The sequence below is a fragment of the Streptomyces sp. NPDC093221 genome, assembly GCF_044753885.1.
GTDB lineage: Bacteria > Actinomycetota > Actinomycetes > Streptomycetales > Streptomycetaceae > Actinacidiphila.
In genome coordinates, this window is the sequence record NZ_JBIVOA010000001.1 from 512,536 (window position 1) to 626,200 (window position 113,665).

97 protein-coding genes, 2 tRNA genes, 1 other RNA gene and 5 pseudogenes (2 of these 105 running past the window's edge) are annotated in these 113,665 nt (G+C 69.7%); 56 read left to right on the plus strand and 49 right to left on the minus strand.

Translation table 11 applies throughout. From position 1 onward, the window contains the following. From ACIQCJ_RS02255 to ACIQCJ_RS02290, 8 genes are all read right to left on the minus strand, one after another. Positions 1-1,335 carry the 5' portion of a lantibiotic dehydratase gene (locus ACIQCJ_RS02255; protein ID WP_402710441.1) on the minus strand. 1,704 nt of this gene lie to the left of the window's left edge, so 1,335 of the gene's 3,039 nt are visible here — the first part of the coding sequence; its start codon is at positions 1,333-1,335; its stop codon lies beyond the left edge, outside the window. Between the two features lie 92 nt (positions 1,336-1,427). Then, entirely contained in the window at positions 1,428-1,619 is a 192-nt protein-coding gene (locus tag ACIQCJ_RS02260) for an FxLD family lanthipeptide (RefSeq protein WP_402710442.1), read from the minus strand. A gap of 54 nt (positions 1,620-1,673) precedes the next feature. Further along, positions 1,674-2,906 (minus strand): methyltransferase, FxLD system, encoded by a 1,233-nt coding sequence (gene fxlM, locus ACIQCJ_RS02265; protein ID WP_402710443.1) that lies wholly within the window; start codon positions 2,904-2,906, stop codon positions 1,674-1,676. Between the two features lie 40 nt (positions 2,907-2,946). Further along, entirely contained in the window at positions 2,947-3,525 is a 579-nt protein-coding gene (locus ACIQCJ_RS02270; RefSeq protein WP_402710444.1) for a DUF6907 domain-containing protein, read from the minus strand. Continuing rightward, positions 3,522-3,917 (minus strand): hypothetical protein, encoded by a 396-nt coding sequence (locus tag ACIQCJ_RS02275; RefSeq protein WP_402710445.1) that lies wholly within the window; start codon positions 3,915-3,917, stop codon positions 3,522-3,524. Before ACIQCJ_RS02275 ends, ACIQCJ_RS02270 begins: the two co-directional genes overlap by 4 nt. A 52-nt stretch (positions 3,918-3,969) precedes the next feature. Further along, positions 3,970-4,458, minus strand: a complete 489-nt coding sequence (locus ACIQCJ_RS02280; protein ID WP_402710446.1) for an ATP-binding protein — start codon at positions 4,456-4,458, stop codon at positions 3,970-3,972. Between the two features lie 161 nt (positions 4,459-4,619). Further along, complete coding sequence (locus tag ACIQCJ_RS02285; protein WP_391159228.1) at positions 4,620-4,859, minus strand: hypothetical protein; 240 nt, start codon at positions 4,857-4,859, stop codon at positions 4,620-4,622. 92 nt (positions 4,860-4,951) lie between these two features. Then, positions 4,952-6,178, minus strand: coding sequence for a helix-turn-helix domain-containing protein (locus ACIQCJ_RS02290; RefSeq protein WP_402710447.1), 1,227 nt, complete (start codon positions 6,176-6,178; stop codon positions 4,952-4,954). Between the two features lie 164 nt (positions 6,179-6,342). On the opposite strand from ACIQCJ_RS02290, the gene ACIQCJ_RS02295 reads away from it, so the two are divergent. Beyond that, entirely contained in the window at positions 6,343-6,969 is a 627-nt protein-coding gene (locus tag ACIQCJ_RS02295; RefSeq protein WP_402710448.1) for an HAD-IA family hydrolase, read from the plus strand. Positions 6,970-7,108: 139 nt separating this feature from the next. On the opposite strand, the gene ACIQCJ_RS02300 is transcribed toward ACIQCJ_RS02295, so the two are convergent. Continuing rightward, the gene (locus ACIQCJ_RS02300) at positions 7,109-7,555 is read right to left on the minus strand and encodes a hypothetical protein (RefSeq protein ID WP_402710449.1); all 447 of its coding nucleotides are present in this window, start codon (positions 7,553-7,555) and stop codon (positions 7,109-7,111) included. Between the two features lie 872 nt (positions 7,556-8,427). Between ACIQCJ_RS02300 and ACIQCJ_RS02305 the strand changes: the two genes are divergently transcribed. Beyond that, a complete protein-coding gene (locus ACIQCJ_RS02305; RefSeq protein WP_402710450.1) occupies positions 8,428-9,210 on the plus strand; it encodes a hypothetical protein in 783 nt (260 codons plus the stop codon). Next, complete coding sequence (locus tag ACIQCJ_RS02310; RefSeq protein ID WP_402710451.1) at positions 9,185-9,844, plus strand: hypothetical protein; 660 nt, start codon at positions 9,185-9,187, stop codon at positions 9,842-9,844. The genes ACIQCJ_RS02305 and ACIQCJ_RS02310 overlap by 26 nt, the downstream gene beginning before the upstream one ends. A gap of 405 nt (positions 9,845-10,249) precedes the next feature. Here ACIQCJ_RS02310 and ACIQCJ_RS02315 read toward each other — a convergent pair whose 3' ends face one another. The 4 genes from ACIQCJ_RS02315 to ACIQCJ_RS02330 all read right to left on the minus strand — a co-directional run bounded on the left by ACIQCJ_RS02315 (position 10,250) and on the right by ACIQCJ_RS02330 (position 15,602). Further along, on the minus strand, positions 10,250-12,004 hold the full coding sequence (locus ACIQCJ_RS02315; RefSeq protein WP_402710452.1) for a relaxase/mobilization nuclease domain-containing protein: 1,755 nt from the start codon (positions 12,002-12,004) through the stop codon (positions 10,250-10,252). Further along, positions 11,994-12,833: a MobC family plasmid mobilization relaxosome protein gene (locus tag ACIQCJ_RS02320; RefSeq protein WP_402710453.1), complete on the minus strand. Its 840-nt coding sequence runs from the start codon at positions 12,831-12,833 to the stop codon at positions 11,994-11,996. Before ACIQCJ_RS02320 ends, ACIQCJ_RS02315 begins: the two co-directional genes overlap by 11 nt. Before the next feature lie 127 nt (positions 12,834-12,960). Continuing rightward, complete coding sequence (locus ACIQCJ_RS02325) at positions 12,961-13,947, minus strand: DUF2637 domain-containing protein (RefSeq protein ID WP_402710454.1); 987 nt, start codon at positions 13,945-13,947, stop codon at positions 12,961-12,963. Positions 13,948-14,291: 344 nt separating this feature from the next. Continuing rightward, positions 14,292-15,602 (minus strand): DUF3631 domain-containing protein, encoded by a 1,311-nt coding sequence (locus ACIQCJ_RS02330; protein WP_402710455.1) that lies wholly within the window; start codon positions 15,600-15,602, stop codon positions 14,292-14,294. A gap of 384 nt (positions 15,603-15,986) precedes the next feature. Here ACIQCJ_RS02330 and ACIQCJ_RS02335 point away from each other — a divergent pair, with 384 nt between their 5' ends. From ACIQCJ_RS02335 to ACIQCJ_RS02345, 3 genes are all read left to right on the plus strand, one after another. After that, positions 15,987-16,505, plus strand: a complete 519-nt coding sequence (locus ACIQCJ_RS02335; RefSeq protein ID WP_402710456.1) for a helix-turn-helix domain-containing protein — start codon at positions 15,987-15,989, stop codon at positions 16,503-16,505. 208 nt (positions 16,506-16,713) lie between these two features. Further along, complete coding sequence (locus tag ACIQCJ_RS02340; RefSeq protein ID WP_402710457.1) at positions 16,714-17,019, plus strand: helix-turn-helix domain-containing protein; 306 nt, start codon at positions 16,714-16,716, stop codon at positions 17,017-17,019. An 11-nt stretch (positions 17,020-17,030) separates the two neighbouring features. Then, positions 17,031-18,266 (plus strand): tyrosine-type recombinase/integrase, encoded by a 1,236-nt coding sequence (locus tag ACIQCJ_RS02345; protein ID WP_402710458.1) that lies wholly within the window; start codon positions 17,031-17,033, stop codon positions 18,264-18,266. Between the two features lie 158 nt (positions 18,267-18,424). On the opposite strand, the gene ACIQCJ_RS02350 is transcribed toward ACIQCJ_RS02345, so the two are convergent. From ACIQCJ_RS02350 to ACIQCJ_RS02365, 4 genes are all read right to left on the minus strand, one after another. Further along, entirely contained in the window at positions 18,425-20,440 is a 2,016-nt protein-coding gene (locus ACIQCJ_RS02350; protein WP_402710459.1) for a DNA recombination protein RecN, read from the minus strand. Beyond that, on the minus strand, positions 20,437-21,015 hold the full coding sequence (locus ACIQCJ_RS02355; RefSeq protein WP_402710460.1) for an ABC-three component system middle component 2: 579 nt from the start codon (positions 21,013-21,015) through the stop codon (positions 20,437-20,439). Before ACIQCJ_RS02355 ends, ACIQCJ_RS02350 begins: the two co-directional genes overlap by 4 nt. A 40-nt stretch (positions 21,016-21,055) precedes the next feature. Beyond that, positions 21,056-22,027, minus strand: a complete 972-nt coding sequence (locus ACIQCJ_RS02360) for a serine/threonine protein kinase (protein ID WP_402710461.1) — start codon at positions 22,025-22,027, stop codon at positions 21,056-21,058. Between the two features lie 335 nt (positions 22,028-22,362). Further along, a tRNA-Ser gene (locus ACIQCJ_RS02365) sits at positions 22,363-22,447 on the minus strand. 76 nt (positions 22,448-22,523) lie between these two features. Between ACIQCJ_RS02365 and ffs the strand changes: the two genes are divergently transcribed. The 10 genes from ffs to ACIQCJ_RS02415 all read left to right on the plus strand — a co-directional run bounded on the left by ffs (position 22,524) and on the right by ACIQCJ_RS02415 (position 33,095). Further along, positions 22,524-22,614: signal recognition particle sRNA small type (gene ffs / locus ACIQCJ_RS02370), an RNA gene on the plus strand. 29 nt (positions 22,615-22,643) lie between these two features. After that, entirely contained in the window at positions 22,644-24,992 is a 2,349-nt protein-coding gene (locus ACIQCJ_RS02375) for a DNA polymerase III subunit gamma and tau (RefSeq protein WP_402710462.1), read from the plus strand. A gap of 288 nt (positions 24,993-25,280) precedes the next feature. Then, positions 25,281-25,613 (plus strand): YbaB/EbfC family nucleoid-associated protein, encoded by a 333-nt coding sequence (locus ACIQCJ_RS02380; protein WP_391042507.1) that lies wholly within the window; start codon positions 25,281-25,283, stop codon positions 25,611-25,613. Between the two features lie 55 nt (positions 25,614-25,668). Beyond that, positions 25,669-26,268, plus strand: coding sequence for a recombination mediator RecR (gene recR, locus ACIQCJ_RS02385; protein WP_355335946.1), 600 nt, complete (start codon positions 25,669-25,671; stop codon positions 26,266-26,268). Positions 26,269-26,359: 91 nt separating this feature from the next. Beyond that, the gene (locus ACIQCJ_RS02390) at positions 26,360-27,025 is read left to right on the plus strand and encodes a DUF5063 domain-containing protein (RefSeq protein WP_391043543.1); all 666 of its coding nucleotides are present in this window, start codon (positions 26,360-26,362) and stop codon (positions 27,023-27,025) included. Between the two features lie 172 nt (positions 27,026-27,197). After that, positions 27,198-28,520 (plus strand): aspartate kinase, encoded by a 1,323-nt coding sequence (locus ACIQCJ_RS02395; protein ID WP_355335948.1) that lies wholly within the window; start codon positions 27,198-27,200, stop codon positions 28,518-28,520. Then, positions 28,517-29,578, plus strand: a complete 1,062-nt coding sequence (locus ACIQCJ_RS02400; RefSeq protein ID WP_402710463.1) for an aspartate-semialdehyde dehydrogenase — start codon at positions 28,517-28,519, stop codon at positions 29,576-29,578. Before ACIQCJ_RS02395 ends, ACIQCJ_RS02400 begins: the two co-directional genes overlap by 4 nt. Positions 29,579-29,942: 364 nt before the next feature. After that, positions 29,943-30,572 carry a SigE family RNA polymerase sigma factor gene (locus ACIQCJ_RS02405; protein ID WP_355336423.1) on the plus strand — a complete coding sequence of 210 codons (630 nt, stop codon included), beginning with the start codon at positions 29,943-29,945 and terminating at the stop codon, positions 30,570-30,572. Beyond that, positions 30,569-31,972, plus strand: a complete 1,404-nt coding sequence (locus ACIQCJ_RS02410; RefSeq protein WP_391042512.1) for a hypothetical protein — start codon at positions 30,569-30,571, stop codon at positions 31,970-31,972. The genes ACIQCJ_RS02405 and ACIQCJ_RS02410 overlap by 4 nt, the downstream gene beginning before the upstream one ends. Positions 31,973-32,189: 217 nt before the next feature. After that, positions 32,190-33,095 carry an SURF1 family protein gene (locus ACIQCJ_RS02415; RefSeq protein ID WP_402710464.1) on the plus strand — a complete coding sequence of 302 codons (906 nt, stop codon included), beginning with the start codon at positions 32,190-32,192 and terminating at the stop codon, positions 33,093-33,095. 349 nt (positions 33,096-33,444) lie between these two features. On the opposite strand, the gene ACIQCJ_RS02420 is transcribed toward ACIQCJ_RS02415, so the two are convergent. From ACIQCJ_RS02420 to ACIQCJ_RS02435, 4 genes are all read right to left on the minus strand, one after another. Further along, positions 33,445-35,247: a prolyl oligopeptidase family serine peptidase gene (locus ACIQCJ_RS02420; RefSeq protein WP_402710465.1), complete on the minus strand. Its 1,803-nt coding sequence runs from the start codon at positions 35,245-35,247 to the stop codon at positions 33,445-33,447. 98 nt (positions 35,248-35,345) lie between these two features. Next, positions 35,346-35,792 (minus strand): universal stress protein, encoded by a 447-nt coding sequence (locus ACIQCJ_RS02425; protein ID WP_401718563.1) that lies wholly within the window; start codon positions 35,790-35,792, stop codon positions 35,346-35,348. Positions 35,793-36,244: 452 nt separating this feature from the next. Continuing rightward, positions 36,245-37,702 (minus strand): serine/threonine protein kinase, encoded by a 1,458-nt coding sequence (locus ACIQCJ_RS02430; RefSeq protein ID WP_402710466.1) that lies wholly within the window; start codon positions 37,700-37,702, stop codon positions 36,245-36,247. A gap of 100 nt (positions 37,703-37,802) precedes the next feature. Continuing rightward, positions 37,803-38,699, minus strand: a complete 897-nt coding sequence (locus tag ACIQCJ_RS02435; RefSeq protein ID WP_402710467.1) for a sensor domain-containing protein — start codon at positions 38,697-38,699, stop codon at positions 37,803-37,805. A gap of 236 nt (positions 38,700-38,935) precedes the next feature. Between ACIQCJ_RS02435 and ACIQCJ_RS02440 the strand changes: the two genes are divergently transcribed. The 3 genes from ACIQCJ_RS02440 (at position 38,936) to ACIQCJ_RS02450 (ending at position 41,821) form a co-directional block, all read left to right on the plus strand. Continuing rightward, on the plus strand, positions 38,936-40,285 hold the full coding sequence (locus tag ACIQCJ_RS02440) for a damage-control phosphatase ARMT1 family protein (protein WP_402710847.1): 1,350 nt from the start codon (positions 38,936-38,938) through the stop codon (positions 40,283-40,285). A gap of 184 nt (positions 40,286-40,469) precedes the next feature. Then, on the plus strand, positions 40,470-41,093 hold the full coding sequence (locus ACIQCJ_RS02445; protein ID WP_355335962.1) for a GNAT family N-acetyltransferase: 624 nt from the start codon (positions 40,470-40,472) through the stop codon (positions 41,091-41,093). Positions 41,094-41,221: 128 nt separating this feature from the next. Then, on the plus strand, positions 41,222-41,821 hold the full coding sequence (locus ACIQCJ_RS02450) for a hypothetical protein (protein ID WP_402710468.1): 600 nt from the start codon (positions 41,222-41,224) through the stop codon (positions 41,819-41,821). 95 nt (positions 41,822-41,916) lie between these two features. Here the strand turns inward: ACIQCJ_RS02450 and ACIQCJ_RS02455 are convergent, their stop codons facing one another. After that, entirely contained in the window at positions 41,917-42,186 is a 270-nt protein-coding gene (locus ACIQCJ_RS02455) for a DUF1905 domain-containing protein (RefSeq protein ID WP_402710469.1), read from the minus strand. A 196-nt stretch (positions 42,187-42,382) separates the two neighbouring features. On the opposite strand from ACIQCJ_RS02455, the gene htpG reads away from it, so the two are divergent. After that, positions 42,383-44,368 (plus strand): molecular chaperone HtpG, encoded by a 1,986-nt coding sequence (gene htpG, locus ACIQCJ_RS02460; protein WP_402710470.1) that lies wholly within the window; start codon positions 42,383-42,385, stop codon positions 44,366-44,368. Between the two features lie 179 nt (positions 44,369-44,547). Here htpG and ACIQCJ_RS02465 read toward each other — a convergent pair whose 3' ends face one another. Both ACIQCJ_RS02465 and ACIQCJ_RS02470 read right to left on the minus strand, forming a co-directional pair. Then, positions 44,548-45,738: a hypothetical protein gene (locus tag ACIQCJ_RS02465; protein WP_402710471.1), complete on the minus strand. Its 1,191-nt coding sequence runs from the start codon at positions 45,736-45,738 to the stop codon at positions 44,548-44,550. After that, a complete protein-coding gene (locus ACIQCJ_RS02470; RefSeq protein ID WP_402710472.1) occupies positions 45,735-46,661 on the minus strand; it encodes a patatin-like phospholipase family protein in 927 nt (308 codons plus the stop codon). Before ACIQCJ_RS02470 ends, ACIQCJ_RS02465 begins: the two co-directional genes overlap by 4 nt. Before the next feature lie 318 nt (positions 46,662-46,979). On the opposite strand from ACIQCJ_RS02470, the gene ACIQCJ_RS02475 reads away from it, so the two are divergent. Next, on the plus strand, positions 46,980-48,989 hold the full coding sequence (locus tag ACIQCJ_RS02475) for an ATP-binding cassette domain-containing protein (RefSeq protein ID WP_402710473.1): 2,010 nt from the start codon (positions 46,980-46,982) through the stop codon (positions 48,987-48,989). Positions 48,990-49,183: 194 nt separating this feature from the next. Next, positions 49,184-51,340, plus strand: a complete 2,157-nt coding sequence (locus ACIQCJ_RS02480; RefSeq protein ID WP_402710474.1) for a UvrD-helicase domain-containing protein — start codon at positions 49,184-49,186, stop codon at positions 51,338-51,340. Between the two features lie 5 nt (positions 51,341-51,345). Here ACIQCJ_RS02480 and ACIQCJ_RS02485 read toward each other — a convergent pair whose 3' ends face one another. Next, a complete protein-coding gene (locus ACIQCJ_RS02485) occupies positions 51,346-51,645 on the minus strand; it encodes a tetratricopeptide repeat protein (protein WP_402710475.1) in 300 nt (99 codons plus the stop codon). A 537-nt stretch (positions 51,646-52,182) separates the two neighbouring features. Between ACIQCJ_RS02485 and ACIQCJ_RS02490 the strand changes: the two genes are divergently transcribed. From ACIQCJ_RS02490 to ACIQCJ_RS02560, 15 genes and pseudogenes are all read left to right on the plus strand, one after another. Next, on the plus strand, positions 52,183-52,452 hold the full coding sequence (locus tag ACIQCJ_RS02490) for a hypothetical protein (protein ID WP_355335978.1): 270 nt from the start codon (positions 52,183-52,185) through the stop codon (positions 52,450-52,452). After that, a complete protein-coding gene (locus ACIQCJ_RS02495) occupies positions 52,445-52,669 on the plus strand; it encodes a hypothetical protein (protein ID WP_402710476.1) in 225 nt (74 codons plus the stop codon). Before ACIQCJ_RS02490 ends, ACIQCJ_RS02495 begins: the two co-directional genes overlap by 8 nt. A 71-nt stretch (positions 52,670-52,740) precedes the next feature. After that, on the plus strand, positions 52,741-52,926 hold the full coding sequence (locus ACIQCJ_RS02500) for a DUF6879 family protein (protein WP_401305972.1): 186 nt from the start codon (positions 52,741-52,743) through the stop codon (positions 52,924-52,926). Between the two features lie 302 nt (positions 52,927-53,228). Continuing rightward, entirely contained in the window at positions 53,229-53,777 is a 549-nt protein-coding gene (locus ACIQCJ_RS02505) for an EF-hand domain-containing protein (RefSeq protein ID WP_355335982.1), read from the plus strand. Between the two features lie 22 nt (positions 53,778-53,799). Continuing rightward, positions 53,800-54,087 carry an RICIN domain-containing protein gene (locus ACIQCJ_RS02510; RefSeq protein ID WP_402710477.1) on the plus strand — a complete coding sequence of 96 codons (288 nt, stop codon included), beginning with the start codon at positions 53,800-53,802 and terminating at the stop codon, positions 54,085-54,087. 486 nt (positions 54,088-54,573) lie between these two features. Then, complete coding sequence (locus tag ACIQCJ_RS02515; protein WP_391042544.1) at positions 54,574-55,899, plus strand: SpoIIE family protein phosphatase; 1,326 nt, start codon at positions 54,574-54,576, stop codon at positions 55,897-55,899. 168 nt (positions 55,900-56,067) lie between these two features. Continuing rightward, positions 56,068-57,891 (plus strand): alkyl/aryl-sulfatase, encoded by a 1,824-nt coding sequence (locus ACIQCJ_RS02520; RefSeq protein WP_401850909.1) that lies wholly within the window; start codon positions 56,068-56,070, stop codon positions 57,889-57,891. A gap of 286 nt (positions 57,892-58,177) precedes the next feature. After that, positions 58,178-59,107: an ABC transporter ATP-binding protein gene (locus ACIQCJ_RS02525; RefSeq protein ID WP_355335988.1), complete on the plus strand. Its 930-nt coding sequence runs from the start codon at positions 58,178-58,180 to the stop codon at positions 59,105-59,107. Next, positions 59,107-59,925 (plus strand): ABC transporter permease, encoded by an 819-nt coding sequence (locus ACIQCJ_RS02530; protein WP_402710478.1) that lies wholly within the window; start codon positions 59,107-59,109, stop codon positions 59,923-59,925. Before ACIQCJ_RS02525 ends, ACIQCJ_RS02530 begins: the two co-directional genes overlap by 1 nt. A 389-nt stretch (positions 59,926-60,314) precedes the next feature. Beyond that, entirely contained in the window at positions 60,315-61,577 is a 1,263-nt protein-coding gene (locus ACIQCJ_RS02535) for a histidine kinase (RefSeq protein WP_391042552.1), read from the plus strand. Continuing rightward, positions 61,574-62,245, plus strand: a complete 672-nt coding sequence (locus tag ACIQCJ_RS02540; RefSeq protein WP_355335994.1) for a response regulator transcription factor — start codon at positions 61,574-61,576, stop codon at positions 62,243-62,245. Before ACIQCJ_RS02535 ends, ACIQCJ_RS02540 begins: the two co-directional genes overlap by 4 nt. 287 nt (positions 62,246-62,532) lie before the next feature. Beyond that, positions 62,533-62,994: pseudogene (locus ACIQCJ_RS02545) on the plus strand (DUF2199 domain-containing protein). Between the two features lie 408 nt (positions 62,995-63,402). Next, complete coding sequence (locus ACIQCJ_RS02550; RefSeq protein WP_402710479.1) at positions 63,403-64,500, plus strand: hypothetical protein; 1,098 nt, start codon at positions 63,403-63,405, stop codon at positions 64,498-64,500. A gap of 242 nt (positions 64,501-64,742) precedes the next feature. Beyond that, a complete protein-coding gene (locus ACIQCJ_RS02555) occupies positions 64,743-64,871 on the plus strand; it encodes a DUF6408 family protein (protein WP_402710480.1) in 129 nt (42 codons plus the stop codon). Positions 64,872-65,036: 165 nt separating this feature from the next. Further along, complete coding sequence (locus ACIQCJ_RS02560) at positions 65,037-67,091, plus strand: DUF2075 domain-containing protein (RefSeq protein WP_402710481.1); 2,055 nt, start codon at positions 65,037-65,039, stop codon at positions 67,089-67,091. A 12-nt stretch (positions 67,092-67,103) separates the two neighbouring features. Here the strand turns inward: ACIQCJ_RS02560 and ACIQCJ_RS02565 are convergent, their stop codons facing one another. From ACIQCJ_RS02565 to ACIQCJ_RS02580, 4 genes are all read right to left on the minus strand, one after another. Beyond that, positions 67,104-68,984: a DNA/RNA helicase domain-containing protein gene (locus ACIQCJ_RS02565; protein WP_402710482.1), complete on the minus strand. Its 1,881-nt coding sequence runs from the start codon at positions 68,982-68,984 to the stop codon at positions 67,104-67,106. A gap of 158 nt (positions 68,985-69,142) precedes the next feature. Further along, positions 69,143-70,411: an McrC family protein gene (locus ACIQCJ_RS02570; RefSeq protein WP_402710483.1), complete on the minus strand. Its 1,269-nt coding sequence runs from the start codon at positions 70,409-70,411 to the stop codon at positions 69,143-69,145. Continuing rightward, complete coding sequence (locus tag ACIQCJ_RS02575) at positions 70,404-72,524, minus strand: McrB family protein (protein WP_402710484.1); 2,121 nt, start codon at positions 72,522-72,524, stop codon at positions 70,404-70,406. Before ACIQCJ_RS02575 ends, ACIQCJ_RS02570 begins: the two co-directional genes overlap by 8 nt. Before the next feature lie 112 nt (positions 72,525-72,636). After that, positions 72,637-74,343 carry a DUF6119 family protein gene (locus ACIQCJ_RS02580; protein ID WP_402710485.1) on the minus strand — a complete coding sequence of 569 codons (1,707 nt, stop codon included), beginning with the start codon at positions 74,341-74,343 and terminating at the stop codon, positions 72,637-72,639. 250 nt (positions 74,344-74,593) lie between these two features. Between ACIQCJ_RS02580 and ACIQCJ_RS02585 the strand changes: the two genes are divergently transcribed. The 4 genes from ACIQCJ_RS02585 (at position 74,594) to ACIQCJ_RS02600 (ending at position 79,584) form a co-directional block, all read left to right on the plus strand. Next, the gene (locus ACIQCJ_RS02585; protein WP_402710486.1) at positions 74,594-75,451 is read left to right on the plus strand and encodes a hypothetical protein; all 858 of its coding nucleotides are present in this window, start codon (positions 74,594-74,596) and stop codon (positions 75,449-75,451) included. A gap of 253 nt (positions 75,452-75,704) precedes the next feature. Beyond that, entirely contained in the window at positions 75,705-76,721 is a 1,017-nt protein-coding gene (locus tag ACIQCJ_RS02590) for a hypothetical protein (protein ID WP_401314236.1), read from the plus strand. Beyond that, positions 76,718-78,226, plus strand: coding sequence for a hypothetical protein (locus ACIQCJ_RS02595; protein WP_402710487.1), 1,509 nt, complete (start codon positions 76,718-76,720; stop codon positions 78,224-78,226). Before ACIQCJ_RS02590 ends, ACIQCJ_RS02595 begins: the two co-directional genes overlap by 4 nt. Beyond that, complete coding sequence (locus ACIQCJ_RS02600; protein WP_402710488.1) at positions 78,223-79,584, plus strand: AAA family ATPase; 1,362 nt, start codon at positions 78,223-78,225, stop codon at positions 79,582-79,584. Before ACIQCJ_RS02595 ends, ACIQCJ_RS02600 begins: the two co-directional genes overlap by 4 nt. A 434-nt stretch (positions 79,585-80,018) precedes the next feature. Here the strand turns inward: ACIQCJ_RS02600 and ACIQCJ_RS02605 are convergent. From ACIQCJ_RS02605 to ACIQCJ_RS02630, 6 genes and pseudogenes are all read right to left on the minus strand, one after another. Further along, positions 80,019-80,183, minus strand: a pseudogene (locus tag ACIQCJ_RS02605) (nucleotidyltransferase domain-containing protein); the annotation flags it as partial. A 104-nt stretch (positions 80,184-80,287) separates the two neighbouring features. Further along, positions 80,288-80,815, minus strand: a complete 528-nt coding sequence (locus ACIQCJ_RS02610) for a hypothetical protein (RefSeq protein ID WP_402710489.1) — start codon at positions 80,813-80,815, stop codon at positions 80,288-80,290. A gap of 490 nt (positions 80,816-81,305) precedes the next feature. Further along, entirely contained in the window at positions 81,306-82,223 is a 918-nt protein-coding gene (locus ACIQCJ_RS02615) for a hypothetical protein (protein ID WP_402710490.1), read from the minus strand. Between the two features lie 321 nt (positions 82,224-82,544). Then, on the minus strand, positions 82,545-83,018 hold the full coding sequence (locus ACIQCJ_RS02620; protein ID WP_402710491.1) for a hypothetical protein: 474 nt from the start codon (positions 83,016-83,018) through the stop codon (positions 82,545-82,547). Between the two features lie 22 nt (positions 83,019-83,040). Next, entirely contained in the window at positions 83,041-83,613 is a 573-nt protein-coding gene (locus tag ACIQCJ_RS02625; RefSeq protein ID WP_402710492.1) for a S1 RNA-binding domain-containing protein, read from the minus strand. A gap of 438 nt (positions 83,614-84,051) precedes the next feature. Beyond that, a pseudogene (locus ACIQCJ_RS02630) lies at positions 84,052-84,427 on the minus strand (hypothetical protein). A gap of 365 nt (positions 84,428-84,792) precedes the next feature. On the opposite strand from ACIQCJ_RS02630, the pseudogene ACIQCJ_RS02635 reads away from it, so the two are divergent. After that, a pseudogene (locus ACIQCJ_RS02635) lies at positions 84,793-85,146 on the plus strand (LacI family transcriptional regulator); the annotation flags it as partial. Between the two features lie 546 nt (positions 85,147-85,692). After that, the gene (locus ACIQCJ_RS02640; protein WP_402710848.1) at positions 85,693-86,310 is read left to right on the plus strand and encodes a DUF6000 family protein; all 618 of its coding nucleotides are present in this window, start codon (positions 85,693-85,695) and stop codon (positions 86,308-86,310) included. Between the two features lie 219 nt (positions 86,311-86,529). Here ACIQCJ_RS02640 and ACIQCJ_RS02645 read toward each other — a convergent pair whose 3' ends face one another. Together ACIQCJ_RS02645 and ACIQCJ_RS02650 are read right to left on the minus strand one after the other, a co-directional pair. Then, positions 86,530-86,772 (minus strand): hypothetical protein, encoded by a 243-nt coding sequence (locus ACIQCJ_RS02645; protein WP_402710493.1) that lies wholly within the window; start codon positions 86,770-86,772, stop codon positions 86,530-86,532. 631 nt (positions 86,773-87,403) lie between these two features. Beyond that, complete coding sequence (locus ACIQCJ_RS02650) at positions 87,404-88,738, minus strand: restriction endonuclease (RefSeq protein WP_402710494.1); 1,335 nt, start codon at positions 88,736-88,738, stop codon at positions 87,404-87,406. A 287-nt stretch (positions 88,739-89,025) separates the two neighbouring features. On the opposite strand from ACIQCJ_RS02650, the gene ACIQCJ_RS02655 reads away from it, so the two are divergent. Further along, a complete protein-coding gene (locus tag ACIQCJ_RS02655; protein ID WP_402710495.1) occupies positions 89,026-90,525 on the plus strand; it encodes a hypothetical protein in 1,500 nt (499 codons plus the stop codon). 461 nt (positions 90,526-90,986) lie between these two features. Here ACIQCJ_RS02655 and ACIQCJ_RS02660 read toward each other — a convergent pair whose 3' ends face one another. Beyond that, positions 90,987-91,598: a YdcF family protein gene (locus tag ACIQCJ_RS02660; protein ID WP_402710849.1), complete on the minus strand. Its 612-nt coding sequence runs from the start codon at positions 91,596-91,598 to the stop codon at positions 90,987-90,989. Between the two features lie 53 nt (positions 91,599-91,651). Continuing rightward, positions 91,652-92,442 (minus strand): annotated as a pseudogene (locus ACIQCJ_RS02665) (GntR family transcriptional regulator). 32 nt (positions 92,443-92,474) lie between these two features. On the opposite strand from ACIQCJ_RS02665, the gene ACIQCJ_RS02670 reads away from it, so the two are divergent. The 3 genes from ACIQCJ_RS02670 to ACIQCJ_RS02680 are packed head-to-tail and all read left to right on the plus strand — an operon-like array spanning position 92,475 to position 94,101. Further along, positions 92,475-92,720 carry a hypothetical protein gene (locus tag ACIQCJ_RS02670; protein ID WP_402710496.1) on the plus strand — a complete coding sequence of 82 codons (246 nt, stop codon included), beginning with the start codon at positions 92,475-92,477 and terminating at the stop codon, positions 92,718-92,720. Then, entirely contained in the window at positions 92,717-92,938 is a 222-nt protein-coding gene (locus tag ACIQCJ_RS02675; protein ID WP_402710497.1) for a helix-turn-helix domain-containing protein, read from the plus strand. The genes ACIQCJ_RS02670 and ACIQCJ_RS02675 overlap by 4 nt, the downstream gene beginning before the upstream one ends. Further along, positions 92,935-94,101, plus strand: a complete 1,167-nt coding sequence (locus ACIQCJ_RS02680; protein ID WP_402710498.1) for a tyrosine-type recombinase/integrase — start codon at positions 92,935-92,937, stop codon at positions 94,099-94,101. The genes ACIQCJ_RS02675 and ACIQCJ_RS02680 overlap by 4 nt, the downstream gene beginning before the upstream one ends. A 76-nt stretch (positions 94,102-94,177) precedes the next feature. Here ACIQCJ_RS02680 and ACIQCJ_RS02685 read toward each other — a convergent pair. From ACIQCJ_RS02685 to ACIQCJ_RS02695, 3 genes are all read right to left on the minus strand, one after another. Beyond that, positions 94,178-94,251, minus strand: a tRNA-Pro gene (locus tag ACIQCJ_RS02685). Positions 94,252-94,263: 12 nt separating this feature from the next. After that, positions 94,264-94,932, minus strand: coding sequence for a Pr6Pr family membrane protein (locus ACIQCJ_RS02690; protein WP_402710499.1), 669 nt, complete (start codon positions 94,930-94,932; stop codon positions 94,264-94,266). Positions 94,933-94,967: 35 nt separating this feature from the next. Beyond that, positions 94,968-95,897, minus strand: a complete 930-nt coding sequence (locus ACIQCJ_RS02695) for a metallophosphoesterase (protein ID WP_355336098.1) — start codon at positions 95,895-95,897, stop codon at positions 94,968-94,970. A gap of 263 nt (positions 95,898-96,160) precedes the next feature. On the opposite strand from ACIQCJ_RS02695, the gene ACIQCJ_RS02700 reads away from it, so the two are divergent. Beyond that, a complete protein-coding gene (locus ACIQCJ_RS02700; protein ID WP_391042635.1) occupies positions 96,161-96,619 on the plus strand; it encodes a GatB/YqeY domain-containing protein in 459 nt (152 codons plus the stop codon). A gap of 147 nt (positions 96,620-96,766) precedes the next feature. On the opposite strand, the gene ACIQCJ_RS02705 is transcribed toward ACIQCJ_RS02700, so the two are convergent. Next, entirely contained in the window at positions 96,767-99,124 is a 2,358-nt protein-coding gene (locus ACIQCJ_RS02705; protein WP_402710500.1) for a transglycosylase domain-containing protein, read from the minus strand. A 397-nt stretch (positions 99,125-99,521) separates the two neighbouring features. On the opposite strand from ACIQCJ_RS02705, the gene ACIQCJ_RS02710 reads away from it, so the two are divergent. Then, positions 99,522-99,854, plus strand: a complete 333-nt coding sequence (locus ACIQCJ_RS02710) for a WhiB family transcriptional regulator (RefSeq protein WP_093716024.1) — start codon at positions 99,522-99,524, stop codon at positions 99,852-99,854. A 71-nt stretch (positions 99,855-99,925) separates the two neighbouring features. On the opposite strand, the gene ACIQCJ_RS02715 is transcribed toward ACIQCJ_RS02710, so the two are convergent. Continuing rightward, a complete protein-coding gene (locus tag ACIQCJ_RS02715; protein ID WP_402710501.1) occupies positions 99,926-101,278 on the minus strand; it encodes an ArsA family ATPase in 1,353 nt (450 codons plus the stop codon). Positions 101,279-101,281: 3 nt separating this feature from the next. After that, a complete protein-coding gene (locus ACIQCJ_RS02720; protein ID WP_391159350.1) occupies positions 101,282-102,400 on the minus strand; it encodes an ArsA-related P-loop ATPase in 1,119 nt (372 codons plus the stop codon). 208 nt (positions 102,401-102,608) lie between these two features. Between ACIQCJ_RS02720 and ACIQCJ_RS02725 the strand changes: the two genes are divergently transcribed. From ACIQCJ_RS02725 to ACIQCJ_RS02745, 5 genes are all read left to right on the plus strand, one after another. Beyond that, positions 102,609-102,770 (plus strand): DUF4177 domain-containing protein, encoded by a 162-nt coding sequence (locus ACIQCJ_RS02725; RefSeq protein ID WP_188284144.1) that lies wholly within the window; start codon positions 102,609-102,611, stop codon positions 102,768-102,770. Next, the gene (locus tag ACIQCJ_RS02730; RefSeq protein ID WP_355336109.1) at positions 102,767-103,234 is read left to right on the plus strand and encodes a RidA family protein; all 468 of its coding nucleotides are present in this window, start codon (positions 102,767-102,769) and stop codon (positions 103,232-103,234) included. Before ACIQCJ_RS02725 ends, ACIQCJ_RS02730 begins: the two co-directional genes overlap by 4 nt. Positions 103,235-103,355: 121 nt before the next feature. Next, on the plus strand, positions 103,356-104,321 hold the full coding sequence (locus ACIQCJ_RS02735) for an NUDIX hydrolase (RefSeq protein WP_402710503.1): 966 nt from the start codon (positions 103,356-103,358) through the stop codon (positions 104,319-104,321). Beyond that, positions 104,318-105,151 carry an MBL fold metallo-hydrolase gene (locus tag ACIQCJ_RS02740; RefSeq protein WP_391042643.1) on the plus strand — a complete coding sequence of 278 codons (834 nt, stop codon included), beginning with the start codon at positions 104,318-104,320 and terminating at the stop codon, positions 105,149-105,151. The genes ACIQCJ_RS02735 and ACIQCJ_RS02740 overlap by 4 nt, the downstream gene beginning before the upstream one ends. Then, positions 105,148-106,398, plus strand: coding sequence for a cytochrome P450 (locus ACIQCJ_RS02745; RefSeq protein WP_402710504.1), 1,251 nt, complete (start codon positions 105,148-105,150; stop codon positions 106,396-106,398). Before ACIQCJ_RS02740 ends, ACIQCJ_RS02745 begins: the two co-directional genes overlap by 4 nt. 117 nt (positions 106,399-106,515) lie before the next feature. On the opposite strand, the gene ACIQCJ_RS02750 is transcribed toward ACIQCJ_RS02745, so the two are convergent. Together ACIQCJ_RS02750 and ACIQCJ_RS02755 are read right to left on the minus strand one after the other, a co-directional pair. Continuing rightward, the gene (locus tag ACIQCJ_RS02750) at positions 106,516-108,123 is read right to left on the minus strand and encodes an ABC transporter permease (protein WP_402710505.1); all 1,608 of its coding nucleotides are present in this window, start codon (positions 108,121-108,123) and stop codon (positions 106,516-106,518) included. Continuing rightward, on the minus strand, positions 108,120-109,262 hold the full coding sequence (locus tag ACIQCJ_RS02755) for an ATP-binding cassette domain-containing protein (RefSeq protein WP_402710506.1): 1,143 nt from the start codon (positions 109,260-109,262) through the stop codon (positions 108,120-108,122). The genes ACIQCJ_RS02750 and ACIQCJ_RS02755 overlap by 4 nt, the downstream gene beginning before the upstream one ends. A gap of 101 nt (positions 109,263-109,363) precedes the next feature. Between ACIQCJ_RS02755 and ACIQCJ_RS02760 the strand changes: the two genes are divergently transcribed. Further along, a complete protein-coding gene (locus tag ACIQCJ_RS02760; RefSeq protein ID WP_402710507.1) occupies positions 109,364-109,846 on the plus strand; it encodes a GbsR/MarR family transcriptional regulator in 483 nt (160 codons plus the stop codon). A gap of 31 nt (positions 109,847-109,877) precedes the next feature. Here ACIQCJ_RS02760 and ACIQCJ_RS02765 read toward each other — a convergent pair whose 3' ends face one another. Continuing rightward, positions 109,878-110,723: a diacylglycerol kinase family protein gene (locus ACIQCJ_RS02765; protein ID WP_355336121.1), complete on the minus strand. Its 846-nt coding sequence runs from the start codon at positions 110,721-110,723 to the stop codon at positions 109,878-109,880. 134 nt (positions 110,724-110,857) lie between these two features. Here ACIQCJ_RS02765 and ACIQCJ_RS02770 point away from each other — a divergent pair, with 134 nt between their 5' ends. Continuing rightward, positions 110,858-112,141, plus strand: coding sequence for an adenylosuccinate synthase (locus ACIQCJ_RS02770; RefSeq protein ID WP_355336123.1), 1,284 nt, complete (start codon positions 110,858-110,860; stop codon positions 112,139-112,141). 101 nt (positions 112,142-112,242) lie between these two features. On the opposite strand, the gene ACIQCJ_RS02775 is transcribed toward ACIQCJ_RS02770, so the two are convergent. Further along, positions 112,243-113,665, minus strand: partial view of a protein kinase gene (locus ACIQCJ_RS02775; protein WP_402710508.1) — the 3' portion only. Its footprint extends 320 nt past the window's final position; the window shows 1,423 of its 1,743 coding nt (coding positions 321-1,743); its start codon lies off the right edge, out of view — the gene reads right to left on this strand; it ends in the stop codon at positions 112,243-112,245.

The following is a 113,665-nucleotide window of genomic DNA, read 5'->3' on the forward strand; positions in this document are numbered from 1 at the left end:
GGCGGTCTCGACGCGGGGGACGAAGTGGGGCTCGGTGCCAGCGGCGTCCGCAAGGGCGTCAATTGCCCTGTCGGTGAGGACAAGTTCGCTGCGGCCCTCCATCAACACGGGTTGCAGGAGCGCGAGAAGCACGTCGTCCCGGTCGGTGAGGAGCTTGGGCGGTCGGCCGCGTTCCGAGCCGAGGTATCCGGCCGGAAGCCCGAGCCCGCTGTCGGACACTAGGTCCGTGACGGGCACCAGGGCGCCGACGCCGTAGCGGGCGCGGAAACGGCGGTGGTAGTCGCGCCAGTGCTGGTAGCCGTACGGCTGGGAGGTCGTGCGGTAGAGCGCGGTGACGGCGGCCTGCACCTCTTCCAAGACCCCGGCGGGTATCTGCACGTCGCAGTCGAGGGCGGTGTCGATGACCAGCGGTGTCGGGGTCGCCTGGGACAGCGCGCGCATTCTCGGGGTGAAGCGGACCGGCGCCGAAGCGGCGACCTCGTCGCGTATCTCGTACAACGCCGTCACCAGGTCGTGGAGTTCGGGGATGGTGTCCGCGGACACCCGCTCCAACTCGGTGCACAGGTGGCCGAAGGCGTCCGTGGTGGTCATCGGCGCCCACAGGTTGGTGAGGAGGAGCTGCTGCTCGATCAGGTCGCGTAGGAGCCGGTCGATCTGGTCGGTGTCGGCCTGGGGGAAGAGTGTGCGCAGGTGTCCGCGCAGGTCTTCGTAGGCGATCGGGTGCCGCGCGGCCTCGACCGTGGCGGCTACCGGGCGGGTGCGGCGTACGGATATCTCGATCGGGGCCATGAGGTGGGCGTGTGCGTCGGCTGGCGGCCCTACGGCGACGAGACGGTCGCCGCGCTGGCGGGCGGTGTTGTTGGCGACGAGCGTGAGCCTCTTCAACAGGTCCGGGTTGGCCTGGAGGCGCAGGATGACGTCAGTGACCCATTCGGCGTCCGCGCGCAACAGCACCCTGTGCTTCTCTCCCCACAGGGCGTGGGCCGATTCGCCGACGGACACGGTGGCGGTGCCGGCGAACAGGCCGTGAGGGGTGGGGCGGTTCTGCCATCGCAGCAGGTAGCCGATCGTGGACAGTGCCGTACGACGGACCTGCCGGGACCCGGTCTCCCGCCCGCCGACGACGGCCTCAACCGCTTCCGACAGCACGGGCGTTGCCGCGTTGAGGGCGTCCCGGAACGCCTGCTGCTGCCAGACCCGGCGCAGCCAGTCGCGGGTGGCCGCCACGTCGTCCAGGCCGAGCGTCAAGGGCAAGTCTGCGGGGCCGGGGCTGGTGGTGGCCCGGAGCATCGCGGGGCCCTGCCAGCGGTAACTGACGCCCGGTTGACGGGCCATGGCGTTTCCCTTCCGGTACGGGCGCGGGCGGCCGGTGAGCCGGGCTGACACGTACACGGTCCGGCCCACCGGTTGAGGAATGTGCCTGGGGATCAGGCCGGGTCCTCCACGAAGGAACTGCACGCGGAGGCACCGCCCGAGCAGGTGCTGCCGCAGCCGTCACCGGTGGAGCACTGGAGCTTGCCGAACGGGTGCGCGGCGACGACAACCCTTACGTCGAGCGGTGCGAAGTCCTCGTCCAGGACTGTCGAGGTGGGGGCCGGGGCCAGAGTGGCGCTGGTCATGGTGATGCCCTTCCTTGCGTTGGTTGGGGATGGTGCGCGAACCCTGGCTCGCGACTAGCGCTGCGCGGGCCAGGAGAGTGAGATCCGGCTGTGGACCTTGTCGATGACGCGGTCGCCGGAGATCTGGTCGCCGGGCGTGCCAGCCGGGTAGACCCGGATGACCGGGCCGGGGCCGCCACGGTGCTCGTCGGCCCAGCCGTGCAGGTGACCGGCTACGGCCTCGGCGAACGCGGCGGCGTCGGGGCCGAGGGCGTGCACACCGAACTCGACGTGCTTGTTGTCCTCGGTGCGGCGGGTAGTGAGGTAAGCGAAGGTACGGCCCCGGTCGTCGATGGCGGCGAGGGAGAAGCCCTTGTTGGCCGGGGCGACGATGCCGGAGTCGAGATCCGGGTCAACGGCCATGACGCAGAAGCCGGGAAGGGCGATCGCCAGGTGCATCTGGAGGGTGTCCAGGAGTTCGCTCACACCGATGGTCACCCCGGTCCACATCTCGAACCGCGGGAACGTCACGGCGTTGTCGAGCAGGCTCGGGTCGGACGGCAGACCGTCGTCGAACCGCAGTCCGATCTCGGGGGTGCCGTTGACCAGCAGTAGCTCCTCGTTGTGCGCGGTGGAGCCCTGCATCGGCACGAAGCCGCAGATCTTCGCGGACTCGCTCTCCAGGTGGTCGCCGACGCGGGTGAAGGCAATGGAACGGGTCAGGCCGCGCATCCGCAGCGGCACCACCAGGCGGCCGTCGGGCTTGAGTTGGTCGATCCACGTCGGCGGGACGTCCCAGGCGCCGACGGTCACCATCACGACGTCGACCGTCCCCAGGTTGGGGATGGGCTGGGCGGCGTCGGCCGTGACGACGGTGACCCGGCTGTAGCCGTGCTCGTCCAGCAGCCGACTGGCCCGGTCGGTGACGACGGCGTCGATGTCCACCGTGGTGACCTCACCGTCCCTGCCGACGAGTTCAGCGAGATAGGCCGCGTTCAGCCCGCCCGACCCGATCTCCAACACCCGCATCCCTGAACGGACTTGAGCCTGCTCCAGCATCAGCGCCTGGATCTGCGGCGCCGACACGGAGCTGAGCTGCACCCCGTGCTCGTCGGTCTTGGTGATCACCGCCGCGTACGGCTCGTATGCCTTCTCCAGGTTCGCCTCGGGGGCAAATGCGTGCCGGGGGACGGCGCGCATCACGGCCTCGACTTCGGGAGAAGTGATCCACCCCTCCGCGCAGAGGGTGTCCACGGTGCTGTTCCGTAGGCGGACGGCCTCGTCAGGTTCGACGGTCGTACCGGTCATGAAAGGAAGCTCCTTCGATGGAAATACGGTGAGTTGCCAGCTAGCGACGGAACGTGCCGATCGGTCGGGACGGTATCGCCGTGCCGGCGGGCTCCTCGTGTGCGGTGAACCAGTCGTTGCGGGCTTCTTCGAGAACCGGAACGAGCTCTGTCTCAAGGCGGTCCGCTTGTGCGCGGAGTCGGGCGGCGAGGTCGGTGAGGTCTTCGGGGGTGAGGTTGTTCAACCAGAAGTCCTCCACCACCCGGACGTTGGCGTGCGGGGCTCGCTCCCGGGGCTCCTCGCTGTACGGGTAGCAGGTGATGTGGCCGTCGAAGAGACTCTCTTCGCTCTCGTCGGCCTGTCCGTCGTCACCGGCGCGTGCGGGGTGGTGGACGCGCATCCTCTGCCCGGCGAAGGGCCGGCGGTGTGCGAGGTCGATCAGTGTGACGGACAGTCGTTCCAGCGGGACATCCGTGTCGCTGGGGTCCTCGTCGGCCCACGGCGGCAGATATCCGGTGAGCGTGAAGCCGCCGGTGGTGCTGATGGACCAGGTACGGCCGGGCGGGGTGAGCGCTGCGGGGGGTTGCTGGATGAGCGGTGCGACGATGGCCGGGCTCTGGGCCACAGAGGTTGCCGTCACGACACGCTCTCCTTCGCCGGCGTCGAGGAATCCACGGGCGTATCGGTGAGCTGATGGGTGTGGGCGCCTGTGTGGAACGCGAACTCGCAGCAGGCTTCGTGTGATTCGGGGTCGACGAACGAGCAGTCCGGTCGGACGTCCAGCGCCGCGACCGGCTTGCCGTCCGCCCAACGCGCCCAGACGGCTCCGGTGTCCACGCCCCTCAGATCGAAGACGAGGGCGAAGTGGTCCCCGTCGTCGTGGATTTGGAGGTGGCACCATAAGTTCCGCTCGACGTCCGCCTCCTCGGCTGCCCCGTACGGCCTCGCCGCGCGCAGCGTCTCCTGGACGAGATGTTCCGGGAGCCGGGCGGTCCGGCCGCAGACCGGGAACAGGATCTTCGCGTTCTTCATTGCGCGTTGCTTTCTGCGTGGATGCGGAAGAAGGGTGGACGTACCCGCGCCGTCACCGGCGGGCCGACGTGGCGCGCAATGTGCACCACGTGGTCGTGCCGTCGGGGCTCACTCCCCAGTCGTCGGCTATCGCGGCGACGAGGAAAAGGCCGCGGCCGGTCTCGCTCTCCTCGTCAACGACACTCAGCCGCGGGCGGCGGCCGGACCCGTCGTTCACCGCGATCAGCACCCCCTGGAGGGTGATCACGAGGCGGAACCCGATCTCGCCGTCCTCGCCGTACCGCAGCGCATTGGTCACCAGCTCGCTCACCAGCAACTGAACGTCGTCCATGAGCGAGTTCAGGCCCCAGGGGCGCACCTTGGCCGCGCTGATATGGCGAAGCCGCCCCACCCACCGGCCGTCCACGTCCCGCTCAAGGGTGCCGTCCATGGCGGCGGCACCGGAGACACGTACCGCGAACTCGTCGCAGACGGGCTCGGCGAGGGTCGGAACGGGCGCTGTAGGCGTGGCATCCGTCGCTGCGTGCGGTGTGCGGGTCATGAGGTTGTCTCCTCTCTCCGGGCGCGGAGGAGACGCGACATCTTCACAGCCGGGATCCGGGTACGCATCGGCGACGGTTGTGCCCGCCGGGTGCAGGCCAGCGGCGGCCGAGTGGAGGGTTCGGCGGCGTTCGCGGTCGGCGGCGGTCCGCCGTGGCCGGGTCATGACGCAGCCTCCTGGCCGCCGGAGTGCAGCAGCGCCACCAGTTCACCGCAGAGCGCTTCGGCTTCTTCGGCGGTGAGTACCAGCACCGTCGCGGTGGCGGAGACACGCTTGCCGATCCGGCGGAGCAGGACCGGGATGGCGACGCGTCCGGCCTGAGTCAGCTCGGCTGCGCCGGGAGCGCGTTCGACGCGCCAGGCTCGTAACTTCCCACTCAGCGGCAGGTGACGTTCTGTCATGTCACTTACCGTAAAAGCGTCGTCGCTGACTGACCCTGAGGAAAAATCAGGGCTGACACAGGGTCAGAGCGTGCCGATCTCCAGGCGACTCTCTACGCGGTCATGCCGATGTGCTGCGCCACGGACCTCAAATCCTGCCGCCACATGGGCTTTTCCCGCTTGAGCAGGTCCGCGACCGCCTCCCGGACCAGCGGCGAGAAACCCACCTCTTCGGGGGACTGGCTGGTGATTCGCTTGAGCATGTAGACGGTGGCGAAGTCGTCACGCTGGATGCGGTTGCAGTTCATGACCTCGATCAAGTACCTGGTGCGCCGCTCAAGCGGCAGCTCGGGGTTGTCCTCCACGCTGTCGGCCACACGCAGCGCCTCCACCGTGTCGCCTTCCTCAGCCCGCAGGTGCACGGCGTGCATGGCCACGTTCGTCGGCCCGAAGCTGGTGTGCCAGTCGTTGCGGTCCTGACCGAGACGCGCCGCCGCCCGCTCGGCGCCGTGGTACAGGTCCCACGCCACGGGTCCTTGATGGTCGCGCACCGCGGCTACGGCCGCCGACAGGTGAAGCGCCCCGTACGCGGACAGGTGCTCCGCCGAGGCGTCCTCGCCCGGCCGGCAGCTCGCAATGGTCTCGCGCGCCAGGGCGACGCTGTCGGCCACATCGCCGGTGGAGGTGAGCACGCACGCCAGGTTCCACGTGGCCGCCGCGAGCAGTGCCGGATCCCCGACCTGGTCGGCGAGGGCAACGCCCCGGTCGGCGGCGATACGGGCCTGCACCGGCTCTCCGACGCGCCGCAGCCAGACCTGGGCCATGCCGTACACCGAGATCAGCAGCGCCACCGCCTGCCGCACCTGCTCCTCGCCTTCGGCGTCGCGCACGGCCGCGTAGCCCTGCCGCAGGAGATTCGGCAGCCGACCGCCGATGTCGGCGTAGCGGTCCTTGGTCTGCGTCTCGTATACCCGCCACGCGTCATCCACGGCCGCCCGGTACTCGTCCACAGGCACCTCGCCGATCCCGGATGGCAGCAGCGAGGAAGGCAATGCCAGCACACGGCGGATCGCGGGCACACCCTCGTGCTCGGTCTGCGACCCCGATACGGCGCCCGTCAGGACACCCCCGGTCAGGTCGGTCAGATCACGGATGTACAGCACTCGCGCGAGGTCGATCAGTACCGAGAGGCGGTCGATGGGCAGCACGCCCTTCTCGACCTTGTAGGCCCAGTTCTCCGTCTTGCCCACGAGCTCGGCCATGGCCTTCTGCGACAGGCCCCGACGTTCGCGGTAGTAGCGGATACGAGCACCGATACCGAAGTCCTGCTCGACAGTCATGAGCTGACGTCCCCTCGCCTGTACGGCAGTTGCTACGGCCCTCCATCGCCAGGGTACGACTCCGGCCCGGAAGGGCGAGGGCAATCGACCGACGGCTACGATCCGTGCAACAGCGTGCCCCAGCCCTGTGCCCCCTGGGCGAGTCACCTCCGATGGAGCCAGCAATGACCTACCGCGGCCTGATTCTCGATTTCGGCGGCGTCCTCACCATCCGGATGCGGCTCAACGGCGAAGCCTTCGAGCGCAGCGAGGGCCTGGCCCCCGGCGCCTACACCCGCGCGCTCAACGAGCATCCCGACGGCGTAGCGGTCTATGCGGCGTTGGAGGTCGGCGAGGCCACGCAAGAACAGTGGAACCAGGTCATCGGCGGCATCCTCGGCATCGACCCCACCGACCTCATGCGCCGTGCCCTGGCCAACCTCCACCTCGAACCCCGCATGGTCGACGCCGCCCGCCGCGCCCGCGCCGCCGGCATCAAAGTCGCCATGCTCTCCAACAGTTTCGGCCTGACCCCCTTCAATCCCTACGAAGCACTGGGCATGTGGGACGGGCAGTGGGACGCCATCGTCCTGTCCGAACAACTCGGCGTACGCAAGCCCGATCCCGGCATCTACCTCCACACCCTGGGACAGCTCCAACTAACGGGTGAGGAATGCGTCTTCGTGGACGACCATGCGGTCAACCTGCCGCCGGCCGAGGCGTTGGGCATCCGCACCATCCACCACACCGACGCGGCCGAAACTGTGGCGCAGCTCGATGCGTTGCTCGGCTGCGTCACGCCAGCGACGTAATTGCTTGAGTTGCCCATACTCCGAGGGGCTTCGCAACTGGCAGTTGGACACTGGCCTGGTGCTTCGGAGCAGAATCCGGAACGGACAGAACCAGAGCGGGACCAAGGAGGCGGCCCAGACCGCGAGCTGGGTGTCTCAGCTACTCGGTCCGCCACCAGCCTTGTCCGACGTGCCAGTCCTTCACCCAGGTCAGGAAGTCGCCCGCCCGCTGTTGGGGCGGGGGGTCGGCGTAGGGCGCGGCGCATCCGTCCCTGAGCCACCAGACCTGGCCGCGTTGCGGCCCGGCCACCACCAGGGTCCAGAACGCGCCTGGTCTGCCTTTGCCCAGCAGCGCCGAGCCGTGCAGGTAGGTCTCGTGGAGCAGTGACGAGTGGAGGGGGTCGTCGGAGTAGTCGTATTCCCATTGCCACTCCTTGGTGAGGGGGAAGGCGATGCCGGGCACCCGTGCGGCGGTGCCGTCGAACGGCTCGGGGCTCATCCAGCAGTCCGCCTCCCACACGGACCAGATGTCCGGTTTCCCGCCGACGGGCAGCAGGCCACCCTCATCGGGCGGACCGTCGTCGGTGCCGTTTGCGACCTCGGCCACAAAGGTCCGATACGGCTCGGGCAACACGACGCCGTTCGTACGCTCCCATGCCTGGAGAGTCCCCCAGCCCATGGGGGAGTGCCGGACCTCTACCGGAAAGGCTTCGCGCAGGAGGGCTATCGCGCCCGACAACGTATCTTCCACGCGCTACAGGTATCACCGGGCACTGACACTCTGGGTTGAGCTCACGAGGCACAGTCGGTTGGTAGAAAAGCTGAACGGCGTTGCGGGGGCGTGGAGCAGGCGCTCCGTCAGCATCGCTTTGCCGTGAATTTGCGGGCTGCCCGCTCGATGCGAGGAGGCGTGATGCCCTTCGATCCGCAGGCGTTGTGCCTGCGGACGTGTTGTGACTGGGGTGGGCGCTGGCGGCTCGCAGGCATAGTCGCAACTTCGCACGTCGGCGACCCTGAACATCGTGCCCGGTGAGGCACTGGCGGGGGCTTGGATGTCGAGATTGTGCAGTGCCCTGGCGAGATCGGGCCGGTCCCGGTCCGAGTCCAGCCATCCCACCAGCCCCAGCCCCCACCAAAAGGCGGCTTGGCGAGGACCGGTGACGAACCGTGAGACAGCCTTGAGCGAGGACAGGTCCTCGCCGGCGTTCCCACAAGTCGGTTCGTGATTCGTGTTGCTCAAGATCCAAATAGCACGGGCTTGGGCTTGGCACTACAGGCAGATCTTCCATCTCCGACCTGCCGTCGAGGTCGCGAGGTGCTGCGGTTCACCCATTGGGGTTGCCTAGAAGCTACGACGAATGTTGGTAAGTAGGGCTCGCACCTGGAAGTCAACAGATACAGTCACGCGCACGATGTCGACGGGAGCTCCTGAGTGTCAGTGGTAGGGGCTAACGTCAGAGGCGATGGGAGGACAGCCGCATGAGCACAGCCAACCCCTACCAGCGGGTCACGAGTCTCAAGTACTTGCTGATCTCGGCTGTTGCGTTGATCTTTGGGCTCTTCTTGCTCTATCTGTCCGGCACTAGCTGGTTCGAGAAGCACCACACTATGGGGAACCTCTCCAATCAGCTCGGGGGACTAGTAATCGCGTCCGTCGCCCTGACAACGTTGTGGGAGCTGGCTGGGCGGCGCTCCTTCTTTCAAGAAATGCTTGAGGTGGTGCATCTAAAAAGCGACGTCGATTCGACTGGACTAGAAGCCATCGGTGTGGACTATAGAAAAGCGGTTGACTGGGATGGCTTGCTTGGGTCTGCAAGAAATCTGGACGTATTTGCCGCCTGGGCGACGACTTGGCGTAACACTCATCAAGTGAGGCTCACCAACCTCGCTGCGCGCAGTGATGCTAAAATTAGGATTTGCCTTCCTGACGTCGCCGACTTGGCGTGTGTTCAACTGTTAGCCAAGCGTTTCAATCTAAGTGACCTGGAAGTTCAGCGTAAGATTGATGAGGCCGTAAGTGGGTACAAGGCATTAGACGGAAACGCCGGTACTGGACGAGTTGAGATCTATACGTCGTCCGCGTTCCACGTGTTCACCGCATATCGGATTGATGATCACTTTGTGGTTACCTTTTACCACCACAAGGATAGTCGGAGCGGGACTGTGCCGACCCTTCAATGCCGAAGCGGCGGAACCTTATATGCGTTCTTTAAGGATGACCTGGAAGGAGTCCTAAGTGCAGGCGCAAAAATCTATCCGTGACGTGGGGGAATTCGGTCGAGTGCGGGTATTTGAAGGAGACATAGATACGAACACCTACATGGATTTTGCTACTGCTGAGAGGATTGCGTGGGATATTGAGACGAACGGCCTTGAGCCAAAAGTTGCACAGATTGGTACGTGTCAACTGTATTCGCCGTCCGTTGGCGCCGTGATTGTCACTAATGTTGCAGGAAAAACTCCGCCTCTACTGGCTCATCTACTGGCAGACGCCTGGCCATTAAAGGTCTTTCACCACGCGCCGTTTGATCTCTCATTCATGGCCCACAGGTGGGGTGTTGCGCCGAATAACATCGCATGTACAAAAATTGCGGCCAAGATTCTCCATCCGTTTGCCCCGGCTGATGAATTTTCGCTCGCTTATCTGATGCGAAGGCACTTCGGTCTCGAATTAGACAAGCGTACGCGTTTCACGGACTGGATTGCGGCTAATTTGACGGAAAGTCAGATGCATTACGCGGTAGGTGACGTTATCAAGTTGCTCGATCTCTACGATCTGCTGGTTGAGCAACTTGAGATCAATGCGCTTTCGGGCCTTTATGAAAAGACGAGGGCGTTCCTACCCGCGCATGTTGCTCTCCGCCTGCGCGGATGCCCTGATCCGTTTCAGTACTGAACTGCCCAGCCGGAAGCACTCCGAGATGCACCTGCCCGGCGACTGAGATCTGGCGGCTTCCTCGGCAGCCGCGGTCGTGCAGTTCCAGGAGCACGGGTTCGCGCGTTTGAGCAGGTAGGCGCGGTGTTGGTAGCAGGTCTTCTCAACAACTGCGGACAAGTTCTGTAACAGGTGCCAGCGGTCGGCGACCTCCAAGGACTGCGGGGCAACCTCGCGGATCGCGCGAGTGCATGTGGCGACCTGGCGCCGGCGGATGCACTCGATGCCGGGATGAGCACAGAGCCATGCGTCGAAGGGTTCTGCCGTGCGGTTGGGCAGCAAGTCCACACCTGGTCAACCCGGTGTTCACCAGCACGGTGCCCTGGGAGGCCGAAGAGTGCGCCGGGAAAGAGAGCAGGTGCTCCGTCATCGTCGCTTCGTTGGGGTCTCATGGTCTGCTTGCGCGGTACGCGGGGGTGCGCTGCTTGTCGTGTCTGCGGGTGCTGTGCCTGTGGTGATGCTGCGATAGGGGCGGATTGTGGCGGCTCGGATGCGGGCGGTGCGGAGTTGGGTGGTGTGGTGGTGGAGGCGCCAGTTGAGGACTTCGGCGGGGTGGTCGGCGGTGTCGAGTTCGCGTTGTTCGGCTATCGCGGTGAGGACGTGGCGGGGGTTGTGGCCGGCGCTTTCGGCTTTGGCGAGGGTGGTGGCCAGGGCGGGCCAGGCGGGGTCGGCGAGGATGCGGGTGGCGTGGTCGGGGAAGGCGGCGCGCAGGTCGGTGGCGTAGCGCTGGGCGGTCTGGAGGCTGGGTGTGCGAGAGGCGAGGCTGGCCAGTACCGGGTCGGCGGCTTGCCGGTAGGCGGCCTGGAGGTGGACGAGGGTCTCGCGGGCTGCTGCGGCCTGTCGTTGGTGGCTTCGGGCCTCGTTCCAGCGGGCGAGGAGGATGAGTACGGCTACGGCGGTGGACAGCATGCCCGCCACTGCGCTGTCGTCCTTGCCCGAGCCCAGGGTGTGGAGCAGTTCCTTGGCGGCGGTGCGCAGGGCTGCTGCGCTCTGGTGTTCTGCGCGGATGGCGGAGCGGTTGGCACGGTTGAACTCGGCTGCTGCTGCTCGCAGTTCGGCCCGGATGCGGGAAGGTGTGGTGGCGGCAGCGTTGTGGAGGAGTTCACCGAACGCCGCTGCCTGCGCCTGCACCACGCCGTCCTGCTCCTGGCCGCCGGTGGTTTCCTGGTTGAAAAGACCGGTGCGGAGGCTGCGCAGGACGGTGTCGGCCTGGTGCCACGGGCCGGTGTTGGTGGTGCCGACGGTGGGCTGGTCGGTGGCGTCGTGGGCGGCGAGGCGTTCGCGCAGGCGGTTGATGGACAGGTCGGGGGCGAGGGCGGAGCCGCTGAAGTAGACGGGTTCGCCTGGGCTGTTGGTGTCGTCGGGGGCGGCCAGGCTGTAGCCGGTGACGTCGCCGGTCTGCGGCCCCAGCCGGTATTTGACCTTGATGCCGAGGGTGCTGAGCGTGGAGAAGTATTCGGTTTCGTCGCGTGCGGCTGCCGCTGCGGCGTATGCCTGGCCGCGCAGCCATTCCCGTGCTGTCTCGGTGTTGCCCGCTCGCAGTGCCTTGGCCTGCTCGGCGCTGGTGGGCATGGGGGCTCCGGTGAAGTCGCCGGACTTGAGGCGCCGCAGGCCGAGTTCGGCTTCGATTTTGCGGCACTCGGCTTGGGCGCGTTGGCCGTCGCGGTTGGTGCGGGGGCGGCGGCCGTCCTCGCGGACGGTGGTGGCCATGATGTGGATGTGGTCCTCGGCGTGGCGTACGGCGATCCACCGACAGGCGGCGTCGTCGCCGTCGGGCGCGATGCCGGTGGCGTGCACGATGCGGCGGGCTACCTCGGCCCATTCCTCGTCGGTCAGGTAGCGGTCGCCGGGAGCGGTGCGCACGGGGCAGTGCCACACGTGTTGGGGGACCTTCTTGCCGGTGCGCTGTTCGCGTACGCGCACGGGCTGGTCGAGGTAGTCGGCCAGTTCGCTGAGCAGGGCGTGGTGCTGGTCCAGGGGAGCGCGGCCGGGGTCGGGGATGCCGGGCATGGCGAACGCGGCGACGATGTGGGGGTCGGTGTGTTCGTCGCGGCGGCCGGGGCCGTAGAGGTAGGACAGCAGTCCGCGGCTGCGGGAACCGGTGGAGACGTCAGGCACCATGGCGGCACCCCGAGACGACGTGTTCGAGGGCCAGGCGGGCGGCGCGGGCCAGAGCGTAGACCTCGGCCAGGACGTCGTCGGTGCGGTCGGGCCAGGTGCCGGTGTTGATGGCGCGGGCGATCTGGTTGAGGTTCACGCCTACGCGGTGGATCTCGCGGAGCAGTTGCCCGCACAGGCGGGTCAGGTCCTGGAGAGCGTGGGGGGAAGGCAGCGCGGGGACGCCGTCGGGGCGCTGTTCGCCGAGGTAGGCGTGGGCGAAGGTCAACGCGGCGTCCATGAGGAAGGCCGACCGTGACCGCTTGGCCGCTTTGGCGGCGAGGTCGATGAACTCCCGCTCGGCCGCCTCGGCGGAGGCGGTCAGTTGGATGTCGCGCTTGGTGCCGCTGCGCGGTCGGTACAGGATCTCGCTCAACGGCCGACGGCTCGTGACGAGCTTGTCGGTATCGACCGACAGCGCGGGGATGTCGAGCGCGGCGACACGGCGGTGGACGAAGGCGTCGGGGGTGAGGGTCGGCGCGAAGCGCTCGGGATCGTCGGCGTCGTGATCCTGTCCTGGAGGGAGGCCGCGCTCGGCCTCCCCTTCCCCGACCGTGCCCCGCTGGGCGCGGCCAGGGGCCACGCCCGCCGGGGCGGGGTCAAGCGCAATGTCCGCGTCGCCTCCGGCGATGTGGACATTGCTCCAGCTTGCTCCGCCGTTGTCGTGCCCCGGGCCAACACCCATTCGCCGCAAGGAGATTACCGGGGCGATGGGGGTCTCTTCCGAGGTCTTGTCCTGTGGGTTGACGGGGTCGGTGTCGGGGTCGGGTTTGGCGCGGAAGGGGTTGCGCACGAGGTGGGTCCGTTCGCGGGTCGTTGGTGGTGGCGATGTTCGTCGTCGCCGACGATTCGGCCAGACCGGTGTTCTGGGATAAGGGCCAGTGAGGGCGCGGCTGCCAGGTGTCGGCAGCCGCGCCGGACTATTCGGTTCGCGTGGGCTTTGGCTGTCCGGATGGGTTCAGGACGGGGCGGCGACGGGTTTCTGGTTCTTCCGGACGGTCGGGGTGCTGGCGGGCCTGGGCGTTGCTGCGGACCAGAGCGATGGCCTCGGCCAGCCGGTCGGTTCCGGCGCCTAGATCGGCTTCGGTGAGGGACTTGCGGGCGCTGTCGCGCGTGATCGCGTCGGGGTCCGGGTGGGCGGCGGCGATCACCTCAGCCAGTCGTTCCAGCGGTGCCATCGGTGGGCGTCCGCCCTGTTTGTGGGCGCGCGGTGCGGAATCCTCGTCCCGGTCCTCGTCTACGCCGGTGGGCTCGTACTGCGGTGTTCCGGACGCCACGACGCCTCCTGCGGCACTGTCCCGATCGACGCCCGCGAGGGTGCGGCTGGCTGTCGCTCCCGCCTCGGCGCTCGGCGCGGGCAGCGCCTGCTCGGCCGCCGGCGGGGCGTACGTCTGCGGCCGGTACAGAACCGGTGCGGTGATTCCGTCCACTGGGGTGCGGGCAGGGGCGGTGCCGCCGTAGCGGGTGATCAGGATGTGGAGGTGGGTGGCTCCGGCCAGGGCGAGGGGCGCGATGGCGGACAGGATGGCGACGGTCGTGTCGCCGAGGCGGAGCGTGGTGGTGCCGGGCTGGTTGAGATCGAGGGCATGCAGGCCGTTGGCCCAGATGCTGGCGGCGGTGGCGGCGATGAAGAGGGTCCAGGCGTACAGGCGGGCCGCCATGGGGGCTTCGCGCAGGACGAGCAGGGCGCGGACGCCGTAGGCGATGAAGCCGTCGATCACGATGGGGAACAGGTAGGTCAGGTGGGGGCGGACGTGGACGGCGGTGGCCATCTGCCGCAGGGCGTCGAAGGACAGGGCGCAGCTGGCGAGGCCGAGCAGGATGATCGCGGCGCGGTCCCACCAGGTGGCTCGGTGTCGAGCGGTCGGCTCTGCGGGGCTGGGGGTGGGTATGACGGTGTCAGGCATGGTGAAGGTGTCCTTGCGGAGGAGGTCTGCGGGGGTGGGCACGGTGTGCCGTATTTGCCGTCTTGCCGTTGCAACCGCAGGTCAGGGGCAGTACGGCAGGGCGTGCGGCTGCCGTTCGGGACGGCACACGGACGCGGCCACGGGAGCCGACGGTTCGGCTCGCGGTGGCGGCTGCCGAGGCGTCGGGACGGATCGTCATCCGTCTTGGGACGGATAGCCGTCCCGTTTCCAGGCCGTTGACCTGCGGGTTGCCGAGTGGGACGGCTGGGACGGCAGAAGACGGATGTGCGGCTCCGGCTGGTCCCTGCCGACCGTGCGTGGGTCGGCAGGGGACGAGGGGCCGGTCAGCTCGCGTCGGTCTCTGGTCTGCCGAGGGGGTGGACGGCGGGGCAGTAGCGCTTCCAGGCGTCGGTGAACTTGCTGTGCGTGTAGCCCTTGCGCTGGATGTCGCCGACGCGCACGTTGCCGGAGCTGATGCCGTATTCGCGGAGCATCGCGCCAAGGCCGCGCGGTGTCAGGCCGCCGCGCCCGTACTCGGCCCAGGGGGCTTCCGGGTCGCTGTTGAGCGCGAACAGGATCTCGTCGGTGCTCAGGTGTTCCTGCTCGCCCTTGGCGTGGAAGATCCGGCGGATGTCGGCGAGGATGCGGGCGTTGCTGGGCTGGTCGTCCTCGGATTCGGCCTCGGCGGTGACGAGGCGTGTGCATGCCTGCCGGGCCCGCTCGGGCCATGGGCCGCCTGCGAGGTCGGCGATGATGACCAGCGGTTCCCAGGTGTCGGCGGCGCGGTCTTCGACCGGCATCACTGGTTCCAGGTGCAGGGCCTGGTCGGCCAGGGGTTTGGTCCAGCGGGCGAGTTCGGTGCGCATGGTGCGCAGGGCGGGGCTGTCGCGTTTGGTGCGGTACGGGGAGACGCGTTCGCCTTCGGCGCGGCGGCGCATCCGGATCACGATGGAGCGGTCCATGATCGTGTCGGGGAGGTCGCCGATGCCGGCGATGGCGGCCATGGCGAAGGTGTGGAAGCGGTGCGGGGTGTGGTCGTTGCCGACCACGCGCAGGACGTAGCGGTCGCGCTGGTGCCCGGCGTTGAGCAGGCCGCGCATCTCCTCGTTCTTCTCGGCCACCTTCGGGCTGCCGAAGATGGTGTCGGCTTCGTCCACGAGCAGGGTGGGCGGCTCTTCGGTGATCGAGCGGAAGACCGCGGCCGGTGTGGAGTTGACGGTCAGGACCGGGCTGTGGACGGTCTCGGCGAGCACGTCCAGCAGGCGGGACTTTCCGCACCGCTTGGCCGGTCCCACCACCGCAAGGCGCGGGGCGTGCTGCCAGGCAGCCTGGAGATGGGATGCGGCGACCCACAGCGTGGTGGCGTCGAGCGCCGCCTCGGAGGGCAGGACCACGAACCTGGCGATCAGCGCCCGCAGCCGCCTGAGCAGTTCGTCGCCCTCGTTCGGCGCGGCGTCGGGTATCTCCGGCGGGCCGGTCGGCTCCTCCGTCCGGTCCGGTGCGGATGCCTGCACGGGGGCAGGGAGCGGGGATACGGCGTCGGGTTGGGGTGGCCTGTGGCCTCCGCCGGGCTGTGCGACGGGTGGCCAGGTGCTGGCCAGTGGGATGGGGCTTGGGGCTGCGGGTTCGTGGCTGGAGGCAGTATTCTCGTTCACGGAGACTCCTTGCTCGGCGGGTTCCGGGGGGCAACCTGGTCCGCCGTTGGCTGACTGTCCTGGGATGGGCGGTGGCGTGGTTTCCGTCAGGCCCCCGGTGTTGGTAGCGCCGGGGGCTTTGTGCTGTGCAGCGCCAGTCTCGACAGGCACTCAACCTCCTCCAGGTTGGGATCCCAATGCGGGATGAGAACATTGATATCACGGCGCCCGCCCGCCAGTCAAGCGCTCCTGGCATTCTTAGAGCATGCGATTCCAGCATGTCGGCTGGTCAGAGGTGGTCACGATTCCATAACGAACGGCCCAACCGCTTGTGGCATGGGTTCTTCATGCGGTATCGTTTTATTCCATCCCGGCGCGTCGAGACCGGGCCGGAGGGAGGCCGACATGTCCAGTCCGCACGCGCACCGCTACACGCCCCTGGAGGGCGAGGCCCTGGTGGCGCACAACATGAAGGTCCTGCGCAAGGCCGCGCGCCTGTCCCAGGAGGACCTGGCCGAGCGCATGACCCGGCTCGGGTTCAAGTTCCACCAGACCCAGATCGCCAAGATCGAGAACGGCACCCGCCTGCTGCGCTTCGACGAGGTCGTCGGCCTGGCCAAGGCCCTCAGCGTCCCCGCCGCCCACTTCATGACCGAAGCAGTCGCCGGCCCCGACGAGCCGGACTACGAACTGCAGGAGGCCGGCTACCGCGTCCAGAAGGCCGAGCAGGAGTGGAAGACCGCCCACGACATCGAGCAGGGCGCCAGAGCCCGGCTCGAAGAGGCCGAGCGCGAGTACGACGAGATCGCCGACCGCCTCGCAGCCCAGGGAGTGAACGTCGGCCAGGACACCGGACCCGAGTGGTACCCCGCCCCCAACTCGACCTGGGACCCGCTGCGCGAGGGCCCGTCCGACGGCCAGTAGGAGGTCACCTCCCACTGGCACGGCCCCATCGGCCGCCCACCCTCGCCGCCAGGCCCAAAGCCATTCCCACCGGCCCGGCCTCGCCACACCCGCATCGGTCCTCGGCGCTACCAACGCCGAGGATCAGGCACGCGGGATCGCTTCATCCACCGCCCATCCCACCAGTCAGCACGGCAGCGCGTTGCCCCGCGCCGCCGAGAGGAACCCCATGCCTGCAACACCCACGTCCATTGCCTTGCTGGCGGACGCCATCGGCGTCGGCCAGCAAGACCTTCCGCGCATCCTGCACGCCAGCACATCGACCGCGTACGACCCCACGCTGGTCGCGCTCACCGTCGAGGAAGCCGCCCGGCGCCTGAGCGTCGGCCGGACCACGATGTACGCGCTCCTCACCTCCGGTGAGATCCCGTCCGTGACCATAGGCCGCCTGCGCCGTATCCCGGCCGAGGCGCTGAACGAGTACGTGGCCGCCCACACCCGGCTCACCCGCTCGACCGTCGCTCTCGCGGCCTGAGGAGGGCGGACATGACAAAGTCCCGGCAGCCCAACGGCGCCTCATCGATCTACCTCGGCAAGGACGGGAAGTGGCACGGCTACGTCACCGTCGGCATCAAGGACAACGGCAAGCCCGACCGCCGCCACGTCAAGCGCAAGACCCGAGCCGAGACCACCAAGGCCGTCCGCGAACTCGAGAAGGAGCGCGATGCCGGCCGCGTCCGCAAGGCCGGCCAGACCTGGACTATCGAGTCCTGGCTGACCCATTGGGTCGAGAACATCGCGGCCCTGCACGTCTCCGAGAACACCATCGACGGCTACCGCGTCGCGGTCTACCACCACCTCATACCCGGCCTGGGCGCGCACCGCCTGACGAAGCTGGAGCCCGAGCACCTGGAGCGCTTCTACAAGAAGATGCAGGACAACGGCAGTTCAGCCGGAACCGCCCACCAGGCACACCGCACCGTCCGCGCCGCCCTCAACGAGGCCAAGCGTCGCCGCCACCTCATCGAGAACCCCGCCACCATCGCCAAGGCCCCACGCTTGGTCGAGGACGAGGTGGTGCCGTACACGGTGGAGGAAGTGCAGCGTCTCCTGGAGGTGGCCGGCCGCCAGCGGAACGCCGCGCGGTGGGTCATCGCCCTGGCGCTCGGCCTCCGGCAGGGCGAGGTGCTCGGCCTGAAGTGGACGGACGTCGACTTCGACCTCGGAGTGCTCGTCGTCCACCGCGGTCGGCTGCGGCCCCGCTACCAGCACGGCTGCGGCGACACGTGCGGGCGCAAGCCCGGATATTGCCCACAGAAGATCAACATCCGGCGGGAGACCAAGGAGACCAAGTCCCGCGCCGGACGGCGCCCCGTCGGCGTCCCCGACGAACTGATGAAGCTCCTCGCGCAACACCGCGACGAACAGGGCCGAGAGCGCTTCATTGCCCGCGACCTCTGGTTGGAGAAGGGCTACGTCTTCACGTCACCGACCGGCGAGCCTCTCAACCCCAACACGGACCATCACAAGTGGAAGGAGCTGCTGGAGGCCGCCGGTCTCCGCGATGGCCGACTGCACGACGCCCGCCACACCGCAGGCACCATCCTGCTTATCCTCGGCGTCCCGGACACCGTCGTGGACGCGATCATGGGCTGGGAGCCCGGCCAGTCCGCCCGCATGCGCCGCCGCTACCAACACCTCACCAACCGCGTCCTCACGGATACCGCGGACAAGATCGGCGGACTCCTTTGGCCGCTGCCGGAGATGCCACCCGTCGCCTGAGCGCCCGCCCAGCCCAGGTCGGCCGGAATGCGTCAGCATTCGGACCAACCTGGGTTGGGCTCCCTACGAGTCCCGCCCCGAGACCCCTGGCGGCTGATCACCAACGCCGCAGCAGACGCAGAGACAGGCGGACGGATGGCCGGGGCGGGGTGAGGAGGCTATTCGGGGCTGCCTTCGTCTGTAGTGGTCTCGTCGTCAATCAGCCCGTAGGGGGGTCGATCCTCGTTGCGGCTGTACCGGACCACGACGTTCTCTTCCACGAGCACGGGCGGACTGTTGTCGACGATGATCACCTGGGCGCCGGCTCCCTGTTCAGCCAGCCAGCTGCTCAGGTGACGGTAGAAGTCGTCGATGGCGATCGCGTCTGCGATTACCGCGTCCCGGGTGGCGCCGTGGCCCAGGTTCTTCTGCGGGCTGTCGATCATGAGGAAGCCGGGGTGGGCGGCCGATGTTTCGACGGCCACCTCGAAGACGGCCAGCTGCCAGGCTAGGGTCAGGAGGGTTCGGGCGCCGGATGATGCCTCGCGGTAGGAGTCGCCGCGCACGTGAGGAACCAGGTTGGTGTCGATCATCGGCTGGCTGAGTTTCGGGTAGCGCCACTGCCGCAGGAGGTCGCTGTATCGGCTGCTGATTCGGCCGACGACCAGGTCCCTGTCCTGGGCGGCATCTCCCAGCCGGTCGCGTTCCTCCCGCAGGCGTTCGATCTGTACCTCATGCCGCTCCACGAGCGCGGCGCGCTTCTCCAAGCCAGCCTGAAGCTTCGTCGCGTTCTCGGCGTGCTGGAGATGACGGAGGACTTCCTCGCGCCGACGCTGAAGGTCGTCGCGAGCGGCGAGGAACGGGGTGACGGTGGGCGAAGTGGCCTCGTCGACCGCGGCGGCGGCACGTTCTTCGTCGAGTGCGGCGTCTTCTGCCTGGAGCTTCATCGAGGCAAGCGAGCTGTCCAGGCCCTCGATGTAGGCAGTGATCTCCTTCAAACGGGCCTTGGTGGCCCTGACCTCGGCCGCGACGTTCAGCCGCCCTTCATCCGATGAGTGCTCGGCTGTGGCGGTGCCGAGCGTCAGGTGGCCGTCGTCGTCGGGTAGCTCGTGGCTGCACAAACTGCACGAGCCGTTCTCTACCGACGGGGGGGCGGGCAGCCGATTCAGGCACGCCGGGCAGGTCGTGACGCTGAGGGGGTCGAACAGGCGCTGCGCTTCGGCCAGCATATTGAGCTTGACGAGGTCGTCCGCGTATTGCGCCCGCAGCGGCATCATCCGGGTGAGTTGCGTCTCGCAGTCACGTACCACGCCGGCGGCTCGCCGGGCGCGCTGGGCAGCTTGCTGGTGCTCACGGCGCAGACGCCCGGCGAAGGTGGTGCCGGCTTGCGCTGCCTCGTCGAGGACCCGTAGCTGCTCGGTCAGCTCCCGCAGCTCGCCTTCGTATTGCTCAGCGATCAGCGCGCCGACCGTGGGAACGTCCTGCTCGTCGACGAACGCCCGTGCTGCGGCGAGCTCGGAGCGTGCCTGGGTGAGTCGGGCGCCCAGTTCCTTGATGCGTTGCCCAAGCTCGACGGCGCGGTCGTCGTGAACGCCGAAGACGACGTCGACCACCTGCTTCAGCTTGTGCTTCTTCATGTACTCGTTCTCGAACAGAAAGTTCTTGGATGCGACCCGCTCGTTGGGAAGGAACGCGAGGTTCATGAGGTCGCGGATGCTCAGCGGGTCAGTCCGGGACTCACGGCTGGAGGGGGCCTCCCGCAACTGGACGCCTTCAAGCTTGCAGTGCCCCAGCAGCAGCGCGGAGAGGCTCTCGGGCGCTCCCGCCGGGTCGATGGTCCTGCTCTCAGGTTTGGAAAGCGGCGGACTGTCCAGCGTCCCTCGGCGTACGTAGGCGACCTTCGACGGCTCCCCGACGGGCCGCTCGATGACGTGTGGTTCTCCGGACAGCTCGACTTCCAGAAGGCAGGAACGGACCTTCCGCAGCACTTCAGGATGGCGTGGATGGCGCTTCCCACCGAGGCCATAGGCGATGAACTCCAACACCGCGGTCTTGCCCGAGCTGAATGCCCCGGCCACCACGGAAAGGGCTCGCACCCGCTGGTCGTGCGTGAAATCGACGTCATAGTTTCGGCTGACGCCAGCAAGGCGCAGGCGTCGGATCCGGATCCCAGGTAGAGGCTGCATGGTTGTCATCCCTCCCAGGGCATGTCAGGTGCCTGCGGTCCAGGTCCCAGCACGCTGAGGAGCGCGGCACCGGGACCGCCTTTTCCATCCGGCCGCAGCCACAGTGCGGTCTGTTCCCGCAGCGCCTTGTCGCTGAGCTTGCGGAGGCTACGCACGACGATGGACGCAGCAGTGGTGAACGACGCGGCGTAGGTGGCGGTGAAGCGAGCCCCGAGTTCCCGACCGCGGTTGCTGATCGAATAGGCGAAGGCGCCGTTGCGGTGGTGGACCTCGCAACACCCGTAAGCCACGAGCAGTCCGAGATCGTGTCGGATGCGCTCGCGTCGACTGGTGAAGCGCTGCGAGGAGGACGCGTACGAGAGCGCCTGCGGATCGAATCCGGCCAGCCTGAGTATATTGCCCTCCCGGCCGTCGGAATCGACGACGAGGAAGGGATTCGCCGACAGGAAGTCGTAGTAGCCGATGCGCTCCAGACTCGCCCCCTTCGCGTCCTGTCCGGCGACAGCGTCGAGAAGAAGCAGCAGCTGCGCCAGCCGGAAGGTCACCTCGTCCTCCGGCATCACCACCGGCCTGTGTGCATCCACAGCGAACTCCTCGTAGGTCTAACAGGTCAGGCGACGGCGGTCAGCTGTCAGAGTGCTCGGCGGCGACTTGGCGCCAGTGTTTGACCCAGCCCGCCTTGCGGTTGTCCACGAGCCGGTGGACAAGCCCCCAGCTGTGCACCAACTCAAGACGGAGCAACTTCGGCAGTTTGTCGTGCTCGTTGCGTACGTCCCGCCAGACACGGGTGTGGAGCCGAAGCGCGTCCTCCACCGCGCATTCGTTGAACTGGATCTCCCATAGCCCGTGGAGCGTCGCATTGGCGGAACTGAGTGCCGCCACCTCCGCCGGAACATCCTTGTGCGCGATCTCGCGAGCGACCAAATCGGCATTGAAGAACTGTCTCTTGGCCGAGTCCAGCTCCACGTGGCCAGCCTCGGCCATCTGCCGAATGAACAAGGCAGAGCCAAGGGCGGCTGCCTTGTCGTCCTCGACCTCGAGTACCAGCCGAAGCTGCTCCACGGGGGCGGGGGCGGCCTGGGCGTACGTCTCGTAGAAGCCGCGACGCACGTCGTCGCCTTCGGGGCTAAGCAGCTTCTTCCGGAGGGCGGTCTCGTCCCAAAGCTGGATGACGAGGCTGTGTTCCTTCTCCCTTGCCTTCGTCCACGTGTCCCACCATGCCGCCATGGGGCCGTCCATGCTGGAGGGGATACACAGAATCCAGCTGGCAATGGTGTGGCCGTTCTTGACGGCTGCCTTCAGCACGTTGTCGAGTGAGTCTGTGACCTGCTGCACGTGCTTCTTAGTGGTGACCGGCATGAAGTACTTGGACTGCCACACTGTGATCGCTCCGCCGAGGTTTCCGGCGAAGGCGTCGATACCCCAGTCACCCGGGTTCGCAGCAACGGACCGTACGTTTGGAGTGGTCGCGGCGGCAAGCTGAGCGACCATCGTTTCGAAGTCGTCGCGGGCTCCGCCGGGGCTTCCCCCGCGGACTGCGTGCACGTCGAAGCTGATTGGCTGGACACCCGTCGGCACGGCTATCGAGTCAGGCACAGCCCACCCCCCTGCGCCGGTGGCTGCACACAGGATGTTCCCTGTGCGTCACACACCGTATCGATGGAGCCTATCCAACGGACAGTCGTCTGATCAAGAAGTGGAAGGCGCGGGCAATCTCAAATATGGTCCATCGCTCCGCAGGGCGGTCGGGCGGAAGCTGCGGGCCATGGTTCAGGCATGTAGATCGTCTTGGCGAGAGAGCTGCAGCCCTCTCCCACAGAGTTGCCATCGCGCCCTGATCGCGGCAACTGCAACCCAAACTGCAACCCTGTAACGCCGTCGGCCCGGACAGCGGTGCTGTCCGGGCCGACGTCTGCCCTGGTGGGCGGGTGCGGAGGATACGAGATTCGAACTCGTGAGGGGTTGCCCCCAACACGCTTTCCAAGCGTGCGCCCTAGGCCACTAGGCGAATCCTCCGGGAGGAACAGTACAGGGCGTGGGGGGGTGGTTGCGAACTCGATGGGGGGGTGGGGGATCGGGTAGGGTGGGCGGCAGCCCCTCACGTGGCGCTATCTCGCTGAACTCCCCCAGGGCCGGAAGGCAGCAAGGGTAGGTGGGCTCTGGCGGGTGCGTGGGGGGTCTTTGCGTGGGCCGGCGGGGATGACGGGGCCGGATGTCGGTGGGCCCGGATAACCTCGTAGGCGTGTCCCTTGCTCTGTACCGCCGCTACCGTCCCGAGTCCTTCGCCGAGGTCATCGGACAGGAGCACGTCACTGACCCGTTGCAGCAGGCGCTGCGGAACAACCGGGTCAATCACGCGTATCTGTTCAGCGGGCCGCGAGGCTGCGGGAAGACGACGAGCGCGCGGATCCTGGCGCGGTGCCTGAACTGCGAGCAGGGGCCGACGCCGACGCCGTGCGGGGTGTGCCAGTCGTGCGTGGACCTGGCGCGGGGCGGCGCGGGGTCGATCGACGTGATCGAGATCGACGCGGCGTCGCACGGCGGTGTGGACGACGCCCGTGATCTGCGGGAGAAGGCGTTCTTCAGCCCGGCCAGCAGTCGGTACAAGATTTACATCATCGACGAGGCCCACATGGTCAGCCCGCAGGGCTTCAACGCCCTGCTGAAGGTGGTCGAGGAGCCCCCGGAGCACCTGAAGTTCATCTTCGCGACCACCGAGCCGGAGAAGGTCATCGGCACGATCCGGTCGCGTACGCACCACTATCCGTTCCGGCTGGTGCCGCCCGGCACGCTGCGCGACTACCTGGCGCAGGTGTGCGAGCGCGAGGCCATCGCCGTGGAGGACGGGGTGTATCCGCTGGTCGTACGGGCCGGGGCCGGGTCGGTACGTGACTCGATGTCGGTCATGGACCAGTTGCTGGCGGGCGCGGCGGCCGACGGCGTGACGTACGCCATGGCGACCGCGCTGCTCGGCTACACGGACGCCGCGCTGCTCGACGAGGTGGTGGACGGGATCGCCGCGGGGGACGGGGCGGCGGTCTTCGAGATCGTCGACCGGGTGATCGAGGGCGGGCACGACCCGCGCCGTTTCGTCGCCGACCTGCTGGAACGGCTACGGGACCTGGTGATCATCGCGGCCGTCCCGGACGCCGTGGACAAGGGCCTCATCGACGCGCCGCGCGACGTGGTGGAGCGGATGCAGGCGCAAGCCTCCGTGCTGGGCGCCGCCGAGCTGAGCCGCGCCGCCGACCTGGTCAATACGGGGTTGACGGAGATGCGCGGCGCCACCTCGCCCCGCCTCCAACTGGAGCTGATCTGCGCCCGCGTGCTGCTGCCCGCCGCCTACGAGGACGAGCGCTCGTTGCAGGCCCGCCTGGAACGGCTGGAGCGCGGCGTCGCCGCCGGGGTGTCCGCCGGATTCGCCCAGGGCGGCGGCCCGTCCAGCGGTACGGGTACGGGCACGGGTACGGGTCCGGCTGCGGGCGCGCCGCAGGCCGTCGGACCCGCCGCCGCCAGGGCCGCACTCGGCGGCGGCCGTACCTCGGGCGAGAACGGTACGGCGTACGCCCCCGCCCAGGCACCGCCCTCGCACCAGGTCCAACCGCAGGCCCAGCCCCCGGCCCCCGCCGTACCCGCGTACGTACCCTCAGAGGCACCCGCCGCCGCGCCCGCCGCGCCCGCCGCACCGCCCGTGCCGCCGCCCCCCGCCCAGGCACCCCCCGCCCAGCGCCCCGGCGCCTGGCCGTCCGCCGCCTCGCCCGGCCAGCCGCAGCCCCCGACCCCGGCGCAGCCCCCGGCTCAGGCGCCCCCGCCCGCCGCGCCGCAGACCCCACCGGCCCAGGCCCAGACCCAGGCGCAGGCCCCCGCCCCGACCGCCTCGCTCGGCGACCCCAGCCGGGTGCGCCAGATGTGGCCGGACATCCTGGAGGCGGTCAAGAACCGCCGCCGCCTGACCTGGATGCTGCTGTTCAACAACGCCCAGGTGGCGGGCTTCGACGGGGAGACCCTCCAGGTCGGCTTCGACAACCCCGGCGCCCGCAACAGCTTCGCGAACAGCGGCAGCGAGGACGTACTCAAGGCCGCCATCAGCGACGCGCTCGGCGTGCAGTGGAAGATCGAGGCCATCGTGGCCCCGAACGGGGGCGGCGGCGCCGGGAGCGCGGGCGGGCAGGGCGGAGGCGGCGGTTACGGAGGCGGCGGTGGCGCCCCCCGCCCCTCGGGCCCGCCGCAGCCGCCGGCCGGTCGCCAGGGGCAGGACCGGCCCCAGGGCGCCCCGAGACCGGACTTCCAGGCCGGACCCCCTTCGTCCCAGGGCCAGGGACAGGGATACGGGCACGACCAGGGGCCGGGCCAAGGCCAGTACCAGTCCCACTCCTCGTCCCAGGCACCGTCCGCGTCCTACCAGTCCGGGCCGCCCCCCATGGACGACATGCCGCCTCCGCTGGAGGACGACGTCCCCGAGGACGACGACCCGGATCTCGTCGACTCCGCGCTCAGCGGCCACGACCTCTTCGTGCGGGAGCTGGGCGCCACGGTCATAGAGGAGATCGCGCACGACTGAGGGCGCGGCGCACAGGGCACGGCGCGGGTGCACGGCGCGGGGCCCGACCTCGTCCGCGGCCCAGGACTCGGCCCAGGACTCGGCCCACGACCCGACCCGTCCCCGGCCGAGTTCACCACCGGATTCGGGCACCCCACCGCTGGTGGACGCGTTGTACTCCCGTCGGGTGGTCTCCGCCCGGTTCCGATCCTCCGTACGGCGTAGGGCGCTGGGCCGTACGAACACGTAGGCTCGCCCTGTCACGAAAAAGGTGGCACCGCACCGCAGACGCCAGTCAGGAGTGAAACCGTGATTCCCGGTGGTCAGCCGAACATGCAGGCGCTGCTCCAGCAGGCCCAGAAGATGCAGCAGGACCTCGCCACGGCCCAGCAGGAGCTGGCCGAGACCGAGGTCGAGGGCTCCGCGGGCGGCGGCCTGGTCACCGCGAAGGTGACCGGCGCCGGTGAGCTGCGCGGCCTGGTCATCGACCCCAAGGCGGTCGACCCCGACGACACCGAGACGCTCGCCGATCTGGTGGTCGCCGCGGTGCACAACGCGAACGAGGCGGCGCAGGCGATCCAGCAGGCCAAGCTCGGCCCGCTCGCCCAGGGGCTGGGCGGCATGCCCGGCCTCCCGTTCTGACCCCTCCGGAAACCCCACCGGAGAACCGCGGAAACCGTGAGGAAGGCTCGTCGGCGTGTACGAAGGCGTGGTCCAGGACCTGATCGACGAACTGGGCAGGCTGCCCGGCGTGGGTCCCAAGAGCGCCCAGCGGATCGCCTTCCACATCCTTCAGGCCGATCCGGCGGACGTACGGCGCCTCGCGCACGTGCTGTCCGAGGTGAAGGCGAAGGTGCGGTTCTGCGGGGTGTGCGGCAATGTCGCGCAGGACGAGCAGTGCCGGGTCTGCCGTGACCCGCGCCGCGACCCCTCGGTGATCTGTGTGGTCGAGGAGCCGAAGGACGTGGTGGCGGTCGAGCGGACCCGCGAGTTCCGCGGGAAGTACCACGTGCTCGGCGGCGCGATCAGCCCGATCGAGGGCGTCGGCCCCGACGACCTGCGGATAAGGGAGCTGCTGAGCCGTCTCGCGGACGGCACCGTCACCGAGCTGATCCTCGCGACGGACCCGAATCTGGAGGGCGAGGCGACAGCGACGTACCTGGCCCGGATGGTGAAGCCCATGGGACTGCGGGTCACGCGACTGGCCAGCGGCCTCCCTGTGGGCGGTGACTTGGAGTACGCGGACGAGGTCACGCTGGGGCGGGCCTTCGAAGGGAGGCGGTTGCTGGATGTCTGAGACCGTGACGAAGAAGCAGGACCAGGACCAGGGCCAGAAGCAGGCTCAGGCGCAGGGCCAGAGGCAGGACCGGAAGCAGAAGCAGGACCAGATGCGGGGTCGGGCACAGGACGTGGCGGGCAAGGAGCAGGAACCGGACGAGTTCGCCGTACAGATCGCGGACCAGATCGAGAGCTTCATCCTCTCGGTCCGCGAGGTCGCCAAGGGCGACGATCCGGACAGCGCGGTCCCGTACCTGCTGCTGGAGGTCTCGCAGCTCCTGCTGGCCGGCGGCCGGCTCGGCGCGCACGAGGACATCGTCCCGGACGAGCGGTACGAGCCGGACGTCGGTCCCGAGCCAGACGAGGACGACCTGCGGCAGCGGCTCGCGGCGCTCCTCGAACCGATCGACGTCTACTCCGAGGTCTTCGACCCGTACGTGCCGCGGTCGACGCCGGTGGCCTGCCGTATCTCCGACGACATGGCCGATGTCGTGGCCGATCTCACACACGGCCTCGCGCACTTCAGGGCCGGGAGGATCTCCGAGGCGCTGTGGTGGTGGCAGTTCTCGTATCTGTCCAACTGGGGCTCCACGGCCAGTGCCAGCCTGCGCGCGCTCCAGTCGCTCGTGGCCCACGTACGGCTGGACAGCCCGCTGGACGAGCTGGACGGCCTGGACACCGGCGGCGACGGGGACGACGAGGAGGAGCTGGCCGAGGAGGCGGGCAAGGTCATGGAGGCCGAGCTGGGGACGCTGGGGCTGCGCCCGGCGACGTAGGACGCCCCCGCGCCTCCGGCCGTAAAACTTGCGGCTGATCACGCCTCGGGCGACGTATCTCACCATGCGATACGTGCGGGGCGGATCGTGCCTGCTCGTTAAACTGGGCCGACCGCAACAACCCCTGGAAATCCCCCGGCACCCCCTGGGAATCCCTGAGCGAGGAGCGCACGTGGGCCTTGTCGTGCAGAAGTACGGCGGCTCCTCCGTCGCCGATGCCGAAGGCATCAAGCGCGTCGCCCGACGGATCGTCGACACCAAGAAGGCGGGCCACCAAGTGGTCGTCGTGGTGTCCGCGATGGGTGACACGACGGACGAGCTGATCGATCTCGCGGAGCAGGTGTCACCGATTCCCGCGGGGCGCGAGTTCGACATGCTGCTGACCGCCGGTGAGCGCATCTCGATGGCGCTGCTGGCGATGGCGATCAAGAACCTCGGGCACGAGGCGCAGTCGTTCACCGGCAGCCAGGCCGGGGTGATCACCGACTCGGTGCACAACAAGGCGCGGATCATCGACGTCACGCCCGGCCGTATCCGTACGGCGCTTGACGAGGGCAACATCGCGATCGTCGCCGGATTCCAGGGCGTCTCGCAGGACAAGAAGGACATCACCACGCTCGGGCGCGGCGGCTCGGACACCACCGCGGTGGCGCTGGCGGCGGCGCTGGACGCCGAGGTGTGCGAGATCTACACGGACGTCGACGGCGTCTTCACGGCCGACCCGCGGGTGGTCAAGAAGGCCCGCAAGATGGACTGGATCGCCTTCGAGGACATGCTGGAGCTGGCCAGTTCCGGCTCCAAGGTGCTGCTGCACCGGTGTGTGGAGTACGCGCGCCGCTACAACATCCCGATCCACGTACGGTCGTCGTTCTCCGGGCTGCCCGGCACCTGGGTGAGCAGCGAACGGCCCGCGAACCTTCCGCGACCGCAGCAAGCGCGTGCCGCGTACGAGTCAGCACAGGGAGACAGTCCGATGGAGCAGGCGATCATCTCCGGCGTCTCGCACGACACGTCCGAGGCCAAGATCACGGTGGTCGGCGTGCCGGACAAGCCGGGCGAGGCGGCGACGATCTTCCGGGCCATCGCGGACGCCGAGATCAACATCGACATGATCGTCCAGAACGTGTCGGCCGCGGCCACCGCGCTCACCGACATCTCCTTCACGCTCCCCAAGGCCGAGGGCCAGAAGGCGATGGCGGCGCTGACCAAGGCGCAGACGGTCATCGCCTTCGACTCGCTGCGCTACGACGACCAGATCGGCAAGATCTCGCTGGTCGGCGCGGGCATGAAGACCAACCCCGGTGTCACGGCGACCTTCTTCGAGGCGCTGTCCAACGCGGGCGTCAACATCGAGCTGATCTCGACATCCGAGATCCGTATCTCGGTGGTGACCCGGGTCGACGACGTGAAGCCCGCCGTGCAGGCCGTGCACTCGGCGTTCGGCCTGGACAGCGACAGCGACGAAGCGGTCGTCTACGGAGGGACCGGGCGATGAGCGCCGCGCCGCGACCGTCGCTCGCCGTGGTGGGGGCGACGGGAGCGGTCGGCACGGTGGTGCGCGAACTCCTCAGCACGCGCCAGGACGTGTGGGGGGAGATCCGGCTGGTCGCGTCCGCGCGCTCGGCCGGGCGGCTGCTGCCGGTGCGCGGCACCGAGGCGGAGGTCGTCGCGCTCGACGAGGCGGCCTTCGACGGGATCGATGTCGCGCTCTTCGACGTGCCCGACGAGGTGGCCGCGCGGTGGGCGCCGATCGCGGCGGCCAAGGGCGTGGTCGTGGTGGACAATTCTGGCGCCTTCCGGATGGACGACGAGGTGCCGCTGGTGGTGCCCGAGGTCAACGCGCACGCGGTACGGATGCGCCCGCGCGGCATCGTCGCCAATCCCAACTGCACGACGCTGTCGATGATCGTGGCGGTCGGCGCGCTGCACGCCGAGTTCGGACTGACCGAACTGATCGTCTCGTCGTACCAGGCGGCCTCGGGCGCCGGGCAGGCCGGGATCGCGGCGCTGCGCGACCAGATGACGAAGGTCGCGGGGACGGAGGCGGGCACGCAGGCGGGCGATCTGCGCCGCACGGTGGGCGACTTCGGGCCGTTCGCGGCGCCGCTGGCGCTCAATGTGGTGCCGTGGGCGGGCTCGCTCGCGGGCGACGACGGCTGGTCGTCGGAGGAGATGAAGGTACGCAACGAGTCGCGCAAGATCCTCGGGCTGCCCCGTCTGCGGGCCACGGCGACCTGCGTACGGGTGCCGGTGATCACGACCCACTCGCTGTCGGTGCACGCGCGGTTCGAGAACGAGGTGACGGTCGCGCGGGCGCACGAGATCCTGCGGAACGCGCCGGGTGTCGTGGTCTCCGACGACCCGGGGCAGGGTGAGTTCCCGACGCCCGCGGACGCGGTCGGCACCGATCCCACGTGGGTGGGGCGCGTACGGCGCTCGCTCGACGACCCGTGCGCCCTCGAACTGTTCGTCTGCGGCGACAATCTGCGCAAGGGCGCGGCGCTGAACGCCGTCCAGATCGCCGAGGTGGTGGCGGCGGACATCGCCGTCTGAGGCCGCTCGGGCGCGTCCTCGGCAATGTGCCCGGGGACGAAGTTGCTGGTCTGGACCACTTGAACTCACGTACCCGAACGTTGGAGACTTTGCATTCCCCCGCGGGAACCGACTCGCTCGGGGGAGCGTCTTTGTGTCAGCGCACTGCCCTATGGTCTGGTCCCTAAGGTGCTGCACACCGAGCGTGGTCCGGGGGGAAGCGTCGGTGCAAACAGGGCGTTGAGGAAGAGCTGGTACGCATGGGGATATTTGACGCTCCGTCGAGCGGCGTGTCTTGCGCGTACAACCCTGAGGGGGGGATGCGTGTCCAACAGTCGTGGCGGAGGCACTGGGTATCGAGACGGCATTCGGACGGCACGGGACGATCACGCCGCCCCGGCTGCCGCGTCCACGCACGTCGGCGTCCGGTGCGCTCTCCGGTGGCATCCCGGTGATCGCGCCCTGGCCGGTCGTGCGGGTCACGGCCGCGGAAGGCGAGGACTCTGACTCGGCGATGGCAGTAGGCACCACGGTCGACCACCTCACCGAGACCTACCGCGCGCACTACCGTTCACTGCTCGGCCTCGCCGCGCTGCTGCTGGACGACACGGCCTCCTGCGAGGACGTGGTCCAGGAGGCGTTCATCCGGGTGCACTCCGCCCGCAGCCGGGTCCGCGAGCCGGAGAAGACCCTGGCCTATCTGCGCCAGACGGTCGTCAACCTCTCCCGCTCCGCCCTGCGCCGCCGCATCCTGGGCCTGAAGCTGCTCTCCAAGCCGATGCCCGACATGGCGAGCGCGGAGGAGGGCGCGTACGAGATCCTGGAGCGCGACCAGCTCAAGGCCGCGATGCGTACGCTTCAGCGCAGGCAGCGCGAGGTGCTGGTGCTGCGATACTTCGCCGACATGACCGAGGCGCAGGTCGCCGAGACCCTGGGTATCTCCCTGGGCTCGGTGAAGGCGTACGGTTCGCGAGGCATCGCGGCGCTGCGCGTCGCGATGGAGGCGACGGCATGACCACCCCCGACGACGCGCACGGTATGGAAGACCAGAACAAGAACCAGGATCAGGACCAGGGCAAGGGCGCGGACCACGGCGAGGGCCGGGGCCGCGACCTGGGCTTCGGCTCCCCCGACGCCGCTGACGCCTCTGGCTCGGACGGCGCTTCCGCCTCGGGCTCCGGCTCCGACCGCACTTCCGCCTCGGGCTCCGACAGTGCGTCCGGCTACGGCTCCGGTGCCGACGGCCTCTTCGGCCTCGACGGCGGCTTCGACTTCGCCAGTCTCGAACTCGACCTCGACAGTGCCGACGGCGTCGAGCACACCCCGGAGGAGGCGGCGCTGCGGGCGCTGCTGCACAACGCCGTCCAGGGCATAGAGGCGTCCCCCGAGGCGCTCGACCACCTGCGGCGCGCGGTCCCGGCCCGCAGGCAGCACCGTCGGCAGGCGCTGGCCGGTGCCGCCGCGGCCGTGGTCCTGGCCGGCATGGCGGTGCCCGCGCTGATCCACGCCGCCGACACCTCCAGCAGCACCAACGCCCTCCCGGCGAACGTCTCCAGCACCCACGCCTCCGCCCCCGGCCAGGACGGCCACACCAACTACTGGGCGGGCGGCCCCTCCTCGGGCCAGGCGGCCACCGGCACCGGCGGCGCGGGCACCTCGACGAAGAGCCCCACCGACGATCCGCCGCCCGCGACCACCACCCCCTCGGACTCGGCGGCGGTCTCCGCGCCCGACTGCTCCAGCGTCCAGCTCGGCCAGGGCACCAGCTCCGCCGACTCCCCGGACTCCTCCGGCCGCGTCTACGGCTGGTTCCGCGTCGCCAACGTCTCCGGCGTCCCCTGTACGGTCCCCGGCAGCGGGCAGGTGCAGGTCCTCGCCGAGGGCTCGGCCGACCCCTCCCGTATCCAGGTCGTCGGCCACACCCCGGGCGACCCGGCGAGCAGGCTGCCCTCCGGCGTCGACGGACCCGTGGTGCTCGCACCGGGCGACACCTACGAGGTGCAGTTCGCGTGGATCCCCGCGGGCAACGGCACCGGCGGTTGCCCCACGACGCCCACCACGCCGCCGACCACCCCGACACCCACGCCGACGTCGAGCGACCCCGCGACCACCGGCGGCCCCACCGGCTCCGACCCGGGCACCGGCACGGGCAGTGGCAGCGGCAGCAACGGCGCCTCCACCCAGCTGGGCAGCGGTGACCCGCCGACCAGCCCGCCCCCCGGCAGCGTCGCCCTCAACCACACCCCGGCCGCGGGCGCCCCCGTCGTCGACGGCCCCGTCATCCAGAACGCCTGCGCGGGCACCCTCTACACGACGGCCGCGCTCCCCGGCACCACCAGCGGCAACACCACCCCCGGTACGGGGACGAGCGGCGGCACCGGAACCGACTCGGGAGCGACCGGCTCCGGCTCGTAGGGCCTCCGGGCACTGCGGGTACTTCGGCGACTTCGGGTACTTCGGGGACTTCGGGGAACTCTCCCCGGACCCCCTCCCCGCACCTCGCGGGACCAGGACCGGCGCTCCTGGTCACCGGGGGCCGCGCCCTGCGCCTGGCCGCGCGCCCGGCGTCGGCTCCGGGCCGGTGCGGGTCCCCGGTTGCGGGGCCGCGAACGGCCCCCCGTACCGTTGTGGTGTGTACCGGTTCCTGCTCACCCCGCGCTGGCTGGCGGTCAGCGTGCTGTCGCTGCTCGCCGTGCCGTTCTGCGTCTTCATGGGCAGTTGGCAGTTGAGCCGGTTCGAGCTGCGGGTCGACTCCCACAAGAGCGCCGAGCACGCCCAGGGCAAGGCCGTCGCCGAGGCGGCGGTGCCGTTGGCGACACTGCTGCCGCAGCCGCGCACCCAGGTGCCCGACGGCGCCTCGGGTCGTTCGGTCAGCGCGACCGGCCGCTACGACTCCTCCCATCAGCTCCTGGTCCCCGGCCGCACCCTCGACGGCCACGACGGCTACTACGTACTGACCCCCCTGCGGGTCGGCGCGGACGGCGCCGCCCTGCCCGTCGTCCGCGGCTGGCTGCCGGGCGACGCCTCCTCCGCCGCGCGTACCGGTGCCGTACCGGCCGCGCCGACCGGCGAGGTCACCGTGACCGGTGCCCTCCAGTACCCGGAGAGCACCGGCACCGACGGCGTGCAGTCCAACGGCGCGCTGCCCTCCGGACAGCTCGGCATGATCAGCGCCGCCTCGCTGGTCAATGTGCTGCCCTACCCCGTCTACAGCGGCTGGATCACCGCGAGCGACCCCGCCGCGCCGCTGAAGGCGGTGCCCCCGGCGGCGGCCCCCAACAGCGGCCTGGACATCAAGGCGTTCCAGAACCTCGGCTACACCGGTGAGTGGTTCGTCTTCGCGGGCTTCGTCGTCTTCATGTGGTTCCGACTGGCCCGCCGCGAGGCCGAGACACGCGCCGACGCCGCGCTGGGTCTCGTCCCCGACGACGGTGACGACGAGCCGGGGTCCGCGCCGAAGGCGGAATCAGAGCCGGACGCCTCCGGCGCGGACCGGGCGGACGCTGTGATCACCGCGTCTGCGTCCGCCGACGCCTAGGGCCGGACGCCTCCGGCGCGGACCGGCCGGACGCTGTGGTCACCGCGTCTGCGTCCGCCGACGCCTAGGGCCGGACGCCTCCGGCGCGGACCGGGCGGACGCTGTGGCCAGCGCGTCTGCGTCTGCCGACGCCTGGAGCCGTACGCCGAGGCGCGCCCTGGCCGCATGTCCAGCCGTGCGCTGGCCCGGCTGACTGTCCGGACGCCTTTCGTACGCCGAGGCGCGTGTCCAGCCGTCCGGCCGTACGCGCATCCGCCCGCTCGCCCGGCCGGAGGCCCGGGGCTGGCCCGGGGTCGGACCCGCGCTGGTCCAACCCCGGTCGGCCACCGGCCCCCTACCGCCCTGCCGCCTACCCGCCCGCGTGTTTCAGCGCGAAGGCCAGTTCCAGACGGACCTGCTTGATCCGCTCCTCCACGACCAGCGAACCGTGCCCCGCGTCGTAGCGGTACACCTCGTGCGGCTTGTCCAGCTCCCGCAGCCGCTCGACGTAGTTGTCGATCTGGCGTATCGGGCAGCGCGGGTCGTTCATGCCCGCGCTGATGTAGACGGGGGCGGCGACCCGCTCGACGTAGGTGAGCGGGGAGGACGCCTCGAAGCGGTCGGGGACCTCCTCGGGGGAGCCGCCGAAGAAGGTGCGGTCCAGGGACTTGAGGGCCTCCATCTCGTCGGCGTACGCGGCCACGTAGTCGGCGACCGGGACCGCCGCTATGCCCACCGTCCACGCCTCCGGCTGGGTGCCGAGGCCCAGCAGGGTCAGATAGCCGCCCCAGGAGCCGCCGGACAGGACCAGCCGCCGCGGGTCGGCGAGGCCCGAGGACACGGCCCACTCGCGGACCGCCGCGATGTCCTCCAGCTCGATCAGGCCGACGCGGTGCTTGAGCGCGTCCGTCCACTCCCGGCCGTAACCGGTCGAACCGCGGTAGTTGACCCGGACCACCGCGAAGCCGTGGTCGACCCAGGCCGCGGGACCCGCCGCGAAGGAGTCCGAGTCGTGCCAGGTGGGACCGCCGTGGATCTCGAACACGGTCGGGAACGGCCCCTCGCCGACCGGCTTCTGGACCAGCGCGTGGATCCGGCCGCCGGGACCCTCCACCCACGCGTCCTCCACCGGCACCGAATCCGGCGCCCGCAGCCCCGGCGCCTCCAGCACGACGGCGCCGGTCGTGGACCGCACCGCGGGCGGGCGCTGCGCCGACGACCACAGGTACTCCACCGTCCCGTCGGGCCGGGCGGTGGCGCCGCTGACCGAACCCGGCGGGGTGTCGAGCCGTGCCAGGGTGCCGGCCGCCAGGTCGTACCGGAACATCTCGCCGCGCGCCTGGTAGTCGTGGACGACCAGCAGCGCCGAGCCGTCCGGATACCACTCGGCGTGCACGTCACCGGGCAGGTCTATGGCCAGCCGCGTCTCCACGCCGGTCGCGGTGTCCCAGATCATCGGCAGCCAGCGGCCGGACCGCTGGTGTCCGACCAGGAGGCGGGTGTCGCCGACGACGGGGGCGAATCCCAGGCAGTCCAGGCCCAGCTCGGCCCGGCCGCCGTCGGTGTCGTCCAGCTCCGCGACCGTCGAGCCGTCCGCGACCGACAGCACCCGCAGCGCGCTGTGCATCGCGTCGCCGTGCTCGGTGTGCTCGATCACGACCAGCGTGCCGTCCTCCGAGAGGTCGCCGACGCTCGCCGACTCCGCGTGCCGGTAGACCTCGACCGGCTCGCTGTCCGGCCGCACCACGTACACCGACGTGCCCTCGTCGTCGGTGGACCGTCCGACCACGGCCAGGCCGCCGGGGCCCAGCGCGAGACCGGCCGGGTAGGACGCCTCCAGGCCGGGCGCCGCCGGTACGTCCTCACCGCCCGCGAAGGGCTGCCGCATCCATATCCCGAACTCGTCCCCGTCCGTGTCCGAGAACCACCACACCCACGCGCCGTCCCGGCTCAGCGTGCCGTCCGTCGTCCCGTTCGGCCGGTCGGTGACCTGCCGTCGCTCGCCCGTGGTCCGGTCCCAGGCGTACAGCTCGTACGTCCCTGTCACGTTCGACACGAACAGGCTGCGGTCCGGGGCGTCCTCGGCCCACTCGGGCAGCCCGACCCGCGGCGCCCGAAAGCGCTTCTCCCACTCCGGCATGGACCCCGCCGGGGATCCGGTGATCTCGTTCATGCCCCCATGATGCTCCGCCCCGACCACATTCGGGCACCCACTCTTCACAGCCTGTGGATAACTCCGTGCCCCGGCCGCCGCGGATCATCGCCCCGCCGCTACGACGCGCCGCCCGCGGGGGCCGTGCCCGCCGTGCCGCGTACGACCACGACGGGGCACGAGGCGTGCACGGTGACCGTGTGGCTGACCGAGCCGAGGAGGGTGGAGCGGAAGGTGCCGTGGCCGCGCACGCCCACCACGATCAGGTCGGCGCCCTCACCGCTGTCGAGGATGGCCTGGGCCGGGTTGCCGAGCACGGTACGGCGGGTGACGGTCGCTGCCTGTTCCGGCGTGAGGGCCGCCTCGACGGCCCGCGCCAGGATCTGGTCCGCGTTGGCCTCCAGATCGACGTCGTCGGGCAGCCCCGGCAGCCCGGCCCAGCCGTACGCCGACGGCATCTCCCACGCGATGACCGCTTCCAGCGCGGCGCCGGTCAGGGCCGCCTGCCGCGCGGCCCAGCGCAGCGCCTTGAGCGACGGTTCCGAGCCGTCGACCCCGACGACGATCCTGCCCGCGGCCGTGCCCGTACCGGAGCCGGTGCCGGAGCCGGTGCCGGAGCCGGTGCCGGAGCCCTCGCCGGAGCCCGTGCCGGAATCGGCGCCTGATCCCGTGCCCGAGCCTTCGGCGGAGCCCGAGCCCGTGCCGGAGCCCGTACCCGCGCCCGCTGCCGTGCCCGGCCCCGTGTCCCGCGCCGCCTCGCCCATGGCCGTCTCCCTCGCCTCGCTTGCCCGTCCGACCCCGGAAACGGTCGGCTTACACGCCAAGCGTGCGTGACAAGCGGTGCGTGGCGGGGCATTTCGGGCGGTCGCCGGTCCGCGTCGGATACGCGTCCGGCTTCCGGGTCGGGTCGGCGCGCGCGGCTCCGCGCCGTCGTGGACGCGGAGGGGCCGGGCCTTCGCGCCCTCGCTGGATACGGAGTTGGCACCCGCGCGGCTCACCGCTGCGGCCTGGGAGCCGGCTACTGGCGCAGGTAGCGGTCGCGCACCAGGGTGAACCGCATGGCCCACTCGGTCAGTTCGGCCAGGCTGCGGCTGGACACGCGGCCGGTGCGGATAGTGCCGTTCGTCAGGACGACGGCCATCCGGAACACGGATTCGTGGTCCTCCACGACGCACTCGGCGAAACGGATCATCGGCCAGGGGAGGTCGACGGTCTGGCCGTTCTCGCCGAGGGAGATGCCGTAATCGTCCGCAAGTAGTGCGTTCTTCCGGTCCATCGCCAGGAATTCGGGCACGTCGTCCTCCGGCGACCAGGCCGGGACGCCCGGGACCGGGGCGGGCGAATGCGCCGGGTAGGCCGTGGCCAGCGAGGTCAACGGCGGGTTCGACGGCGGGGTCGACGTCGGGATCGACGGACCGGGGACGCCGGGCGCGTACGAGGGAGGCGGCGGAACGGCCCCTGAGGCGTACGGGTTGGCGGCGGCCGGAGGAGGCGGGGGTACGGGAGTCCGCGGGTCCGAGGTACGGGGGGCCGCGTCCCCGGTGCGGTGCGGGGCGTCGCCCGTACCCGCCTCGGCCGTACCCGAATCGCCGAACCAGTCGAGGAGTTGGTCCGTGCTCGGGCGGTGGGACGGCTCCTTCGTGAGGCAGGCCGCGACCATCGGGCGGATCGCCTCCGGGACGGCGGAGACGTCGGCCTCGTGGTGCACGGAGCGGTACATCAGGGCGACCGGCGTGCCGCCGCCGAAGGCGCTGCCGCCCGCGGCGGCCACCAGGACCGCGCCGAGCGCGAAGATGTCGGCGGCGCCGTCCACGTCACGGCCCTCGGCCTGCTCGGGGGCGAGGAAGCCGGGGGTGCCGAAGGAGGTGCCCGTGGTGGTGATCCGGGTGTTCTCGACGGCGCGTGAGATGCCGAAGTCCAGTACGCGCGGGCCGTCTTCGGCCATGATGATGTTGCCTGGTTTGAGATCGCGATGCACCAGACCGCAGCGGTGGATCGCCTCCAGCGCCTCGGCGAGCGCGGCGCCCAGCGCCTTGAGCTGTTCCTCGCCCATCGGGCCCCGCGCGGCGAGCAGTTGGCCGAGCGTCGGACCTTGCACGTACGCCGTCGCCAGCCACGGGGCCTCCGCGTCCGGGTCCGCATCCACCACCGGCGCCGTATGGAAACCGCCCACCATGCGCGCCGCGGCGACCTCGGCGCGGAAGCGCTCCCTGAAGGACGGGTCCGCGGCCAGTTCCGGCCGCGCCACCTTTACCGCCACGTGGCGGCCTCCCCGCGAACGGGCCAGGTACACCAGGCCCATTCCGCCTTCGCCGAGCTTGCGAACGACGACGTAGCTTCCGATGCGGGTCGCTTTCGCGTCGGCGCCTGTCGCTGTGCCGTTGGAGCCGTTGGAGCCGTTGGAGCCGTGCGAGGCGCTCGTATCGATTGTGCCGTTCGTATCGCTCGTGCCGCTCGTGTCGTTCGGGCCGTGCACGCCCAGCCGCCTCCTCGCGTCCCCCGTCTGGCCAGGCGCCCAGTATGACGGCCCTTCTGCGGAGTGCGGTCCCTCATTTCGCGCGGGTGCGGGCCCCGCCCTACGACAGCAGGGAGCGGATTGCGGCGCGGTCGACGGCGGTGAGGGCGCGGACGAGGGGCGGGGTGAGGAAGACGAGGAGGACGCCGAGGAGGGAGGCGCCGGCGATCTGGAGGGGGGAGGAGAGGTAGTAGGCGTGGTGGACGCCGCCGGAGGTGTACTCGAAGAGGCGGTAGCCGGGCCAGTCGACGTAACGGGGGAAGACCCAGGCGTAGGCGGGGTAGAGGGCGACGGTCCAGCCGGTGACGAGGAAGGTCAGGGTGAGGACGGAACTCGCGATGCGCCAGGGGAACATGAGGACCTGGAAGAGGAGGGCCTTCCAGGCCGAGGCGTCGCGGAGCCTGGCGGTCATGGCGGCCCAGCGGCCGGGGGTACGGGGCGCGGGTACAGGGGCGGGCTCGCCGACGCGGAGGGAGAGCCGGCTCCCGGCGCGGGCGCGTTCGGCGCCGCCGAGCGCGCGGGCCCCGGTCAGCATCGCGGCCAGGACGGGCACCCCGATCGCGGTGAGGACGAGGCTGGTGCCGAGGGCGAACAACGTGACGGCGAAGACGAATCCGGCGATGGCGATCGGCAGCGATGTGAGCGCGTAACCGACCTCGCGGAAGGTGACGGCGGAGAAGGGCGCGCGCCAGAAGCCGGGCGGGACGCGGCCGGGTCCTGGACCCTTCGCGGGCGAACCGTACGCGGGATGCCCGGCGTCCGGAGCCGCCAGCAGGCCGGGCCGGGCCTGCGACGCGGCGGCGGGAGGAGAGGAGTGCGGCTGCGCGGTGGACGCCTGAGCAGCGGCGGCCTGAGTGGCGGATGCCTGCGCGGCGGACACCTGAGCGGCGGCGGTCTGAGTGGCGGATGCCTGAGCGGCGGCGCTCTGAGTGGCGTGGGGGAATGTGCTGGCGGTCATCGCTGGCCTCGAATCATCGCGGTGGGGACCGTTCCGTCCTGATACCTAGACGATCCCGCTCGGCACCCCTCTCGCGGCATCCGGCAGCCCGGCCGGTCGGGGGTGGGGCCAGCCCCACCCCCTGCCATTCTTGAACGGTGCGCGAAACAGGAGACGTCCCGCCCGAATCCGGCCCGTCCGGCCTGTCAGACCCCGCCGGCCTGTCAGACCCCGCGGCCCCCGCCGCCCCCGTCGTCATGAGCGGTACGCCCGGCTCCTTCGCCAGGAGCGTGCTGGCCGACCGCCACCCGGCGTTGATCAGGCAGGTCGCGGACGCCTTCCCGTACCCGCCCGAGCAGCGCCGCGCACTCGACGCGCTCGCGGAGGAGACGGCCGCGCCCGCCTCGGCCGACGCGACCTCGGGCCCGCCGATCGGCCCGCTGTCGACCCACACCGGCACCGACTCCCGCGCCGACGACGTCCGACGGTGGGCCGAATGGGGCGCGGAGGCGTACGTCGGCCGTGCGTCGTGGTACGAGGTGCCCTTCCTGTGGGCCGAGAGCTACTTCTACCGCAGGCTGCTGGACGCGGTCGGCTACTTCGGGCCGGGGCCGTGGCAGGGCGTCGACCCCTTCGCGCCGTTCAAGCGCGCCGAGTTGACCGGGCCCGAGGTCGCCGACGAACTGGCCGCCCTCGACGCGCTCGACGACCTCGCCCCCGACGACCGGGACCGCGCCGTCCTCCAAGGCGCCCTGTGGGGCAACCGCGCGGACCTCGGCTTCCGCATCTCCGCGAACGGGCCTACGGCGCACGGGTCTACGGCGAACGCGTCCTCCACGAAAGCGCCTTCGGCAGAAGCTCCTACGGCGGAAGCGTCCTCCCCGAACGCGTCCTCCACGAACACGTCCTCCGCGCACGCGTCCCCCACCCACGCCCCCCCAAGCACCCCCTCCGACGACCTCCTCGCCGACGACAGCGCGGCCCTCTGGCGGCACCTCGCCGCCGCCCCGCCCGGCACCGCGGCGGTGACCGTGATCGCCGACAACGCGGGCCGCGAGCTGATCCCCGACCTGATCCTGATCGACCATCTCCTGCACACCGGCCGCGCCGCCACCGCGGTCCTGCACGTGAAGCCGTACCCGTACTTCGTCTCGGACGCGACGACCTCGGACGTCGTCGACTGCCTGCGCCGGATCGGGCAGGCACCGGGCCGCAGAGCGCGGGAGACGGGCGCGCGGCTGTGGTCGGCGCTGGGCACCGGCCGACTCGTCGTCCGCGCGCACCCGTTCGCCTGCGCGCCGCTGCCGTACGCCGACATGCCCGCCGATCTGCGGGCGGAACTGGGCCGCGCCACACTGACGGTGCTCAAGGGCGATCTCAACTACCGCCGCCTGGTGGGCGACCGCCTGTGGCCCCCTACGACCGCATTCTCCCTGCCCACCGGTTACTTCCCGAGTCCGTTGGCCGCCCTGCGCACCCTCAAGTCCGATGTGATCGTCGGCCTCGACGCCGGTACGGTCGCCGCGCTCGACGCCAACAGCGCGGCGAACGGCGCGGCTTGGCGTACGAGCGGGACGTACGCCGTCGTCCAGGTGCGTACGGTCTGAAGCTCCGGCCCCGCGGGGAAGGACCGTCTCCGCCCTCTTCCCCGGCACGCCCGGACACACCGGGCCGCACCCTCTAGGCTGCAACCGCCGTACGCGCAAGATCAGTTGATCAGACGCGTGTGGTGCAGCGCGCACCGACGACGTGAGACGACACAGGACGACGACGTGAAGGGCGGACAGGGCGATGGGTGTGGCGATCCGGAGGGCCGGGGCGGACGACCGGGAGGTCGTGGTCGGGGTGCTGGACAAGGTGTTCAGGAACGACCCCGTGAGTAGCTGGGTCTTCCCCGACCCGGAGCACCGGCTGCGCAAGCACGCGTCGTTGATGGGCGCCTTCGCCGACCAGGTACTCGCCGACGGCTACGTCGACATGACGGAGGACGGCAAGGCGGTCGCCCTGTGGATGTCGATACCCGCGACCACCGACGCGCCCGAGGACGCCCAGGCGCACGCGGACGACGACGACCCCGCCGCATTCCGCGAGGCGGTCGACCCGGACAACGAGCGTGTCGAGCAGATCGCCCGCATCCTCGGCGAGGGCCACCCCACGGGCCCCGCCCACGAATACCTGCTGCTCATCGCCGTGGACGCGGAGTTGCAGGGCCAGAGCCGCGGCACCGAACTGATCTCCGCCGTCCTCGAACGCTGCGACCGCGACGGCCTGTCCGCGTATCTGGAGGCCAGCAGCGAGCGCAGCCGCGGCCTGTACGAGCGGCTCGGCTTCGTCTTCACCGGCCGCACGATCGACCTCCCGGACGGGCCTCACATGTGGCCGATGTGGCGCGAGCCGCGCGCCGCGGCCGTATAGGCGTACGCGTAGCCGTACAGGCAGCCGTACCTCCTAGGTGGAGGTACGGCACCCCCGCCCGCGGGTAAGGAGCAGGAGAGGCACGGCCGTTGGTACGCGGCCGCGCGCGGGGGAGAGGCGGCGGGGCGATGACGGACACGGGAGCGGCAGCCGGTACGAATACGGGTACGGATACGGATACGGGCGGCGGTTCGCGGAACGCGGCGGGGACGAACGGCCCGGCCACCCTGCGCGAAGTCGCCCGACTCGCCCAACGGCACGGCTTCGGCGAGTCCCGCGCCGTCCACGCGCTCGGCGGCGGTGACGTCGGCTGCGTCGCCTTCGGCCTCGCGGTCGTCCTGCTCGCGCCCGGCATCGGCCTGGTCCTCCACCCGTACAACCCGGTGGTCACCTCGATCGGCGTCACCTTCCTCGTCCTCGCCCTCGCGCTGCCGATCACCGCGTTCCGTTACGAGAAGCGCCGCGACAACCGCATCCCGCGGCTGCACGTCTTCGACGGCGGCATCGTCATCACCCGCCCGGCCCGGATCGACGTCCACCCCTGGCCGGACATCCGCGTCGTCGAGCGCGAGGACTCCGTCGCCATCGGCCAGGGCGGCACGACGCGTCAGGTCCACCGCCTCGAACTGCACGCGATAGACGGCGACGTGCTGTGCTCCCTGGGCGACGCCTTCGACACCGCCACCGTCGTCAGAGCCGCGATCGCGGGCGGCGCGCATACGTCATAGCGGCGCGCGACCGCGAGCGCGCAGGTCCGTCAACTCGGCACCCCTCTCGCACCGTTCGGGTGCCCGCCTTGTGGTTTTTTGGGGGCGGGGCGGGGCTAGGAGGGGAGGCGCTCTTGGAGGTGGACCGTGACGGTGTCGCCCTCTTGTTTGCCGATGGCTTTGCGCAGCTCGGCGGTGACGGGGAGTTTGTGGGTGCCGTCGCCGAGGGCCATGAAGGAGCTCTGGAAGGGGTGGCCGTCGATCGTGCCGCGGACCTTGACGAGGCCGCGGGTGCCGAAGAAGGCGGCGGACTCGGGCCAGACGACATAGGTCCAGCCGCCCTTGTTCGGGCTTTTCCGCAGGGTCGCGGTGAATCGCTTGTCCATCGTGGATACCGCCTGTTCAGCAGCTTTCGGTGGCGCGCCCCGGCCGGGGACGTCCGCGGGCGTTCACCAGGTAGGACCGGCGGCGAGGCGGAAACTCATCGCGGGCCGCGAAGGCTGACGTGCGGGCGGCGGGGGCTCATCTACAGTGCTGCGGTCAGTGCCTGTCAGCCGGTGATGTGAGAAGGAACAGCGGACCATGCCGACCGAGACGTTCGAGTTCCAGGTGGAAGCGCGTCAGCTTCTGCAGATGATGATCCACTCGATCTACTCCAACAAGGACGTGTTCCTGCGCGAGTTGGTGTCCAACGCCTCGGACGCGTTGGACAAGCTGCGGCTCGAAGCGCTGCGGGACAGCGAGTTGGACGTGGACGTGTCGGACCTGCACATCGGGCTGGAGGTGGACCGGGAGGCCCGTACGCTCACCGTGCGGGACAACGGGATCGGGATGTCCCGGGAGGAAGTGGTCCAGCTCATCGGGACGATCGCCAACTCGGGGACGGCGAAGTTCCTGCGGGAGCTGAAGGAGGCCGAGGGCGCGGGCGCCGCAGAGGGCCTGATCGGGCAGTTCGGGGTCGGGTTCTACGCGAGCTTCATGGTGGCGGACGAGGTCACGCTGCTGACGCGGCGCGCGGGGGAGACCGAGGGCACGCGGTGGGCGTCCAGCGGTGAGGGGACGTACACCGTGGAGTCCGTCGAGGACGCCCCGCAGGGGACGGCGATCGTGCTGCGGCTGAAGCCGGAGGACGCCGAGGACCGGCTGTACGACTACACCTCGCCGTGGAAGATCAAGGAAATCGTCAAGCGGTACTCGGACTTCATCACCTGGCCGATCAGGATGGCCGCGGAGCCCGCGCCCGGAGGCGACGCCGATACCGACACCGACACCGACACCGACACCGACGCCGAAGGCGACGCCGAGGACGGTACTGACGCGGCGGCTCCCAAGCCCGAGCCCCGGCTCGAAACGCTGAACTCCATGAAGGCCCTGTGGGCCCGCTCCCGCGACGAGGTCAGCGACGCCGACTACCACGAGCTGTACAAGCACATCAGCCACGACTGGAACGACCCGCTGGAGATCATCCGCCTCCACGCGGAAGGCACCTTCGAGTACCAGGCGCTGCTGTTCATCCCGGCGCACGCGCCGCAGGACCTGTTCATGCGCGACTACAAGCGCGGCGTCCAGCTCTACGTGAAGCGCGTCTTCATCATGGACGACTGCGAAGCGCTGATGCCGCCGTACCTCCGCTTCGTCAAGGGAGTCGTCGACGCGCAGGACCTCTCGCTGAACGTGTCGCGCGAGATCCTCCAGCAGGACCGCCAGATCGAGCTGATGCACCGGCGGCTGGCGAAGAAGGTGCTGTCGACGGTCAAGGACATGATGGCCGCGCGGCCCGAGCAATACGCCACATTCTGGCGGGAGTTCGGCCGCGTCCTGAAGGAGGGACTGCTCGGCGACTTCGAGAACCGTGACGCGATCCTCGGCGTCAGCTCCTTCGCCAGCACGCACGACAAGGACGCGCCGACGACGCTCGCGCAGTACGTCGAGCGGATGAAGGACGGCCAGGAGCACATCTTCTACGTCACCGGCGAATCGCGGCAGGCCGTCGAGAACTCCCCGCACATGGAGGCGTTCCAGGCCCGCGGCATCGAGGTGCTGCTGCTGACCGACCCCGTGGACGAGGTCTGGGTCGACACGGCACCGGAGTTCGGCGGCAAGCAGTTCCGCTCCGTCGCCAAGGGCGAGGTCGACCTCGGCACGGAGGAGGAGAAGCAGGAGGCGGGGACCGAACGGGAGAAGCAGCAGGAGGAGTTCGCGGGCCTGCTCGCCCGTATGACGGAACTGCTGAGCGAGCAGGTCAAGGACGTACGCCTCTCCTCGCGGCTCACCGTCTCGCCCGCCTGCGTCGTCTCGGACACCAACGACGTGTCACCGGCGCTGGAGAACATCTACCGCGCCATGGGCCAGGAGATCCCGCACGCCAAGCGGATTCTCGAACTCAACCCCAAGCACCCGCTGGTCGTCGGCCTCAACCGCACCCACGCCGAGCGTCCCGACGACCCCGCCCTCGAAGAGACCACCGAACTCGTCCACCAGCTCGCCCTGTTGGCCGAGGGCGCCGAACTCCCCGACCCCTCCCGCTTCGTGAAGCTGGTCGCGGACCGCCTCGAACGCACCTTGTGAGACTGCGCTCTTGAGGGCACTGGGGCCGGGGGCCGTACGGATCGCCGCACGGCCCCCGGCTCTCCGCGTGAGCCCCTGTACGCGTGAGCCCCGGTGCGCGAGCCGCCGCACCGCGCGACCCCCGCACGAGAGCCGCCGCACGCGCGACCCCCGCACACGAACCGCCGTACGCGCGCCCTCTATACGTGCGGCGTCGCCGCGACCGCCTGCTCCGCCGTCCACCGGTCCATCCGCTCCCACTGCCCGAGCAGCCACTCGCTGCGCGCCGCGTCCCCGACCGGGACCTCGGCCGCCGGTATCCGCCACCAGTGGACCCGCACCGGGCGGCGGAACGGCAGGAAGTCCCAGGCGGCGCGCGCGGACGCGATGACGTCGAGGCCGGAGTGGACGACGAAGACCACCTCGGCGGTGGGCGCGGCGGCCAGTACGGCGAGGCTTCCGGCGTCCCGCGGCGGCAGCACGTACCGCAGCCGGGCCGCGCGGGCCGCGCGCCGGTACTGGCCGAGGCGGCGCAGGCTGGCGATGGCGCGGCGGTGGCGGCGCGGGGTGAAGTTGCCGCCCTCGGGGAAGATCACGAGCGCGTCGCGCGACCGCAGCCCCGCCGCCAGTTCGGTGATCGCGTCCTCGGCGGTGCCGTGCGCGGGGGGCAGGAAGCAGTGCGGGACCCGGCCGAGCAGGACGTCGAGGCACGGATCGGCGCGCAGGACGCCCTTCAGCACGGTGTGCGGCAGCAGGCGTACGTCGGTGAGCAGCGTCTGGAGGAGCAGGAACGAATCGCCGACACCCGCGTGCCGGACGAACACCACGAGCGGTACGTCCGGCGGCCGGTCGCCCACGGGCAGCGCGGGCGTCATCTCCACCTCCAGGCGGAACAGCCGGTCCGCCACCTTGCGCAGTACGGCCAGCAGCCGCGCGAGGAGCGCGAACGCCTCGGCCGCCCGCCGGTCCCGGTCCGCCCGGGGGTGGTGCAGGAAGAGCGCGGAGGCCGCCAGCACTCCCGTGAGGTCCACGACGAGGTAGACGAGCAGGAATCCGGCCATACGCGTGGGCCGCCACGCGCCGCGCGACGGGATCGACACGGGCGCGCTGAGTACGGTCACGGTGATGAGGAGCGCCGCGGCCACCGGTATCAGCGCGACCACGAGCGCGGTGGTGACCGTACGCCGGGCGGCCGTGACCAGCGCGGCGCCCGCGGCAGCGGCAGCGGTACGGGTACGGGTCGACGGCCGGACCCGCGCGGCCGGGTCGGCGCTCGCGAGCGCGTCCGTATCTGAACCCGCCGGGCCCGTGCTCGCTGGACCCGTAGCTGGACCCGTGCCTGAACCCGCCGGACCCGGCCCCGCGTTCAGGCCCGAGTCGAGGCCCGTCACGCCGGACCCTCGGCGGAGTGCGGGTCCTCGGCGCCGGAGCCCTCCGGGACACGGGACTTGGGGGCGGCCCCGTCGAGCGCGCTCTCCAGATACCGCGACGACGCGGCGTAGGCCCGCTCGATACGGTCCGCCGTCTGCCCGAAGGCCCGGTGCCGCAACTGGCCCAGCGCCCCGGCCGCTTCACCGGACGCCGCCCCGCTGGGCAGTACGTGCACGGTCACGTCCGACGGCAGGTCGGCCATGTCGCGGGCGAACCGGTGCCTGCGGGCGATCTCGAAGGCGACCATGGCGACGTCCCACGGCAACTTCGGCGGCGTCAGCGGCCGTTCGATGCGGCCGACCTGGAGGACGTAGATCTCGCGCGCGCCCAGGGCGACGGCCCTGCCCACCGGGATGCTGTTGACGAGGCCGCCGTCCACGAAGTGCTCGCCGTCGACGTCGACCGGCGGCAGCAGTCCGGGCACGGCCGACGAGGCGAGCACCGCCTCGATCAGCGGGCCGCGGTCGAACCAGTGCTCGGCGGCGTTCTCGATGCTCGCCGCCACGCACTGGAAGGGCACCTCCAACTCCTCGATGAGCGCGACCTGTACGTGCTCACGGAGAAGGTCGACCAGCGGCGCCGGGGTGTAGAGGTGCGTACGGCTCCGCACGGCGGTGCTCACGCGGCCCATCAGCGAACCGGCGAACACCCCGGCCTTGCCCAGCCCCGTCCACAGCTCGATCAGCCGGCCGACGGCGGTCTGCGACGGCTCGGCGGCCACGGCGGCCCCGTTGATCGCCCCGACGGAGGTCCCGAGCACCATCCCCGGCTTCACCCCCTGCGCGAACAGGGCCTTGAGCATGCCCACTTCGTACGCCCCGAGGGCCCCGCCGCCCCCCAGCACGAACGCCGGTCCCCCCGCTTCACCCGCACTGTGGTCCATGCCAGAACACGTGCCCCCGCTCCTTCCCCCCAATCAGCCGCCCGAACTCGCCACAGGCGCGGTGCCGCCTCGACGGCCGGGCGCTTTCGCGGCGGACGGCGCGGGCCGTAGCGGACCGGCGTACGCCGTCGAGGCGGCGGCTGCGTCCTTGCGCCGACCGGGGCTTCGCGAGCGCGGGGTGGCGGCGGGGCGGTTGGAGCAGACTGGTGGGCCGCGTCGCGTCGGGGCGAGCCGGGCGGGCCGAGCCGGTGCCTTCGTCCTCCTTCCGCCGAGCCGGTCCGGTGCCGACCGCCACGTCACGGCGAAGGGCGTACACCGATGACCGAACCCCCGACGACCGAAGAGCCTCCGACGACCGGCCAGCCCCCCACGGCCACATCCACGGCGCGCACCGCTGCTGTCGGCGACGACGAAAAGGCCGTACCCGACGAGGAGTTGCGCCTGACGTTTCCGGGCGACCGCAGCGAGGAGGCCGGTTACGCGATCACGCTGCGCGCCATGGCCCGCCGACTGCCCCAACTGGTGCGCCGGGCGCTCGGCATGGCCTGGCACGTGGACCGCAAGGCGGTCACCGCGCTGCTCGCCTGCCAGGTCCTGTCCGGCGTGCTGGAAGCGCTCGGCCTGCTGGCGGTGACCGGCACGATCACGGCCGTCATCGCGTCGGGCCACATCGACGAACGGCTCCGCCAAGCCGCGCCCTCCCTGGCCCTGTTGGCCTCGGCGGCGGGCGTACGGGCGGTGCTCGGCATCGCGATCACCGGTCTGTCCACGCGCCTGGCCCCGCGGATCTCGCGCGAGGCGGAGCTGCGGCTGCTGGACGCGGCGACCCACGCGGAGCTGACCGCGTACGACCACCCCGGCTACAACGACCGCTGGGACGCGGCCGACCGGGGCGTCGAGGTCTCGCAGGACATGCTCAACCAGTCCCAGAACATCCTCGCCGCCGCCGCATCGTTGATCGCCGCCGCGGCCGTACTGACCAGCGTCCACCCGGTGTTGCTGCCGCTGCTCGTCCTGGCCGCGCTGCCGCAGGCCATCGCGGGCGTACGGGGGGCGCGGCTGAACTACCTCGCGTCGCTGGAGACGATGAAGGACCGCCGCCTGCTGAGCGTCCTGCGGTGGAATCTGGTCGACAAGCAGCACGCCGACCAGATCCGTTCCGGCACGATGGCCGACTTCCTGCTCGGCAAGTACCGGGCGGCCGGAGCGCGGGTGGACGCCGCGACCGACCGGGCCGCCTGGCGCGCGGCGAAGATGTCGCTCGTCGGGAGCCTGGCCGGGGGAGTCGCGGCCGGAGCGGTCTGGGCGGCGCTGCTCTTCCTGATCAGCACCGGCCGCGTGTCCGTCGCGTCCGCGGGCACGGCGACGTTCGCACTGCGCACGGTCGCTTCAGGACTGCGCGGCATCATCGGCTACGGCGCCATCATCTTCCGTACCGGGATGTACCTTGACGACTGGTCAGATTTTCTGGACGAGGCCGGTGGCCACCGGATCGCCCGCGGCGAGACCGTACCGACCGGCCCGGCCGTCGTACGCGCCGACCGCCTCACGTACACCTACCCGCACGCCGACCGGCCCGCCCTGCTCGATGTCAGCCTCGACGTGCGGCGCGGCGAAGTCCTCGCCCTGGTCGGCGAGAACGGCTCGGGCAAGACCACCCTCAGCAAACTCCTGTCCGCCCTCTACCTCCCCGACCGCGGCGCCGTCGTCTGGGACGGCGCCGACACCCGCACCCTGGACGCGCACGCCGCCTGGTCACGCGTGGCCGTCGTACCCCAGGAGTACGCGAAGTGGCCGCTGACCGCCCGCGACAACATCACGCTGGGCCAGCCCCGAACCGACCACCCGCACAAGGCGGTTGATACGGCCGCTCACGCCTCCGGCGCCGACGAGGTCGTCACGTCCCTGCGCTCGGGCCTGGACACCCTCCTGGCCCGCGAGTGGTGGGGCGGCCAGGAACTCTCCGGCGGCCAGTGGCAACGCGTCGCCCTCGCCCGCGCCTTCCACCGCGACGCCGATCTCCTCGTCCTCGACGAACCCACCGCCGCCCTCGACCCCCGCGCCGAACACCGCATCTTCACCGGCCTGCGCACCCTCGCCGCCGACCGCGCGGTCGTCCTGGTCACCCACCGCCTCACCAATGTCACCGTCGCCGACAAGATCGCCGTCCTCGACCAGGGCCGCCTCGTCCAGTACGGCACCTTCGCCCAACTCCGCGACACCCCCGGCCTCTTCCACGACCTCTGGCTCCTCCAGAACGACCGCGCGCCCGGCATCCCCGCCCAGCCCCCCGGCCCCGTGGAGCAGCAGCAGACGGCCGACCTCTGAGGCCGAGAGACGACTACGGAGGCGCCGGAATTGCCGACGCGCCGCCGGTCCGGCCGCACTTCGCCCCGGCCGACGCCCCCTGCCGCTTCGTAGCGGAGCGTCCTATGATCGTCGCGCTACGTGGGAGGGGGTGGGCCATGGCGGCGGGGGGATCGGCTTCGCGGCGGGCTCAAGAGGCGCGTCGGCAGGAGCGGTTGCTGCGGGAGCAGTGGCAGGCGGCGCGGCGGCAGGCGCGGCAGTGGGAGAGCGCGAGCGAGGGCGAACAGCGGGTCAGCGCACAGTTGTTGGTGCTGACCGAGCGCGGCTGGCGGCTTCTGGTGGACCGGCGGTGGCCGGGTACGCGGTCCGCGAACGTGGACATGCTGCTGGTCGGGCCCGCCGGTGTCTTCGTCGTGGACGTCAAGAACTGGCGCGCGGACCCGGAGGTGGAGGACGGCCGGCTCCTCGCGGGCGGTGAGGTGAGGGACGAGCACGCGCGCAAGCTCTCGGCGGTGACCAAGACCGCCGAGACGGCGGTCGCCTCGTTGGGGATGTCCCCGGTCGCGGTCCGGCCGCTGATGGTCTTCGCCGACAAGCGCGTGGACACCGCGCTGGGGAGAATCCGGCTCCTGGGGGAGCGGGAGGTCGGTCCGTATCTGCTGGCGGAGCGTCACCGGCTCAACGCCGCCTCGGTGCGCGTCATAGCCGACCACCTGGGGCGGGTGTTCCCCGAGTACGAGGGATCGTCCGTCACGGAGCCGGTCACAGGGCCGGTCATGGAGCCGGCCACAGAGCCGGCCACAGAGCCGGCCACCGAGCCGGTCACAGAGCCGGTCACAGAGCCCGCCACAGAGCCCGTCACCGAGCCCGCCACAGCGTCGGCCACAGCGCCGTCCACCGCGCCGCGCTCCGGACGCCAAGAGCAGCTCGCCGCAGGGCTGTTCGACCTCGACGGCATGCGCGAGGCCGCGTTGGACGCCGCCATGCGGGCACCGATCGAGCAGTGGATGACCTTCCTCGCCCAGGACCAGGTGGCCCTCGTCCGCCGCAACTGGTCCGGCCCCGCCCGTATCAGCGGACCCGCCGGTACGGGCAAGACCGTCGTCGGTCTGCACCGCGCGTCCTACCTCGCCCAACGCACCACGGGACGCGTCCTGTACGTGACCTTCGCCAGCAACCTCCCGCGCGTGCAGGAGACGTTCCTGCACGCGATGTCCCCCGCGGTCGCCGACCGGGTGGAGTTCCGCAGCCTGCACTCGTGGGCGCAGCAGTACACGCAGGACCGCGGTGTGCCGGTGAATCTGAACGGGGACAAGGCCGAGACGGCCTTCAGCCTCGCCTGGACGCACGCGGGACGCGACAGCCCGCTGACCGAACTCGACCCGCTGCCGCGCTACTGGAAGGACGAGATCGACTACGTCATCAAGGGCCGCGGGATCACCTCCTTCGAGGAATACGCCGTCCTGCCGCGCCGCCGCCGTCGGGTGGGCCTGCGAAGGCCCCACCGGCAGGCGGTCTGGGGACTCTACGAGGCGTACGAGTCGCTGCGCGTCCAACGCGGTGTGCACGACTTCAACGACGTGCTGACCCTCGCGCTCGCCGAGGCGAGCAGCTCCACCGAGGCCGCGCCGTACGCGGCCGTCATCGTCGACGAGGTCCAGGACCTGACCCTCGTCGGGGTCAAGCTGCTGCACGCCCTGATCGGCGACGCTCCCAACGGCCTGCTGCTCGTCGGGGACGGGCAGCAGGCCGTCTACCCCGGCGGATTCCGGCTCTCCGACGCGGGCATCGACATCCGCGGCGAGCGCGGGCAGGTGCTCAGCACCAACTACCGCAACAGCAAGAACATCCTCGACGCGGCCCTCGCGGTGGTCGCCGACGACGCCTTCGAGGACATCGACGGCGTACGCAGCTCCGGCGCCAGGGAAGTCGACCTGACCTACCACGACGGCCAGGTGCGGCGCGTGGACCGGCCGACCGTCGAGGACCACGACCGGGCCCTGCTGGAAGCGCTGTTGGCCCTGACCCCCGCCGAGCGGGCCGACTCCGCCGTGCTCTGCCCCTCCGTACGGGCCATCGGCCGCTACCGCGACCTCCTCACGGCTTCCGGCCTCCCGGTCTGCCCGCTGGAGCGCTACGCCGGTCACGCCGTCGAGGGCGTCAAGCTCGGAAGCTACCGGCGCGCCAAGGGACTTGAGTTCAAACGCGTCTACCTTCCGCGGTACGACACCTCCCTGCTGACCGGCGCCGAAGGGCTCTCCGAGACCGAGCGCGAGCGCCGCGAACTCGGCCGCAGCCAGCTCTTCGTCGCCATGACCCGCGCCCGCGACACCCTCTGGCTGGGCAGCGTCACGCCCGTCGTCCAAGCGTGACGCGTCTACGGACGCTCGGCGCGCAGCCTCCGCAGGAGGTCACGGCTCGCGACGGTGAAGGGGTGGTCCTGGCCGAGGCTCTGGGCGCGGCGCGCGACGACGTCGTCCATGAGCGCGATGCCTTCGTCGGTGTGACCGAGCGCGGTGCGGGTGCGGGCCTGGAGCTGGCGGGCGGCGAGGGCGATGGGGTAGTCGGGGCCGAAGCGGTGCAGATAGGTCTCGGTCACCTCGCCGATCTCGCTGTCGGCTTCCTCGAGGCGGCCCAACTGGAAGAGCGCCCAGGCGTGGTTGTGGCGGGCCCCCACGGAGACGGTGTGGTCGACGCCGAGGTGTTCCGCGCACTGCCCCGGCAGCGACAGCAGGCCCGTGCGTCCGTCCTCCGCGGTCAGTTCCGCGGCGCCGAGCGCGGCCAGGATGCTGGACCGAGAGCGCAGCGTCAGCGGATGCCACGCGGCCGGTCCGGAAGCGGCCGGTCCGGGCGCGGCGCCCTTGTGCCAGGACGCGGTGACGCGTGGTCGTGGTCCGCCAGGCGTCGGTCGCCATCGGGGCGACCACGGGGGCTCCGGCGGTCCGCGTGAGCACCGCGAGTTCCGGATCCACAGCTCCCCCTACCATTCAATAATCTGATCATATTGGCTTTGAGCCAATTCGAGGACCGGTCACGTCCGGTGTGGATCATTATTGCACCGGGAGTCGAATTGCGATAGGCATCCGAAGGCGGTCGCCGCCGTCGTGGCATATGCCAGACGGCTGGTTATCGGGTACGCTCCGGCTGTAGTGACGCCGATGCGGGTACGATCCGCACGCGGTACGACAGTACGCAGCCGATCCTGGGGGCAACCATGACCAGACCATGGGAAGCAAATCCCGACACCACATTCTTAAAGCGCCTCGGTAAATCACCTCAGGAGCTGGGGAATACGACCGACACCCCCGACTGCCCCGACATCTGGGAGCTGGAGAACGGCGACATCGCCGTCATCGGCCGGGATCTGACGGCCTCCCTCGGGCGGAATCTGCCCGCCGGGGTCTCGGTCGGCTCCGACGAGCGACTCGTCGTCATCCCGAGAAACATGCTGATCGCGGCGAAACCGGACATTCCCAGTGTTTGACTCCTTTCCCAACGGCACCTTCGAACGCCTCGCCCGGCCCGCCTACCACGAGGAAATCTTCCGGATCCTCAAAAGCGGCGTCAGGAGCCAGGACAAGCTGGAACGCGGCCAGCATTTCCAGGAACGCGGTTTCGCGAGCTGGGAGGCATTCGCCGCTGGGCGCTGGGAAGAAGCACTCGCGCTCATCGAGGAAAGGCGTCCGGCCTACGCCCGGTAATTCGCCGAGGCGGAGGAGTTGGGCGTCGCGCAGCGGCGGCTCCGAGTCGTCGAATTCCCCGTGACGTGGTGATGTACGAGGTGCAGTACGACGACGAGGGAAACGCGGACGGGGCCAGGAGGTACGCGGAACCCGCCCTGATCGCGGAGACCAGGGCGGGGTTCGCGTCGCTCTACGCGCGGGGCGAGCCCTTCGGCGACTTCTTCGACCGCGAGATCGCCACGCTCTCACCGCCGGTCATCGACGGCGTCGGCTAGTCGACCGCCGGACCCGCCCTAGGTGTTGGCGAGGACCCCGCAGGCGGTGAGGTGCCAGGTGGGGGCCGCGGAGCGGACGCGTCCGTCCGGCGTCTTCGCGCATCCGTCAGGGGCCGACTGCCGCGCGGCGGACGGGCGTTGGGGGCGGGGGCACCGCTGGCCCCAAAGGGTGAATGTCCATACATATGTGCTTGTGGTGGCGCGAGCGCGTCCCGGCCTACCGTTGATCGTTGCCCGCTGTCGCCGCGCGGCGGCGGGCACGGGTGCTTCGTGGTTCGGGTCGAGGTCGAGGGGGACCGCTCATGGCCAGCGCGTTTCAGGAGCAGAAGCTCAGGGGGATGTTCGGCGCGTTCGACGCCGACGGTGACGGCTACCTGCGCGAGGAGGACTTCAGGGCGCTCGTCGCCCGCTGGAACCGGCTGCCCGCGGTGGCGCCGGGCACCGAGTTGCGCGCACGCGTCGAGACGCTGCTGATGGGCTGGTGGGCGGCGCTGCTGGAGACCGGCGACACCAATGGTGACGGCGCGGTCGACTGGGGTGAACTGCTCGCGCTCGTCGACCGGTTGCCCACGATGATCGCGGACGTCGTCGCCACCGCCGACACCGTGTTCGAGGCCGTGGACGCCAACGGTGACGGCGTCATCTCCCCGGAGGAGCACCGCACGCTCGTGGAGACCTGGAACGGCCGGCCCGTCGACATGACCGGCGTCTTCGAACTCCTCGACCTCAACGGGGACGGCCACCTCAGCCGCGAGGAATTCACCTTGCTGTGGCGCCAGTTCTGGATCAGCGACGACCCGGCGGAGCCGGGCAACTGGCTGTGCGGACGGTTCCCGACGCAGCGGCACTGAGGTCGCCGCCGTGGGCCCGTGCGTGAGGCGCCGGGCCCGCGTCACGACGGCGGGCGCGATCACCTCCGGCATCCCCGGCAAGTGCGTCGACATCGCGAACAGCGGCACCGCGAACGGCACGGCCGTCCAGCTCTACACCCGCAACGGCACGGCCGCGCAGAAGTGGACGGTCACTCCCGGCGCGGGCGGCGCGGTCCGCGCGCTGGGCGGCTGCCTCGACATCGCCGGGGCCGCCACCGCCAACGGCGCCCTCGTGGAACTCTGGGACTGCAACGGGGGCGCGAACCAGGCGTGGACGCTTCCGGGCTGAGCCCGGCCCGGCCTCGGGCGGGTGGGCGGCCGGGTGCATCGAGACGCCGGTACGCGGGGCCCGGCCGCGGCGGGAGGGGCGTACGTGCCCGCGTACGTACGCCCCCGCGGTACGTCTCTACGCCCGCCCCCGACGCCCGGCCTCCCCGACCGGGCCCGGACCAGCCACCGGCCGCTCCGGGTTCAGGCCCGGATCAGGCCCCGACCAGGCACCGACCGCGCCCCGACCAGGCACCGGCCGCGCCCGCGGCCCCTGTGCTCACGATCACACCACTCGGCGTCGCGGTGCCCGTGGCCGTGGCGTGCCCGGCTCCCCGCCGCCGCCCGGCCTCCCGCGGCGGGAGAATGTGGCCCGCCCGACCGCTCCCCGCCCCCGTCCGTGGTTATTGTTGCCATACGTCAAATGTTTGGCGTCCGTCGGTGTGCGCGGCGGCTCCTCTCTGGCCCCCGGTCGCGGGTGGCCGGGATCGTCCGGGAGGGCGCTGCGATGCAGGGTGTGGCTTTCCGGGGCGGGCTGCGGGCGGACGGGCTGCCCGCCGCGCTCGACGATCCGAGGCGGCTGGCCGCGGTGGCGGCGACCGGCCTGCTGGACACCGGTCCCGAGCCGGAGTTCGAGGACCTGGCGGCCCTGGCCGGTGCGGTGACCGGCTGCTCACGGGCGTTCATCACGCTGGTCGACGAGCGCCGCTCGTTCTGGAAGTCGTGCGTCGGGGTCGACATCACGGAGATCGCGGGGCGGCAGAATCCGGTGCGGGAGAGCTTCTGCTACTTCCTGGTCGGCCTGGACGGCGAGCCCTTCGCCGTCGAGGACGCGGCCACCGACCCGCGCACCCGCGACCACCCCTCCGTACAGCCGATGAAGATCGGCGCGTGGGCGGGTTACCCGATCCTCGGACCGGGCGGCGAGGTGCTGGGCAGCATGTGCGTGATCGACGACCGCCCGCACGCCTGGCGCCCCACGGAACTGGCCACGCTGGCCACCCTCGCGCGGGCGGTCGGCAACGAGATCAATCTGCGGACCTCGCTGGAGACGGCGCGCACCGCGCTGGCCGCGACCACCGACCTCGTACGCAGCCTCCAGGACAGTTTCCTGCCGCCCGTCCTGCCGACGGTCTCCGGTCTGGACGCCGCCGCCTCGTACACCCCGGCGGACGGCGGCATGGTCGTCGGCGACTTCTACGACCTCTTCCAGGCCCGCGGCCCCTGGTGGTGCGCCACGATGGGCGACGTGTGCGGGAAGGGCCCGGAGGCCGCCAAGGTCACGGCGCTGGCCCGGTACACCCTGCGCGCGCAGGCCACGCAGCACCTGTCGCCCGCCGTGGTCCTCGACCACCTCAATTCCGCGCTGCTCGACCAGCGCACGGACGGCCGGTTCCTGACCGCCGTGCACGCCACCTTCCGTACCACCGCCACCGGCGTGTCCGGCCGCCTGTGCACCGCCGGGCACCCGCCCGCCCTGATCCTGCGCGCCGACGGCCGCGTCCAGGAGTCGGGCCGCCGCGGCAGCCTGCTGGGCGTCCTGCCCGACGTGCACCTCACCGACGTCCGCTTCCGGCTCGCGCCCGGCGACACGCTTCTGCTCTACACCGACGGCGCCACCGAGGCCCGTCCCCGCCCCATCGTCCCGGGAGCCCCGCGGCCGCTGTTCGGCGAGGAGAATCTCGCCGCCGCCCTCGCCGCCTGCCACGGCATGGACGCCCCTTCCGTCGTCCAGCGGATCGGCCGCGTCCTCGACGACCACAGCGGTGGGTGGGCGAGCGACGACACCGCCCTGCTGGCGCTCCGCGTCCCGCCCCGCACGGCCGGTCTCTGACCCCGCCCCGCCCCGCCCCGCACGGCCGGTCTCTGACCGCTCGCGCCGCCGGGCCGCCGCCCCCTGCTCACCTCGGCGTTCACCTCGGCGATTCACCTCGGCGCTCACCTCAGCGATTCACCTCGGCGCCCTGAGGACAAAAGCCGCATAGCGCCCTAGCCTCGTCTCATGGCTGACCTCCCTTTCGACGACGTCCGGGACTTCGCGAACGCCGACCGCGGCTTCGTCGCCGCGCCCGCGTCCACCGCGGTGACGGCCGAGGACGGGTCGGTGGTGTGGGACTGCGGGGCGTACGCGTTCATGACGGCGGCGCAGTGCCCGCCGACCGCGAATCCGTCGCTGTGGCGGCAGGGGCAGCTCTGCGCCCGGTACGGCCTGTACGAGGTCACGCGGGGGATCTACCAGGTCAGGGGGTTCGACCTGTCGAACATGACCCTGGTCGAGGGGGAGCGCGGCGTCGTCGTCATCGACCCGCTGATCTCGACGGAGACCGCGGCGGCGGCCCTGGCGCTGTACCGCGAGCACCGCGGCGACCGCCCGGTCACCGGATTGGTCTACACCCACTCCCACGGCGACCACTTCGGCGGCTCGCGCGCCATCGTCCCGCACGGCACCGAGCAGGACATCCCGGTCCTGGCCCCGGCCGGATTCCTGGAGCACGCGGTCGCGGAGAACGTGTACGCGGGCACCGCGATGACCCGCCGCGCGGTCTACATGTACGGGGCGGAGCTGCCCAAGGGACCGGCGGGCCAGATCGGCGCCGGTCTCGGCGCGACGACCTCGACCGGCACGATCAGCCTGGTGCCGCCGACGGTGCACATCACCAGCACCGGGCAGGAGGAGACGGTCGACGGCGTACGCATCGCCTTCCAGCTCACCCCCGGCACCGAGGCCCCCTCGGAGATGAACTTCCTCTTCCCCGACCACCGGGCCCTGTGCATGGCCGAGAACGCCACCCACACGCTGCACAATGTGCTGACCCTGCGCGGCGCGGTCGTCCGCGACCCCCGGATCTGGGCGCACTACCTCTCCGAGGCCCTGGCGATGTTCGAGGGCAAGGCGGACGTCGTCTTCGCCTCGCACCACTGGCCCACCTGGGGCCAGGAGGAGATCACCGCGTTCCTCACCGGGCAGCGCGACCTCTACTCCTACCTCCACGACCAGACCCTGCGGCTCATCAACCAGGGCCTGACCGGCCCGGAGATCGCCGAGGAGCTCACCCTCCCGCCCGCTCTGGAACGTACGTGGGCGGCCCGCGGCTACTACGGCTCGGTCTCGCACAACGTCAAGGCGGTCTACCAGCGCTACATGGGCTGGTTCGACGGCAACCCGGCCCACCTGTGGGAGCACCCGCCGGTCGAGCAGGCCCGCCGCTTCGCCGCCGACTACGGCGGCACCGACGCCCTCGTGGCCAAGGGCCGGGAGTACGCCGACGCCGACGACCTGCGGTTCGCCGCCACGCTCCTCAACCACGCCGTGTTCGCCGAGCCCGGACACCGGGGCGCGCGCGAGGCGCTGGCCGCCGTCTACGACCGCCTCGGCCAGGGCGCGGAGAACGGCACCTGGCGCAACTTCTACCTCACCGGCGCCATGGAGCTGCGCGGCCGCCTCGCCAAGGTCCGCCTCGACACCGCCAACCCCGAGATGGCCATGGCCCTCACCGTCGACCAGCTCATCGACTCCCTCGCCGTCCGCGTCGACGGCCCCCGCGCCTGGGACACCCGGCTGACGATGGACTGGCACGTCACCGACCACCGCCGCACCTGGCGCCTGACCCTGTCCAACGGCGCCCTCACCTACCGGTCCACTCCCGGCGCCCCCACCGCCACCACCGCGGACCTCACCCTGACCCTCACCCAAGCCCAGCTCCTCACCGCCCTCGCAACCCGGAACCTCGACAACGTCACCACCGAGGGCACCCCCGACACCCTCTCCCGCCTCCTCTCCCTCCTCGCCACCCCGGACCCGGACTTCCCCCTCGTCACGCCGTGAGCGCCGCCCGTCGTTCTGGGTGATGAGAGCGCACTGGTACCGCGGTACCAGTGCCGTGCCGAAGGGTCTCCCACGGTTCCAGGGATCGCCCCGCCCGCCCTCGTAACGTCGAAGGTGCGGGTCGCGCCGCGTTCTCGACGAGTGCGAGGAGCGCGACGAGTGCGATGAGTGTGACGAGCGCGACGAGCGCGATGAGTGCGACGACTGCTGCGAACGCGGTGAGCGCGTGAGTTCCGTACGCGAGGCGTGCGCGCGGGACGTGAGAGGACCAGGGGACCAGAGGCCGATGATCGAAGTGCGTGAACTGACGAAGCGGTACGGGGACAAGACGGTGGTCGACCGGCTGTCGTTCTCCGTGAAGCCCGGTGAGGTGACGGGCTTCCTCGGGCCGAACGGTGCGGGGAAGTCGACGACGATGCGCATGATCGTCGGCCTGGACGCCCCGACCCGGGGCTCGGCGACCGTCGGGGGCCGCCCGTACGCCCGGCACCGGGCGCCGTTGCGCCAGATCGGTGTCCTGCTCGACGCCAAGGGGGTCCACCCGGGGCGCAGCGCGTTCGGGCACCTCAAGGCGCTCGCGCTCACGCACGGCATTCCGCGCGGCCGGGTGGACGAGGTCATCGAACTGGCGGGACTCGGCAGCGTGGCGGGCAAGCGGGTGGGCGCGTTCTCGCTCGGCATGGGCCAGCGGCTCGGCATCGCCGCCGCCCTGCTCGGCGACCCCGAGGCCGTCATGCTCGACGAGCCGGTCAACGGCCTCGACCCCGAGGGCGTGCTGTGGGTGCGCAATCTGCTGACCGGGCTGGCCGCCGAGGGCCGGGCCGTGATGCTCTCCTCGCACCTGATGAGCGAGATGGAGCTGATCGCCGATCACCTCGTGGTCATCGGGCGCGGACGGCTCCTCGCCGACACCTCGCTCAAGGACTTCACGCACCAGGCCGGCGGCGGCGGGGTGCGGGTCGTCAGCGGCGAGGCCGCCCGGCTGCGGGACGCGCTGGCCGCGCCGGGCGTCACCATCACGTCCTCCTCCGACGAGGAGTTGCTCGTCCACGGCTGGGCGGCCCGCGACATCGGTACGGTCGCCGCGCACTGCGGGATCGCGCTGTACGAACTGGCCCCGCAGACCGTCTCGTTGGAGACGGCCTTCATGCGCCTCACCCATGACTCCGTGGAGTACCACAGCGACCCCGCGGGCACCGAGCGGAAGGCCGCCTGATGACCACCGACACGACCGCCGTCGCCGTACGCGCCGACCGGGACGGGCAGGGGGTGACCGGCCGCCGCGTCCTGCGCTCGGAGCTGAGCAAGTTCCTTTCGCTGCGCTCCAGTTGGATCACCCTGGGGGCCTCGGTCGCCGTACTCGTCGCCTTCGGCGTGATCGCCGCCGCCGTCTACCGTCCCCCCGGCGCCGACGCGACCGGGACGCCCGACGACCCGGTCGGCCTCGCGCTGACGGGCGCGGGCGTCACCGGCCTGATCGTCGGCGTGCTCGGGGTGATGATGTCCGCGGGCGAGTACAGCACCGGTATGGTCCGTTCGACCTACGTGGCGGTGCCGCGCCGGTGGCCGGTCCTGGCGTCGAAGAGCGCCGTGATCGGCTCGCTGGTCCTGGTCCTCACCGCGGTCGCCGCCGTGGTCACCTTCGGCCTGGGCGCGGCGAGCCTGCGCGGCGACGACATCGCGCTGTCCCTGGGCGACGAGGGCGTGCTGCGCGGCCTGGTCGGCGCCGGTGTCTACCTCGCGCTGTTCGCCGTGTTCGGCGTGGCCCTGGGGACGCTGATCCGCTCCGCCTCCGGGAGCATCGCCGCCCTGGTCGGCCTGCTGATGCTGCTGCCCGGCCTGACCGCGCTGCTGCCCGACTCGCTCCAGAACGCGGTCGAGCGGTACACCCCCGGCAACGCGGGCTCGGCGATCTACGCCCTGCACAAGGCGTCGGACTCCCTGTCGCCCGGCGCGGGACTCGCCGTCTTCGCCGCCTGGGTGGCGGTGGCCCTGGGCGCCGCAGCCATCCGGCTGAAGCGGTCCGACGTCTGATCGTCGCGGCGGCCGACCGTTCGTCGGAAGGGTCACCAGCGGTGACAATGAGGCTTATGCACCGGGACCGGGACTTCAGGGCCACGATCGCGGCCCGGGGCCGGGATGTCAGGGACGGGCTTTCGGCGCGGGGCCGGGATGTCAGGGACGGGCTTTCGGCTCGTGGCCGGGATGTCAGGGCGTGGTTCCTGGCCGGGAGGCGGGATCTCAGAGTCGGGTTTCTGGCCAGGAGGCGGAACCCCCGCGTCGAGGTCTCCGCCCGGGACCGGGGCCCCGGGGCCGGATTCTCCGACCGCGACCCCCGAACCGCCTTCGCCGCCCCGGACCGGGGGACGCCGGTGCCGTCCCTCGGTCCCGAGGCCGCCCTGGGGCACCCGGTCCTGAACCTCATGCTGCAAGCCAGCGGCCTCCTGCGGGAGTACGACCGGCGGCACCCCTGGCTGCTGGACACCGCGGTCGTCCTGCTCTTCGCGGGCGTCTGCCTGCCCAACCTGCTCTCCGGCGGCGCGCCCGCGGCCGTCGCGGCGGCCGACGCGCACGGGGCGCCGTCGACCGCCACCCTCTACGTGCTGTTCGCCGCGCTCGTCCTGCCGCTGTGGTGGCGCCGCCGCGCCCCGGCCACCGTGCTGGTCGTGACGATCGCCGCCTTCCTCGTCCAGTCCGCGATGGACGCCGGGCTCGTCGCCTCGTTCAGCCCGCTCATCGCCCTGCACAATGTCGCCCGGCACAGCTCCCCGCGCGTGCTGGGCTGGGCCACCGCCGTGGCCGCCGCCGCGAACGTGGTCGACGTCTTCGCCCTGGAGCCCGCGGGCAGCGAGTTCCTCGTCCTCTTCTTCCTCCTCGGACTGGTGACCGCCGCCGTCGCCACCGGTCTGACCCTGCGGACCCGCAGGTTGTACCTGACCGCGCTGGAGGACCGCGCCCGGCGCCTGGAGGTCGAACGGGACCAGCGCGCGAGGCTCACCGCCGCCGCCGAACGCACCCGTATCGCCCGCGAGATGCACGACATCGTCGGCCACAACCTCTCCGTCATGGTCACCCTCGCCGACGGCGCCTCGACGCTCGCCGCCCGCAACAACGAGAGCTCGACCCCGGTCCTGCGCATGGTCGGCGACACCGGGCGGCAGGCGCTGGGCGAACTGCGCCGCGTGCTCGGCGTCCTGCGCGGGGACGACGACGCCGCGGACCGGCGGCTCAGACCGCAACCGGGCATCGGCGACCTCGACATGCTCCTCGCACGGGTCCGCGCGGCGGGCCTCGCGGTCACGTACCGCACCACGGGCGAACTCGCCAAACTGGGCGAGGGCCTGCAACTCACCGTCTACCGCATCGTCCAGGAAGCCCTGACCAACACCCTCAAGCACGCCGGTACGGCCACCGCCTCGCAGGTCACCGTGACCGCCGACGCGGGGACGGTACGCATCCGCGTCACCGACACCGGCCCCCCGTCGCACGCCGCCGGCCCCGCGGCGCCCGCCACCGGGGACGACGAGCACGGCCACGGCCTCGTCGGCATCCGCCAGCGCGTCGCCCTGTACGGCGGTACGGTCACCATCGGCCCCACCACCGACCAGCCCGGATGGACCGTCGACGTCCAGCTCGACGCGACCGTCGACCCCACCGACCACAAGGCGGAAAGCCACCTGCCATGACCACCTCCGTGCTGATCGTCGACGACCAGCCCATGCAGCGCTTCGGCCTGCGCATGCTCCTCGAGGGCAGCCCCGGCGTGACCCCCGTCGGCGAGGCCACCCACGGCGCCGAGGCCGTCCGCATGGCCGCCGAACTGCGCCCCGATGTCGTCCTCATGGACATCCGCATGCCCGGCATGGACGGGCTGGAGGCCACCCGCCAGATCATCGCGGCCGGCGGCCGTACCCGCGTCCTCATCGTGACCACCTTCGACCTCGACGAGTACGCCTACGAGGGCCTGCGCGCCGGGGCCAGCGGCTTCCTCCTCAAGGACGCGGGCCCCGAGGAACTCGTCTCGGGCATCCAGGCCGTGGCCACCGGTGACGCCGTCGTCGCCCCCAGCCTCACCCGCCGCCTCCTCGACGCCCACGCCCACCACGTCCTCACCCCGCCCGACTCCCCGGCCGCCCAGGACCCCCGACTCCGCGAACTCAGCGCCCGCGAACGCGAAGTCCTCGTCGCCATCGGCAACGGCTGGACCAACTCCGAGATCGCCCGCCACCTGGTCCTCTCCGAGTCCACCGTCAAAAAACACGTCGGCCGCGTCCTCGCCAAGATCGGCGCCCGCGACCGCATCCAAGCCGTCATCCTCGCCTACGACGCCGGCCTGGTCCGCTCCAAACGCTGACCGCCGGAACGTACGGATTCCGCCGCCCTCCCGCCACGTCCCACGTCCCACGCTCGGCTCGGCTCGGCCCGCGCCCGGCCCCGAGGTCTCGCGGGACGGCGGCTTCCGGCACGGAACCGATCCACCCGTACGCGCCCGGCGATGCGTACGGGCAACGGGAATCCCCGGGGCGCGGGCCCGAAACCTCGGGGTGCGGCCTCGCGCTTCGTGACCACTAGGATCCCGCCATGTCTGACGATCTCGGCTTCACGTGTTCGTGCTGCGGAAACCATCACGCGGAGCTCCCCATGAGCTACTCGACCCCCGCCCCGGACGTCTGGGACCCCGCCTTCGAGGCCGATACGAACAGCATGCTGTCGTCGGACCAGTGCGTCATCAGGGGCCAGCACTTCTTCATCAAGGGCCTGATCGAGATACCCGTGATCGGCGGCGAGGACGTCTTCTCGTGGGGCGTCTGGGTCTCCCTGAGCAAGGACAGTTTCACCCGCGCCGTCGACCTGTGAGACACCGAGGGCCGCGAGGCCGAGAAGCCGTACTTCGGCTGGCTCAGCACCGAGCTGTCCCTCTATCCCGAGAGCACCACCGACCTCAAGACCAACGCCCACACCCGGCCGCTCGGCACCCGCCCCTTCATCAAGCTCGAACCCACCGACCACCCCCTCGCCGTCGAACAGCGCACCGGAATCACGCCCGCATCGGAAGACCCGCCTCCCAACTGCAGTTTCACCAGTCGCAGCGGCGGGATTTGAACCCACGACCACTTCGTCCCGAACCCGGTCGAACCAAGGTCGCTAGCTGGACATTTGGCATTGTTGCTGGTCAGAGGGTTGGCCTGGATGGCCTCGGGTTGGCCTCGCGGGGTCTCGGGGAGCCAATCGGCTCCCATATGGCTCCCAGTGAATACGGCTTCTGACCGCTCGGTTGGGCCGACCTCTGAAGTACGTCCTGACGATTCGCGAGGGGCGCCGGAACGCCGAGCGTCAGAGTTTCACGACGACGACGCGGTCTCCACAGAGCGCACCAGTCTGCTGCCATGCCATCGCTTGTGCCGCTCGTGGCCTGAAAGGCCTTCTATCACCCGCCGGAGCTTGCAGTTCACCCTTGTAACGAGGGTGGTTCATCCGTACTGCGACGTGGCGTGTCGACGGGGAGCTGCGATGGTGGATCCGGTCTACGTCCCTTTTCTGCCTGTGCGACGCGACGCTTGGCGGGCGTACGGAGGGCTGGACGCCGATGTTCGCCGGCTCATCGCTCCCTTGTGGACGGTCGTGCCACGCATCGGCCCTGAACGTCTGCGAGGGGACCGCCGCGTGGCCGATCCTGACGACGACCCCACGGCCCTCGACCGCTGGCTTGCGGGGCGCGTAGACGCCTTTCTCAAGGAAACTCCGTGGGCTGTCGGTTGGGTCGACGCCGTACATGTCGAACGGCTCGTCGAGGCATCCGCGATCGGGCTGGCCCGTCTGGCGACCGAAGGTGGCCTGTGCTTGGTCACGGGGCCCGAAAGGAATCCCATTCTGCAGCGGTACACCGCGGATCTCGCCTTCTCCACCGGGCGCGGGCTGGGGATCCGCATCCTGCTGGACGAACCGTGGGCAATGGACGAGGAGGCACGCTCAACCGGCCTTCTCGACCTCGTCGGCCGGGTGTGCCTGCCTCCGTCACAGCTCGATTTGCTCCTGGACCTCGGTCCGGTCATGGACGCCGCTGATGCCAGCAAGACCGCTCTCGCCGCGCTGGACCTACTCGGCGGTCTCCTGCCCTGGCGCAGGGTTGTTCTCGCAGCTGGCGGGTTTCCGCGGCAGCTGGGACCCATTGCCGGCAACTTGCCGATTGTCATTCCGCGGCACGACCGGAAGATAGCCCACCTAGTCCATGCGTCGCGTCCCGATTTCCCGGGTCACCTGCTCTATGGCGACTACTCGACCGAACACGCACTCAGCGCCAACATCCCCTCGGCAGACAGGTTCGGCCCAGCGTGGGGCCTGCTGCGCTACACCGCACCCGAGACCTTCCTTGTCGCCCCAGTCCCCACCAGGGGTCCGTACCGTGCCGATCGGGTACGGGCGGGGGCCCGCCAGGTGGCCCAGGCGGAAGCCTTCCGGTCCGGGGCGAGCGACGGCGAACGCTGGCTGGACGCCTGCGCGTACGGCGACGGCTCGAACGGCACGGGCAACGCGGAAACGTGGATTCGGGTCGGACACAGCCAGCACCTGAGCTTCGTAGCGGCGCAATTGACCGGGTACGGGGCGTGAAGAGGCCGTAGCTGACAAGCCGCACCGCTGACCCCACTGACTCTGGGTCAGTAACTCCTTCTCCAAGACGCCCGGTCGTACGCTAGCGTGGCTCTGCGCCGCGTGTCCTCTTCGGAGGAAGTACGCTATGTGGCCTGCGGAAACACCGATCCTTTGGTTCGGTGACGACGCCTCAGGGTGCGCTCCCGGCGGGAGCCATCCGGCAACCGTCACCGGTCGTGACCGAAGGGGGCGCGTTTCTCATGGCTGTCGTCGAGCGAAAGCCCAAACATCGCATCTGGGTCCGTGAAGTCCTGATGGGCATCGCGGTGAGCGTTGGCTCGAACCTGCTATGGATGTTGGTGCAGGCCGCGGTGCACCGTCTCGGCTGAGCCGGGCGGCGGGCGGGCCTCTCCGGGGGTCCGCCCTCCCCATGCCGCAATCCCGGTTAATCTACGGATTGTCATTGCGGCCCGACGGGCTTCCGCTCTGCTCCGGTGGAGTCACGAAGGACATGCCCCCACCCGCACGAGTGATCTCGTGCCTGGGGAACCTTCGTGCTTCTGCAACTGTCCGCAGCCGAACTCGGCAGCCTCATCATTGCCGAGGCGGGATCAGCGCATCTGCCTCTCACGGAGATGCTGATCAAGGAACATTCCGACGCCAAGGGGCGACCGCCTTCTCCGGGCGATCTCGCGTCCTGGGACAACAGCATTCCCGTGGTCGTCAAAGCTCTGCTGGACCTGGGCCTTGACGAAGTAGAAGTGCAGGTCGAGGTCGACCTGCCGCACACCAATTCCGCAGTCGACCTGGTGTTGTGCGGTCGGCAGCCCAGCACGGGAACGGACTCCTACCTCGCGATTGAGCTGAAGCAGGTACGTCACGCGACGGTGGACCCTCGGTGTCCGATTGCTGTCGACCTCGGGTTCGGAGATGGGAAGAACAAGCTCCACCCGGTGCGGCAGGTCCAGCGCTACTGCGAGTACATGATGCGCTATCTCCCTCATCTTCGAGAGGGCGATGACCGTTTGTTTGGCGTGGCACTGCTCCACAACGCGCGGGACGCGGACGTGGAGGCCCTTTTCGACCTGGACGAGAGCGATCACGGTTTTCTCTACACTCTTGACGACTTGGACCGCTTCCGGCGAGTCCTGACCTCACGATTCGCCGCCGCGTCTGGGAAGCGAGCGGCGGAAGCGCTGGAGCACGCCCGTCGTGAGCCTTTGCTGAAGGTCACCGACGTGGCGCGCCAGCGGTCCGTCACCGGAGGGGGCCTCACCCTCCTCGACGAGCAGTACCTCGCATTCGACCTGATCATCCGGCATCTTGAGAAGACTGCCCCCCTCACGCGCTTCAATGTCGGATTGTTCTACGACCCGGACGCGGCCCCCAACCCTGCCCTCGATCCGGGCGACAAACGCGTGTACATCCTGCGGGGCGGCCCGGGCAGCGGGAAGAGTGCCGTTGCCCTGGAACTGCAACGTGCGCTCGGGCTCAAAGGCTGTGAGGCCGTGCTTGCCAGCGGATCCCATGCGTACACGGAGACCCTGCGCGAGATCATGCTGAGCACGGCACGTCGCGGGGAGCAGAAGCGCATGCTCGACGCGGCTCGCCGGCTCTTCAGGTACTTCAACAGCTTCAGCGACAATCGGCCGGACAGCATCGATGTCTTGATCTGCGATGAGGCACACCGCATGCGGCGCAGTTCGACCTACCGCTGGACGCCGAAAGAGCTCCGGGACGACGAGCGGCCGCAGGCTTTGGACCTGATCAGGGTCGCCAAAGTGCCGATCTTCCTCCTTGATGACCATCAGTCGATCCGCCCCGATGAGGTGGGCACAGCCGACTATCTCCGAGAGCTTGCCGAAGAAAACGGTTATGCGGTTGAAATGACCGATCTGGAGGGAACGTTTCGGGCGGGCGGTAGCAAAAAGTACCAAGGCTGGGTGCAGCAGCTGTTGGGGCTGAGCGGATCCGATCCCGTGACCTGGCGACCGGACGGACGGATGACACTCACGGTCGCCGACTCCCCCGAGCAGATGGAGCGATTCATCCGCGAACGCCACCTCGAGGGGTCGACTGCGCGCATCACCGCGGGCTTCTGCTGGCCGTGGAGCAACCCGGTCGGAGAACAACTCATTGATGACGTGCACATCGGGAACTGGCGCCGGCCGTGGAACGTGAAGCCTCAGCACAGCGTTTCGAGCGCACCGAGGTCCGATCTGTGGTCGACCGACCGCCGTGGCATCGACCAGATTGGCTGCGTTTACACCGCGCAGACCTTTGAATACGACTGGAACGGCGTCATCATCGGCCCCGACCTGCTCTTCCGCAACGGGAAGTTCAGGGTGGATCGGACCGCTTCCCACGATCCCGGCTTCCGTGGCCCGGTCGACGACGCGATCGTTCACCGGTGCATCCGGAACGCTTATCACGTGCTCCTCACCCGCGGCGTCGTCGGTACCGTGGTCTACGCGGTTGACCCGGAAACGCACAATGCGCTGCGCAGGCTCATTCCCGGCACCATCGGTCTGCAGAACTTCGACGGCGCTCAGGCGAGCCTCACCGCTGAAGGGCCCCAGCTGCCGCCCGAGTACAAACGCCGCAGTTAGCCCTCCGCTGTCTCAGACCGAGGCGACGCTCTGCTTCGCGCCGGCCAGCTCGCGCAGCTTGTCCTGGCTCTCCGGGTCGGTTGAGTACACCACGGTGCCGACCATGCCGCGCGTGAGGAGGACCTTGTAGGTGTTGCGGATCAGGCGGTCCACGTCGGTGTCCGGCGTGGACTTCTTGAAGACCGGGTCCTTGGACTTCGTACGGTCGGTGACCCAGCGGTCGCCGCGCCAGACGAAGTCGGGGCCGATGATGACGCCGGACCAGTCGTACTCGAAGCCTTGCGCGGTGTAGACGCAGCCGATCTGGCCGAAGCCGGCCGGGTCGGTGGCCCACAGTGCGGACGGCGGGGCCCCGGAGATGGCGCGCTCGCCCTTGAGGTTCCAGGGGCGGGCCCAGTCGCCGATCACCACGTCCGCCGGCAGTGGCTGCCCGGGCTTCGCCTCGGACCAGGGCCAGCAGTAGCCCGCGGTCATGCGGGCGCCGTAGCGCTCGCCGCGCCGGTCCTGGAGGAACGCCTCCATCTCCTCCGGGCTCCCGGCGACCTGGAGCTGCATGCGGTCGTCGGGCTCCCAGGCGACCGGACCACCTGGCTCCAGGCCGAGGAGGCGCACGACCCACCGCAGATAGGCGTCACTGCCGCCGCAGCGGTACTGGCTCTCCAGACGGACGACGGAACACTCGACCCCCTTGCGGGTCGCGGCTGCCTTGATCTCGGCGACCGTCCCCATTTCGCCAGGCCGTACTACCTGGTGTTCGTCCAGGAGGAAGACCGGGACCCGGGCCACGTCGATGAGTTCGTCAATCTGCGGTCGGCCCGTCCGGTGGGCGGCAGAGGTGAAGCGGTTGGCCGAGGTCTCCCGGATGCGGTGGGCCTCGTCGCAGATCAGCACGTCGAGGGAGTTCTTCTCGGCCGTCATGAAGCCGTTGAAGAACTTGAAGAGATCCTGCACCTCGCGCTTGCGCGCGCCGGCCACCTTCCGCATGGTCTGGGTAAACGACTTGGAGCCGGTGGCGTGCAGTGCCGGGACGCCCTGCCGGTACAGCTCACCGAGAACGGACAGCGCGATGACGCTCTTGCCGGTGCCCGGCCCGCCGGTGACAACTACGACCTCCTTGTGGTCGGACTGCTTCGCCTTGCGGACCGCGTTCAGGACCATCCGATACGCGACCTGCTGCTCGTCGAGCAGAACGAACTGCTCGCGCTCCCGCACCTCCTGCGCAGCCAACGCCATGAGTTGCTTGGACGGCGCCGCCTTGCCTGCCAGCAGTTCGTCGGCCGCCCGTGCCCCCGGATGCTTGTCGCTCAGCCTGGTGCGGAGGTGGTCGAGGAACGAGCCTCGGGTCTCGGCGGTGAAGAGCTGACCCCGATCGTCGGTCTCGATCTCCCGCAGCCCGCTCATGCCGAACTCCGTTGCGTTGTGGAGGTACGCCACCCCGCTGACCCGTTTCGGGTGCTCCGCGAGGGCGCCGTTGAAGTTGACCAGGTACTCGCAGTAGCGGCGCACCTGCTCGATCGGGTTGAGTACGGGCTGCGCGTAGGCGTCGATGTGGCAGAGCAGCGGATCGTCCTCGTGCGGCTCTGCGTGGCTCCACTGCTTCAGCTCGACCACGACGTAGGACGGCTCCCCGGTGACCGGATGCACTCCGGCGAGTACGGCGTCGGCGCGCTTGCTGTTCAGCGGCAGGGCGTACTCCAGCATCACTTCGATGTCATCGAGACCGGCGTCACCGAGAGCCGAGGCCAGTGCCGGGATGCTGCGTTCCCACGAGCGAACCTCGGAGGCTCCGGGGCGGTATCCGTGCATGTGGACGAACTGTTCGGTGAGGTGCAGGAAGAGCGAGCCGTCGAGCGCCATGACGGCGACCGTCCTGGCTGACGCGCGGAACAGCAAGGATTTCCCCCAGGCAGCACGAAATGACTCGTGCGGGTGGGGGCATGTCCTTCGAGACTCCACCTGAGTGGAGCGGAAGCCCGTCGGGCCGCGATGACGATGGGTTCAAGGGTACTCAGCCGTCCGGCGGCGCACTGACCGTTCCGCTTCCCGTGCGCTCAGCGGGCGGTCATCCTCTGATCCCGAGCCAGGGTTGAGGCGATCCACTGTGCTGCCTCTTCAGGGTGCGCGCTCGTGCCGACGCCGAGGACCTGGACGACACCGAGCAGGCCGTCTGGGCCGCGGACCTGGAGTGTGCGATGAGCGTGACTAGCGGTTTGAGGGTGGACGATCACGGAGCGCGGACAGTCGGCCGAGGCGTAGCCGGCACTGTAAGTGAGGAGCTGATGAACGTCGCCCGCGCTGACACCGTGGCGGTCGTATCGCTTGTACTTGGCGTCCACCGGTAGAACGGAGGGCGCTGTCGTGTCGGGTCCCGGGAGGCTGAGCAGGACATCGGGCCGGAAGCGCGATGGGCTGCCGAGATCTCCGCGGACGGTGATGCCGGTTCTGCCTGTGGCCGTGATGGAGCAGCCCCCGAGCCGGGAAGCAGCGTCGGCGGTCAGTCGGCGGACGACGGCTTCCCAGAGGGCGGGCATTCGGAGCAGCAGGCCCTCCGCCGAGGTGCCGAGATCGGTGAGGAGATCGGTGACGCCGCCTCCGCGCAGGAGCAGTCGAGCCCAGGTGTGAGCAGCGCGGTAGCGGGAGTTCAGCCGCGTGTACCGGACGCGGTCCAGCGCGCGGAGAGCGGCGCCAGGTGTCGCGGCCTGCGGAAACGCAGAGGCGGTGGACCGGAGTTCGCGTGCCACGTGCGAGTCGGACACCAGCGCAAGGGCGGCCCGCAGGGCCGTACCCAGAACCCGGTTGTCCCAGATGTCCGTCTCGCGATCGAAGGTGCGGATGTGGAGTTGGTCCAGCTGTCCATAGCGTCGCGAGATCTGCTTCGCGAAGTCCAGACGTCCGCGCAGGACGGGCTCAATGCTCTGGTGCCGCACGTAGCCGTGACGCAGGCCCTCTCTCAGCAGCCGCTGGCACTGTTCCAGCAGAGCCGCCGCTACGAGGTCGGCGTAACCGTCAGGCCCGGTGGACCAGCGCCGTGTTGTTGTCGTAAGGGGTGTCGGCGCGTCGAGGGCGTAGGCGAGCCACGTCATGAGCCGCTCACCGGATATGGCGAACTTCGGCTCGATGACCAGGCGCACGTGGTCCAGCGCCAGGACGCCGACTGTCGCGTCGGCCTTGAGCCGCCACCCGGCGGGTCCGCGGTCGAGGGTGAGGCAGCGGCGCTCCTGAAGGACCTGTAGACGGTCGACGTCGCGAGGCGTGAGATGTTCGGTTCGCAGCCCCGTCGGCTCGTATTCCCCCAGTCGGACCGCGGCGAGATCAGGCATCTGTATCGGGCACGCCGGTGGTGAACTCGGTGGCCAGCGCGTTGGGGAGATCCTGCGGTGACATCAGTGCCGCGCGTCCGGTGTCGGCGTCCACCAGACCGCCGAGAATGCGGTGCAGCAGGTCAGCCTGTCCCAGACAGTAGTCCTCGAGAAGGGGGATCACGTCGTGGTGGAAAGCGGCAGCCAGGTCGTCCTCAGTGGCGATGGGCTCGTCGTCACGCAAGAGATAGGCGTGACCTATCTGGTGATCGCCATCAAGGTGTTGGCTGATGCGGGTGTTGAGGGCCTCGAAGAACTGCGCGAGGTCCAGTGGACCGACAGCACCGGACACGGCCTCTGGGTCGGGGCCGACCGGCAGGAAGGCGAATCGGCGACGTACGGCCGCGTCCAGGTGGCTGATGCTGCGATCCGCCGTGTTCATGGTCCCGATGATCCGTATGTTCGGCGGTACGGAGAAGCTGCGCCCGCTTACGGAGAGGTCGATCGGCATGCCTCGCTTGTCGAGTTCGAGGAGTGTCACCAACTCGCCGAAGATGCGCGGGAGATCGCCACGGTTGATCTCGTCGATGATGAGCAGAACGGTCTCGTCGGGATGGGCGTCCGCTTTGGCGCACAGGCTGTGGAAGACGCCGTCGGTGAGCGCCAGCGTCAGTCCCGGACCTGTCGCACTCAGATCGGGTTTGAAGCCCTCGATGAAGTCCTCGTAGCCGTATGAGGGGTGGAAGGTCACCATGTGAACGCGACGGCTCTGCAGTATCTCGCGCTGCGCGGCGGCACGCTGATCCGGCGTCCCCGCGAGGGCGTCGGCGTAGCCGGTCAGAGCGAGTGCGGCGCCGAGCGCGAGGCGCGTCTTGCCGGTGCCGGGCGGTCCGTGCAGGATCACCTGGCCTTTGCGGTTCAGTGCCTCAAGAACCGCTTCCACGTCCTCGGGCAGTGTGGCTGGTGCCCTATCGGTATCGGGTGAACGGTTCGTCTCCGGGCTTCCGAGACCGGCCGACCCGTTGGTGATTCGAGCGAACAACGACGGGTCGACCTTGGCGAACGTGGAGCGCCAGCCGTGCTGCGGCTTCGGCAGTTTCTGCGCGTGCGAGTCGTCCCAGGTGACCGGTACGAGATGCTGGTACTCCGGCAAGTCGTTGTCGTAGCGGTAGCTTCCGCTCACCGTTCCGGTGGCGAGGATCTCGTCCGTGCCGCGATTGGCCACGATCCGGTCCCCGGCCTCCAGATCGCGGAAGGCGAGGAGACGGCGGGCGAGCGTGAGGCTGCCGCCGCTGGTGCGTGGCCACTGCTCGTCGAGAGCTTTCTTGAGTTCCGTGTCGCTCTGGTACTGGCCGAGGTCGCCGACTTCGTCCCACCCGACGCGCACCGTCTCACCGTCGCGAAATTCGTCCCAGAGCCGGCCGCGCTCACCAGGGGCGATCTTCCAAATGGCGCGTTGGCGCGGGCGCGGATCAAAGTACTCGTAGAGGAAGTGCATGACCTGGTGTCCGGTCCACCCGTCGAACTCCTCTCGCTCTCGTACGAGCTCGAGAAGGCGACGATTGCTGTGCCAGGCCGGCGCGCCGCTCTGCACCGAGCCACCGAGCAGCACGACGAAATTACGCAGGTGCTCACCGGCGTAGATGGGCAGAAAATGCTGCGGGAAGTAGGTGGCCAGCGATTTGGTGACCAATGTCGGTCCGAACCGCAGCGCATCCAGGTCGTCCAGCGCGTCGAAGTCCTCTGCGGCGACAGCTTCGAAGGCCCGGACGAACTGCTCGCGCAGTGTCGTCCAAGCGCTCTCCGGCTCCATTCCGCGTAGCGGAGCCGCAAGGCGCCACTCACCCGACCTGTGGTGATACATGATGTGCTTCGCGGCGCTGCCGCCTTTGATGCTGCCCAGGTGCGGAGTGCCGAACTCCATCAGTCGGCAGTACGTCGGCGCGCTCCCAGACGACGTCGGTTGCCCCAAGGCGTAGCGCGACAACGGCAGGGTGGCCCACTCCTCCAAGGGGAACTGGGCCAGCACCTGTTTGCGCTCATCCTCGGCGGCTGCTTCGACCTCTGCCAACGCGGTCCTGTCGAACGTGGCCGCGGTCTCCCACGGATTCGCCTGCTTCATCACGACGGTCATGCTGCCGGATCCTCCTTGGCCAGGGTGCGGGTATGCGGAATCGGAAAGCGCTCTGCCGCGCGTGCGCGGTCGGGCGCCCGGGTAGGCACCCGGACGCCCGACCGCACGCGCATCACGCCGCCTGCTGCCCGGCGTCCGCCTCCCCCTCCGGCGGGATGCCGACGACCTCCACCTCCACGCCGTACGACCGGAGCGTGCGCGCCGCGTGGGCCAGGGCGACCTGGGCGAAGGGGTACAGGGTGTCGACGGTCAGGGCGTCGTGCCCCTTGAGGAGGATCGCGAAGACCACCCGGTGGGGGAGGAAGCCCTCGGGGAGGCGACGGCCGTCGCCCAGCTCCTCGACCTTGGCCGCGAAGCCGGCCCGTGCTTCGGGCTGGTTGAGCAGTGCCTCCACGGCCACGATGCCCTGGCTGAACAGGTGGCTGAGCGCGTCCGAGCCGCTGGCGCGCTTGACCATCACCAGGGTGTTGTCAGGGGCGAGCAGGTCGCACACCTCGACACCGTTCTTCCGGTGCAGCGGCGTGCGGACGTTCTTCCGGTCGAGGCAGAGGAAGCCGGGACGTTCGCGCTGGACGCTCTTGTTGTAGGCATGCTCGTCGTCGCCGTCCCGCCAGGGCGGCAGGTCGACCGAAGGGGTCGGGGTGATGACGCGTCGGGTGGTGATGGCCAGGCCCCCCAGATACGCCTGGTCGAATTCGTGCCACCGAGCTTCCAGGAAGACGAAGCGCCGACCGTCGTCCAGCAGCAGATCGGCCTCGATCCACAGTGCCAGCGGGTCGGTACGGATGATGTCACCGGGCCGGGCGCGGTCGTCCGAGTACAGCGTGACCTGGCCGTCCTCGAGCGCTGGGAAGCGGTGGCCGGGACGGTGGAACCGCAGCCTCCCGAGAACGTAGTCGAGGTCGAAGGCGTCGCTGAAGTGCCGGTCCTCGCGGGTGCCGAACCGGACGCCGACGGCGCGGACCTGGTCCATGTCGTCCAGGCTGTCACTGGGCACGGTCGCGGTGGCGCGCACTCCGCCGAGAGTGCCGAGGGCGGCGTCGAGCGCGAGATTGAGCGAGGCGATCATTTCCTGCTCCTGGACAGGCGTCACGGACTCCACGAACTCCAGTTCCGGGAGCGGGAGTTCCTCCCTGGAGACCTTGGCGATGATGCGGATGTCGCTGATCAGCGCGGCGGGGTCGGCACCGTAGGGGAGCCGCAGACCGCTGCCGCCCTCGGCGCTGCGCACGCGCCCGTCACCGCTGAGCGCGACCGTCAGCTCAGGCCGGTTCAAGCGGCCGGTGAGCTTGTCCACGAGCTTCGTGAAGGTGTCCAGCGCGAGGACACCGATCGGTGCCCCGCCCGGGAGCATCGAGATGTCGGTGCGGCCCTGACCCGGCGTACGGGAGACGGCCGCCCGGATGTCGTCGGGGTCGACGCTGCGAATCACGAACCGCAGTCCGAACCGCCGGTCCTTGAACTCGCCGGGCACGAGCCGGAAGCCGTCGCCGAAGGTGACGACGTAGACCTCGCCGTCGACGGCGAGCATGATGAGCGCCGCCCCGCGCCGCGACGGCTCGCGCACCTCCCACCCGGTGAGGCGCGAGAAGCCGGCGCACCAGGTCGACTCTTCCTTGGCGAAACTGCCGCACAGTGCGATGGCGGGGACGTCGTAGTGGCTGAGGACCTGGATCTCCGCACCCATGTCATCGAGCTTGTCCGCGGGGATGCAGTCGAGCATGGCCTCGACGGTGGGCTCGACACCGGTCAGCCGGTAGAGGGTCCGGTTGGACGTGGCGATGGAGGGAGGAACCGGTTCAGGGACGAATCGAGACATGGCTGTACTGCTCCTGCGGGATGGCGGTGCTGGCATGCGGGTCGTACGCCGACAACTCGGCGTCGGGGGCGACGGCCACGGGGCCGGGCGCGCTGAGACCAGGAGGGAGCTGTACCGGTGCTCGAGCCCTGCCAAGAGGACCTGCCGGAGCAGCCGATGGAACCAGCAAACCACTTCCCGCGAATTAACGCAAATTATTGGAACTACTGGAATCTTGAAGCATCGACTGGGAGCGCGGTAGTCTGCCGTCATGACCGCATCGTTGGAAGAGCTGGAAGCGCGGATGGTGGAGTACCGCACCGCCATCAGCGAATCGAACCGACGCGGGGAGAAAGACGAGGCCAAGCGCCTGCGTGACAAGCTCCGCGCCGTGCTGGCGGAGTACACGAGAGTCGTGGACGAGGGCGAGGAACTCAGTGAGCCGGGCGGCCTCTATGCCGTCGAGGCCGAGCCTCCTCCGTCCGGCGGCGCACCTCAGTCATCGACGTCCGTCCCGATCCGCGAACAGGCCCACCAGGCCCTGACCATCCTCGATGCCCCGGCGGGCCCCAAACTGATCGCCGCCACGCACGCGGCCTTCCTGTCCGAACCCGTGGTCACCGCCCGATTGGGCTCCCTGCGGCGGGACGAGGAACGCTCCTTCGTGGCGCAGCCGTTCGCGCGGCCGTACTACATCTGCCCGGCATTGACACACGACCGGTTCACCCCGGTGCGGGGCCTGCTCGCGGTGTCGACATGGTCGTTGGAGCAGCGGATCTCCGGCCCCCTCGGCCCGCGGGTCGACTTTCTGACGCACGCCAAACGTGTAGGCGAGCAGGTGGCACGGATTGAACGAGCCGGCCATCAACCGACTCTCCCTGCCTGGGCGTTGCTGAGGAGGTTCGCTCTGAACATCCCGGGCGCCTACGAGGGGTTCGGCCGCCCGGACGCGACCCGTGTGGTGGAGGCGGCGGAGGCGGAAACCGCGGTCCATGCCGACGCGGACGACGCGACGAGGCGGGCCGCCGCCGCGCGTGCCCGCGAGCAATTGACCGATCCAGCACGTCTGTTGTTCGGTGCCGCCAGAGTGGGCGGTGTCGACAAGGCCGATTCCGGCTCCGAGAATTGATGACCCGCTTCGGAGCGGCCGGTGAGAACGAGTCCCGCCGCCTCTCCTGTGCCCGATCCCGATCGCCGGGAGGGGGTCCACCGTGCGGTGGCCCTCCGTGCACTGTGTCTGAGAGAGGTACATGGCGACACCGACCCCACCCCCGACCGGTCCAGGGTTACTCAACCGGCTCCGTGGAAACGAGCCGCGACAGCCGTATTCGGCCCGCAAGATCACTGCCTTGACCGTCAATCCCGGATGTGAACGCCGTGCGGTGATCGACGCTGCGGGCGTCGACAAGATGAAGCTGGCCCGCCGGCTCGGGAATCCGGCCCCCTTCGGCCAGTCCCCGCTCGCCATCACTCGCCAGCGCACCTTCGCCGACCAGCTCAAGGCGTACGGATACGCCGAGTTGATCACCCTCCTGCGGTCCGAGCTGGGAGTCCCCGTGGCGGAAGCGGGTGTGGCGGACCTCAATTCGGTCGGTGGCAACGAGGACGCGGCGCCGCGGGCGGCGGAAACGAGAAATCTTCTCCGCGCGATCGCACAGGACCGCGAATCCCGGCTGATCCTCGACCACCCCATCCTGACCCTGGACGTGGCGGGCACCACCGCCCACCTGGAGCCCGACGCTGTCAGCCACCGCATCGACGACCAGCTCTATGTCGTACTCATCAGGTCCTTCGCCGCCGTGGACGGACAGGCGGATCCCGGGAAGGTCGCGGAGGCCGCCAAGCAAGCCGCCGTCTACGTCCTCGCCCTGCGCGAGACGCTCCGAAGCGTGGACGTGGCGGCCGACCTGGTCTCCGACCGCTTCCTCTTGGTCCTGCCGAAGGACTTCAGCAACCGGCCGTACGGCAAACTGGTCGACCTGCGGCAGCAACTCGACGCCGTACAGCACCAGCTGACACGCCTGGCGTCGGTCGAAGCGCGGGCCGCGACTCTTTCTCCCGGTGCCACCCTCGACCTTTCCGTGGACGGTGGCCGTCCGGCGGCCAGGGTCTCGCAACTGCTCGACACCGTCGAGGAACTTCCGCATCTCTACGGCCCGCGCTGTCTCGACATGTGCGAACTCTCGCGATACTGCCGGGACTCGGCGGTGGGCGACGGCGACCCCGCCCATCTCGGCAGTACGGTCCGTGACAGCCTTCCCGGGCTTGAGAGCACCGCCGCCGCGCATGCTCTCGCCCACGGCGAAGGGCACATTTCGGAGGCGCAGGAAGAGGTTGTGGCACTGCTCAGGACCGCGGCTGATCTTCGGATCCGGCGACTCGGCGGAGGCGCCGCATGAGCACTCTCGGCGTCATCGCCACGCTTCAGGCCGCCGCCGACCGGCGTGCGGTGCCCATCACCTCCGTACGGCACACCCACATCGCCGACCGGCCGTTCGTCGTCATCCCCCTCGGACTCGCCGGAGAGGCGTGCGCACCCCTCGCAGCGCTGGTTGGCGCGGACCGCGGGGAACCGAGACTTCTCGTCGCTCCGCAGCCCAAGAACCGCACCGACCGCTTTCGGCTCACGGCCGAGTTCGCCGCACTGCTTCTTCCCTACCTGGACGACTTCACTGCCGACACCGAGACCTACGAGGCGGGCCGCGGAGCCAAGAAGGAACAGCGCGTGAGGTGCACCGACGCTCCGCAGCTTGTGGTGCCCAACCCCGGCGCCGCAGCCTTCCTCCGTCTGCTCGGACGGTCCACCCGATTCCGTCGCACCGAGGGCCCGTACGCGGTCGATCCCGGAGTGCCGCGACTGGGCCAGTGGCTGACGTGGTTCGCGGACCAGGCCGAATTCGCCACTTCCAGCCTGGAACTCGCCCTTACCCGCGTCCTTTCCGCACACTGGGCAACGGGACAGAGCCCGGTCGAGGATGCTCATCTGCCGGCGCTCATGGGCTGGATCGATCCGCCCAAAGGGTGGGACGGACCCACGGCGGCCCGCTGGGCGGAAGACCCGGCCAACGTCCCACCGGCGGGGCCCGCGACCGACCCCGAGTTCGACCGTATCCTTGTCGATCTCTACGCTGCGGTCGACAAGGCGGACGACTCGCGCCGCCGCGCCGCCGCCGTACGGCAGCTCGAAGCCCAGCTGCTGCCACAACTCCTTCCCACGTGGGACCTGATGTGGCGGGCCCTGGACCTCCTCAGGAGCGTGCCCCCCGCCGGTAAGCTCGCCGCCCGCTGGCAGAACGACCGCGACCGTTTCACCTACTTCGCCGAGTACCTCGCATCGGGCGGACTGCCCCAGGCCCGGCGTGACCATGCCTCCGGCGCCGCCCGTCGCCTCGCGCGACTGGAGGACGCAGCCAATCGGTTCGACGCCGAACGCGCGCTGGACGACCCGCTGGTGATGGCCGAATACGAACTGACCGGCGAGGCGGTGGTGGGTACGGTGACCGGTGGCGATCCGGACCGGACGGTGCTCAGCAAAGCCAACAGGGTTTCGCTGCGCCCGATGATCACGCTGTCGGTGCCGGGGCCAGGACGGTTCCGTGTCGGCGACGAAGTCCGGAGTCCCGCCCGCCAGGCCCAGGAGGCCACCGTCCTGGCGATCCGAGGTGAGGGCGACGGGCCGTACGAGATCGACCTGGAGCTGAGCAAAGGCATGGGCCGTTCCCAACGGCCGCCCGCGCCGCCGGGTTCCGTACCCGCGCTGGGCGAGGAGGTCTGCTACACCTCCGTGTCCTTCTTCAGCATGCCCGCCGCACTCCCCGATGACGAGGCCACGCCCTGGACGCACGGCGGTCCGCCGCCTCCCCACCGGCCCACCGACGACGACGCCAATGAGGTCTGGGAATGACGACGGCAGCATCTGCGTCCCTTACGCCCGGTGAACGGGCCGATGACGCCGTCCGATCAATCCTGGCCGGCATCGACCAACTCGCGGCCGGCACGTCCCGCGGGCTCGTCGTCGACTCGCCGCCCGGGGCAGGAAAGTCCACGCTCGTGGTCCGGGCGGCCGCCCATCTCGTCGCGCAGGGGCACGAGGTGATGATCGTCGCCCAGACGAACGAGCAGGTCGACGATCTGGCCCAGCGTCTCGTCGAGAGCCATCCGGCGCTGACGGTGGGCCGGCTCCTCAAGAGCAGCGGATCTCTGGCTCCGCGGCTCGTCGCCCTCGGCAGAGTCATGGGCGCCCGCAGGATGGCCGACTTCGAGACCCGCCCGCCCGTCATCATCGCGACGGCGGCGAAGTGGGCGTGGATAACCGACGACCACGGTCACTGGCCGCTCGCCATCATCGACGAGGCGTACCAGATGCGCTCCGACGCTCTCCTCGCCTGCGCGGGCCTCTTCGACAAGGCCCTGTTCGTCGGTGACCCCGGCCAGTTGGACCCCTTCAGCACCGTGGCGACCGAACGGTGGCACGGACTCAGCTGGAATCCGCTGAACAACGCGGTGGACGTGACGCTTGCCCACAACCCGACGACGGCGCTGCACGCCCTGCCCGTCTCCTGGCGGCTGCCAGCTTCGGCCGCCGAACTGACCCGACGGGCCTTCTACCCCTTCACCAGCTTCGACGCGGGGACCGGCCCGGACGACCGGCACATGGCACTCCTGCCGACGCTCGGCCGGACGCCGGTCGACCTCGCCCTCGACGCCGCCGCCGAAACCGGCTGGGGCTACTACGAGCTGCCCGCCCGGCAGACGCTGCGCACGGACCGCGAACTCGCCGACGCCCTCGCGGAATCCGCCCTACGACTGCTGACCCGCGGCACCACCACATTCTGTGAGCAGGCGCCGGAGGGCCGGACCCTGCTCCCGTCCCGCATCGCGATCGGCGTCTCGCACAACGACCAGGCCGAGGCCGTACGAAGCCGTCTCCTCGCCCATCCGCAGCTTGTCGGCGTCACCGTCGACACCGCCAACCGCCTCCAGGGCCGCGAATTCGACGTCACCCTCGTCTGGCACCCTCTCTCGGGCCGCGTCGACGCCAGCGCCTTCCACCTGGAGACCGGGCGCCTCTGCGTCCTGCTGTCCCGCCACCGCCACGCCTGCCTGGTCTTCGCCCGCGCAGGCATCACCGACCTCCTCGACCGCCACCCCTCCACCCAGCCCGTCCACCTCGACGTCCCGCCCAAATTCCCCGACGGCTGGCGCGCCCACCAGATCGTCATGGAGCACCTCAGCCGCCCGGCCCATCGTGTCCAGGCCTGACATAGGCATCGTTGCCGGCTGGCCGGGCGGCAGTGGACTTGGATCGCGAGCCCTGGCGGGCACTGGCTCGTACGCGGTGCCAGGTTCGCTCGGGTACCGCCGGTCAGCAGGCCGAGCGCGCTGTCGGCATCAAGGCCGAGGCGGGGCACCCAAGCCTCCCTAGGGTCTCGGCTGATGCTCAACTCCGTTACGAGCAGTTGGAGTTCACGGCTTAAGCGCCGCCGTTGACCCGAACCTGACGCGTAGTCAAAGCGTGACGCAATGCGCACGCTGTTGGGGGGGGCAAGGAGGGGCATGGCAGCGAGCCTGGCGGCTTTAGGGAAGGCATGTGTTCCGCGGAAGGACGTACTTGAAGGCGGGTTGGCAGACAACCACTTCGCGGCGCAGCTGGACAAGGTGGTCCGCGACGCGGAGCACTATCCGGTGTGCCGGTGAATGGTCAACCGGTAGGGTGCCGGCTCGCCGTCCGGCAGGACGACGACGTCCAGGTCGGAGGTCGCCGTACGCCGATCCGTGATGACGCTGCCGCCGAGGAAAGCTGCCCGTGCGCCGGGGTGGTGTTCTTCGACATCGGCGCGTGCGGCATCGATCGGGTCCATGAGGGGATTGTCGACTGAGGGTCGATCGAGCGCACCGCGGTTTGACCCTGGAAGCTGGGGCCTAGGGCTATCGGACGCGGCGGGTAAGAGCCTTTGCGAGCAGATCAGTCGATGCCGTCACCGTCCACGTTCCAATGTTGGGGGAGGATCGACTCGCAGAAGACGCAGACGAAGTCCTCTTCCCGCACGATGTTGACCTGCCCGCAGCCAGGACAACGCCGGAACACGACACCGTGAGTGAAGCCGTCCGGGTGCGCGACGCCGATACGGATAAGAGCGGCAGTGACGGCACGCCATGAGGCGAGATCCGGGCAGTATCCCGTCGATTGGTTGCTGATTTCGGTGACCACCCACTCTCCGAGGGTCTGGGCGAAGGTCATTTCGCCTGCGCTGAGCACCGGTTGTGCGCCGGAACATGACACGTGTTCGCTGCGGCGGGGCGCCAGGCGCAGCAGGCCGTCAACGCCCACCACGAAGGTGAAGGGTTCCGCCGACTCCTCCAGCCCCTGGGTGGAGAGCCACCTGGACAGATCTTCGGAGGTACGGATCCTCTGGCCCTCGTCGCCGGACACTACGCGGGCCTTCAGCTCCGGCGGCCCCACGTACTCGTAGAGCCGCCCTTCCTTAGTCACGGCGTCACGCTACCGGCCGGTCGCGTCGAAGCTGGGCGAATTACCTCCTCCTGTTGGCACGCTGCGAGGGCAGTGGAGGTCCAGGTGGCACGGGCCGCGACGTCGGCGTGGGGCGTTTCTCCTGTGGGCGGCTCCGGGGCGTTGGGAGGGTCGGCGGTGCGGGCGCTCGGGGGCTGGTTGCGCCGGATCTACGAGTACCCCCACCGCCTTCGTCGGCTCAGCCCTTGGGCGACGCAGGCTGGTCTTGGGCGATGTGGTCGTTGCCGGCGGACAGCCCGCTGCCTGGATCGCCTCGCGGGCGGCGGCGCGGCTCACCTGGCTGGAATCCGGGTGGGCGTGGGCGATGACGGCGGCCAGCTCATCGGATGTGGAGGTGGGCGGCGCGGCGCGCGCGTCAGCGCGGGCAGGCGGCATCACCCGGTGGGTCGGGGGAGGGGCGCGCGTCGGGACTGGGACGGGCGCGGAGCGGCGGCAGCCGCGAAAGACGAGGTCAGGCTCTCGCGCCGGCCAGCGGGCGCGGGTGACGGTCGCTGAGGGCGGCGCGGACCAGGGCGCGGCCCCGGGCGGCGGTACGGGCGCGCTCGTCGACGGCGTCGGGCGGCACGGCGTCCGCGCCTGCGCAGGTGCGGCAGATGCCGTCGTACGGAGTCGGGCGCGCACACGCCGAGCACTCGTACCGGCGGGGCCGCGACGATACGGCCGCCGGTTTGACGGTTGGGGGCAGCTTGCGGGTCAGACGGTCGCGCAGGAGGGCAGACGCGCTGTGGACGCGTTCGGGCAGGCCGCCCAGCAGGGCGAAGCCGAGATCACGCGGACCCAGGCCACGCTCCAGCCAGGGCCCCACCAGCGGCGCGAGCGTCATGGCCTCTGCCGCGCCGAGGCGTAGGCGGGGCTCAGCCGAGGTCACCGTGTGGAGCACTGCTGCCGCCTCGGCGAGTGCCGGACTTGGGGGTGCGGGCGTGGTCTCGCGCCGCCCGCCCAGGGCCACGCGCCGGACGGGAAGGGTGGGTTCTTTCCCACGGTCCTTTACGGGGTGGGCGTCACGCGCGCCGTCGGCCGGTCGACCGGAGCCCGGGAGTACGGCACTCGGCACCACCTGGGCAGTCGCGTACGCGGTGTGCGGGGTGTCGTACACGTGACTTTCGCTGACGAAAGTGCCGTCCGGGCGGCGTACCCGTTCGACGCGGTAGTACCCGGCTGCGGTCAGCTCGCGCAGGGCCTTTGCCACGGCGATGCGGCCCTGCGGACTGGTGTCGGCCATGTGGCGGCCGTCCTCGCGCCAGCCGTCGGGGCGGGAGAGGAGGTCGGCCAGCAGGCCGCGGGCGGTGTAGGACAGCCGCCGGTCCTGCAACAACGCGTTGGGCAGGACCGTGAAGCCGCGCGTATGGCGGCTACGATGAATCTGCATGGGGAGCTTGGACTCCTTGTGCCGGACCCCGGAGCGTTGGCGCGCTGCCGGGGTCACCCTATTGAGTTCGTCGGTGACAGAACGTACCACGCGGTTCGCCCAAGATCGACTGCTCTTGGGCGACTTGCGATCAGGCGGAACGTTCCTCCCGAGAACGAGGAAGCCGACGTCGGCGTGAAGCGAGTACACGGCGTCCTCCCTCGGTCAGCGGTCCGAGCTGCGCCCGGCGGTGGGAGCGGACGGTACACCCTTTTCCCGGATGGGCCTGCGACGCCGATTCCCGTATGGTCCTGGCGCCCCGCGGGATCACGGTCCGGCGGGTCACTCCGTGGTGAAGGGCGCGTAACCCACCGGCAGCTCGCTGACCTGCAGATCTGAGAAGACCAGGGTGAGACGGTGGGCGTTGGTCTCGATGCAGACCTCATGGAAGTCGATCCCGATGCTCTGCTTCCAACGACGTGCGGTCTCGGACTCGGAGAGGACGGTGGCGCCCGGGTAGAGGGCGTGCCACTTCACGCCCCAGACGTATCCATCGAGGTCGACGCCTGTCTCGTAGTCGATGAGGCGCTCGTCCAGCGAGGAACGCCAGGTCTCCGGCTGCACCGTCGTCTGGCAGCGGGCTTCGACGCAGTACTTGAAGAGGTACCGCACGTAGGCCGGTTCGATGCCGGTGCGGGGATCTGCCGTCATGTGAACAATGACCTCGTAGTCCCGCATGTAGCTGGTGTAGCCGTGATGCACCACTGCGCTGTCGAAGGCATCGTTCAGCAACTGTTCGAGGAGTGCGGCATCCATGTCGCTGTTCTACTGCACGTGATCAGCTGTCCGTGATCGGTCCCTGTCGGGAGAGAGATAGCCGGCGGCGGGTCCTGTCGACCTCGGTGACGACGAGCGTCATCTCCTCGCCGATGCGGACGACGCCCGACAGCACCTCCTCGGGCCCTGCAATGAGGTGTTCCCGGTGAACGAACCCCTCGATTCCCTCGATCCCGTCGACCCGGACGAAGGCGCCGAACGGCACCACCTTGGTCACCTCGCCGCGCAGTTCCTGCCCCACCACGACGCGGTCGGCGAACCCCTGGAAGGGGTCCGGCTGCATCGCACGCAGTGACAGCCTGGCCTCCAGGTTCCACGTGTCGAACTGGAGGAATTCGCACGTCACCCGCTGCCCGACCTGGACAACCTCGGTTGCCTCGTCGAAGGACTGCCGGGAAAGTTCGGGGTAGGTGATGAACCCGACGCCGGGGAAGAGCGGGTGGCTGGGGCCGTCGTCAAGGGCTACGAAGACCCCGAACGGCTCGATCACCGCGACGGTGCCGGACAGCGTCGCGCCCGGGGCCAGCGATGCGAGGAAGGCCCACAGCTCCGGGTGCTCAGGCACGCCGCTCATGCGGTTCACCTTTCAGCTTCACACCGACCGCCCCGTACGGAAGGCTGTTGCCCTGGCCCGCAGCTTACGGGGACAGCAGGTCCAGGCGGTTCGGGCGGGCGATCTGGTGTCCATAGCTCCTGGCGCCGGGTAGGGGTGGGGCATGGGGATGTTCAGCGGAAAACGGGCCGGCCAGCGGGAATTTCCGCCGGAGTTGGTCGACGAGGCCAGGGCCAATCCTGGAGGCTGGGTCTACGAGATCGACGGGGAGATGGTCGACGACCCGAACGGGGACGTGCCCCCCCCGAGGCCATCATCGGAGCGTGGCAGGTCAACGCACTCGGGAAGATCTACGGTGACTTCCAGCCGAATCCGAACTACCGGCCAGGAGCGGAGGGCCCGTAGCCCGGCGTCGGTGTGCCGGAAGGCCCAGGCCACCACGGCGCAGTCATAAGGCGATTACTCGTCCTCCAGTCGCCGGAGGATTTGCTCGAAGTCGCCTTCGTCGAGTACGCCGCTGATCGCCTCGGTCATATTGGCGGTGCCGGCCTCGCGGACGATCAGCCCGTCCGAGCACCAGAAATAGCGACCTCCCGCCTCCTCACCGGTCTGGGGCCCACCTTTCCATCAGGCGCTGCACCTCGGCGACGGTAAATACGGTCGCGCTCCAGCGTGAGCCGTCAGTGAGGCGGACCTCGACGTCGACGTTGCACACCGCGTCCAGATCCTCGCCCGCACTCGGCAGGAAGGACGCCACGAAGCGATCCGTGCGGACCCGGTACCAGGGCTCGTCCCACCAGCCCTCGGCTGCCTCGGAAGGCGCATCGTCGGTCATCGCGCGAGTATGCCGAGCCGGGGTCCTGGCGCTCAACCGACTTCTCGTCACGGTCCGCCGGGATGCGTCCGCGATTCCGTGCCAACGTCCCGGCGCAGTCGCCCGACCAGGGAAAGTCGCACCTGAATACGCTTCCCCACCGCCGTGACGACGAGGTACAACAGCACCTCCGCCACCTGACCGCCGCGCCGAACAGCCGAGAGAGGAGGGCTCATGCATTCGCCAGTCGCGCGCCGCTGGGTCCTCAACCAGGCTCGTAAAGCGATGCGCTGACGCTTCGTCAGCCTGAGCAATCACCCGGTCCGAGAGGAACGGCCGCTCGCCCCGACCGAGGCCAGCACCTTGCCGTCCGTCAGGTCGGCGAGATCAACCGGCACCACGTCGAGCAGTGGGAACGCCAAGAGCGAGGCTATGCGGCCGCCACCCTGACGACCTGGCGCAGCACCCTGCACCTGATCGTCGGTGACGCCGTGGACGACGGGCTGCGCGAGACGGACCCGGCCGCGCGGCGCAGGGGACGCGTCAAGGGGGCCGGGCGGTCGCGCAACCGTGGGCCGGAGAAGGTGATCACAAACGCGCTCGGCATCCTGCTCATCGCCGAGCGCGCCGCGCTGCTGACCGGACGCGACGACGAGTTCGTCGCCGTCGTCACCAAGGGCTACACCGGTGTCCGCTGGGGTGAACTCATGGGCCTGGAGACGCAGTTCATCCGGCCCGGCATCCCCGCCCGGGGAAATGAACCCCGGCTCCCCGGCCGCGGCGCTCGACGCGCTGCTGAGCTCTCACCGGGCAACGCCTCTCAGTGAAGTCCGGTACGAGCAGAGGCAGTTGAAATCCTCCACCGGGTTTCCCCCCAGGCTGGCCCGGAACACCCCTGAACTGCCGCCCTCCGAGCGGGGAACGGCGGAGCTCGAATCCCCAGCCTCTCCGTCGCCGTGACGAGACCGGGACCGGGACCTCATCCTGATCCGCTGTGATGGCGCGGGCGTTCCGCTCACGAGAGCCGGTTCCGCCTCACGGTCGATGTGAACGGTGCCATGTCGTGAGGCTGGCCTGACAATGCCGCCGTGCGGTCATCCTCCCGGAAAGACCCGGCGGGCAGGGTCGCCAGTTGGGCACCGGGCCGGACGGCCGACTCTTCCAGCGCGTCGGAGGTCACTCAGCCGACGGCACGTGGCGAGGTGCGTAGGTCGTCGCCTTCCGTGGACCAGAACCGCATGGAATTGACTGGCCTCGATTAGTGCGTGCACGGCAAGATCGGCCGTGTGATACGCCATGCCCATGACGATGCCGAGCTGCTGGCTCTCGTTCGCCGCTATGTCACGCCCGAACGGCGGTACCTGAAACTCGGCGGCGCTCTGCTGCGCATGCAAGATCCTGAGTATGACCGATTCATGCGAGATCTCTGCGAGGACGCGAGACTCATCAACGCGGACGAGATCGCCATTCTTCTTGAGGGCGGCTGGCGAGAGCGCAGAACTGCTGCTTGGTTCGTAGCTGTCTCTCGTCGAACCGAGTTCCGGGAACACCTTGGCAATCTCCTGCTGGCCAGCGAGGTCTGCTGCACTGGGCTGGCCTATAGCGTGACCCTGGCCAGTTTCGGTACGGCGCGTGACGCTGAGCTGCTCGCCGCCTACCTCGATCGCTACCTCCGCCGCCCTGACCTCGCGTACGACCAGGCTGTGGTCATGGCCGCTCTCCGGTTCATCGACCTGAATCTGGCAGCTGATCAAGCAGACCGCTTCTTGGGTCCGGGCGGCTCGTGGCAGCAGTGGCTCCAGGATGCGCCTCATATGCAGAGCGACACGGACCCAACTCCCTCCTATCTGAGCCTCATTCGTCGGCTTTGCGCATTGGTCGACGAATGCGCTGGGGCGGGATGACGGCCCCATCTCGTGGCCGTTTCGTTGGACCATGGCCCGCCGCTCCGACAGGCCACCCCACCCCATTGCGGTTGAATGGGTGGGGGTGGTGTGTCTAACCCTGCGATCGCGTCCCTCGGCGTCGTCGGCGCAGGTAGCACAGTGTCGGCCCGTCGTCGGCCTCCCCGGCGGCGGGCCGGCTCGCTCGCCCTCGAACAGTTCATCTGCCGTGCGTTCGGCTCACAAGCTGAAGAGGCCGTCCTGGACGTATTCCACGACGCGCCGCTGCGGGTAGAACAGGCCCAGGAGCATGAACGTCTTGGGGTGGGCCGCGATGTTCCCGACGAAGAAGTGGACGGCCCGGTCAGAGGTGAAGATCTCGTCGAACCAGCGTTGCCGTAGCTTGTTCAGAACTTCCTGCTCGCCGTACTTGCGCAGGGACCTGCGGTACGACGCTCCGGCTTCCCAGTCCTGAAGCCCCATGTGGTGGCCCGGACAGCGGAGAGACCCGAGGCCGTGCACTATTCGGCTGGCTTTCTGCCTCGATCGAGCGGCGGCGGTCAGGATCGAGCCGGACTCGCATGCGATGTACTCAGGCGCCCCGCGAGTGGCTGATCCATGGCACCGGACGCCGGGGACGTGGCTTCGTCCATGGGCCCGTCGCTCCGGCCGCGACCGCGTGACAGCGCCGCAGCTCGGCGGAGGGTAGGGCGGCCCCGACCACGATCTTCTCCCAAGGCCCCCCGCAAACGCCGTGAGGGGCAGTCTTCCGAAATCGGAAGACCGCCCCTCACGTGCAGTGTCACCAGTCGGGGTGGCGGGATTTGAACCCACGGCCTCTTCGTCCCGAAGCAGTTAGGGCAGCCGTGTGAGCTGTGCCTGCACTGCGGTTTACCTGGGTGAACAGTCCACTAGCGTCCGCGGAAGTCCACTGGAGTCCGGGGCCGTTGTAGCGCAGTTAGACACGCAGTCGGTCGCTACTTCCGGCCGCAGACGGTTCCACGTACACGGCTCCGAAGACCCGTGCGTCCCCAGTATTACTGCTGTTCAAAGGTATGAGAGCTCACTAGCGTGCCACAGAGGTCCACAATTAGGCCGCGTGCCCAATAGGAAGCTACCCCAGCAGGATTTCCTCAGGGCGCCGGTTCGTGACCGCGCTCTCTCGCACGGTCAGGATGTGTTCGAGGCAGGCTTCGAGGTCTCCACCATGGTCATCCCGGGCCATGCTTCTGAGTTCGTGAGCTAGATCCGTTCCGTTGATGAGGACGATCGGGTACTGGTCTTCCACCATCTCGGTCTGCGCGGGTACGGAATAGGCTCCGGTCGTGACGTACACGCCGATCCAGCCGCGTCGAAGCCTGGCCACCACGCGAGCGATCTGTTCGGCCGTCACTAGATTGTCGAGTTTGACGCATTTTGCCTGTCCGAGAACGACGAGGCTGGTCCCAGCCAATCCGCTGCCGATGTCGAGTCGCCCTACGAAGTCGGCTCCTCCGTCACCGGATCGTCGCGTCAGCCACCCCTCGACGTAGCTGTTGCCAGCGCCGCGCAGAACACGGGATGCAACTGCGGAGGCTACGGCTTCGAAATCATGCTTGCGCCCGTCAAAGTACTTGTAGATCAACTCCAAGTCCTTGGCCACGGTACTGCCCGGAGTGGGCCGCTGATCAGCCACCTTTGTCACCTTGGCACGGGCGACCCGCCGCCGGAGCCTAGGCAGCGATGAGCTTCCGTGCTTGACCCACTCGCGCCAAGCCCGGGGCGCAAGTTCCACTGACGCCGCGTCGCTCATGGATTTGTTCCTACGGGCGTCGATCCACTCCCAGGCGACCTTGTCGTCCTCGTCGGTGAGGTCGATGAGAGCGATGTCGTACACGTAGTTCGTGAACGTTGTGTGCTGGCTGCCGCCCCACTGCACCAGGCGCTCGGCCCGCTCGATGACGCCCAACCCACAGAACTCGACATGTCCCTTGACCTTGCCACTGCGCGTGGCCGCGCGGAATAGCAGCAACGGGACGGCGGCTGCGCGCTCCTCAGGGGTGTGCGCCTGGTGTCCGTTGAAGGCATCGAGCAGCGCCGCATTGCCAGTGGTCCTGCCGGGTGCAACCGTTGTGGTTGGCTTGTGATCACCGAAGTAGCGGACGTGCCCGTTATCCATGTCGAACATGTCGTGCCACGGCGTCTGGTCGCTGCCGGCCTTCCAGGGACTCGACCTGATGAGAATCACCGGCCGGCGCACGCCGCTTCGCGTCTGGACCTTCGCCATGCCATTGATGCCAGCCTCCAGCAAGGCCCGGGCCCGCTCCGGAGAGTGAGTGACGTGATGGAAGTTGGGGTATCCGTCGATCGTCGTTGGCTTCGGGTCTTTGCTGCTCGCGTAGCGATAGACCTGCCCAACACGCAACCGACCACCCATCATGTACCCCCCGCACAGAACCAGACCAACCATCTCTATGAGAGTAGTAGACAGCACTGACGGGTGATCCAGATCCGCGAAAACCTGAGCTTGGCCCGTTTGATCTAGGGGCAGTTGGGTGTCTGAGCTGCAGGCGGCGGCCCTTGAGGGGCCGACGCGACCGCCTGATTGACCGCCTGACCTGGCACGGGGCGAGCACAACTAGTAAGTCTTTGTATCAGCGCCTGTGGCCAAAATACCCAATGCTCAGTATGACGTTGCTGTAACGGGCCGCAAGTCCGTAGAAGACCAGGCTTGACCCTTAAGTCGGGCATACAATGGTGACAGGTGACCGCTGGTCGACGGAAAGCGACGGATCGATGATTGAGCCGAGGATCTACTTCTCCGAGCACTTTGGTATTTCATCAAAAATCCTAACCGACTACGGGGCATTCGATATCTGCATTGTCTCCGACCTTCCTATGTTCATCGACCCATTCCTTCTATTCACGAGCAAAAAATCCGAGTATCAAGCCCTGCACGATCAAATTGTCATCTATCTTCAGTTCCTTCAGAAAAAATCGAGGGCCGGACTCTCTTCTGGAGAAATTAAGAATTGGTATCACTTCAAGGAGGTGAAGCAGAACTGGCTCGGATTCACCCTTTTCGGCAATAATGGGCATGCGCTAGGTAGGACTTTTGCCGAGTCCTTGAACAAATCCCTTGGTGATATTCTGGGCAACGTAGGGAATGAGCGAGGGGTCAGTACGCATTTGGAAAAGCTTGCTCTGGTAGGACCGCGCGTCGGGCGCGACTGTGTCAGTGACTTCACTACAAACCTGATCAAACACTACCTTTTGCGCTATACTGAGATATTTGCGCGGGAATACATGCGTGACGAAGATTGTAGCCTTTTCGCGGTGCCGCGATCTGCATTCAACTATGCAACAGAGACTTGGGAAACGCGGACATATTTTTTGCCGGATCTGCGCAATGATTTTCTTATTTTGACGCCCACGGACATGCTTACTCGTGACGACACCTGGATTAGTCGAGAAGACCTCCTTAGGCGATTCAAGACGCTACCGGCGGCCATCGAAGACGATCAAACGAGAGCGCAGGTGAACAACTACTTTGCCCGCGTCTTCTACAAAAAGCAAACTGTCAAGGATCGAAATGTTGCGATCGACCGCATAATCAAGGAGTTTCCCGAACTAGTGGATTTGTACATTGGACTCAAGGAGCAAGAAGGGGATGAAGCTCGCGCCATCAGTAAGGCGAAAACAGACGACACGCACAATGTTTTGGTGGCGCAGGTAAAGCGGGCGGTTCCGGATCTTCAAGCAAAGACTGACTTTTATGAGAAGCCGTGGACTAGTTATGAAGAAGCCCTGGAAAGAGTTCTGTGTTTCAAGGACTACATCGAAAACAAGGACGGGTACCGGCTGATAAATAGAGCAGGCGAGGGATTCTCAAAGGAAACCGAGGTTCAACTATTTTTCGGCTTGATCTGGTGCTATACGGAATTCGATGTGAATCGAGAGCCGAACAATGGAAGAGGGCCTGTGGATTTCAAGGTTTCCTATGGGGCGGGGGATAAATCTCTCATCGAGTTTAAGCTGGCGTCGAACTCTTCGCTTGCCCGGAATTTGGAACGACAAGTGGAGATATATGAGGCCGCTAATGGAACCCGAACGTCGGTCAAGGTGATCCTGTGCTATACGCCTGAAGACCAAGAAAAGACGGCAAGGGTCCTAAGCGAACTTGGAATCCGCGACGACCCCTCGGTCGTCGTTATTGATGCTCGTCGGGATAATAAGCCCTCAGCGTCAAAGGCTTAGTCTGTGGATCCGCCCGCTCGGCTTGCCCTGGGGCGATGGCAGGTGGGATGGGAGTGCCGCACCGATCTCGCGACGCTCGTGCGGTCACCGGTGGGGCTTGGTCCATCCTGGAGCCTGAGCGCCCCCGCCAGAGGCACGTCTCTGGCCTCGGCCATGAGCTATCACCTCATGCTGCAGGCCAACCCACCCGCGGGCGCGCGCGGCGCTGGCCATGCAGAGCCGGCGGAGACAGGAGTGACTGCGCGCCCGGCCGCTCCGCCGGGCGCGCGTGAGCTTTGAAGAAATAGAGAAACTATGTTGAGTCGCCATGGTGCGCACCCGTGCGTTTGGTCTAGCTATCTTGTCCGGGCTGTCCGGGCTGTCCGGACAGCCCGGACAGCCGTGCGTGGCGTTGTCCGGGTTGCCTTCGCAGGTCAAAGAAGCAACCGGACCGTCGGACAGGTAGAGCACCGGGCCATCGCTCAATTGGCTTGAGCTTCGCAGGGAACTAGGCGGCTCGTGAAGCCGCCCGAGCACAGGTGCTTGTAAGCAGCCGCAACGGCTGGGGGCACCTCTTGGTGGGTCATGAGACCTTGCTTGGGATAGATCAGAAAGCGTTGAAGGGCACCCACCGTCATGTCGATGACCAGGTGCTCGTCTTGGATGGAAGCCATGTATTCGTCAAAGGTCCGTTGTGCGGATGCGCAGGTGAATTCGACGGAGGGCCAAATTTTGCGAGCCGTAGCGTAGGCGCGGCGCTCTTCGTAAGGCTTGCTGACCAGGAGGACTGAGGTGACGTCCACGCCGGCGACTTCCAGGAGCTCTCGGGAGAACGTGATGTTCTCGCCGGTGTTGCGGGCGCGAGGTTCTACGAGGATTGCGGAGTCTGGGACGCCGAGTTCGAGGGCGCGGTCGCGGTAGTGGGCCGCCTCGCCGCGGGGCATCTTGGCTTCGGTCGTGCGGCTGGTGGCGCTGGCAATGACGATCAGGGGGCCGAAGCTGCGGTGGTACATGTCGGCCGCGCTGTCTGCGACGCCCAGGTCGTGGCTGCCGAGGGCGATGGCCACCGAGCACAGGCGCGGCTCGTGGTGCATCTGGAGGTAGTCCCAGAGGATCAGGGCGTCTGCGCGGACTTCCGGTGAGAGGGTCACGCGGGGTCTCCGTCCTGGGCTGAGTCGGGCACTTTGAAGTCGTATTCCCAAGCGAAGCGGGATGCGGCATGGACGCCTAGGGCGAACTCCACGACAGTGCCGTCTGCTGTGTACGTGGTGCGGTGCAGCTCTACTACGGGCTCACCGGCCGGCAGCTTCAACAGGTCCACCTCGTCCGGGGTGGGCAGACGGGCGAAGATCCGTTCTCGCATGTGGTCGATCTCGTATCCCGCGTCGTACAACACGCGGAAGCCGCCGCCGCGGCCGGCGGGCCCCGGAGTCGGATCAACGATGCGCGTGCCCTCGACGTGCTCGGGGCGGTAGTAGCTGGTCAGCGTGTGGGTCGGTTGGTCGCCTTCCTTGACGAGCCGCGCTCGGGCGTAGACCTGGGCACCCTCCGGCAGTCCGAGCGCGTTGGTGACGAGCGCACTTCCCTCGATTCGGCTGACGGTCTGGGTCTGCTCGCCGCGGTGGTACGGCCGGCCGGAGGCCACGCGGTCGGCGATGAACGCCACCTCATCCCCATCGCGCCACTTGGCCTTGTCGTAGCGCGCGATGCCGAGCCGCTTCAACGGCGTCTGCTGACGTACGACCGTGCCGTGCCCCCGCGATGACGTGACGAGTCCTTCCGCTTCCAGCGCCTTGTATGCCATGTGAACGGTCGACTTCGAGCCCTCACCCGCTTCCACCAGCGTGCGGATGTGCGGCAACGGCTGACCAGGCTGTAGTCGCCGTTCCGAATCTCGTCGGCAAGACGGTCCGCGAGTTCTCGCCACTTCGACGCCATCGCGCCTCCTCTCAAGGCGTCCAGTCAAAGCAATGCCCGACGTCGACGCGGACACCGTGCGCCGCACCTGCTCGCGTATGGCCGACGCGGGCCAGCTCACCAGGGACGCCGGCGGGCGGTACTTCCCGGACACAGGCAGCCGGACAGCAGCCACCCCGGAGACGTCCGCGCTGTCCGACTGTCCGGCTGACCCCGCTGAGCAGCGGGAACTTCCCGGACACCTCGAAGAGGAACTGTCCGGGCTGTCCGGTCCCGACACGCTGAGGAGGACGTCGTGACGCTCGCCATTCCGGAGCGCGGTTCACTCGGTGACCCCGTGCTCTACCGAGTGGAGGACTTGCCGCGCGTCCTCCGGCTGAGCCGCAGCCGTATCTACGAGTTGATCCGTGCTGGTCGTCTCCGCACCGTGAAGGAAGGCCGCACCCGGCTCGTTCCGCAGTCCGCCGTCGCCGAATACGTCGCTCTACTGGAGCGCGAAGCGCAGGGAGAGAAATGACCAAGCGTCGCGCTCACGGCGACGGTGGCCTGTACTGGAGCGAGAAGCGGCAGCGTTGGATTGCTGCCGCCTCGCTCGGCTACGACGCGAGTGGAAAGCGCATCATGCGCCGTGGCAGCGGTCGGACCAAGACCGAGGCCAAGAACAAGCTGAAGGAAGTTCTGCGGGACTACGAGGACGGTCTCGCTATCGCACCCACCGGCTACACGGTGGAGAACGCGGTACGGGACTGGCTCATGTTCGGGTTGGCAGGCCGGGACGACAAGACCGTTGAGACCGCCTCTGGCCTCAGCCGGAATCACGTGATCCCTTCCCTCGGCGCTCGGAAGCTCCGAGACCTGAGCGCCGAAGACGTGGACAAGTGGCTTGCCGAGAAGGCCAAAGTGCTCAGTACCCGCACCCTGCAAAGCGTTCACTCCTGCCTGAACCGTGCCGTCAAAAGGGCCATGGCGCGCGACAAGGTCAAGCGCAACGTCGTGGAGCTGTGCCAAGTCCCCAAGGGGCAGCCCGGACGGCCGTCTAAGGCGCTGACGTTCGCCCAAGCCGAAGCTGTACTCACCGCAGCGGCCCGCACTCACATGCACGCGTACATCGTCGTCTCGCTGCTCACCGGCGCACGGACCGAGGAACTGCGGGCGCTCACCTGGGATCACGTCTTTCTGAAGGGAGACCCAACAGCGAATCCGCCGATCCCGCCCTACATGGCCGTGTGGCGGTCCGTGCGGTCCGGGGGAGATACAAAGACCAGGAAGTCTCGGCGCACCATCGCTCTGCCCATGCGCTGTGTAGAGGCGCTGTGGCAGCACTGGGAAGACCAGGGCTGGGACCGGCTCGCGGCCGGCGAGGCCTGGGAGGAACACGGCCTGGTCTTCGCCAGCGCAGTCGGAAAGGAGCAGGACGCCTCCCACGTACGCCGGGCGTTCAGGGCGGCTCTCAGCAAGGCTGAGGGGATCGACGCTGCCGACTGGACGCCCCGGGAGCTCCGGCACAGCTTCGTCTCGCTGCTCTCTGACAACGGCGTCCCGCTGGAGGAGATCTCCCGGCTGGTGGGGCACTCCAGCACGGCCGTCACTGAGGAGGTCTACCGGAAGCAGATCCGGCCGGTCATCCAGACCGGAGCCATCGCGATGGACCACATCTTCCGACGTGATCCAAAACCGTAGGCACTCACTTTGACACTCAGTACGAACCAGGGCCCCAGACTCATCGAGTCTGGGGCCCTGACCTGCTGCTTTACCGTCGGGGTGGCGGGATTTGAACCCACGGCCTCTTCGTCCCGAACGAAGCGCGCTACCAAGCTGCGCCACACCCCGGTGCAACGGGGTTTACTTTAGCGGACGGGGGGCTGAGGGCGAAATCCGGTTTCTTCGGGGGGCGGGGCGGTGGTGGTCGAGGAGGATCAGGAGGAGGGAGAGAGCGGCGAAGGCGAGGGCGAGGAGGAGGGCGGTGAGGAGGGTGGCGGGGTAGCCGCGGGTGTCGACGTCGAGGAAGGGATAGGGGTAGCCGGAGAAGGGGCCGCGGATGAGGGCGAAGGCGAAGTAGGCGAGGGGGAGCAGGAGCCATTGGCCGGCGTAGCGCCAGGGGAAGCGGCCGGGGGCGGTGAGCAGGAGCCAGTCGAGGACGACCGTGAGGGGGGTCACGGTGTGGAGGAGCTGGTTGGAGAAGGCCAGGGCGCCGGTGCGGGCGCCCAGGGCCTCGGACTCGGAGAAGTCGCTCGCTTCATTGGCGAGGACGAGGTGGTAGACGAGGCCGGTGATCACGATGCAGAGCAGGACGGCGCCGTGGATCAGCGGGGGGATCGGAGGACGCCGGGTCCAGGTGCGGTACGCGGACCAGGCGAAGGTCAGCGCGATCGCCGCGTTGGTGAGGACCGTGAAGTACGTGAAGACCCGCAGCGGCGGGAAGTGCGCGCACTCGATGGTGATTCCCGTCACCGCCGCTGCCGCGATCAGCAGCCGGAAGGCCGCCACGTACGAACGGGGGATTGCAGGCATGCCTCACCGTACGAGACGGCGGACGGCGGGACGGGTCAGCGGCTGGTGAGCGTCAGGAGTGTCGCCTCGGGCGGGCAGGCGATACGGACCGGGGTGAAGCGGTTGGCGCCGCAGCCCGCGGAGACGTGCAGGTAGGACGTGGAGCCGGTGGCCGTATGGGTGGACAGGCCCTTGACGCGGTCGGTGTCGAGGTCGCAGTTGGTGACCAGCGCGCCGTAGAAGGGGACGCAGATCTGGCCGCCGTGGGTGTGCCCGGCGAGGATCAGCGGGTAGCGGTCGGAGGTGAAGGCGTCCAGGACGCGCAGATAGGGCGCGTGGACGACCGCCAGATTGAAGTCGGTGTCCGGGTCGGGGCCGCCCGCGACCGCGGCGTAGCGGTCGCGCTTGATGTGCGGGTCGTCCAGGCCGGTGAGGCCGAGCACGGGGCCGTGGTCGAGCTTGAGCTGCCCGCGGGAGTTGCTCAGGCCGACCCAGCCCGCCGCGTCGAACGCGTCGCGCAGCTCGCCCCAGGGGTTGCGCAGGACGCCGTGCGCGGCGCGGTCCTTGCCGTTCAGACCGTGCTGGCCGCGTGCCTTCTCCACCAAGTACCGGGCGGGATTACGGAACTTGGGGCCGTAGTAGTCGTTCGACCCGAAGACGTACGTGCCGGGGAACTGCATCAACGGGCCCAGCGCGTCCAGGACTTCGGGTACGGCGGTGGGGTCCGACAGATTGTCCCCGGTGTTGACGACCAGGTCGGGGCGCAGGCCCGCCAGCGACTGGAGCCAGCGGCGCTTCTTGTTCTGGCCCGACACCATGTGGATGTCGGAGACCTGGAGGATACGGATCGGGCGCATGCCCTCGGGCAGCACCGGGATGTCGACGCGGCGCAGGCGGAAGGACCGCGCCTCGAAACCGGCCGCGTACGCCAGGCCGGCCGCGCCGGCCGCCGTCACACCGAGGGGAATTCCGTATCGCGCGCGCATACGTCCATCGTGTCAGAGTCCGGGCCGTACGCGCGCCAAGGCCCCTCGACCGGTGCCGGGCGCACCCTTCAGCCGGGCGCACCCTTCAAACGGGCGCCCTTCAGCCGGGCGCACCCTTCAGACAGGAGCCCCCTTCAGCCGGGCGCCCTTCAGCCACGGCGCACCCTGCCACGGCCAGCCGCACAGCCCCCCGACGGGCAGTCGCCCCCCACCTCCCTCGTATATGCGGCGCGACCGCCCCGCAGGGATGCGAAACTCGGCGTATGACCACCACGCTCAAGCAGCGACTGCACGACGACCTCACCAAGGCGATCAAGGGACGCGACGAACTGCGCTCCGCCACGCTCCGGCTCACCCTCACGGCCATCACGAAGGAGGAGGTCGCGGGCACCACCGCGCGCACCCTCTCCGACGACGAGGTGCTGAAGGTGATCACGCGCGAGGCGAAGAAGCGGCGGGAGGCGGCCGAGGCCTTCGCGCAGGGCGGCCGGGCGGAGTCGGCGGAGCGGGAGCGCGCCGAGGGCGAGGTGCTGGCGGAGTACCTGCCCAAGCAGCTCGGGGACGAGGAGCTGACCGCGATCGTGCGGGACGCCATCGCCGAGTCGGGGGCCGAGGGACCGCGCGCCATGGGCGCCGTCATGAAGATCGTCAACCCGAAGGTGGCCGGGCTCGCGGAGGGCGGCCGGGTCGCCGCCGAGGTGAAGCGCCAGCTCGCGGGCTGATCCGCGCACTCATCAAAAGACCTCACGCGTAAGGGGCGCCCTCCCAGGAGGGCGCCCCTTACGACGTCACTTATGCGCGGGCCGACGCCTCACACCTGCGTCGACCTGCGTCGACCTGCGTCGGCCCGCATCGGCCCGCGTCGACCCCTACGTCGCCCCCGTCGTACCCCCCGCCCGGCCGTTCCCGCCGCCTGTGGTCAGGCCGGGGAAGGTCGGGAAGGGGTTGGGGCTGCCGTTGGTGGCGCCGTTGGCACCGGTCGCGCCCACGGTCGTACCCGTCGTCGTACCGCCGTTGGTGCCGCCGCCGGCGGCGCCCGCCGTGATGGCGCCGGTGGTCGTGCCCATCGTGGTGACGCCGCCGGGGCCGTGGCCGCGGCCCTTGTGCTTGTTGTCGGTGTTGGTGGCGTTGCCCGGGTTGTTCGGATCGGGCGACGCCGGGGGGTTCTTGCCCTTGTCCTGGATGTTGAGCGGCACCGTCACGAAGCTGAGCACCGGCTTGCCCTCCAGGGACGCGGAGACGGCGTCCTTCCAGATGGGGGCGGGGCCGTCGGCGCCGTACACCAGCGGGTAGTACTTGCCGCCGATGGTGATGTTCTTCATCTTCTTGGAGTGCTTGGGGTCACCCATCCATACGGCCGCCGCCATGTTCGGCGTGTAGCCGGCGAACCAGGCCGCCCACCGGTCGTCGGTCGTACCGGTCTTACCGGCGGTGTCCCGGCCGTCGTCCAGGTTGGCCGCCTCGCCCGTACCGTCGTCGACGACGCCCTTGAGCATCGTGTTGATGGTGTCGGCCGTGTTCTGCGACATCGCCTGCGAGCAGAGCGACTTGGGCACCGTCAGCTTCTTGCCGCCCGCCGCCGTCACGGACTGGATGGCGATCGGCGTGCAGTAGACGCCGCGGTTGGCGAAGGCGGCGTACGCGGCGGCCACATTGAGCGGCGACACCTCGTTGGTGCCGAGGGTGAGCGAGGCGATCTGGTTCAGCGGCTTGCCGTCGGCGCGGTTGAGGCCCAGCTTGGTCGCCATGTTGACGATCGGGCAGAGCCCGGTCTGGCTCTCGAGCTGGAGGAAGTAGGTGTTGATCGACTTCTTCAGCGCCTCGGGCATCTGGTACGGGCCCACCTCGGACGGGTCCTCGTTGCCCGTCTCGTCGGTGCCGTGGATCGTGTTGTTGTCGCAGGTCGTGACGTCGGGGTACGTCATCTTGTTCGGCGACGGCTCCGACTGGTCCGGCTTGTAGCCCGCTTCGAGCGCCGCGGCGGCCGTGATCGGCTTGAACGTCGAACCGTTCTGGAAGCCCTGGCCGCCGCCCATGTTGGCGTTGACCGAGAAGTTGATCTGCGTCTCGTTCTTGCCGAAGCCGTACGGCTTGCTCTGGCCCATCGCGACGATCTTGCCGGTGCCGGGCTCCACCAGGGTGACGGCGGCGGCGATGGCGTCGCTCTTGTAGACGTGCTTGCTGATGCCGTCCAGCACACCCGCCTGCGCCTTGGGGTCGAGCGTGGTCTTGATGGTCAGACCGCCGGTGTCCCAGGTCTTGGCGCGCTCCTCCTTCGTCTTGCCGAAGGCGGCGTTGGTGAGGAAGGTGTTGCGCACGTAGTCGCAGAAGAAGCCCGCGCCGTTGACGGCGGTGATGCAGCCGTTCTTCGGCGAGCTGACCTTCAGGCCGAGCGGCGCCTTCTGCGCGGTGGCGGACTGCTCAGGGGTGATGTCCTTGAGCTGCGCCATGCGTGCCAGCACCGTATTGCGGCGCTTGAGGGCTTCCTGCTCGTCGTTGATCGGGTCGTAGCGGCTCGGCGACTGGACCAGGCCCGCCAGCAGCGCGGCCTCGGTGAGCGACAGGTTCTTGGCGTGCTTGCTGAAATACCGCTGCGAGGCCGCCTCGACGCCGTACGCCTGCTCGCCGAAGAAGGTGATGTTGAGGTAGTTCTCCAGGATCTTCTTCTTGCCGAGTTCCTTCTCGACCTGGATCGCGTACTTCATTTCCTTGATCTTGCGGCCGATCGTCTGCTGGGTGGCGAGGGCGACCTTGTTGGGGTCGTCGCCCGCCTCCTCCACGAAGACGTTCTTCACGTACTGCTGCGTCAGGGTCGAGGCACCCTGGGTGCCGCCCTCCGACGCGTTGTTGCTGAGCGCGCGCAGGATGCCCTTGGGGTCGAGCGCGCCGTGCTCGTAGAAGCGCGAGTCCTCGATGGCGACGATGGCGCTGAGGACATTGGGGCTCATGTCCTCGATCGGGACGACGGTGCGGTCGCGCGAGTAGACCGTGGCGATCAGGCCGCCGTGCGCGTCCAGGATCTTCGACGCCTGGCTGAGCGGCGGGGTCTTCAGCTCGCCCGGCAGGTCGTCGAAGCCGGCCGCGGTGCCCTTGGCCGACAGGCCGAGCGCGCCCACGGCGGGCAGCGCGATGCCCGCGAGGACCACGCCGGAGAGCACGCTGACGCCGAGGAACTTGGCGGCCTGCTGGGCTGTGCTCAGCCCCCCGCCCGATCGCTTGTGTGCCATGGAGGCAGCCTACGTTGCGATTCCCCGGACGTGCGCCCAACTGTTCGCCTACTCTGTAACGGACAGGGCGCGATCGTCGGGCGCGTTCCTGCCTTCCTTCGTCACTCTTGTGAGTGATGAGAACTGCCCGAAATTCGGCATATGCCGAGGGACTTGTCCCTTATGGCGAGACGATGTGTGCTACTTCGCCTCTTAAGTCCGATATTGGTGCCACATAAGCCCGCCTCACTCCGTTGGGTGATCTCCCGCGCACGCATAGTCCGTTCGGGCCATGCAAGATTGGGCCGGAAAGGGCTGTTGCGCCGCGCCTACCTTCCGTAACGTCCTCAACTGGCAACGGTGAATATGCCGCTTGCCGCCGTGGGGGAGCCTCGATTCGGGAGAGGACGGCGCCAGCATGAGTAGCTGGGTAACCGACTGGAGCACGCAGGCGGCGTGCAGGACCACAGATCCGGACGAGCTGTTCGTCCAGGGCGCGGCTCAGAACAGGGCCAAGGCGGTGTGCACCGGCTGCCCGGTGCGGACCGAGTGCCTGGCGGACGCGCTCGACAACCGGGTGGAGTTCGGCGTGTGGGGGGGTATGACCGAGCGTGAACGCCGTGCGCTGCTGCGACGGCGCCCCATGGTGACCTCGTGGCGCAGACTGCTGGAGACGGCACGCACCGAGTACGAGCGCAGCACCGGCCTCATCCCGCTCGACGACGAGGACGACTACGCCGCCGCGGGCTGACGACCGGTCAGAACCGCACCATCACGTACGTGGTCCGGCCCCGCCTCACCGCGCGGTCCGACCTCGCACCACTACGCGGCCGCGGGCCGACCGTCCGCCAACTGCTCGCCGATCGCCCGCAACCCGGTCAGATCGTGTACGTCACCGGGCAGCGCTGTCACGTCCACCATGGGCACCTCCGGGTGGACGGACACAAAGCGGTCGCGCGTGCGTCGTTCACGCGCGACCACCTGCATGCGTTCGGCATGGAGGCGCAGCAATCCGGCGGCCAGCCGTTCGGTACCGGCCGCGGTCGCTGTGCTGGACGTGCTCGCTGTGCTGGACGTGCTCGCTGTGCTGCCCGTGCTCGCTGTGCTGGACGTGCCTGAGCCGCTGGCGCTCGAGCTGCCGGCGGTGCTTGCCTGACTGGACGCGGAGGCCCGCTGGGAGTCAGCCTTCCCGGTCGGATGATCCACAATGCCGCCGTCCGCAAGATTTTCTTCCAGCGCCTCCTCCAGGGCCTCGGCGGCGGCCAGCGCCCGCTCCGCGGTGAGGTGCGCGGCGCCGCTGCCGTGGACGCGGTTGAGGACGAGACCGGCGAGCGGCATGTCCTCGGCCGCCAGGCGTTCCACGAAGTAGGCCGCCTCCCGAAGGGCGTCCCGCTCCGGGGCGGCGACCACCAGGAAGGCCGTGCCCGGCGCCTGGAGCAGCCGGTACGTGGCGTCGGCGCGGGTCCTGAAGCCGCCGAACATGGTGTCCATGGCGGCCACGAAGGTCTGCACGTCGCGCAGCAGCCCGGCGCCCATCACCTTGCTGAGGGTGCCGGTCATCATCGACATCCCGATGTTGAGGAATTTCACCCCGGCCCGGCCGCCGACCTTGGCCGGGGCCATCAGCAGCTTGATGAACTTGCCGTCGAGGAAGGAGCCGAGCCGCTTGGGCGCGTCCAGGAAGTCCAGCGCGCTGCGGCTCGGCGGGGTGTCGACGATGATCAGGTCCCAGGCGTCCTGGGCCCTGAGCTGGCCCAGCTTCTCCATCGCCATGTACTCCTGCGTGCCCGCGAAACCGGCCGACAGGGACTGGTAGAAGGGGTTCTCCAGGATCGCGCGGGCCCGCTCCTGATCGGAGTGCTGGACCACGACCTCGTCGAAGGTCCGCTTCATGTCCAGCATCATCGCGTGCAGCGAACCGCCGGCGGACCGATCGATTCCGGCCACCTCGCGCGGAGTGTTGTCCAGTTCGGTCAGGCCCATGGACTGGGCCAGCCGCCGCGCCGGGTCGATCGTGAGTACGACGGCCGTACGGCCGCGCTCGGCCGCGCGTACGCCCAGGGACGCGGCGGTCGTCGTCTTGCCGACACCGCCGGAACCGCAGCACACGATGATCCGCGTCTTGGGGTCGTCGAGCAGCGGGTCGATCTCCAGCACGGGGCTCTCCAGGCTCATGGGTCAGGCCTCGTCTCCGGTGTCGGTGTCTTCGTCCGGGTGAGCGGCGGATTCTCCGCGGGCGCCGTCCTTGGCGAAGGTGCCGCCGAAGCCCGGCACGGCCTGCTTGCGCAGGCTGTCGGCCAGCCGGTAGAGCCCGCCGAGGTCCACGCCCTCGCCGATCAGCTCCAACTCCCGTACGGGAAGGCCGAGTCCGCCGATCTCGGCGCGCTGCTCGCGCTCCAGGACCACCCGCTCGGCGTGCTCGTACGCCTGGGCGAGCAGCGGGTCGACCAGCCGCTCGGCGACCCCGCCGCGCCGGGCGCCGCCGAGCCCGGCCTGGGACAGCGCCTTGGCGACGGCCGTGCGCCGCTTGCCGACGCCGCCACCGCTGCCGCCCGCCGGGAGGTCGGTGACCTGGGCGAGGGCGGCGTCCTCCAGGAGGACGGGGCGCACCATGTTGACGATGACGGCGCCCACCGGCAGCCCGGCGGAGCGCAGGTCCGCGACGCCGTCCATCGTCTCCTGGACCGGCATCTCCTCCAGGAGCGTCACCAGGTGGACGGCGGTCTGCGGGGACTTCATCACGCGCATCACGGTCTGCGCCTGGTTGTGTATGGGGCCCATCCGGGCCAGCCCGGCGACCTCGTCGTTGACGTTGAGGAAGCGGGTGATCCGCCCGGTGGGCGGGGCGTCGAGCACCACCGCGTCGTACACCGGCCAGCCCGCCTTGTCCTTGCGGCGGACGGCCTCGCAGACCTTGCCGGTCAGCAGCACGTCCCGCAGCCCGGGGGCGACGGTGGTGGCGAAGTCGATCGCGCCGAGCTTCTTGAGCGCGCGCCCGGCGCGGCCGAGCTTGTAGAACATGTCCAGGTAGTCCAGCATCGCCAGCTCGGCGTCGATGGCCAGCGCGTGCACCTCGCCGCCGCCGGGTGCGGAAGCGATTTTCCGCTCCTGGTACGGCAGCGCCTCGGTTTCGAAGAGCTGGGCGATGCCCTGCCGCTCCTCCACCTCGGCCAGCAGCACACGCCGTCCCTCGGACGCGAGCGCGAGGGACAGCGCGGCGGCGACCGTGGTCTTTCCCGTGCCGCCCTTGCCCGTCACGATGTGGAGCCTGACGGCGGAAGACTGTTGAGGGCTCACCTTGCGAGCCTAACCACTGAAGGCACCACGTACTCGGGCGGCCGTGCGGTTGGGGTGACGGCGCGATGACCGCCGGGTGTCGATCCGGGGCGGCGGCGCGGGGCCGAACGGGGGGCGCGGCAGTGGCCCGCGGGTGGTCCGCGTACGGTCCCCGCCGGTCGGGGAGCGCCGTGCCGGACGGCCGCCGGGGAGGCACTACAGTCGCCGTATGGCGAAGAAGTGGGAATACGCGACCGTGCCGCTGCTCGTGCACGCGACGAAGCAGATCCTCGACACGTGGGGCGAGGACGGCTGGGAACTGGTGCAGGTCGTGCCGGGGATGAGCCCCGAGCAGCTCGTGGCGTACTTCAAGCGGGAGAAGGCGGCGTGAGCGGCGCCGTCGACGCGCGGCTCGCGGAGCTGGGGCTGACGCTGCCGGACGTGGTCCCGCCGCTGGCGGCCTACCAGCCCGCGGTGATCTCCGGGCGGTACGTCTTCACCTCGGGGCAGCTCCCCATGGTCGAGGGCAAGCTCGCGCTGACCGGCAAGGTCGGCGCCGAGGTCACCGCCGACGAGGCGAAGGACCTGGCCCGCATCTGCGCGCTCAACGCGCTGGCCGCCGTCCGCTCGGTCATCGGTGACCTCGACCGGATCGCCCGTGTGGTCAAGGTCGTCGGCTTCGTCGCCTCCGCCCCCGACTTCACCGGCCAGCCCGGTGTGATCAACGGCGCCAGCGAACTGCTCGGCGAGGTCCTCGGTGAGAAGGGCGTGCACGCGCGCAGCGCCGTCGGCGTGGCCGTCCTCCCGCTGGACGCCCCGGTCGAGGTCGAGGTCCAGGTCGAGCTGACGGACTGAGTCCGCCTGTCCGCGGCCCGCGGGGGAGGCCCCTGCGGGCGGCGGCTCTCGAACGTCGCGGGGAGGTCCCCGCGGGCGGCGGCTCTCGAACATCGCGCCGGATGGACGTAGCATCCCGCCCATGACCAGGACCGACGGACAGATGTTCTCCGCCTCGTGGCCGGACCGCATCCGGGCGCTGACGAGCGGGGAACTGGTCCCCGTCACGCCGCGGCGGGCGGCGACCGTACTGCTGCTGCGGGACACCGACGCCGGCGGACCGGCCGTCCACATGCTGCGCAGACGCGCCTCCATGGCCTTCGCCGGGGGCGCGTACGCGTATCCGGGCGGCGGCGTGGACCCGCGCGACGAGCGTCCCGTGGGGTGGGCCGGGCCGTCGCTGGAGGCGTGGGCGGCGGCGCTGGGGGCGAGCGAGGCGGTCGCGCAGGCCGTGGTGTGCGCGGCGGTGCGGGAGACCTTCGAGGAGTCGGGGGTGCTGCTCGCCGGGCCCGACCCCGAGACCGTCGTCGCCGACATCACCGGGGCGGACTGGGAGGCGGACCGGGCCGCGCTGGCCGCTCACCACCTGTCCTTCGCCGACTTCCTGGCCCGCCGCGAACTCGTCCTGCGCTCCGACCTGCTCGGCCCCTGGGCCCGCTGGATCACCCCGGAGTTCGAGGAGCGCCGCTACGACACCTGGTTCTTCCTCGCCACCCTCCCGGCCGGGCAGCGCACGCGGGACGTGTCGGGCGAGGCGGACCACACCGTGTGGCTGCCGCCCGCCGAGGCCGTCGCGGGCTACGACCGCGGCGAGCTGAGCATGCTGCCGCCGACCGTCACCACGCTGCGCGACCTGCTGCCGTACGCCTCGGCCGCGGACGCGCTCACCGCCGCGGGTGACCGGGACCTCACCCCGGTCCTGGCCCGCGCCGCCCTCGACGAGCACGGCGACGTCGTCCTGACCTGGCCGGGACACGACGAGTTCACCCGCTTCATCCCGGGCACGGCGGGTCCGCTGCCGGACCGGGGCCAGGGCCAAATCCAGGGTCAGGGCCGGGACCCGGACCCGGCTCAGGACCGGGCCCAGGACGAGGGAGCGGGCCGATGACCGCCGCGAAGCCACCCGGCGAGCCGCGGGCCACCATCGGCGGCCGGGCCACCGCCCGCGCCCTGTGCGTGCTGGCGCCCAACCCCTCGGCGATGACCCTGGACGGCACCAACACCTGGATCGTGGCAGAACCCGACTCACCGCTGGCCGTCGTCATCGACCCCGGCCCGCTGGACGAGGGCCACCTCGCCCACGTGGTGGAGGTCGCCGAGCGGGCGGGCAAGCGCGTCGCCCTCACCCTGCTCACCCACGGCCACCCCGACCACGCGGAGGGCGCGGCCCGCTTCGCCGAACTGACCGGCACCCGCGTACGGGCCCTGGACCCGGCGCTGCGGCTCGGCGACGAGGGCCTGGCCGCGGGCGACACCGTCACCACCGGCGGCCTGGAACTCCAGGTCGTCTCCACACCCGGCCACACCGCCGACTCGCTCTCCTTCCACCTCCCGGCCGACGGCGCCGTCCTGACCGGCGACACCGTGCTGGGCCGCGGCACCACCGTGGTCGCGCACCCCGACGGGCGGCTCGGCGACTACCTGGACTCGCTGCGGCGGCTCCAGGCCCTGACGGTCGACGGCGGGGTGGACACCGTGCTGCCCGGGCACGGCCCCGTGCTCACCGACGCCCGCGGCGCCGTCGAGTACTACCTCGCCCACCGCGCGCACCGGCTCGCCCAGGTCGAGACCGCTGTCGAGTCGGGGCTGCTCACCGCCGCCGACGTCGTCGCCCATGTCTACGCCGACGTCGACCGCTCCCTGTGGCCCGCCGCCGAGCTCTCCGTCCAGGCCCAGCTGGCCTACCTACGCGAACACGGACTCATCGATCTGCCATGACACCCACCCCTCCCGCGTCACCCGCCGCCCCTTCGTCCGGACCCGCCTTCGAGCCCTGGTCGCCCTCCTTCGTCGCCGACCCCTACCCGGCCTACGAGGCCCTGCGCGCGGCCGGCCGCGCGCACTGGTTCGAGCCGACCAGGCAGTGGCTCATCCCGCACTACGACGACGTCAACGCCCTGCTGCGCGACCGCCGTCTGGGCCGCACCTACCTGCACCGCTTCACCCACGAGGAGTTCGGCCGCCAGGCACCGCCCGCCGAGCACGAGCCGTTCACCACGCTCAACGGCAACGGGATGCTGGACCTCGAAGCCCCCGCGCACTCCCGCATCCGCCGCCTGGTCGCCAAGGCCTTCACCCCGCGCACGGTGGAGAATCTGGCCCCCACCGTCGAGCGCCTGGCCGCCGGACTCATCACCTCCCTGCACGCCGACGGCGGCGGCGACCTGCTCTCCCGGGTCGCCGAGCCGCTGCCGGTCGCGGTCATCGCCGAGATGCTGGGCATCCCGGCCGCCGACCGCGGTCTGCTGCGGCCCTGGTCGGCGGCGATCACCGGGATGTTCGAGCTGAACCCCACCGAGGAGAGCGCCCGCCGCGCGGTCACCGCCAGCGAGGAGTTCTCCGCGTATCTGCACGAACTCATCGCCGCCCGGCGCACCGACCCCGGCGAGGACCTGATCAGCGCGCTGATCGCGGCCCGCGAGGACGGGGACGTGCTCAGCGAGCAGGAGATGATCTCCACCATCGTGCTGCTGCTGAACGCGGGCCACGAGGCCACGGTCAACACCACCACCATCGGCTGGCTCACCCTCTTCCACCACCCCGACCAGCTCCAACTCCTCTACGACGCCCCCGACCGGCTGCGGGACGGCGTGGACGAGATGCTGCGCTACGACACCCCCTTGCAGATGTTCGAACGCTGGGTGCTGGACGACATCGAGGTCGGCGGCACGGTCATCCCGCGCGGCTCCGAGGTCGCCCTGCTCTTCGGCTCCGCCAACCGCGACCCGGCCCGCTTCACCGACCCCGACCGCTTCGACGTCACCCGCCCCGCCGCCGACAACCGGCATGTCAGCTTCGGCGCGGGCATCCACTACTGCCTCGGCGCCCCGCTGGCCCGCCTCGAACTCGGCGCGTCCTTCGGCACCTTCCTGCGCCAGGCGCCCGGCCTGCGGCTGGTCGCCGAGCCCGCCTGGAGCCCCGGCTATGTGATCCGCGGACCGGAGGAGCTGCTGGTCACCTGGTGACGGCGCGGGACCGCGCGCAGGGCCGTGGGGCGGACGGGCGGAGGACCGTGCGGGCAGCCGCGCGCGGGACCGTACGGCCGGCCCGCGCGCACGGCCCCCTGCGCGGATCGCCGCGGGTCAGCCGGTGACGAGGTCGCGGCGGCGAAGCCCGGCCAGGCCGGCCGCGAGGGTCCCGGCGGCCACGAGTATCAGCCAGGCGTACGGCGTCGCGGTGATCTCGCCGCCGGGCAGCTTCGGCACGTGGGTGAACGGCGACAGGTCGAGCAGCGGCTGCGGCAGCCGCAGCACCGGGCCGAGCTGGCCCATCATCACGAAGAGCCCGAGCAGGCCCCAGGCGGCCGTGGACGCCCTCGGGAGCAGGCCGAACAGCAGGGTGCCGAGCCCGATCAGCACCCACACGGCGGGCGCCTGCGCGACGGCCGCCCCGATCAGCCGGGGGACCTGCCCGCCGATGTCGTCGATGGCGCCGCCGTAGGCCAGGCCCATCAGCAGGCCGCCGGTGGCCAGCAGGACGACCGTGCCGAGCAGCGCGTGGACGAGGTGGCTCGCGGCCCAGCGCACCCTGCCGACCGACTGGGCGAGCACGGCCTCCGCGCCCTGCCCGGTCTCCTCGGTGCGCAGCCGCAGCACGCTCTGCACGGCGAAGACGGCGGCCATGATGCCGAGCAGGCCCATCGCGGTCGACAGGAACGCGTCGGTCAGGCCCTGGTGGCCGCCCATCCGCTGGAAGATGTCGTCCACCTGGCCGTTGCCGCCGATCAGGTCCCCGACGGAGTCGGTGACCGAGCCGTAGACCCCGCCCGCGACCGCCAGGCCCGCGGCCCACGCGTACAGGGTGCCGCGCTGCAATCGCCAGGCCAGGGCGAGGGGTCCGTTCAGCGAACGGGCCGCCCGCGCGGGTCCCGGACGGGCGGGCAGCAGACCGGCCCCGGTGTCCCGGCGGGCGACCAGCGCGTACGCGGCGCCGCAGGTCAGTGCGGCGAAGGCGGCGGCGGGCAGCAGCACCCACCACGCCTCGTCGGCGTACGGATGGAGGTGTTCGAGCCAGCCCAGCGGCGAGATCCACACCAGGGGCGAGGAGGAGTCGGTGGTCGCGGCGTCCCCGGCGGCGCGCAGCAGGAAGGCGCCGCCGAGCACGGCTCCCGCGACACCCTTGGCGAGCCGCGCGGTCTCGGTGACCTGGGCGGTCACCGCGGCGACCCCGGCGAACATCATGCCGCCGACCGCGAGGGCGAGGGCGAGCGCGACCGAGCCCGTCAGGCTCTGGCCGAGCACGGTCATGCCGCACAGGACGACCAGGGCGATGGCGACGTCGGCGGTCGCGGCGGCCGACAGGGCGGCGGTGAGCGGGGCCCGGCGGTCGACCATGGTCGCGCCGAGCATGTCCTGGCGGCCGGTCTCCTCTTCCTCACGGGTGTGCCGGACGACGATCAGCATGCTCATCAGCCCGGTGAGGGACGCGCCGAGCACGCCCATCCGCCAGCCGGTGAGCGCGCCGATCGTGTCCCAGTCGTAGATGGGTCCGAAGAGCGCGCGCAGCGGCGCGCTGGCGTTGGTGCTGCGCGCGAGGTCCGCGCGTTCGGCCTGGTCGCCGTAGAGCGTGCGGAAGGAGGCGGCGGTGCCGATGACGGACGCGGCCAGCACGTACAGCCAGGCCGGGATCATCAGCCGGTCGCGGCGCAGGGCCAGTTGGGTGAGGGCGCCGGTGCCCGCGAAGCCGCTCATCGGGGCGTCGCCTTACGCGGACCGGTCGCGGACGGCGTACCGGATGCGGACGGTCTGTCGGGTCCGGACGGCGTACCGGATGCGGTCGTCCCGTCGGGTCCGGATGCGGGCGTACCGGTCGCGGACGGCCTGTCGGGTCCGGACGGCGTACCGGCCCGGCCCTCGGCAGCCGACGCGTGACCGTCGGCGTCCGGGTCCTCGTAGTGCCTGCGGAACAGCTCCTCCAGGGTGGGCGGGCGGCTGGTGAGGCTGCGGACGCCGGTGTCGGCGAGGGCGCGCAGCAGGGCGTCGAGCTTGTCGGTGTCGGCCTGGAGGGTGACGTGGTGCCCGCTGACGTCCACGTCGTGCACGCCGGGCAGTTCGTCGAGGCCGCGCGGTGGGGCGGCCAGCTCCGCGGTGACGCTGGTGCGGGTCAGATGGCGCAGCTCGCCGAGGGCGCCGGTCTCCACGGTGCGGCCCTGGCGGATGATGCTGACCCGGTCGCAGAGCGCCTCGACCTCGCTGAGGATGTGGCTGGACAGCAGCACGGTCGCCCCGCGGTCCCTGGCCTGCTCCACGCAGCCCTGGAAGACCTCTTCCATCAGCGGGTCGAGTCCCGAGGTCGGCTCGTCCAGGATCAGCAGGTCGGCGTCCGAGGCGAAGGCGGCGACCAGGGCGACCTTCTGCCGGTTGCCCTTCGAATACGCGCCGCCCTTTTTCGTCGGATCCAGCTCGAACCGGTCGAGCAGTTCCCGTTTCCGGCTCGCGGCACCGCCGTCGCCCCGCTCGCCGGTCTCCCCGCGCCCGCGCCACCGGCCGCGGACAGCGCCCCCGCCGCCTCCGCCGCGCAGTCTGCCGAAGAGGTCGATGATCTCGCCGCCGCTGAGATTGGGCCACAGCGTGACATCGCCCGGCACGTAGGCGATCCGCCGGTGCAGGGCCACCGCGTCCCGCCACGGGTCGCCGCCGAGCAGCCGGGCCTCGCCGCCGTCGGCTCTGATCAGGCCGAGCAGGACGCGGATCGTGGTGGACTTCCCCGCCCCGTTGGGACCCAGGAAGCCGTGCACCTCGCCGGTGCGGACGGACAGGTCGAGTCCGTCGAGTGCGTGTGTGCGGCCGAAGGTCTTGCGGAGCCCGGCCACCGTGATTGCGTCCGTCATGCTTGTGAAGCTACAGTACATTCAGAAATTTGTGAAGATGACGAAGCGGATAAACTTCACTCAGCGTGACGTGATCGGATCGGACGAGGGAGGCGGCGGCCATGGCGGACCCGCGGGACGAGGAGAGACCTGCGGAGGTGCTGACCTTCATCGAGCGCTTCGCCGCCGAGATGGTCGAGGCCGGAATGCAGCGGATGGCAGCCCGGGTCTTCTCCGCGCTGCTCGTGTCCGAGAACGGCGCGCTCAGCTCCGCCGAGCTGAGCGAAAGGCTCCAGGTCAGCCCGGCCGCGGTCTCCGGCGCCGTGCGCTACCTCGCCCAGGTCGGCATGGTGCACCGCGAGCGCGACCCCGGCTCGCGCCGCGAGCTGTACCGGGTGCACCACGACCAGTGGTACGAGACGTTCACCAGCCGCAGCGGCGTCCTCGCCCGCTGGGAGAACACCTTGCGCACCGGAATAGACACCGTCGGCGAGGAGACGGACGCGGGTCAGCGGCTCGCCGAGACCGCCGCCTTCTTCGACTTCCTGCAAAGGGAGCTCGGCGCGATGATGGACCGCTGGCGGGAGCGCAAGGCCACGATGTGACGCGCGGCCCGCTGAAACGCTCCTGCCGCCCTCAGCGCGGCACCGTCAGCCGCCACGCCGACCGCTCCACCGTCCACGTACGGCTGCGCACCGGCCCGGTGACGGCGGAGTCCGCGCGGTAGCGGAAGTCCCGGCCCGAGACGGTGATGGTCCGCGCCTGCGCGCGTACGTGCTCCGCGCCCTCCGTACGACGGACGAAGACCTCCGCCACGCCCGACGGCGAGGTGCGGACCGAGATCTCCTGCACCGGCTGGTCCAGATCGGCCAGCAGCACACCGTCGGCCTCCACGCGCAGCCGTTGCCGCGGCTGCTGACCGTTGACCGGGATCGGCGCGGTGAGGGTGCGGACCAGGGAGCGGGCGGTCTTCTCGACCGGCGTCCACCAGTGCGCGGCGGTCTGCGAGACCGGGGTGCCGCACGGGATGCTCAGCGTGCCGAGCACGATCCCGCCGCTCTCGTCGACCAGCAGGTCGAGCTCCCGCTCGACGCCGTCGAGCACCGCCCGCGCCGCCGCCAGCACCTGGCCCGGCACCCCGAGGCCGCGGGCCAGCGCGGACCGCGGCCCGATCGGCACCAGCGCGACCGGCGCCTCCCCGAGCGTGCGGTCGCGGTGCAGCGCGCGCACCATCCGCAGCAGCGCCGCGTCGTCGCCGAGCACCACAGGGTGACGGCGACCGCGGTGCGCCAGCGCGCGCTCCGCCTCCTCCGCGGAATCCGGGACGCAAACTTTTACGGAGTACGCGCCCGCGCACAGGACGTCTTTGGCGATCCGCACGGATTCGCCGTCGACCGCGCGTGCCGCGGGGTCGATGACCAGGAGCAGGGGGTGCCCCCGGTCGGAGTCCGGGGGAGGATGCCCAGGAGACACGGCCGACACCTTGGTCCTTCCTCAGGTAAAATCTCGGTGCAAGAGCCCCTTGCGCCTTTGCGTCAGGGGCTTCGTCTATTCCGGGGCAGGTTCGACGGCTCTCTGCACGTTGGACATGCCCCGCCCGGAAGGGGTGTACGCCTGTGCCCGCACTTGTGCTGCTCGGTGCTCAGTGGGGTGACGAGGGCAAGGGGAAGGCCACCGACCTGCTCGGTGGCTCCGTGGACTATGTGGTGCGATACCAGGGCGGCAACAACGCCGGCCACACGGTCGTCGTCGGCGACCAGAAGTACGCACTGCATCTCCTCCCCTCCGGAATCCTGTCACCGGGGTGCACCCCGGTCATTGGGAACGGTGTCGTCGTCGACCCGGCGGTCCTGCTCTCCGAGCTGAGCGGGCTGAACGAGCGCGGTGTCGACACGTCCAAGCTCCTGATCAGCGGTAACGCGCACCTGATCACGCCGTATCACCAGACCATCGACAAGGTGACGGAGCGGTTCCTCGGCAACCGCAAGATCGGCACCACCGGGCGCGGCATCGGCCCGGCCTACGCCGACAAGATCAACCGGGTGGGCATCCGCATCCAGGACCTGTTCGACGAATCGATCCTCCAGCAGAAGGTCGACGCGGCGCTCAGCGAGAAGAACCAGGTGCTGGTCAAGCTCTTCAACCGGCGCGCGATCAGCACCGCCCAGGTCGTCGAGGAGTACCTCGGCTACGCGGAGCAGATCAGGAGCTACGTCGCCGACACGACCCTGATCCTCAACAACGCGCTCGACGAGGGCAAGGTCGTCCTGATGGAGGGCGGCCAGGGCACGCTCCTCGACGTCGACCACGGCACGTACCCCTTCGTCACGTCGTCCAACCCGACGTCCGGCGGCGCCTGCACCGGCAGCGGTATCGGCCCCACGAAGATCAGCCGGGTGATCGGCATCCTCAAGGCCTACACCACGCGTGTGGGCTCCGGACCGTTCCCCACCGAGCTGTTCGACGCGGACGGCGAGCGACTGCGCACCGTGGGCCACGAGTTCGGCGTCACCACCGGGCGCAACCGGCGCTGCGGCTGGTTCGACGCGGTCATCGCCCGTTACGCGACCCGGGTCAACGGCCTCACCGACTTCTTCCTCACCAAGCTGGACATCCTCACCGGCTGGGAGCAGATCCCGGTCTGCGTCGCGTACGAGATCGACGGCCGCCGGGTCGAGGAACTGCCCTACAGCCAGTCCGACTTCCACCACGCCAAGCCGGTCTACGAGTACCTGCCCGGCTGGACGGAGGACATCAGCAAGGCCAAGTCGCTCTCCGACCTGCCGAAGAACGCGCAGGCGTACGTGAAGGCGCTGGAGGAGATGTCGGGCGCGCCGATCTCCGCGATCGGCGTCGGCCCCGGCCGTACCGAGACGATCGAGATCAACTCGTTCCTCTAGAACGGCCCCAGGTCCCAGGCCCAGGCCCAGGCCCCGGTTCCGGTTCCGTAGGTAAGCCCCGCCCACACAGGTGAGCGGGGCTTACCTGTGTCCGTACGCGGTCAGCGGTCGACCTTGGTGTACGTCAGCGGCGCCTTGCTCGTGTCGAGGTTGTCGCGGCGCAGATGGGTGTCGTCCACCAGGGTGAGCGTGGTGCCGTCGCCGGGGCTGCACGAGGACGCGGGCGTCCCCGTCACCACCTGCGACGGGCTCAACTCGACCGGCGGGCCCACCGAGACGACGTGCATGGACCAGAAGCAGGCGTAGGAGGCGCTGTCGCCCGACAGTTCCACGGAGCCGTCCGCCTTCACCGTCAGCGTCCGGGTGTTGTCGCCCGCGTCGTCACTGGTGAAGGAGGTCCGCCAGGTGCCGACCATGCCGCTGGGCACCGCCGCGTTCGCGGGGTCCGCCTGGCCCGGCGACGTCCGCGCGGGACCCGAGACCGGCGGGGATGTCGGACCGGTGGGTGTGCTCACACCGGGGTCCGGATCGGCCGTGTTCTTCGTGCCCCCCTGGCCCGCGATGTACGCGGTCACGCCGCCCGCGACGACCACCAGGGCGACGATCGCCGCGATCAGCGGCCCGCGCCGCGTCTTGCGCGGCCCGCCCGCGTCCGGCCCTGCCGCCTGCGGTTGCGTGTACGTCGGCGGGGGCGGCGTCGGACCGGCCGGTGCCGCACCGGCCGGGGGCGCGTACGAGCTGTAGGTCGGTGAGTACGCGGTCGGCGGCGGTTGCCTGACCGGGGTCGCGCCGTCGGTGCGCGCGCCGGTGCCCGAGAGGTGGCCGGGGTCCGCCCGTGTCGGCGTGGGGGCGCCCGGTCCGCCCGCGGCCACGACCCCCACGTCCAGCTCCGTGGGCGTGGGGGACTCCGCCGCCGCCTCCACCTCCAGCAGCCGCACCGCGTGCCGTCCGAGCTGCGCCACGATCGCGCCGGACAGCCACGGCTCGGCGGTCGAGTCCTGCGCCGCGCTGTCGTGGCTCCCGCCGTCCGCCTCGCCCAGCCGCTCCAGCACCCGCGCCAGCGAGGGCCGCTCCTCGGGCTCCTTCACCAGGCAGGCGGCCACCAACTCGCGCAGCCCGTCGGGCACTTCGTCCAGGTCGGGCGGCTCCTGCACGATCCGGAACATCTGGGCGTGCACACCGCTGGCCGCCGCGCCGAACGGCTGGAGACCGGTCGACGCGTAGGCCAGCACCGAGCCGAGGCAGAAGATGTCGCAGGCGGGCGTCACCCGGTCGCCGCGCACCTGCTCGGGCGACATGAAACCGGGGGAGCCCACCATGGCGCCGGTATAGGTGAGGGAGCCGCCGTCGACGACCGTCTCCAGGGCGCGCGCGATTCCGAAGTCGATCACCCGCGGACCGTCGATGGTGATCATCACGTTCGAGGGTTTGAGATCGCGGTGCACCAGACCGGCGGCGTGGATGTCGCGCAGCGCGTGCGCGAGCCCGGAGGCGAGCACCCGCACCGAACGCTCCGGCAGCGGA

Bases quoted from the DNA above. Each gene is read 5' to 3' on its own strand.
- ACIQCJ_RS02260 (WP_402710442.1), bottom strand. From the start codon at position 1,619: ATGACCAGCGCCACTCTGGCCCCGGCCCCCACCTCGACAGTCCTGGAC.
- fxlM (WP_402710443.1), bottom strand. From the start codon at position 2,906: ATGACCGGTACGACCGTCGAACCTGACGAGGCCGTCCGCCTACGGAAC.
- ACIQCJ_RS02275 (WP_402710445.1), bottom strand. From the start codon at position 3,917: ATGAAGAACGCGAAGATCCTGTTCCCGGTCTGCGGCCGGACCGCCCGG.
- ACIQCJ_RS02280 (WP_402710446.1), bottom strand. From the start codon at position 4,458: ATGACCCGCACACCGCACGCAGCGACGGATGCCACGCCTACAGCGCCC.
- ACIQCJ_RS02285 (WP_391159228.1), bottom strand. From the start codon at position 4,859: ATGACAGAACGTCACCTGCCGCTGAGTGGGAAGTTACGAGCCTGGCGC.
- ACIQCJ_RS02290 (WP_402710447.1), bottom strand. From the start codon at position 6,178: ATGACTGTCGAGCAGGACTTCGGTATCGGTGCTCGTATCCGCTACTAC.
- ACIQCJ_RS02295 (WP_402710448.1), top strand. From the start codon at position 6,343: ATGACCTACCGCGGCCTGATTCTCGATTTCGGCGGCGTCCTCACCATC.
- ACIQCJ_RS02305 (WP_402710450.1), top strand. From the start codon at position 8,428: ATGAGCACAGCCAACCCCTACCAGCGGGTCACGAGTCTCAAGTACTTG.
- ACIQCJ_RS02315 (WP_402710452.1), bottom strand. From the start codon at position 12,004: ATGGTGCCTGACGTCTCCACCGGTTCCCGCAGCCGCGGACTGCTGTCC.
- ACIQCJ_RS02325 (WP_402710454.1), bottom strand. From the start codon at position 13,947: ATGCCTGACACCGTCATACCCACCCCCAGCCCCGCAGAGCCGACCGCT.
- ACIQCJ_RS02335 (WP_402710456.1), top strand. From the start codon at position 15,987: ATGTCCAGTCCGCACGCGCACCGCTACACGCCCCTGGAGGGCGAGGCC.
- ACIQCJ_RS02340 (WP_402710457.1), top strand. From the start codon at position 16,714: ATGCCTGCAACACCCACGTCCATTGCCTTGCTGGCGGACGCCATCGGC.
- ACIQCJ_RS02345 (WP_402710458.1), top strand. From the start codon at position 17,031: ATGACAAAGTCCCGGCAGCCCAACGGCGCCTCATCGATCTACCTCGGC.
- ACIQCJ_RS02350 (WP_402710459.1), bottom strand. From the start codon at position 20,440: ATGACAACCATGCAGCCTCTACCTGGGATCCGGATCCGACGCCTGCGC.
- ACIQCJ_RS02375 (WP_402710462.1), top strand. From the start codon at position 22,644: ATGTCGGTGGGCCCGGATAACCTCGTAGGCGTGTCCCTTGCTCTGTAC.
- ACIQCJ_RS02390 (WP_391043543.1), top strand. From the start codon at position 26,360: ATGCGGGGTCGGGCACAGGACGTGGCGGGCAAGGAGCAGGAACCGGAC.
- ACIQCJ_RS02400 (WP_402710463.1), top strand. From the start codon at position 28,517: ATGAGCGCCGCGCCGCGACCGTCGCTCGCCGTGGTGGGGGCGACGGGA.
- ACIQCJ_RS02410 (WP_391042512.1), top strand. From the start codon at position 30,569: ATGACCACCCCCGACGACGCGCACGGTATGGAAGACCAGAACAAGAAC.
- ACIQCJ_RS02420 (WP_402710465.1), bottom strand. From the start codon at position 35,247: ATGAACGAGATCACCGGATCCCCGGCGGGGTCCATGCCGGAGTGGGAG.
- ACIQCJ_RS02435 (WP_402710467.1), bottom strand. From the start codon at position 38,699: ATGACCGCCAGCACATTCCCCCACGCCACTCAGAGCGCCGCCGCTCAG.
- ACIQCJ_RS02440 (WP_402710847.1), top strand. From the start codon at position 38,936: ATGAGCGGTACGCCCGGCTCCTTCGCCAGGAGCGTGCTGGCCGACCGC.
- ACIQCJ_RS02445 (WP_355335962.1), top strand. From the start codon at position 40,470: ATGGGTGTGGCGATCCGGAGGGCCGGGGCGGACGACCGGGAGGTCGTG.
- ACIQCJ_RS02450 (WP_402710468.1), top strand. From the start codon at position 41,222: ATGACGGACACGGGAGCGGCAGCCGGTACGAATACGGGTACGGATACG.
- ACIQCJ_RS02455 (WP_402710469.1), bottom strand. From the start codon at position 42,186: ATGGACAAGCGATTCACCGCGACCCTGCGGAAAAGCCCGAACAAGGGC.
- htpG (WP_402710470.1), top strand. From the start codon at position 42,383: ATGCCGACCGAGACGTTCGAGTTCCAGGTGGAAGCGCGTCAGCTTCTG.
- ACIQCJ_RS02470 (WP_402710472.1), bottom strand. From the start codon at position 46,661: ATGGACCACAGTGCGGGTGAAGCGGGGGGACCGGCGTTCGTGCTGGGG.
- ACIQCJ_RS02475 (WP_402710473.1), top strand. From the start codon at position 46,980: ATGACCGAACCCCCGACGACCGAAGAGCCTCCGACGACCGGCCAGCCC.
- ACIQCJ_RS02490 (WP_355335978.1), top strand. From the start codon at position 52,183: ATGACCAGACCATGGGAAGCAAATCCCGACACCACATTCTTAAAGCGC.
- ACIQCJ_RS02500 (WP_401305972.1), top strand. From the start codon at position 52,741: ATGTACGAGGTGCAGTACGACGACGAGGGAAACGCGGACGGGGCCAGG.
- ACIQCJ_RS02505 (WP_355335982.1), top strand. From the start codon at position 53,229: ATGGCCAGCGCGTTTCAGGAGCAGAAGCTCAGGGGGATGTTCGGCGCG.
- ACIQCJ_RS02515 (WP_391042544.1), top strand. From the start codon at position 54,574: ATGCAGGGTGTGGCTTTCCGGGGCGGGCTGCGGGCGGACGGGCTGCCC.
- ACIQCJ_RS02520 (WP_401850909.1), top strand. From the start codon at position 56,068: ATGGCTGACCTCCCTTTCGACGACGTCCGGGACTTCGCGAACGCCGAC.
- ACIQCJ_RS02525 (WP_355335988.1), top strand. From the start codon at position 58,178: ATGATCGAAGTGCGTGAACTGACGAAGCGGTACGGGGACAAGACGGTG.
- ACIQCJ_RS02530 (WP_402710478.1), top strand. From the start codon at position 59,107: ATGACCACCGACACGACCGCCGTCGCCGTACGCGCCGACCGGGACGGG.
- ACIQCJ_RS02535 (WP_391042552.1), top strand. From the start codon at position 60,315: ATGCTGCAAGCCAGCGGCCTCCTGCGGGAGTACGACCGGCGGCACCCC.
- ACIQCJ_RS02540 (WP_355335994.1), top strand. From the start codon at position 61,574: ATGACCACCTCCGTGCTGATCGTCGACGACCAGCCCATGCAGCGCTTC.
- ACIQCJ_RS02550 (WP_402710479.1), top strand. From the start codon at position 63,403: ATGGTGGATCCGGTCTACGTCCCTTTTCTGCCTGTGCGACGCGACGCT.
- ACIQCJ_RS02555 (WP_402710480.1), top strand. From the start codon at position 64,743: ATGGCTGTCGTCGAGCGAAAGCCCAAACATCGCATCTGGGTCCGTGAA.
- ACIQCJ_RS02570 (WP_402710483.1), bottom strand. From the start codon at position 70,411: ATGCCTGATCTCGCCGCGGTCCGACTGGGGGAATACGAGCCGACGGGG.
- ACIQCJ_RS02575 (WP_402710484.1), bottom strand. From the start codon at position 72,524: ATGACCGTCGTGATGAAGCAGGCGAATCCGTGGGAGACCGCGGCCACG.
- ACIQCJ_RS02580 (WP_402710485.1), bottom strand. From the start codon at position 74,343: ATGTCTCGATTCGTCCCTGAACCGGTTCCTCCCTCCATCGCCACGTCC.
- ACIQCJ_RS02585 (WP_402710486.1), top strand. From the start codon at position 74,594: ATGACCGCATCGTTGGAAGAGCTGGAAGCGCGGATGGTGGAGTACCGC.
- ACIQCJ_RS02595 (WP_402710487.1), top strand. From the start codon at position 76,718: ATGAGCACTCTCGGCGTCATCGCCACGCTTCAGGCCGCCGCCGACCGG.
- ACIQCJ_RS02600 (WP_402710488.1), top strand. From the start codon at position 78,223: ATGACGACGGCAGCATCTGCGTCCCTTACGCCCGGTGAACGGGCCGAT.
- ACIQCJ_RS02615 (WP_402710490.1), bottom strand. From the start codon at position 82,223: ATGCAGATTCATCGTAGCCGCCATACGCGCGGCTTCACGGTCCTGCCC.
- ACIQCJ_RS02620 (WP_402710491.1), bottom strand. From the start codon at position 83,018: ATGGATGCCGCACTCCTCGAACAGTTGCTGAACGATGCCTTCGACAGC.
- ACIQCJ_RS02625 (WP_402710492.1), bottom strand. From the start codon at position 83,613: ATGAGCGGCGTGCCTGAGCACCCGGAGCTGTGGGCCTTCCTCGCATCG.
- ACIQCJ_RS02645 (WP_402710493.1), bottom strand. From the start codon at position 86,772: ATGGGGCTTCAGGACTGGGAAGCCGGAGCGTCGTACCGCAGGTCCCTG.
- ACIQCJ_RS02650 (WP_402710494.1), bottom strand. From the start codon at position 88,738: ATGGTTGGTCTGGTTCTGTGCGGGGGGTACATGATGGGTGGTCGGTTG.
- ACIQCJ_RS02660 (WP_402710849.1), bottom strand. From the start codon at position 91,598: ATGCACCACGAGCCGCGCCTGTGCTCGGTGGCCATCGCCCTCGGCAGC.
- ACIQCJ_RS02670 (WP_402710496.1), top strand. From the start codon at position 92,475: ATGCCCGACGTCGACGCGGACACCGTGCGCCGCACCTGCTCGCGTATG.
- ACIQCJ_RS02680 (WP_402710498.1), top strand. From the start codon at position 92,935: ATGACCAAGCGTCGCGCTCACGGCGACGGTGGCCTGTACTGGAGCGAG.
- ACIQCJ_RS02690 (WP_402710499.1), bottom strand. From the start codon at position 94,932: ATGCCTGCAATCCCCCGTTCGTACGTGGCGGCCTTCCGGCTGCTGATC.
- ACIQCJ_RS02695 (WP_355336098.1), bottom strand. From the start codon at position 95,897: ATGCGCGCGCGATACGGAATTCCCCTCGGTGTGACGGCGGCCGGCGCG.
- ACIQCJ_RS02700 (WP_391042635.1), top strand. From the start codon at position 96,161: ATGACCACCACGCTCAAGCAGCGACTGCACGACGACCTCACCAAGGCG.
- ACIQCJ_RS02705 (WP_402710500.1), bottom strand. From the start codon at position 99,124: ATGGCACACAAGCGATCGGGCGGGGGGCTGAGCACAGCCCAGCAGGCC.
- ACIQCJ_RS02710 (WP_093716024.1), top strand. From the start codon at position 99,522: ATGAGTAGCTGGGTAACCGACTGGAGCACGCAGGCGGCGTGCAGGACC.
- ACIQCJ_RS02715 (WP_402710501.1), bottom strand. From the start codon at position 101,278: ATGAGCCTGGAGAGCCCCGTGCTGGAGATCGACCCGCTGCTCGACGAC.
- ACIQCJ_RS02725 (WP_188284144.1), top strand. From the start codon at position 102,609: ATGGCGAAGAAGTGGGAATACGCGACCGTGCCGCTGCTCGTGCACGCG.
- ACIQCJ_RS02735 (WP_402710503.1), top strand. From the start codon at position 103,356: ATGACCAGGACCGACGGACAGATGTTCTCCGCCTCGTGGCCGGACCGC.
- ACIQCJ_RS02740 (WP_391042643.1), top strand. From the start codon at position 104,318: ATGACCGCCGCGAAGCCACCCGGCGAGCCGCGGGCCACCATCGGCGGC.
- ACIQCJ_RS02745 (WP_402710504.1), top strand. From the start codon at position 105,148: ATGACACCCACCCCTCCCGCGTCACCCGCCGCCCCTTCGTCCGGACCC.
- ACIQCJ_RS02750 (WP_402710505.1), bottom strand. From the start codon at position 108,123: ATGAGCGGCTTCGCGGGCACCGGCGCCCTCACCCAACTGGCCCTGCGC.
- ACIQCJ_RS02755 (WP_402710506.1), bottom strand. From the start codon at position 109,262: ATGACGGACGCAATCACGGTGGCCGGGCTCCGCAAGACCTTCGGCCGC.
- ACIQCJ_RS02760 (WP_402710507.1), top strand. From the start codon at position 109,364: ATGGCGGACCCGCGGGACGAGGAGAGACCTGCGGAGGTGCTGACCTTC.